This is a genomic window from Halomonas sp. JB37, from assembly GCF_002332255.1.
Lineage (GTDB): Bacteria > Pseudomonadota > Gammaproteobacteria > Pseudomonadales > Halomonadaceae > Vreelandella > Vreelandella casei.
Genome location: NZ_NRGW01000001.1, coordinates 3,158,599 through 3,272,387 on the forward strand (window position 1 = coordinate 3,158,599; position 113,789 = coordinate 3,272,387).

114 protein-coding genes, 6 pseudogenes and 1 riboswitch (2 of these 121 only partly in view) are annotated in these 113,789 nt (G+C 53.3%); of the genes and pseudogenes, 46 read left to right on the forward strand and 74 right to left on the reverse strand.

The window, feature by feature from the left end; all coding sequences use genetic code 11:
- The 13 genes from CIK78_RS14685 to CIK78_RS14745 form a co-directional block, all read right to left on the reverse strand.
- A protein-coding gene (locus CIK78_RS14685) for a hypothetical protein (RefSeq protein ID WP_096281475.1) crosses the window boundary here: on the reverse strand, positions 1–50 show its start. It extends 637 nt beyond the left edge of the window; 50 of the gene's 687 nt are visible here — the first part of the coding sequence; its start codon is at positions 48–50; the stop codon falls past the left edge of the window.
- A gap of 163 nt (positions 51–213) precedes the next feature.
- On the reverse strand, positions 214–3,402 hold the full coding sequence (locus CIK78_RS14690) for an efflux RND transporter permease subunit (RefSeq protein ID WP_096281477.1): 3,189 nt from the start codon (positions 3,400–3,402) through the stop codon (positions 214–216).
- Positions 3,402–4,670: an efflux RND transporter periplasmic adaptor subunit gene (locus tag CIK78_RS14695; protein WP_096281480.1), complete on the reverse strand. Its 1,269-nt coding sequence runs from the start codon at positions 4,668–4,670 to the stop codon at positions 3,402–3,404. The genes CIK78_RS14690 and CIK78_RS14695 overlap by 1 nt, the downstream gene beginning before the upstream one ends.
- 77 nt (positions 4,671–4,747) lie before the next feature.
- Entirely contained in the window at positions 4,748–6,235 is a 1,488-nt protein-coding gene (locus CIK78_RS14700; RefSeq protein WP_096281482.1) for a TolC family outer membrane protein, read from the reverse strand.
- Positions 6,236–6,582: 347 nt separating this feature from the next.
- Entirely contained in the window at positions 6,583–7,536 is a 954-nt protein-coding gene (gene tal, locus CIK78_RS14705; protein ID WP_096281484.1) for a transaldolase, read from the reverse strand.
- 20 nt (positions 7,537–7,556) lie between these two features.
- On the reverse strand, positions 7,557–9,044 hold the full coding sequence (xylB, locus tag CIK78_RS14710; RefSeq protein WP_096281486.1) for a xylulokinase: 1,488 nt from the start codon (positions 9,042–9,044) through the stop codon (positions 7,557–7,559).
- Positions 9,044–10,531, reverse strand: a complete 1,488-nt coding sequence (locus CIK78_RS14715) for a mannitol dehydrogenase family protein (RefSeq protein WP_096281488.1) — start codon at positions 10,529–10,531, stop codon at positions 9,044–9,046. Before CIK78_RS14715 ends, xylB begins: the two co-directional genes overlap by 1 nt.
- Positions 10,532–10,552: 21 nt before the next feature.
- Positions 10,553–11,224 carry an HAD-IA family hydrolase gene (locus tag CIK78_RS14720; protein ID WP_096281490.1) on the reverse strand — a complete coding sequence of 224 codons (672 nt, stop codon included), beginning with the start codon at positions 11,222–11,224 and terminating at the stop codon, positions 10,553–10,555.
- A complete protein-coding gene (gene ugpC / locus CIK78_RS14725; protein WP_096281492.1) occupies positions 11,221–12,369 on the reverse strand; it encodes a sn-glycerol-3-phosphate ABC transporter ATP-binding protein UgpC in 1,149 nt (382 codons plus the stop codon). Before ugpC ends, CIK78_RS14720 begins: the two co-directional genes overlap by 4 nt.
- Positions 12,370–12,380: 11 nt before the next feature.
- Positions 12,381–13,208 carry a carbohydrate ABC transporter permease gene (locus tag CIK78_RS14730; RefSeq protein WP_096282399.1) on the reverse strand — a complete coding sequence of 276 codons (828 nt, stop codon included), beginning with the start codon at positions 13,206–13,208 and terminating at the stop codon, positions 12,381–12,383.
- A 68-nt stretch (positions 13,209–13,276) separates the two neighbouring features.
- A complete protein-coding gene (locus CIK78_RS14735) occupies positions 13,277–14,167 on the reverse strand; it encodes a sugar ABC transporter permease (RefSeq protein WP_096281494.1) in 891 nt (296 codons plus the stop codon).
- Between the two features lie 92 nt (positions 14,168–14,259).
- Complete coding sequence (locus CIK78_RS14740) at positions 14,260–15,582, reverse strand: sugar ABC transporter substrate-binding protein (protein ID WP_096281497.1); 1,323 nt, start codon at positions 15,580–15,582, stop codon at positions 14,260–14,262.
- A gap of 151 nt (positions 15,583–15,733) precedes the next feature.
- Positions 15,734–16,684 (reverse strand): sugar-binding transcriptional regulator, encoded by a 951-nt coding sequence (locus tag CIK78_RS14745; protein WP_096281499.1) that lies wholly within the window; start codon positions 16,682–16,684, stop codon positions 15,734–15,736.
- A 144-nt stretch (positions 16,685–16,828) separates the two neighbouring features.
- Between CIK78_RS14745 and CIK78_RS14750 the strand changes: the two genes are divergently transcribed.
- The gene (locus CIK78_RS14750; RefSeq protein ID WP_096281502.1) at positions 16,829–17,140 is read left to right on the forward strand and encodes an NGG1p interacting factor NIF3; all 312 of its coding nucleotides are present in this window, start codon (positions 16,829–16,831) and stop codon (positions 17,138–17,140) included.
- A gap of 27 nt (positions 17,141–17,167) precedes the next feature.
- Here CIK78_RS14750 and CIK78_RS14755 read toward each other — a convergent pair whose 3' ends face one another.
- The gene (locus tag CIK78_RS14755; protein WP_096281504.1) at positions 17,168–17,725 is read right to left on the reverse strand and encodes an NUDIX hydrolase; all 558 of its coding nucleotides are present in this window, start codon (positions 17,723–17,725) and stop codon (positions 17,168–17,170) included.
- Positions 17,726–17,819: 94 nt separating this feature from the next.
- Between CIK78_RS14755 and CIK78_RS14760 the strand changes: the two genes are divergently transcribed.
- Together CIK78_RS14760 and CIK78_RS14765 are read left to right on the forward strand one after the other, a co-directional pair.
- On the forward strand, positions 17,820–18,491 hold the full coding sequence (locus CIK78_RS14760; protein ID WP_176483408.1) for a CoA pyrophosphatase: 672 nt from the start codon (positions 17,820–17,822) through the stop codon (positions 18,489–18,491).
- A complete protein-coding gene (locus tag CIK78_RS14765) occupies positions 18,488–19,156 on the forward strand; it encodes a 2OG-Fe(II) oxygenase (RefSeq protein ID WP_096281508.1) in 669 nt (222 codons plus the stop codon). The genes CIK78_RS14760 and CIK78_RS14765 overlap by 4 nt, the downstream gene beginning before the upstream one ends.
- A 16-nt stretch (positions 19,157–19,172) precedes the next feature.
- Here CIK78_RS14765 and CIK78_RS14770 read toward each other — a convergent pair whose 3' ends face one another.
- Positions 19,173–20,141 (reverse strand): L,D-transpeptidase family protein, encoded by a 969-nt coding sequence (locus CIK78_RS14770; protein WP_096281510.1) that lies wholly within the window; start codon positions 20,139–20,141, stop codon positions 19,173–19,175.
- 430 nt (positions 20,142–20,571) lie between these two features.
- On the opposite strand from CIK78_RS14770, the gene CIK78_RS14775 reads away from it, so the two are divergent.
- Entirely contained in the window at positions 20,572–20,982 is a 411-nt protein-coding gene (locus tag CIK78_RS14775) for a PRC-barrel domain-containing protein (protein WP_096281513.1), read from the forward strand.
- Positions 20,983–21,194: 212 nt separating this feature from the next.
- Here the strand turns inward: CIK78_RS14775 and CIK78_RS14780 are convergent, their stop codons facing one another.
- Positions 21,195–21,617: an OsmC family protein gene (locus CIK78_RS14780; RefSeq protein ID WP_096281515.1), complete on the reverse strand. Its 423-nt coding sequence runs from the start codon at positions 21,615–21,617 to the stop codon at positions 21,195–21,197.
- 204 nt (positions 21,618–21,821) lie between these two features.
- On the opposite strand from CIK78_RS14780, the gene CIK78_RS14785 reads away from it, so the two are divergent.
- Complete coding sequence (locus CIK78_RS14785; protein WP_096281517.1) at positions 21,822–22,727, forward strand: DMT family transporter; 906 nt, start codon at positions 21,822–21,824, stop codon at positions 22,725–22,727.
- Here CIK78_RS14785 and CIK78_RS14790 read toward each other — a convergent pair.
- The 3 genes from CIK78_RS14790 to CIK78_RS14800 form a co-directional block, all read right to left on the reverse strand.
- Positions 22,681–23,529, reverse strand: coding sequence for an MOSC N-terminal beta barrel domain-containing protein (locus CIK78_RS14790; protein WP_096281519.1), 849 nt, complete (start codon positions 23,527–23,529; stop codon positions 22,681–22,683). The genes CIK78_RS14785 and CIK78_RS14790 overlap by 47 nt on opposite strands.
- A 59-nt stretch (positions 23,530–23,588) precedes the next feature.
- Entirely contained in the window at positions 23,589–24,584 is a 996-nt protein-coding gene (gene gntR, locus CIK78_RS14795; protein ID WP_096281521.1) for a gluconate operon transcriptional repressor GntR, read from the reverse strand.
- A gap of 77 nt (positions 24,585–24,661) precedes the next feature.
- Positions 24,662–25,192, reverse strand: coding sequence for a gluconokinase (locus CIK78_RS14800; protein WP_096281523.1), 531 nt, complete (start codon positions 25,190–25,192; stop codon positions 24,662–24,664).
- Positions 25,193–25,450: 258 nt separating this feature from the next.
- On the opposite strand from CIK78_RS14800, the gene CIK78_RS14805 reads away from it, so the two are divergent.
- From CIK78_RS14805 to yghU, 3 genes are all read left to right on the forward strand, one after another.
- Entirely contained in the window at positions 25,451–25,900 is a 450-nt protein-coding gene (locus CIK78_RS14805; RefSeq protein WP_096281525.1) for a MarR family transcriptional regulator, read from the forward strand.
- Between the two features lie 115 nt (positions 25,901–26,015).
- Positions 26,016–26,450: an organic hydroperoxide resistance protein gene (locus CIK78_RS14810; RefSeq protein WP_096281527.1), complete on the forward strand. Its 435-nt coding sequence runs from the start codon at positions 26,016–26,018 to the stop codon at positions 26,448–26,450.
- 165 nt (positions 26,451–26,615) lie between these two features.
- Positions 26,616–27,488 (forward strand): glutathione-dependent disulfide-bond oxidoreductase, encoded by an 873-nt coding sequence (gene yghU / locus CIK78_RS14815; RefSeq protein ID WP_096281529.1) that lies wholly within the window; start codon positions 26,616–26,618, stop codon positions 27,486–27,488.
- Positions 27,489–27,590: 102 nt separating this feature from the next.
- Here the strand turns inward: yghU and CIK78_RS14820 are convergent, their stop codons facing one another.
- From CIK78_RS14820 to CIK78_RS14840, 5 genes are all read right to left on the reverse strand, one after another.
- Entirely contained in the window at positions 27,591–27,908 is a 318-nt protein-coding gene (locus CIK78_RS14820) for a DUF6693 family protein (RefSeq protein ID WP_096281531.1), read from the reverse strand.
- An 80-nt stretch (positions 27,909–27,988) separates the two neighbouring features.
- Positions 27,989–28,309, reverse strand: a complete 321-nt coding sequence (locus CIK78_RS14825; RefSeq protein WP_096281533.1) for a hypothetical protein — start codon at positions 28,307–28,309, stop codon at positions 27,989–27,991.
- Positions 28,310–28,362: 53 nt separating this feature from the next.
- Complete coding sequence (locus CIK78_RS14830; RefSeq protein WP_096281535.1) at positions 28,363–29,352, reverse strand: lipid A deacylase LpxR family protein; 990 nt, start codon at positions 29,350–29,352, stop codon at positions 28,363–28,365.
- 220 nt (positions 29,353–29,572) lie between these two features.
- Positions 29,573–30,112, reverse strand: a complete 540-nt coding sequence (locus CIK78_RS14835; protein WP_096281537.1) for a YaeQ family protein — start codon at positions 30,110–30,112, stop codon at positions 29,573–29,575.
- A 67-nt stretch (positions 30,113–30,179) separates the two neighbouring features.
- A complete protein-coding gene (locus CIK78_RS14840; protein ID WP_096281539.1) occupies positions 30,180–30,881 on the reverse strand; it encodes a glutathione S-transferase family protein in 702 nt (233 codons plus the stop codon).
- A 282-nt stretch (positions 30,882–31,163) separates the two neighbouring features.
- Between CIK78_RS14840 and CIK78_RS14845 the strand changes: the two genes are divergently transcribed.
- Genes CIK78_RS14845 through CIK78_RS14855 form a run of 3 tightly spaced genes read left to right on the forward strand, consistent with a single transcriptional unit; the run spans position 31,164 to position 34,366 of the window.
- Entirely contained in the window at positions 31,164–32,543 is a 1,380-nt protein-coding gene (locus CIK78_RS14845; protein WP_096281541.1) for a GntP family permease, read from the forward strand.
- A 9-nt stretch (positions 32,544–32,552) separates the two neighbouring features.
- A complete protein-coding gene (locus CIK78_RS14850) occupies positions 32,553–33,323 on the forward strand; it encodes an SDR family oxidoreductase (RefSeq protein WP_096281543.1) in 771 nt (256 codons plus the stop codon).
- Positions 33,324–33,355: 32 nt separating this feature from the next.
- Entirely contained in the window at positions 33,356–34,366 is a 1,011-nt protein-coding gene (locus CIK78_RS14855) for an L-idonate 5-dehydrogenase (RefSeq protein ID WP_096281545.1), read from the forward strand.
- A gap of 42 nt (positions 34,367–34,408) precedes the next feature.
- On the opposite strand, the gene CIK78_RS14860 is transcribed toward CIK78_RS14855, so the two are convergent.
- The 7 genes and pseudogenes from CIK78_RS14860 to CIK78_RS18110 form a co-directional block, all read right to left on the reverse strand.
- A complete protein-coding gene (locus tag CIK78_RS14860) occupies positions 34,409–35,026 on the reverse strand; it encodes a LysE family translocator (RefSeq protein ID WP_096281547.1) in 618 nt (205 codons plus the stop codon).
- A 112-nt stretch (positions 35,027–35,138) separates the two neighbouring features.
- Positions 35,139–35,912, reverse strand: coding sequence for an enoyl-CoA hydratase-related protein (locus tag CIK78_RS14865; protein ID WP_096281550.1), 774 nt, complete (start codon positions 35,910–35,912; stop codon positions 35,139–35,141).
- A gap of 145 nt (positions 35,913–36,057) precedes the next feature.
- Positions 36,058–36,906 carry a 3-hydroxybutyryl-CoA dehydrogenase gene (locus CIK78_RS14870; RefSeq protein ID WP_096281552.1) on the reverse strand — a complete coding sequence of 283 codons (849 nt, stop codon included), beginning with the start codon at positions 36,904–36,906 and terminating at the stop codon, positions 36,058–36,060.
- Positions 36,907–36,928: 22 nt separating this feature from the next.
- A complete protein-coding gene (locus CIK78_RS14875; protein WP_096281554.1) occupies positions 36,929–38,557 on the reverse strand; it encodes an acyl-CoA synthetase in 1,629 nt (542 codons plus the stop codon).
- A gap of 112 nt (positions 38,558–38,669) precedes the next feature.
- On the reverse strand, positions 38,670–40,457 hold the full coding sequence (locus CIK78_RS14880) for an acyl-CoA dehydrogenase (RefSeq protein ID WP_096281556.1): 1,788 nt from the start codon (positions 40,455–40,457) through the stop codon (positions 38,670–38,672).
- Between the two features lie 137 nt (positions 40,458–40,594).
- The gene (locus CIK78_RS14885; protein ID WP_096281558.1) at positions 40,595–41,968 is read right to left on the reverse strand and encodes an MFS transporter; all 1,374 of its coding nucleotides are present in this window, start codon (positions 41,966–41,968) and stop codon (positions 40,595–40,597) included.
- Positions 41,969–42,151: 183 nt separating this feature from the next.
- Positions 42,152–42,489 (reverse strand): annotated as a pseudogene (locus CIK78_RS18110) (hypothetical protein).
- A gap of 40 nt (positions 42,490–42,529) precedes the next feature.
- Here CIK78_RS18110 and CIK78_RS14895 point away from each other — a divergent pair.
- From CIK78_RS14895 to CIK78_RS14905, 3 genes are all read left to right on the forward strand, one after another.
- Positions 42,530–42,913, forward strand: coding sequence for a VOC family protein (locus CIK78_RS14895; RefSeq protein WP_096281560.1), 384 nt, complete (start codon positions 42,530–42,532; stop codon positions 42,911–42,913).
- A gap of 139 nt (positions 42,914–43,052) precedes the next feature.
- Positions 43,053–43,439 (forward strand): DUF4870 domain-containing protein, encoded by a 387-nt coding sequence (locus tag CIK78_RS14900; protein ID WP_096281562.1) that lies wholly within the window; start codon positions 43,053–43,055, stop codon positions 43,437–43,439.
- 2 nt (positions 43,440–43,441) lie between these two features.
- Positions 43,442–44,377 (forward strand): lipid A biosynthesis acyltransferase, encoded by a 936-nt coding sequence (locus tag CIK78_RS14905; RefSeq protein ID WP_096281564.1) that lies wholly within the window; start codon positions 43,442–43,444, stop codon positions 44,375–44,377.
- A gap of 23 nt (positions 44,378–44,400) precedes the next feature.
- Here CIK78_RS14905 and CIK78_RS14910 read toward each other — a convergent pair whose 3' ends face one another.
- Together CIK78_RS14910 and CIK78_RS14915 are read right to left on the reverse strand one after the other, a co-directional pair.
- Positions 44,401–45,810 (reverse strand): mannose-1-phosphate guanylyltransferase/mannose-6-phosphate isomerase, encoded by a 1,410-nt coding sequence (locus CIK78_RS14910; protein WP_096281567.1) that lies wholly within the window; start codon positions 45,808–45,810, stop codon positions 44,401–44,403.
- 41 nt (positions 45,811–45,851) lie between these two features.
- Entirely contained in the window at positions 45,852–47,432 is a 1,581-nt protein-coding gene (locus tag CIK78_RS14915) for an alkaline phosphatase (protein WP_096281569.1), read from the reverse strand.
- Positions 47,433–47,706: 274 nt separating this feature from the next.
- On the opposite strand from CIK78_RS14915, the gene CIK78_RS14920 reads away from it, so the two are divergent.
- Entirely contained in the window at positions 47,707–49,212 is a 1,506-nt protein-coding gene (locus CIK78_RS14920) for a glucan biosynthesis protein G (protein ID WP_225734440.1), read from the forward strand.
- Positions 49,213–49,272: 60 nt separating this feature from the next.
- Entirely contained in the window at positions 49,273–50,052 is a 780-nt protein-coding gene (locus tag CIK78_RS14925) for a creatininase family protein (RefSeq protein WP_096281573.1), read from the forward strand.
- A 24-nt stretch (positions 50,053–50,076) separates the two neighbouring features.
- On the opposite strand, the gene ribA is transcribed toward CIK78_RS14925, so the two are convergent.
- Positions 50,077–51,180 (reverse strand): GTP cyclohydrolase II, encoded by a 1,104-nt coding sequence (gene ribA / locus CIK78_RS14930; protein WP_096281575.1) that lies wholly within the window; start codon positions 51,178–51,180, stop codon positions 50,077–50,079.
- Positions 51,181–51,443: 263 nt separating this feature from the next.
- On the opposite strand from ribA, the gene CIK78_RS14935 reads away from it, so the two are divergent.
- Positions 51,444–52,187, forward strand: a complete 744-nt coding sequence (locus CIK78_RS14935) for a RibD family protein (RefSeq protein WP_225734443.1) — start codon at positions 51,444–51,446, stop codon at positions 52,185–52,187.
- Between the two features lie 105 nt (positions 52,188–52,292).
- Here CIK78_RS14935 and CIK78_RS18115 read toward each other — a convergent pair.
- From CIK78_RS18115 to CIK78_RS14955, 4 genes and pseudogenes are all read right to left on the reverse strand, one after another.
- Positions 52,293–53,156: pseudogene (locus CIK78_RS18115) on the reverse strand (lysylphosphatidylglycerol synthase transmembrane domain-containing protein); the annotation flags it as partial.
- A 4-nt stretch (positions 53,157–53,160) separates the two neighbouring features.
- Complete coding sequence (locus tag CIK78_RS14945) at positions 53,161–55,098, reverse strand: glycosyltransferase (protein WP_096281578.1); 1,938 nt, start codon at positions 55,096–55,098, stop codon at positions 53,161–53,163.
- Complete coding sequence (locus CIK78_RS14950; protein WP_096281580.1) at positions 55,095–55,493, reverse strand: 6-carboxytetrahydropterin synthase; 399 nt, start codon at positions 55,491–55,493, stop codon at positions 55,095–55,097. The genes CIK78_RS14945 and CIK78_RS14950 overlap by 4 nt, the downstream gene beginning before the upstream one ends.
- Before the next feature lie 91 nt (positions 55,494–55,584).
- Positions 55,585–56,565, reverse strand: a complete 981-nt coding sequence (locus tag CIK78_RS14955) for a zinc-binding alcohol dehydrogenase (RefSeq protein WP_096281582.1) — start codon at positions 56,563–56,565, stop codon at positions 55,585–55,587.
- A 368-nt stretch (positions 56,566–56,933) separates the two neighbouring features.
- Between CIK78_RS14955 and CIK78_RS14960 the strand changes: the two genes are divergently transcribed.
- A complete protein-coding gene (locus CIK78_RS14960; RefSeq protein ID WP_096281584.1) occupies positions 56,934–57,659 on the forward strand; it encodes a CDP-alcohol phosphatidyltransferase family protein in 726 nt (241 codons plus the stop codon).
- 6 nt (positions 57,660–57,665) lie between these two features.
- On the opposite strand, the gene CIK78_RS14965 is transcribed toward CIK78_RS14960, so the two are convergent.
- Positions 57,666–58,076 carry a DUF1090 domain-containing protein gene (locus CIK78_RS14965; protein WP_096281586.1) on the reverse strand — a complete coding sequence of 137 codons (411 nt, stop codon included), beginning with the start codon at positions 58,074–58,076 and terminating at the stop codon, positions 57,666–57,668.
- Positions 58,077–58,262: 186 nt separating this feature from the next.
- Here CIK78_RS14965 and CIK78_RS14970 point away from each other — a divergent pair, with 186 nt between their 5' ends.
- The 4 genes from CIK78_RS14970 to cysW all read left to right on the forward strand — a co-directional run bounded on the left by CIK78_RS14970 (position 58,263) and on the right by cysW (position 62,196).
- Complete coding sequence (locus CIK78_RS14970; protein ID WP_096281588.1) at positions 58,263–59,195, forward strand: CysB family HTH-type transcriptional regulator; 933 nt, start codon at positions 58,263–58,265, stop codon at positions 59,193–59,195.
- Between the two features lie 132 nt (positions 59,196–59,327).
- Positions 59,328–60,404, forward strand: coding sequence for a sulfate ABC transporter substrate-binding protein (locus CIK78_RS14975; RefSeq protein WP_096281590.1), 1,077 nt, complete (start codon positions 59,328–59,330; stop codon positions 60,402–60,404).
- A gap of 61 nt (positions 60,405–60,465) precedes the next feature.
- Positions 60,466–61,296: a sulfate ABC transporter permease subunit CysT gene (gene cysT, locus CIK78_RS14980; protein WP_096281592.1), complete on the forward strand. Its 831-nt coding sequence runs from the start codon at positions 60,466–60,468 to the stop codon at positions 61,294–61,296.
- Positions 61,297–61,389: 93 nt separating this feature from the next.
- Complete coding sequence (gene cysW, locus CIK78_RS14985; RefSeq protein ID WP_226938627.1) at positions 61,390–62,196, forward strand: sulfate ABC transporter permease subunit CysW; 807 nt, start codon at positions 61,390–61,392, stop codon at positions 62,194–62,196.
- A gap of 14 nt (positions 62,197–62,210) precedes the next feature.
- Here cysW and CIK78_RS17890 read toward each other — a convergent pair whose 3' ends face one another.
- Entirely contained in the window at positions 62,211–62,348 is a 138-nt protein-coding gene (locus CIK78_RS17890; protein ID WP_176483411.1) for a hypothetical protein, read from the reverse strand.
- A 36-nt stretch (positions 62,349–62,384) separates the two neighbouring features.
- On the opposite strand from CIK78_RS17890, the gene CIK78_RS14990 reads away from it, so the two are divergent.
- Positions 62,385–63,538, forward strand: a protein-coding gene (locus CIK78_RS14990) for an IS3 family transposase (RefSeq protein WP_096277116.1) whose coding sequence is annotated in 2 segments (ribosomal slippage) — positions 62,385–62,622 and positions 62,622–63,538 — 1,155 coding nt in all. Because the reading frame shifts where the segments join, the coding sequence is not laid out codon by codon here.
- A 185-nt stretch (positions 63,539–63,723) separates the two neighbouring features.
- Here CIK78_RS14990 and CIK78_RS18120 read toward each other — a convergent pair.
- The 7 genes from CIK78_RS18120 to ssuD form a co-directional block, all read right to left on the reverse strand.
- Positions 63,724–64,080, reverse strand: coding sequence for a serine acetyltransferase (locus CIK78_RS18120; protein ID WP_255249109.1), 357 nt, complete (start codon positions 64,078–64,080; stop codon positions 63,724–63,726).
- Entirely contained in the window at positions 64,077–64,295 is a 219-nt protein-coding gene (locus CIK78_RS18125) for a hypothetical protein (protein WP_226938650.1), read from the reverse strand. The genes CIK78_RS18120 and CIK78_RS18125 overlap by 4 nt, the downstream gene beginning before the upstream one ends.
- Before the next feature lie 396 nt (positions 64,296–64,691).
- Positions 64,692–65,279 (reverse strand): acyl-CoA dehydrogenase family protein, encoded by a 588-nt coding sequence (locus CIK78_RS17945; protein WP_217990288.1) that lies wholly within the window; start codon positions 65,277–65,279, stop codon positions 64,692–64,694.
- Positions 65,280–65,315: 36 nt separating this feature from the next.
- Positions 65,316–65,939 carry an acyl-CoA dehydrogenase family protein gene (locus tag CIK78_RS17950; RefSeq protein WP_217990289.1) on the reverse strand — a complete coding sequence of 208 codons (624 nt, stop codon included), beginning with the start codon at positions 65,937–65,939 and terminating at the stop codon, positions 65,316–65,318.
- Between the two features lie 118 nt (positions 65,940–66,057).
- Positions 66,058–67,011 (reverse strand): sulfonate ABC transporter substrate-binding protein, encoded by a 954-nt coding sequence (locus tag CIK78_RS15005; protein ID WP_217990290.1) that lies wholly within the window; start codon positions 67,009–67,011, stop codon positions 66,058–66,060.
- Positions 67,012–67,032: 21 nt separating this feature from the next.
- Entirely contained in the window at positions 67,033–67,608 is a 576-nt protein-coding gene (gene ssuE / locus CIK78_RS15010) for an NADPH-dependent FMN reductase (RefSeq protein WP_096281596.1), read from the reverse strand.
- Positions 67,609–67,661: 53 nt separating this feature from the next.
- Positions 67,662–68,798 carry an FMNH2-dependent alkanesulfonate monooxygenase gene (gene ssuD / locus CIK78_RS15015; protein WP_096281598.1) on the reverse strand — a complete coding sequence of 379 codons (1,137 nt, stop codon included), beginning with the start codon at positions 68,796–68,798 and terminating at the stop codon, positions 67,662–67,664.
- Between the two features lie 398 nt (positions 68,799–69,196).
- On the opposite strand from ssuD, the gene CIK78_RS15020 reads away from it, so the two are divergent.
- The 8 genes and pseudogenes from CIK78_RS15020 to CIK78_RS15055 all read left to right on the forward strand — a co-directional run.
- Positions 69,197–70,063 carry a MetQ/NlpA family ABC transporter substrate-binding protein gene (locus CIK78_RS15020; protein WP_176483412.1) on the forward strand — a complete coding sequence of 289 codons (867 nt, stop codon included), beginning with the start codon at positions 69,197–69,199 and terminating at the stop codon, positions 70,061–70,063.
- The gene (locus CIK78_RS15025; protein WP_096281603.1) at positions 70,060–71,193 is read left to right on the forward strand and encodes an ATP-binding cassette domain-containing protein; all 1,134 of its coding nucleotides are present in this window, start codon (positions 70,060–70,062) and stop codon (positions 71,191–71,193) included. The genes CIK78_RS15020 and CIK78_RS15025 overlap by 4 nt, the downstream gene beginning before the upstream one ends.
- A complete protein-coding gene (locus tag CIK78_RS15030) occupies positions 71,174–71,827 on the forward strand; it encodes a methionine ABC transporter permease (RefSeq protein ID WP_217990310.1) in 654 nt (217 codons plus the stop codon). Before CIK78_RS15025 ends, CIK78_RS15030 begins: the two co-directional genes overlap by 20 nt.
- A gap of 582 nt (positions 71,828–72,409) precedes the next feature.
- A complete protein-coding gene (locus CIK78_RS15035) occupies positions 72,410–72,787 on the forward strand; it encodes a winged helix-turn-helix domain-containing protein (RefSeq protein WP_096281605.1) in 378 nt (125 codons plus the stop codon).
- An 82-nt stretch (positions 72,788–72,869) separates the two neighbouring features.
- Positions 72,870–73,655 carry a molybdate ABC transporter substrate-binding protein gene (modA, locus tag CIK78_RS15040; protein ID WP_096281607.1) on the forward strand — a complete coding sequence of 262 codons (786 nt, stop codon included), beginning with the start codon at positions 72,870–72,872 and terminating at the stop codon, positions 73,653–73,655.
- Positions 73,655–74,353, forward strand: a complete 699-nt coding sequence (modB, locus tag CIK78_RS15045) for a molybdate ABC transporter permease subunit (protein ID WP_176483442.1) — start codon at positions 73,655–73,657, stop codon at positions 74,351–74,353. Before modA ends, modB begins: the two co-directional genes overlap by 1 nt.
- Positions 74,343–75,479, forward strand: coding sequence for a molybdenum ABC transporter ATP-binding protein (gene modC / locus CIK78_RS15050; protein ID WP_096281611.1), 1,137 nt, complete (start codon positions 74,343–74,345; stop codon positions 75,477–75,479). Before modB ends, modC begins: the two co-directional genes overlap by 11 nt.
- Before the next feature lie 192 nt (positions 75,480–75,671).
- Positions 75,672–75,953 (forward strand): annotated as a pseudogene (locus CIK78_RS15055) (IS3 family transposase); the annotation flags it as partial.
- Between the two features lie 31 nt (positions 75,954–75,984).
- On the opposite strand, the gene CIK78_RS15060 reads toward CIK78_RS15055, so the two are convergent.
- Both CIK78_RS15060 and CIK78_RS15065 read right to left on the reverse strand, forming a co-directional pair.
- Positions 75,985–76,953 carry a D-2-hydroxyacid dehydrogenase family protein gene (locus CIK78_RS15060; RefSeq protein ID WP_096281615.1) on the reverse strand — a complete coding sequence of 323 codons (969 nt, stop codon included), beginning with the start codon at positions 76,951–76,953 and terminating at the stop codon, positions 75,985–75,987.
- A gap of 76 nt (positions 76,954–77,029) precedes the next feature.
- Positions 77,030–77,713, reverse strand: a complete 684-nt coding sequence (locus CIK78_RS15065; protein ID WP_096281617.1) for a GntR family transcriptional regulator — start codon at positions 77,711–77,713, stop codon at positions 77,030–77,032.
- 199 nt (positions 77,714–77,912) lie between these two features.
- Between CIK78_RS15065 and CIK78_RS15070 the strand changes: the two genes are divergently transcribed.
- The 4 genes from CIK78_RS15070 (at position 77,913) to CIK78_RS15085 (ending at position 82,041) form a co-directional block, all read left to right on the forward strand.
- Positions 77,913–78,911, forward strand: coding sequence for a tripartite tricarboxylate transporter substrate binding protein (locus CIK78_RS15070; protein WP_096282403.1), 999 nt, complete (start codon positions 77,913–77,915; stop codon positions 78,909–78,911).
- Between the two features lie 104 nt (positions 78,912–79,015).
- Entirely contained in the window at positions 79,016–79,468 is a 453-nt protein-coding gene (locus CIK78_RS15075; protein ID WP_096281619.1) for a hypothetical protein, read from the forward strand.
- A gap of 1 nt (position 79,469) precedes the next feature.
- Positions 79,470–80,984: a tripartite tricarboxylate transporter permease gene (locus tag CIK78_RS15080; RefSeq protein ID WP_096281622.1), complete on the forward strand. Its 1,515-nt coding sequence runs from the start codon at positions 79,470–79,472 to the stop codon at positions 80,982–80,984.
- 4 nt (positions 80,985–80,988) lie between these two features.
- Positions 80,989–82,041, forward strand: coding sequence for an AbrB family transcriptional regulator (locus CIK78_RS15085; protein ID WP_096282404.1), 1,053 nt, complete (start codon positions 80,989–80,991; stop codon positions 82,039–82,041).
- A 14-nt stretch (positions 82,042–82,055) separates the two neighbouring features.
- Here the strand turns inward: CIK78_RS15085 and CIK78_RS15090 are convergent.
- The 9 genes and pseudogenes from CIK78_RS15090 to CIK78_RS15130 form a co-directional block, all read right to left on the reverse strand.
- A pseudogene (locus CIK78_RS15090) lies at positions 82,056–82,776 on the reverse strand (IS5 family transposase).
- A gap of 210 nt (positions 82,777–82,986) precedes the next feature.
- Positions 82,987–84,276 carry a TRAP transporter large permease gene (locus tag CIK78_RS15095; RefSeq protein ID WP_096281624.1) on the reverse strand — a complete coding sequence of 430 codons (1,290 nt, stop codon included), beginning with the start codon at positions 84,274–84,276 and terminating at the stop codon, positions 82,987–82,989.
- Complete coding sequence (locus tag CIK78_RS15100) at positions 84,273–84,779, reverse strand: TRAP transporter small permease (protein ID WP_096281626.1); 507 nt, start codon at positions 84,777–84,779, stop codon at positions 84,273–84,275. Before CIK78_RS15100 ends, CIK78_RS15095 begins: the two co-directional genes overlap by 4 nt.
- 79 nt (positions 84,780–84,858) lie before the next feature.
- Positions 84,859–85,842, reverse strand: a complete 984-nt coding sequence (locus CIK78_RS15105; RefSeq protein WP_096281628.1) for a TRAP transporter substrate-binding protein — start codon at positions 85,840–85,842, stop codon at positions 84,859–84,861.
- Between the two features lie 47 nt (positions 85,843–85,889).
- A complete protein-coding gene (locus CIK78_RS15110; RefSeq protein WP_096281630.1) occupies positions 85,890–86,468 on the reverse strand; it encodes a peroxidase-related enzyme in 579 nt (192 codons plus the stop codon).
- The gene (locus CIK78_RS15115) at positions 86,465–86,959 is read right to left on the reverse strand and encodes a hypothetical protein (RefSeq protein ID WP_096281632.1); all 495 of its coding nucleotides are present in this window, start codon (positions 86,957–86,959) and stop codon (positions 86,465–86,467) included. The genes CIK78_RS15110 and CIK78_RS15115 overlap by 4 nt, the downstream gene beginning before the upstream one ends.
- A 52-nt stretch (positions 86,960–87,011) precedes the next feature.
- Positions 87,012–88,478, reverse strand: coding sequence for an NAD(P)/FAD-dependent oxidoreductase (locus CIK78_RS15120; RefSeq protein WP_096281634.1), 1,467 nt, complete (start codon positions 88,476–88,478; stop codon positions 87,012–87,014).
- The gene (locus CIK78_RS15125) at positions 88,475–90,082 is read right to left on the reverse strand and encodes an aminotransferase class V-fold PLP-dependent enzyme (protein ID WP_225734512.1); all 1,608 of its coding nucleotides are present in this window, start codon (positions 90,080–90,082) and stop codon (positions 88,475–88,477) included. The genes CIK78_RS15120 and CIK78_RS15125 overlap by 4 nt, the downstream gene beginning before the upstream one ends.
- A 43-nt stretch (positions 90,083–90,125) precedes the next feature.
- Positions 90,126–90,590 (reverse strand): Lrp/AsnC family transcriptional regulator, encoded by a 465-nt coding sequence (locus tag CIK78_RS15130; protein WP_217990292.1) that lies wholly within the window; start codon positions 90,588–90,590, stop codon positions 90,126–90,128.
- Between the two features lie 589 nt (positions 90,591–91,179).
- Between CIK78_RS15130 and CIK78_RS15135 the strand changes: the two genes are divergently transcribed.
- The 3 genes from CIK78_RS15135 (at position 91,180) to CIK78_RS17955 (ending at position 94,027) form a co-directional block, all read left to right on the forward strand.
- Complete coding sequence (locus CIK78_RS15135; RefSeq protein ID WP_096281637.1) at positions 91,180–91,740, forward strand: manganese efflux pump MntP family protein; 561 nt, start codon at positions 91,180–91,182, stop codon at positions 91,738–91,740.
- A gap of 429 nt (positions 91,741–92,169) precedes the next feature.
- On the forward strand, positions 92,170–93,822 hold the full coding sequence (locus CIK78_RS15140; RefSeq protein ID WP_096281639.1) for a sodium:solute symporter family protein: 1,653 nt from the start codon (positions 92,170–92,172) through the stop codon (positions 93,820–93,822).
- A gap of 73 nt (positions 93,823–93,895) precedes the next feature.
- Positions 93,896–94,027, forward strand: a complete 132-nt coding sequence (locus CIK78_RS17955; protein ID WP_217990293.1) for a putative transporter small subunit — start codon at positions 93,896–93,898, stop codon at positions 94,025–94,027.
- Positions 94,028–94,137: 110 nt separating this feature from the next.
- Here CIK78_RS17955 and ilvY read toward each other — a convergent pair whose 3' ends face one another.
- A complete protein-coding gene (gene ilvY, locus CIK78_RS15145) occupies positions 94,138–95,016 on the reverse strand; it encodes an HTH-type transcriptional activator IlvY (protein WP_096281641.1) in 879 nt (292 codons plus the stop codon).
- 224 nt (positions 95,017–95,240) lie between these two features.
- Between ilvY and ilvC the strand changes: the two genes are divergently transcribed.
- Both ilvC and modF read left to right on the forward strand, forming a co-directional pair.
- Entirely contained in the window at positions 95,241–96,713 is a 1,473-nt protein-coding gene (gene ilvC / locus CIK78_RS15150) for a ketol-acid reductoisomerase (RefSeq protein WP_096281643.1), read from the forward strand.
- 141 nt (positions 96,714–96,854) lie between these two features.
- Positions 96,855–98,339, forward strand: coding sequence for a molybdate ABC transporter ATP-binding protein ModF (gene modF, locus CIK78_RS15155; protein ID WP_096281645.1), 1,485 nt, complete (start codon positions 96,855–96,857; stop codon positions 98,337–98,339).
- Between the two features lie 48 nt (positions 98,340–98,387).
- Here modF and CIK78_RS15160 read toward each other — a convergent pair whose 3' ends face one another.
- The 9 genes from CIK78_RS15160 to CIK78_RS15195 form a co-directional block, all read right to left on the reverse strand.
- Positions 98,388–98,702, reverse strand: a complete 315-nt coding sequence (locus CIK78_RS15160) for an antibiotic biosynthesis monooxygenase (protein ID WP_096282407.1) — start codon at positions 98,700–98,702, stop codon at positions 98,388–98,390.
- A 71-nt stretch (positions 98,703–98,773) separates the two neighbouring features.
- Entirely contained in the window at positions 98,774–98,944 is a 171-nt protein-coding gene (locus CIK78_RS17895) for a hypothetical protein (protein WP_192536229.1), read from the reverse strand.
- Between the two features lie 92 nt (positions 98,945–99,036).
- Positions 99,037–99,552, reverse strand: a complete 516-nt coding sequence (locus CIK78_RS15165; RefSeq protein ID WP_217990294.1) for a hypothetical protein — start codon at positions 99,550–99,552, stop codon at positions 99,037–99,039.
- 55 nt (positions 99,553–99,607) lie between these two features.
- Positions 99,608–100,123 (reverse strand): GNAT family N-acetyltransferase, encoded by a 516-nt coding sequence (locus CIK78_RS15170; RefSeq protein ID WP_096281647.1) that lies wholly within the window; start codon positions 100,121–100,123, stop codon positions 99,608–99,610.
- Positions 100,124–100,203: 80 nt separating this feature from the next.
- A complete protein-coding gene (locus CIK78_RS15175; protein WP_096281649.1) occupies positions 100,204–100,803 on the reverse strand; it encodes a pentapeptide repeat-containing protein in 600 nt (199 codons plus the stop codon).
- 156 nt (positions 100,804–100,959) lie between these two features.
- Entirely contained in the window at positions 100,960–101,301 is a 342-nt protein-coding gene (locus CIK78_RS15180) for a GFA family protein (RefSeq protein WP_096282409.1), read from the reverse strand.
- Positions 101,302–101,434: 133 nt separating this feature from the next.
- The gene (locus tag CIK78_RS15185) at positions 101,435–101,917 is read right to left on the reverse strand and encodes a shikimate kinase (protein ID WP_096281651.1); all 483 of its coding nucleotides are present in this window, start codon (positions 101,915–101,917) and stop codon (positions 101,435–101,437) included.
- A 120-nt stretch (positions 101,918–102,037) separates the two neighbouring features.
- A complete protein-coding gene (locus CIK78_RS15190) occupies positions 102,038–102,712 on the reverse strand; it encodes a Cthe_2314 family HEPN domain-containing protein (RefSeq protein WP_096281653.1) in 675 nt (224 codons plus the stop codon).
- A gap of 101 nt (positions 102,713–102,813) precedes the next feature.
- Entirely contained in the window at positions 102,814–103,245 is a 432-nt protein-coding gene (locus CIK78_RS15195; protein ID WP_096281655.1) for an acetyltransferase, read from the reverse strand.
- Positions 103,246–103,491: 246 nt separating this feature from the next.
- On the opposite strand from CIK78_RS15195, the gene CIK78_RS15205 reads away from it, so the two are divergent.
- Positions 103,492–103,698 (forward strand): site-specific integrase, encoded by a 207-nt coding sequence (locus tag CIK78_RS15205; RefSeq protein ID WP_225734515.1) that lies wholly within the window; start codon positions 103,492–103,494, stop codon positions 103,696–103,698.
- Here CIK78_RS15205 and CIK78_RS15210 read toward each other — a convergent pair.
- Positions 103,695–104,297 (reverse strand): methyltransferase domain-containing protein, encoded by a 603-nt coding sequence (locus CIK78_RS15210; RefSeq protein WP_096281661.1) that lies wholly within the window; start codon positions 104,295–104,297, stop codon positions 103,695–103,697. The genes CIK78_RS15205 and CIK78_RS15210 overlap by 4 nt on opposite strands.
- A 130-nt stretch (positions 104,298–104,427) precedes the next feature.
- Positions 104,428–104,591: riboswitch (TPP riboswitch) on the forward strand.
- Between the two features lie 89 nt (positions 104,592–104,680).
- Here CIK78_RS15210 and tenA point away from each other — a divergent pair.
- The 4 genes from tenA to aztD all read left to right on the forward strand — a co-directional run bounded on the left by tenA (position 104,681) and on the right by aztD (position 109,701).
- Positions 104,681–105,364, forward strand: coding sequence for a thiaminase II (tenA, locus tag CIK78_RS15215; RefSeq protein ID WP_096282410.1), 684 nt, complete (start codon positions 104,681–104,683; stop codon positions 105,362–105,364).
- Between the two features lie 30 nt (positions 105,365–105,394).
- Positions 105,395–107,314: a phosphomethylpyrimidine synthase ThiC gene (gene thiC, locus CIK78_RS15220; protein ID WP_096281663.1), complete on the forward strand. Its 1,920-nt coding sequence runs from the start codon at positions 105,395–105,397 to the stop codon at positions 107,312–107,314.
- A gap of 169 nt (positions 107,315–107,483) precedes the next feature.
- Positions 107,484–108,422: a zinc ABC transporter substrate-binding protein gene (locus CIK78_RS15225; protein ID WP_096281665.1), complete on the forward strand. Its 939-nt coding sequence runs from the start codon at positions 107,484–107,486 to the stop codon at positions 108,420–108,422.
- A gap of 64 nt (positions 108,423–108,486) precedes the next feature.
- Positions 108,487–109,701 carry a zinc metallochaperone AztD gene (gene aztD / locus CIK78_RS15230; protein WP_096281667.1) on the forward strand — a complete coding sequence of 405 codons (1,215 nt, stop codon included), beginning with the start codon at positions 108,487–108,489 and terminating at the stop codon, positions 109,699–109,701.
- 92 nt (positions 109,702–109,793) lie between these two features.
- Here aztD and CIK78_RS15235 read toward each other — a convergent pair whose 3' ends face one another.
- On the reverse strand, positions 109,794–109,979 hold the full coding sequence (locus CIK78_RS15235) for a CsbD family protein (protein ID WP_096281669.1): 186 nt from the start codon (positions 109,977–109,979) through the stop codon (positions 109,794–109,796).
- Positions 109,980–110,106: 127 nt separating this feature from the next.
- A pseudogene (locus CIK78_RS15240) lies at positions 110,107–110,349 on the reverse strand (1,4-alpha-glucan branching protein); the annotation flags it as partial.
- A 63-nt stretch (positions 110,350–110,412) separates the two neighbouring features.
- On the opposite strand from CIK78_RS15240, the gene CIK78_RS15245 reads away from it, so the two are divergent.
- A protein-coding gene (locus CIK78_RS15245) for an IS3 family transposase (protein ID WP_096277116.1) occupies positions 110,413–111,566 on the forward strand; the annotation gives its coding sequence in 2 pieces (ribosomal slippage) (positions 110,413–110,650 and positions 110,650–111,566; 1,155 coding nt in all).
- Between the two features lie 20 nt (positions 111,567–111,586).
- Here the strand turns inward: CIK78_RS15245 and CIK78_RS15250 are convergent.
- The 3 genes and pseudogenes from CIK78_RS15250 to CIK78_RS15260 all read right to left on the reverse strand — a co-directional run.
- Positions 111,587–112,432, reverse strand: a pseudogene (locus CIK78_RS15250) (DUF2955 domain-containing protein); the annotation flags it as partial.
- Positions 112,422–113,483, reverse strand: coding sequence for an HlyD family secretion protein (locus CIK78_RS15255; protein ID WP_096281671.1), 1,062 nt, complete (start codon positions 113,481–113,483; stop codon positions 112,422–112,424). The pseudogene CIK78_RS15250 and the gene CIK78_RS15255, both read right to left, overlap by 11 nt.
- A gap of 213 nt (positions 113,484–113,696) precedes the next feature.
- On the reverse strand, positions 113,697–113,789 hold the end of the coding sequence (locus CIK78_RS15260; protein WP_096281673.1) for a porin family protein. It continues 417 nt past the right edge of the window; the window shows 93 of its 510 coding nt (coding positions 418–510); the start codon falls outside the window, past its right edge; it ends in the stop codon at positions 113,697–113,699.

Below are 113,789 nucleotides of genomic sequence, written 5' to 3' on the forward strand. Positions count from 1 at the left end.
ACGAGCACAATGCTCGGAAATTGCATGGCAGCGTGCAGTACATGTTCCATAGTGGCGCTCCTCCGATACTTAGCCGGCGATGTATTATTATTTAAAGCTTAGTCTACATTAGCTTTTTAGTACCACTTTTCAGGCTATTTTCGTCAGATAAAAAAACGGGCATCACCCGAAAGTGACGCCCGTTTATTGCTTACCCATCGTTCAGGGGGCTAATTAGTCTTGATTGTGCTCAAGCGCTGGCTTGGAGGGTTCGTGCTTATGCCCTCGCGTCTTACGGCCTAGCCAATCCGACGCTGTCGCAATCATGGCGTAAAAGCTCGGAATAAACAGGCTGCCCAGCGTAGCGACAGAAAGCATACCCATCGCAACTGTGGTACCAATGTGATGACTGCTCACATCGCTGGCGCCGGTGGCTAGCGCCAGCGGCAGAGTACCAAAGATGAACGCTAGCGAGGTCATAACGATCGGGCGGAAACGCAGTTCTGCCGCAATAATCGCCGCTTCACGGATTGATTTACCATGCTCTTTACGCTGAAGTTCAGCGAACTCGACGATCAAGATAGCGTTCTTCGCCGCCAGCCCTATGACCACCAGCATACCTATTTGCACATACACGCTGGTGTCTAGGCCACGCAGTACAATGCCCCCGATACTGCCAAGGAAAGCAAAAGGCGTCGCCGTTAGTACCGCCAGCGGCAGTGACCAGCTTTCATACTGGGCCGCGAGTATCAAGAACACCATCAGCATACCAAACACGATCGCCATAGTAGCCGCATTACCTAGATTGGCCTCCTGATAAGCAGTACCGGTCCAGCCCATCCCCCAGTTAGTGCCTAGCGTCTCTTGTACGATTGAATCCATCGCTTCAATCGCTTGAGCAGAACTGTAGCCGGGCGCAGGATTACCCTGGAACTGGGCGCCTGCATAAACACCGAAGCGAGATACCACGGCAGCCCCCGTTTGGCGCTCAAGTTCGACGAATTCGGAAAGCGGTATACGCTCGCCGTTACCGCCGCGCACATACACGCTGCTAACGTCATCTGGCGTCTTACGGAAGTCATCTTCGTTTTGCAGGTACACCTGGAAATTACGGTTTTGATAGCTAAAGTAGTTCACAAAACCGTTACCAAACGTATTGCCTAGTGCTGAGTTAATATCCCCCAGTGACACGCCGTAACTCAAGGCCTTCTGCTGATCAATGTTCGCGCGGTACGAAGGCACGTTAACGTTGAACGTTGAAAACACTTGGTTTAAAGCAGGATGTTCATTGGCCTTCTGCATAATTTGCAGCGATGCATCATACAACTCCCGCGTTGATGCACCATCAAACGACTGCAGGTAACCGGTAAAACCGCCGGTCGTCGAGAGACCCATAATCGGCGGCACGTTAAACGCCATGGCAGAGCCACCGTCAATACTCGCCCCCAGCTGCATGATTTGCCCGACAAGGCCACTGGCCGTCAGATCACGCTCAGACCAAGTGCTCATGTTGACGAAAATGATCCCTCGAGCCGTATTCACTGCGCTCGACAGAATGTCGTAACCCGCAATAGCTGAGGAATACTCAACGCCCGGAATCGCTTCAATTTCAGCACTGAGCTTTTCCATGTAACGCTGGGTACGATCAAGCGACGCGGCATCCGGCAGCGACACGCTCACCAACACGATACCCTGATCGGTTTCTGGCACCAGCGTTGAAGGCGTATTGGCGTAAAGCCAGTAAGAGCCAACGCCGACCAGCACTGTGAGCGCTAATGCCAACACCCATAGACGCACCAAACCTTTCACCACCCACATGTAGGCGGCAGTGATACCGGCGAACATGCGATCAAACAGGCGCAAAGGCGTATTCAAGGCACGTTTAAATTTAGACTCACCCGCCCCTGCGATTTTGTGCTTGATAAAGATCGCGGAGAGCGCCGGCGTAAAGGTCAGCGCCATGACTGCCGATAGCGCGACGGAAATGGCCACGGTAATCGCAAACTGCTGATAAATCTGCCCGGTAAATCCGCCCAGGAAAGCAACGGGGATAAACACGGCAGCCATAATCAGCGATGTCGCAATGACCGGCCCTCCGACCTCTCTCATTGCTCGGATGGTAGCATCGCGAACGCTTATATCTTCTTCTTCACTGAGTACACGTTCGACGTTTTCAACCACCAAGATGGCGTCATCAACCACGATACCTATCGATAGCACCAGCGCGAACAGCGTCAGTAGATTGATTGAGAAACCAAGTAGATAGAAACCGGCAAAAGTACCTACCACGGCGACCGGCACCACCGACATCGCAATCACGGTAAAGCGCCAGTTCTGTAAGAATATAAACAGAATGACGATAACGATCAGAAAGGCTTCAATAAACGTGTGTAGAACCGTCTCGACCGAGGCATCAATAAACAGCGTAGTGTCATAAGGCGCGACATACTCAAGCCCTGGTGGGAAACGGCTCTCGAGCTCATCCATAGTGGTGCGCACACCATTAGCTGTCGCTAATGCATTGGCTCCAGGCTGCTGGTTGATGATAATCGGCGTCATCGTAGAGCCGTTCAGGCGCGCGTCAATACCGTAGAAAGACGCCCCGAGTTCGATACGTGCCACGTCTTCCAAGCGCAGTGACGAACCATCGCTATTGGTGCGCAAGTAAATATTGCGGAAGTCGTCCACATTATTCAGTCGGCCGCCTGCGGTAATCGTATACGTATAAGCACGCGGCTCGCCTTGGGGCGTGGATGCCAAGCTACCCGCTGGGATTTCTGTATTTTGCGACCTAATAGCGCTGGCCACTTCACTAGGCGTCATGTCGTACTGAGCCAGCTTGTCTGGGTCCATCCAAATACGCATGGCAAACTCACCGCCACCCAGCACTTCCGCATTACCCACACCCGGCACTTGGCGCAGTTCATCCAGAATATTGAGCGTGGCGTAGTTCTGCATATAGACGTTGTTATAGTCCCCATTGGGTGAGGTCAACGCAATAAACATCAAAATAGAGTCTGAACGCAGCTCGACGGTAACGCCTTGCTGCTGCACGGCCTCGGGTAATTGCGACAGCGCACCCTGCACACGGTTATTGACGTTAATGGTATTAATGTCGCCATCGGTGCCGATATTGAACGCAATACTCAGGCTCATAATGCCGTTATCAGCGCTGTTTGAGGTCATGTACAGCATGTCCTCAACGCCGTTTATAGCCTCTGCTAGCGGTGCCGCGACCGTTTGGGCAACGGTTTCTGCGTCGGCACCAGGAAACTGCGCCTGCACCGACACGGTAGGCGGCACCACGCTAGGGTACTGCTCAATAGGCAGCACTCGCATGGACATAACGCCTACCAGCGTCACGATAATTGCCAGTACCGTGGCAAATATCGGGCGGCTGATGAAGAAGTTAGAGAAGTTCATTATTGCGCACCCTCTTCTCCTTCAGCGGGCTGTCCATCGGCAGCACCCGCTTCCATTGCTTGTGCTGCTTCAGCCTGCTCTTGTGCTTCTTGCTGCTCAACATCTTCAACAACGGCTGCCGCATCACCATCGAACGGCTGCGGGTCAATCGCCATACCCGGTGATAAACCGGCAGGATCACCGACAATCACTCGATCACCTGGCTCAACCCCTTCGCGAATCAGCTGCCACGGGCCTGCCACTTCACCTAAGGAGATCGTTTGTGCGCGAGCCTTGTTCTCGTCATCCAACACCAGTACCTGCGGGCCCATTAAGCCCTGAGTAACGGCAATTTCAGGCACGGCCATAACATCAAAGCGCTTTAAGCCCTCAATGCTAACGCGTACAAACTGACCTGGTAGTACGGTAGCCTCAGGATTCTCGAACGTGGCGGATGCTTGTACCGTGCTCGTACCGCTATCCACTCGCGAACCAAGAAAGTCTAAGTGCCCTTCAAGCTCAGAGTCAGTGCCACCGCTCACACCGGGAATGCTTAACCGGGCGCGGATATCAGAAGGATCACCGCCCTGGCTCAACTGCCGACGCAGCTCAAAAGCATCGCGCTGGGGCAGTTGAAAGCGCACCTCTAGCGGGTCCAGGGGTGTGATGGTGGCAAGCTCCGTGCCAGACGTCACCACATTGCCCACGTTGATCTGACTCAAGCCGATCATGCCCGAGACGGGCGCGGTCACCTGGGAATAGCCTAGGTCTAGATTGGCGCTGGTCAATACCGCTTCTGCTTGTGCCACGCTTGCCTGGGCAACGCGCTGGTCGGCTAACGCTTGGTCATACTGCTGACGACTCACCGAGTTTTGGCTCAGCAGTTGCTCAAAACGCTGGGCATCACGCTGAGCGCGAGACAGTTGAGCCTGCGCACTTTGTAAATCGGCTTCGCGCTGATTGACGGTGGCCTGATAAAGATCCGGCTCAATGGTATAAAGACGGTCGCCTTTTTCTACCATTTGCCCGGGTTCGAAATGACGCTCTTCCAGAGAACCATTCACTCGCGCGACGAGAGTGACTTCGTTATCGCTGCGTAACAGCGAAGGATACGATTTATTCAGCGCTATATCTTGACGAGCCATCTCTGCCACTGCCACTTTATGCGCAGGCGCCTCTTGCTGACTCTGCTCCGGGGCCTCAGCCTGTTCTTGACCACAGGCAGCAAGTGCCAGCGCGGCTACCAGCGTCACCAGACTCGCTCTGTTTGAGTGAATCATTTTCTTCATACGTTTCAATTCCCATGTATCTTTTTAAGATCGACTGATAGCAGGTTCGCGCCTAATTCACGTTCGACCTGGCGTTATTACCGGCCAGGCTGGGGCGGTGCACCAATGTCGAGTGCGCGCTGGTAGCGGTCATCACCGCCGCTTTCGGGCAAGGTAAAGTTCACTTCATCGCCCGTTAGCCAATTATTGAGGTCTTCAATGGCATCCACATCCAATAGCCCCGACTGCTGACGCAGCGAGAGCAAATTCACCACATAGCTGTAGCGAGATTCAGCATAATTAGCGATAGCGTTGTACAAGTTCTGCTCAGCATTCAGCACATCCACAATATTACGAGTGCCCACCTCATAGCCCGCGCGGGTTGCTTCTAGCGCGCTTTGGTTCGACACAATGGCCTGCTGACGCGCTTCAACCGTTTCTACATCATTACTGACTTGGGTATAGAGCGAGCGCACTTGCTGGATAGACATCCGACGCTGGGACTCGAAATCATACTGGCTGCTCTCCAGTTGGTAGGTCCCTTGGCGAATCCTGGCGCTCGTGCTGCCGCCGGTATAAAGAGGTAGGTTGGCACTCACCCCCACCTGGCTAGACGAATCGTAGCCGGTAGTGCCGTCAATATCGTTATCAGCGAATTGATAGTTACCAAACGCCTGAACAGTTGGCAAACGTCCAGCCCGGGCAATGTCCACACCACTGCGTGAAATTTCAATGCCTGCCTGCTGCGCTAATACTTGCGGGTTGCGCTCAATGGCTTGCTCTACCCAATAGTCGCGACTGCTGGGCTCAGGAAGCGCAATCGGCATACTGTCTCCCAGCGCGTCGATACTGGCATAGCGCTGGCCGGTAAGCTGCTCTAACGCTTCAAAAGCCACCTGCAGACTGCTTTCTGCGGCAATGCGATCCGCACGTGACTGATCGAATGTAGCGCGCGCCTCTTCTACTTCGGTAATCGCAATCAAGCCCACTTCGAACTGCTCACCGGCTTGCTCCAACTGACGCCCAATCGCCCGCTCTTGAGCAAAACGCGCCTCTAATACTTCGTAAGCGCGCAGAATTTCGAAATAGGCACTAGCCACATCAATCAACAGCTGTTGTTCAGTGGCTGCCAGCAGATAAACCTGCTGATCAATTTGTCGTTCGGCCTGAGTAAACTGTTGGCGAGTCACTTCATCAAATAGCGCCTGAGTGGCTTCAAGCTGAAGCGACACCGTGTTGTAACGGTCATCACTCGCACCGACGTTACCAAGCTGTGCCCCCCCCGATCCAACATCACCAGCGCCCGAACCTATTCCAGACCTTCCGTGACTTTCGTACTGTTGGTTATGCGCCACATTACCCGTCGCATTAACTTGAGGTAACAGTGCACCCCGTGCAACGTCTCGGCCTGCTTCAACGCCCAGATACTCAGAGCGCGCAGAGGAAAGTGCTGCGTTATTATCTAACGCATCACGGGTAATCGTGATGAGATCAGCCGCCTGAACAGGCAGCACAAAAGAAGCGGTGAATACCGCTAACAGCAAGGGTCGTAAAGGGGCATTGACTGCCCAGTGTGCCAGTCGCATGGGTATTGCCTCTAAGTATTAGCGTCGGGATGGCGAGCGTACTAAGTCATCAACGTACTAGGTCATCAACAAACTAAGTCACTCAACGTACTGGGCCATTCAGAAAGATGAGCATTATAGTTACATTCATGTATGTATGCTAGCCTTGAACTATCGAAATTTGTGTGTACACACTATTGTCAAGCTTACCTTAGTCCAAAGCATTATAGGTTAACGATAAATAGGTTTTTTTGCTGGCGAAACTCACGCGAATCGATACCCCACTTACAAAACAACGCCGCCCCAGCCAATTGGCTGGGGCGGCGTTGTGCTAATACTGCTTTCCTAAACGCGACTAAGCTATCCGGTTAACCAAGCCGTTTATCGATTAACGCTTCTAACTCAAGCTGATCTTCGTGGAAGCGACGAATCCCCTCAGCCAGCTTGTCGTTCGCCATGGCATCCTGATTATGCCCCCAGCGGAAAGCTGATTCGCTTAACGCTGTCGCGGACTTGCCACTGCTTTCGCTAGCATTGATCTGCGCACTGACGCTGCCCTCAGTGGCTTCCAGCTCTTCAAGCAAGGCGGGCGAAATGGTTAACCGCGGACAGCCTGCCAGCGCTAACACCTGGCCCGTAGTACGAAAGCTCGCGCCCATTACCACGGTGTCGTAGCCACCCTGATTGGCTCGCTCACACACGCCCTGCACAAACTGAACGCCTGGGTCGTTTGCAGGGGCGTAATCATTGCCCGTCTCTTTTTTGTACCAGTCGGTGACACGGCCCACAAAAGGAGAGATCAGGAATACGCCCGCATCGAAGCACGCCTGGGCCTGAGCATCGCTAAACAGTAGCGTTAGGTTGCACTGGATACCTTCGCGCTCAAGCGCCTCGGCGGCACGAATGCCTTCCCAGGTAGATGCCAGTTTAATCAGCACACGATCGCGGGCGACACCGCGGGCGCTATAAAGCTCGATCAGCTCATGGGCTTTGGCAATGCTGGCCTGGGTATCGAAAGAAAGACGCGCGGCAACTTCGGTAGAAACACGCCCCGGCACCACGGCTGAAATTTCACTGCCCATGGCGACTGCAAGCCGATCAACGGCATGGCTAACCTGCTCTTCACGACTGCTACCTGAGGCTTTTACGCTGCCCAGCTCTTCATCAATCAATCCTTGATAACCTGCCAGGCTAAAGGCTTTAAGCAGTAATGACGGGTTGGTGGTGGCATCCTGGGGCTGATAGCGGCGGATAGCGTCAAGATCACCGGTATCGGCGACTACCAGCGAATGTTGCTTCAACTGTTGCAACTGACTCGTCATACAATCTCCTTAATAGGCTGTTAGGCGCCGCCATGGCGTTGTTCAAGTGCCGCGCAATAGCGGGCATAAATGGGTTGGTAAGCGGCCACTCTCTCTGGATGTGGGTCAGCCAGCGACTGCGCATCCAAATGCACTAAGCGTTCACACAGCATCTCTAGCGTTACGCCGTTTGCACGCTGATCGCACCAAGCCACCTGGAGCGCAGCGCCTAGCGCTGCCGCATCGGTTATCTCGGGGCAAATCACCTGGGTGCCGGTAATATCGGCCACCATCTGCCGCCATATGGGGCTATTGGCACCGCCACCGATTAGCCTGATCTGGCTCGCGCCAGCGGTGATATCACCCAGTAACTCTAGCCCATAGCGTAGCCCGAACGTGGCCCCTTCTACCACGCCCCGGCATAAATTAGCCTGGGTGGTATTTAAACTAGTTAGACTGAGAAAGTCCGCCGACGCATCAGGCAGCATCGGCACCCGCTCGCCATTAAAAAACGGCAATACGGTAACGCCTTCAGCGCCCATTGGCGCGCTGGCTACTTTCTCACTAAATGCCGCCAGATCTAAACCGAACAGTTCGCGCACTCGCGTGGTGGCTGAAGTAACGTTCATGGTGCAAATAAGCGGCAGCCAGCCGCCGGTACTCGAACAGAAGTTAGCAACCATGGCGCTGTCACATTCGACAGGCGTCGCCGAATAGGCGCAGACGGTGCCGGACGTACCTAGGCTGAGCGTAATCAGCCCTGGGGTGATATTGCCGGTACCAATGGCGCCCAGCATGTTGTCGCCACCGCCAGAAGAGACGACGACCTGATCGCTCAGCCCAAGCTCTCGGGCAACCGCTGGGCGCACAAACCCGGCTGGCTCATGGGCTTCTAGCACGCGGGGCAATACCTTCGCCGGGTCGAGTTCGGGGGCGATTTCAGCAAACACATCCAACTGCCAGCAACGGTTGCGAGTATCGAAATAGCCAGTGCCTGACGCATCGCCTGCCTCCGTAACGCGCTCACCGGTTAACCAGTAATTCAGGTAATCGTGAGGCAGTAGCAGGCTGTCAATTCGTCGATAGGCATTGGGGTGCTGCTCACGAAGCCAAGCGAGTTTAGACGCTGTGTAGCCAGTTTGCAGCACCAGTCCCAGCTTATCCAAACAGCCTACTTCGCCCCCCAAGCGCGCCACTAGGTCAATGTTCTGCGCATTGGTTTCGGTATCGCACCACAGCTTGGCCGGGTAAACCGGCGCACCGTCGGCATCCAGTGCCACCATCCCATGCTGCTGGCCGGATACACCAATCCCCCGCACGTCACTCGCGGGAACTCCTGCGCGCTCCAGCGCGGCAAAGAAAGCGCCTTTAAGGGCCGCTAACCACTCAGCGGGTGCCTGCTCGCGTCGGCCATTTTCGCCTTCATCAAGGCGATGGGGGCAGCTCGCCTCAGCCAGAATCCCTCCCCGCTCAACGTCTACCACGACCACCTTGGTGCTTTGGGTACCGCAATCTACCCCGATATACATCACAACGTTCCTTTGGACACGGCCAGCCCCTCTAGAGTAGCGCGTGCGCCGCGTTCGTGCAGCGCTGTTAGCGCCGCTAGATAAGCGTCAACAAATCGAGGGCTGTCGCTTAGATCGCCAAACAGCTCACGGTTCTCAATAAAGGCCGTGGGTCGCGTGCGGTTCTGCGCGGCAATGGCCATCAAGGGCGCCTTTAAGCGATCAATAATTTCAATAGCTTGGCCCTGCTCATCCACACCCTCAGCATAGCGCGCCCAGCTGGCAACAACAGCGGCACTGCGTGCTATATCACCGCCCTGAGCCAACTGTTGGCGAATTACCGGCACGAGCCATTTGGGAATACGATCAGAGCTTTCGGCGCACAGCCTTGCCAGCGTATCTTTAATTTGCGGGTTGGCGAAACGCTCAATCAGCGTTAATCGATAGGCTTCAAGGTCAACGCCCGGCACTGGCGATAACGTCGGGGTGCCTTCTTCGCACATATAACCCATTAAAAAATTGACGAACAGCGGGTCCTGACACACTTCATGGGCATAGCGATAGCCCGCCAAATAGCCAAAGTAGGTCAGTGCCTGATGGCTTGCGTTAAGCAAGCGCAGCTTCATCAGCTCATAGGGTTCAACATCGTCCACTAGCTGAACACCCACCTTCTCAAATGCGGGGCGCCCCAGGGGGAAATCGTCCTCCAATACCCACTGGGTAAAGGGTTCGCAAACCACCGGCCAAGCATCCTCAACCGCGAAGCGTTGAGCCAGCTCGTCAATATCGACAGGCGACGTGACCGGAGTGATGCGATCTACCATGGCATTGGGAAACACCACCTCAGTCGTTAGCCAAGCGCCTAATTCAGGATCACGCGCCTGAGCATAGGCAGCAAACATGCATTTGGCCACATCACCATTGCCCTGAATATTATCGCAGGACATCACGGTAAAGGGAGCCACACCCCGCGCACGCCGGCGAGCAAGCGCTTCGACGACCAGGCCAAAGCTGCTGGACGGCTGAGTAGGATTGGCAAGATCAGCGCGTATTTGCGGATTATCAACATCGAATTCGCCGCTCACCGGATGAAAGTTATAGCCCCCTTCGGTAACCGTTAGCGACACGATACGAATAGCCGGGTCCGCCATCTGCTCAACCACTGCGTCACCGTCTTCCAGTGCAAACAGGTAATTCACCATGCTGCCGATCACACGCGGCTCATATTGGCCATCAGGATGCTTGATCACCAGCGTATACAGATAATCCTGCGCCGCCAGCGCCTGCTGCATGCGTTTGTCGCCAGCCATCACGCCAACGCCAACAATCCCCCAGTCCAGCGCCTCTCCCTGATTCATCAGTGCATCTAGGTACATCGCCTGATGAGCGCGATGAAAGCCACCTACCCCAATATGCACAATACCGGGCGTCAGTGAACGGCGGTCATAGCCAGGCGTGGCAACATCGGCACTGAGCTTGGCTAGATTGAGGTTGTTAAGTTGGGTCATCGGTATTTCTCCAGTCAAGGCTCACTTGGCGTTGGTCTGCCACTCGTTAACCAAGGCTTCCAAACCACGCATATGGTCTAAAATGCGCCACGCACCGGCGTTAGTCAGTCGTGCTGACTGTTCAGCATCCACATGGCTGGCGCCAACGAAGCCAATCACACACATGCCGGCAGCGTGGGCAGCGGTCACGCCGGAAACGCTGTCTTCTACCACTAAACAGTCTTTAGGCAATTGACCCAGCTGATGCGCTGCGAGCCGATAAAGCGCTGGGTCAGGCTTGGGTTTAGCGACCTGTTCAGCGGTAAAAATCGGTACTGCGCCAAAGGCATCCGCCAACTGCGTGCCGGCAAGCGAGGCCAGCACGCGGCTACGGCGGCTGTTGGAGACAATGGCCTTGGCAAGCGGTATACGCCGGACGGCTTCATCTACACCCTCAATCGCTCGAAGCTCGCTTGCCAAACGCGCCTCAATGGCCGTATCCATTTGTTCGGTGGCATCGAGCGGCAAGGTATGGGTACTTAGCTGTTCAAGGTGACGTAAAATATTGGCGGTGGTCATGCCGAGTGCCTGACTGAGCACCTGGGTGACGTTAAGATCAGGCAACCAGCGCGACAGGTACTCAACGAGGGTATCTTCAGCAAGCGCCTCACTGTCGACCAGCACTCCGTCGCAGTCAAAGATGAGCGTCTTCATGCAGGGTCCTCTGCAGGCGATGGGGCGCGGTTATCATGGCGGGTCAGCGCGGCCAGAGGGTGCTGCTGCAAGCTGGATAACGCTAGACCATCCGCATCGAACAAGTGAGCACGCTCAGGGGCAAAACCAAAATGCACCGTGTCGTGCACTCTATAGGCGACGTCACCATCGGCCATAATCGTGACCAGCTCATCATCCATTTGAACGTAGAGCGAGGTTTGGCCGCCCAGGCGCTCCAGCACTTTAATCTCGCCACTCAGCGGCCCTTGCTCATCAAGTACCAGATGTTCCGGGCGAACGCCTAGCTCAAGCGTAGCGTTGGCGACCAAGTGCTGGCCGTCAGCCGGTACGCTGCGCTCACCGCCACCGGGTAATCGAATACCCACTCCTTCAGGCGTTACGCCGGTCAGCGTTACCGGTAGAAAATTCATTTTGGGGGAGCCGATAAACCCCGCCACAAAGCGGTTGCGTGGATGGTGATAGAGCGTCATAGGCGAACCCACCTGCTCCACCACGCCGTCGTGAAGCACAACGATTTTATCTGCCATGGTCATGGCTTCGATCTGGTCATGGGTGACGTAGATCATGGTCGCATCTAGCTCATCGTGCAGCCGTGCTAGCTCAATTCGCATCTGCACACGCAGCGCGGCGTCTAAGTTAGAAAGCGGCTCATCGAACAGGAAGATACTGGGGTTGCGCACAATGGCGCGGCCAATCGCCACCCGCTGGCGCTGACCGCCCGAAAGCGCCTTCGGTTTGCGATCCAACAGTGGTTCGAGCTGCAGGATTTTGGCCGCTTCCAGCACCTTGGCACGCCGCTCCTCTTTAGGCACGCCCGCAAGCTTCATGCTGAAGCCCATATTGCCTTCCACCGTCATATGCGGATAAAGCGCATAGCTTTGGAAAACCATCGCAAGGCCGCGATCCGCTGGCCCAACGTCATTGATACGCTGGCCATCGATTAAAATATCGCCATCGCTGGCACTTTCCAGCCCGGCGATCATGCGCATCAGGGTCGACTTACCGCAGCCGGAGGGGCCCACGAAGACCACGAATTCGCGATCATTCACCTCAAGGTCGATACCTTTGATTACCTGGGTGTCGCCGAAGTGCTTGGTAATATTGCGCAGTTGTAGTGTTGCCATGAGAAGCTCCTTTACTTGACGGCACCAAAGGTCAGGCCACGTACCATTTGTTTTTGAGTCATCCAGCCCAGTATTAAAATGGGAGCGATCGCCATAGTGGATGCCGCTGACAGTTTGGCCCAGAACAGACCCTCAGGACTTGAGAACGAGGCAATATACGCCGTTAAGGGGGCCGCTTTTGAAGTGGTAAGATTGAGGCTCCAAAATGCCTCATTCCAGCTTAAAATCACCGATAGCAGCCCCGTTGAGGCAATGCCTGGAAGGGTCAGCGGCAATAGCAAAAAGAACACTTCCTGCAGCGTAGAAGCGCCGTCCATCCGCCCTGCTTCTAGAATGTCTTTGGGCATATCTTTAAAGAAGGTGTAGAGCATCCACACCACAATCGGCAGGTTCATCAGCGTATAAATGATGATCAGCCCAGTGCGCGTATCGAGCAGGCCGACATCGCGAAAGATCAGATAAATGGGCACTAGCACGCCCACTGATGGCAGCATTTTAGTGGAGAGCATCCACAGCAAGGTGCCTTTGGTGCGCTTCGTCGGCAAAAAAGCCATGGCGTAGGCACACGGTATCGCAATCAGCAGTGCCAAGAAGGTAGAGCCAAAGGCTACCGCTACGCTGTTAAGCGCAAAGCGTGCATACCCAGAGCGCTCGTGTACGGCCTGATAGCTTTCAAGCGTCGGGGAAAAAATCAGCGTCGGGTCGGCAATCGCCGCTGTTTCTGTTTTGAATCCGGTCAGTATCATCCAGAAGATCGGAAAAAAGATCACCAGGGCAATTGACCAGCCCAGCACGGTTATAAAAGCCCGCTTTGCCTGTGCTGACCGCCACCCCGTCATCGAGTGTGGCGCAGCCGTTTTGGAACGTAATGTTGTCATTGCAATGCTCCCAAGACACAAGTGCCGGTCTAGTCTTCCAAGTTTTTGGCCACCATACGGACCAGGAAGATCGCCACGATATTGGCAAGGATGATGGCAATCACCCCACCGGCGGACGCAGTGCCCACGTCAAAATCCAGTAGCGCACGGATATAAATCAGGTAGGCCAAGTTGGTGGTCGCTAAACCAGGCCCGCCCGAGGTCGTCACAAAAATTTCCGCAAAAATAGTCAGCAGGAAGATCATTTCAATCATGATCACCACGCTGATCGCGCGCCTTAAGTGCGGTAGCGTAATAAAGAAGAAGATAGCCAGCGGCCCCGCGCCATCCATGCGCGCAGCTTCAACTTGATCCTCATCCAGTGACTGCATGGCGGTGAGCAAAATCAACAGCGCAAAGGGCAGCCACTGCCACGCGACAATAATCACGATGGACGTTAGCGGTAATGCCGAAAACCAGTCGACCGCCGGCAGTCCAACGGATTCAAAGAGCCATGCCAGCACCCCGTTAGACGGATGCATCATCATGTTTTTCCACACCAGCGCACTGACAGTGGGCATGATGAAGAAAGGTGAAATAGCCAATACGCGAGCAATACCACGACCCGCGAACTCCTGCTGAAACAGCACAGCCAGAAGCGTGCCGCCCACTACGGTAATCGTCAGCACCCACCCCACTAGCAGTAGGGTATTGATCATCGAGCGCCACAGCGCAGGGTCAGTTAACAAATACTCATAGTTTTCTACCCCGGCAAAGCCCGTCATGCTGGGCATTAGCAGGTTGTAATGCTGAAAGGAGAACCAGAGCGTCATGCCTAATGGCACAATCATCCACAGCAGCAGCAGCGTTACAGCGGGCGCCTGAAGGGAAAGCGTTCTTAACCCGCCGACCGTACGGCCAGAAGCACGTTTTTTATTCATGGAAATACCTGCGAGACAACAGACTTGCGAAAACACCGACAAAACGCCTGCCCTTATATGCTAACGGCCAAGTAAGGGCAGGCGTTGGCTATTTATCGTTCGATGTAGCCAGCTCGCTGCATGGTGCGCTCGGTAGCGCGCTGGGCACCGTCTAATGCCTGCTCAACCGTGGTATCACCGATTAAAGCCGCTGCAATGCTTTGCCCAACCTGAGTGCCAATCGACTGAAATTCAGGAATATTGACGGTCTGTACGCCAACATAAGGGTTTGGCTCAAGGGTTGAGTCGTTAGGGTTCGTTTCTTTGATAGCGTTAAGTACGAAATCAGCAAACGGAGCCGCGTCGGTGTACTGCTCATTGGCATAGGTAGACTCTCGGGTTCCCGGCGGTACGCTGGTCCAGCCATTGGTTTCGCCGACTAGCTCAATGTATTCCTGCGACGTTGCCCAGGTAATAAACTCAAGCGCAGCCTCTTTATGCTCAGAGGAGGCAGGGATAGCCAGCGCCCAAGACCACAACCAGTGCGAGCCCTTAGGCGTTTCAGCGATGGGGGCTGGCGCAAAGCCAAGACTATCCGCGACGTCAGACTCGTTAGCATCGTAAAGCTTGCCTGCCGCTGACGTGGCATCCACCCACATGGCGCAATTGCCTCGTGAGAACAGCGCTAGGTTTTCATTGAAGCCGTTAGAGCTAGCGCCTGGCGGGCCGTAGTTACCCAGTAGGTCAACATAGAACTGAATGGCATTGACCCACGCCTCGGAGTTGAGTTCTGGGTTCCACTGCTCATCAAACCAGCGCCCGCCATAGGTGTTCACCAGCGTTGTGATGAGCGCCATGTTCTCACCCCAGCCTGGCTTGCCGCGCAGGCAGATCCCAGCCAAACCCTCTTCGCTGCCGTGAAGCTCTTCGGCCCAGTCACGCACCTGCGCCCACGTCGGCTGCTCCGGCATTTCTATACCGGCTTGCTCAAACAGGTCTTTGCGGTAATACATCATCGAGCTTTCAGCGTAGAAAGGCAGCGCGTGAAGCGTGCCATCCAAGCTCAAGCCATCGCGCACCGAGGCTAGCAAGTCGTCCTCAGCGTACTCGTCTGGCAAGTTATTCAGCGGCTCCAGCCATTCTCGCTCAGCCCAGATCGGCACTTCGTAAGTACCGATCGTCATCACGTCAAACTGACCGCCACCGGTGGCAATATCGGTGGTCATACGCTGGCGCAACACGTTTTCCTCAAGCACTACCCAGTCTAGGGTAATGTCGGGATGCGCTTCCTCGAAAGCCTCCGTGAGGCTTTGCATGATCACCATATCGTTGTTGTTTACCGTCGCCACGGTAAGTTCTGTTTGCGCCTGGGCGTTTCCCGCTATAGCAATGGCGGCGGCTAGCGTGGTGACGGGCAAGTGACGTGCGAGTCGCATAAAGCACTCCTATGGGCATGTATTGGCATTGTTGTCGCCTTGATCTTATTGATCATCAACCAAACAAATGATCGTACGTAAGCCAAAAAAAAGCAAAGCCCATGGGCTTAGACTTTACGCTAACCTAGTGTCTGCTACGCGCACTGACGCGTTATAACGCTTCTACAATCTGCCTTGCGGCGACCTCATCGGTCACCAATCCTTTGAGCCAACCACCGCGCAGCGCTGCGCGAATGGCCGGCGCTTTTTCACGCCCACCTGCAATGGCGACCATGAGATGTTTACCAAAGCGCTCTAAGGGAAGGCTAGTAACGCGGCGTGTAATCGAACAGTCAATGACGTCGCCATCACTGTTAAGCGGCCACCCTAATAGCTCGCCCACCGCTTTTAAGCCCAACAGCTCATCCAGCTCGCTTTCGCTAATGAAGTGGTCTCGAAACAGCGTGGCCTGCCGGTCGATACGCCCTATGCCAATGAAGGCGGCTTCTGATTCTGTAGCCACGTCAGCAATCGCCTTGAACAGTCGCTGCGTGAGCATCGCCTCTTTCTCGCCCAGCGACCCAGCCACTATCGGCGTGGGCAGCAAAAAGCGTTCTCCGCCGGTTTTATCAGCCATCAACATGACGGCGTCGTAACGGTTCGTCGAGCCGTCCCTAGCGACATTACCCACCAGCGACACAAAGCGATGCTGTGGACGTTCAACGCGCCTGAGCGACTCCACTGCGGCGCGCACCGAACGCCCAGAGCCTAACGAAAGCGTTAACGGCTCACTGCGTTCAACGAGTTTGGCAATACGTTCTGCGGCGGCTACCGCTAGATAGGAAAGTGCGCTGTCAGGTGCGTGATTATCAGCAGGTACCACTTCGCAGTAGTCTAAGCTAAAACGATCACGCAGCGTGCGGCCTAGCGCCATACAGGTGGAAATAGGATGATCAATATGGACTTTGACCAATCCTTCCTGTCGCGCCAGGGCCAATAACCGCTGTACTCCCGGCCTGGAGACGCCTAGCTGGTAGGCAATTTCATCCTGCGTCATTCCGCCCACGAAGGACATCCAGGCGGCCCTGGCGGCCTGATCCAGCTTAACCTCGAATTTATCCATACGCTGCTCTCTCAATGTTAATTTACGTGTCATCATACAAAGGTAATGCCGAGATCAGAAGTCACCTATTCGTTAATAGAAAAGCGGCGCTAATGGGCAAATGGTATATCGCTTCACCACGCTCACACTACTTGGAGACCATGCATGTATAAACTGGCTTTTTACGTACCCATCGACGATGCCGAAAGCGTTAAACAGGCCGTATTTGAGTCCGGCGCTGGGCATATTGGCTTGTATGAGAATGTCTGCTTTCAAACCCGCGGCACGGGCCAGTTTCGGCCAACGAAAGGCACCAATCCGCATATCGGCACGGTCGGCAGTTTGGCAAGCGTTGAAGAGTTCAAAATCGAGATGATATGCGACGAGGCCCATATTCACGGCGCTATTGCGGCCTTGAAACTTGCCCACCCCTATGAAGAAGTCGCTTATGATGTGTGGCTACTCGCCGATTTGTAACACGTGCGCCCGCTTATTTTTAGCCGTCTAGGCGCTGCCTAAATAACGCTCGCGGTCTTCCGGTGTCACCATGCTGATGTGCAGCGGGAATTCATCATGTGGGCGATCCGCGTAAAAGTGACGTAACGTACGTTCAATCGTAATGAAAGCAAGCTCATCCCAAGGGATTTCATGCTCTTCAAACAAGGCAACGTCGAGGCTTTCTGGCCCGGCACTAAAGCCGCCGACTAATTCGGCACGAAAAATCATAAATACCTGATTGATATGGGGCAGATCAATGAGCGTATACAGATTAGCCAGATCGACCTCGGCACAGGCCTCTTCCCGCGTTTCCCTGGTAGCCGCCTGCGGGGTAGATTCAGCATTTTCCATAAAGCCAGCAGGCAATGTCCAATAGCCCTTGCGCGGGGCAATCGCGCGTTTACAGAGCAATACTTTGCTACCGCTGACCGGCAGCGTGCCGGCCACGATGCGTGGGTTTTGATAATGGATCGTACCGCAGGCATCACACAGGTAGCGTGGGCGATCATCGCCTTCAGGGACGGCAAAACGTACTTTATCACCACACTGGCTACAAAAATTCATCGCGTATTCTCAACGGCTAGTGAATAGAAGCCTCGACGCGCTTGACGTCAATGGCCGCTGCTGGGTAAAAGAGAACAAAGTCACTGGATACCCTATGTTAGAGAAACTGCGTCAACAGCTGCAACAACTGACTCCTCGGCGTTTGGATCACATCGTGATGCCCGAAGCCGCCGTGCTTTTACCCATTGTCGAACGTCCAGAGCCAACCTTACTATTTACCCGCCGCGCAAGCCACTTAAGCACTCACAGCGGCCAGGTGGCCTTTCCAGGGGGTAAGCGTGAACCTTTTGACAGCGACCTCTACGCAACGGCCCTGCGCGAAGCTGAAGAGGAAATTGCCCTTGACCCTAGCCTAGTCGAGCCGCTGGGAAGGCTGTCGGATGTCATTTCACTACATGGGATTCGCGTTACCCCTTGGGTTGGCATTATTCCGCCTGATTTACCGCTGGTTGCTGACCCAGGTGAGCTTGACGCTATTTTTGAGGTTCCACTTAGCCACTTTTTGGATGACTACCGCACCCATACCGATGTCATTACCGTCGATGGCGTTGCTCACTATGTACCCAGCTATCACGTCGATGGCCATGTCATCTGGGGGCTGTCGGCAATGATGCTGGTGGAATTACTGGCAGAGGGCTTTGGCATGCCCATTGATTTATATCAACGCCCGCAGGGCCCGCTACAGCATTATCCTGAACGCAAAAGCCGGCTTCCTAAGTCATCTGCCACGCCTTCTCGCCCGGCGCCACCGAGACCCAACAAATGACCCCGATCGCCACAACGTCGTCACCCGTGCTGCAAACAGCAACGCAAAATGCCCTGGTGGATGCACTGGTCGAGCAGGGCTGGTATGTGGGCCGCGAGGTTATTGACCTTGAGCTATGTGATGCGCTGAATCACGAGCTTTTGCACCGCGCGGCCTATAATAAATTAGATGAAGCGGGGATTGGCCGAGGCAAGCAGCATCTGCTGCGTAAAGATATTCGCGGGGACGCTATTCACTGGCTGGATCGTGGAAGCGCCGCTCAGCGGCGTTACTTAGATGCCATGAGCGAGCTACAGCAGGCGCTTAATCATGCACTGTTTTTAGGTCTGTTCGAGTACGAAGCGCATTTTTCCCACTACCCCCCCGGCGCTTTTTATCAACGCCACGTAGATAGTTTTCGTGGCCGCGCCAATCGCGTGATTTCCACTGTCAGTTACTTAACGCCCGACTGGCCAAGCGATGCCGGTGGTGAAATGGTGATCTACCACCCGGACGACTCCAGTCTTGAGATCGCCCGGGTAGTGCCCGAAGCAGGCACCTTCGCCTGCTTCTTGTCTGAAACTATCGCCCACGAAGTGCTTCCCACCCGCCAGTCGCGCACCAGCATTGCAGGCTGGTTTCGACGCAATGCCTCGCTAGGCGGCGTACTTGACCCCGCACGCTAGCGGGGAAAACGCTGAACTAGCTGAGAGGAACGATCTGGCCGTTGGATTGATCTAGCACCTCCCGCACCTGCTCATAGTCGACGCTACGCGGATTGCCGCCTTCGTATTGCTCAATTAAACCAACGACATTTAATAGCGTTTCCATGCCATAGGCCTTTTCGTCTGTCGAGGTAAAGGCCTGCACAAAGCTTTCATCGTTGGCGCCCCAGCCTAGCTTGATTGGTGCATCGATAATATTGACCTGGGTACCCACCGGCACGCGCCAGAACACAGATTCAATATCTTCAGGATACATGCGGATGCAGCCTCTGCTGGCGCGCATACCAACACCATCTGGCTGGTTAGTGCTGTGGATCATATAGCCTGGGATATCCAGCAGCATGGTGAAGCGGCCTAAAGGATTCTCAGCACCAGGAGGTACCACGGCGGGTGCTGGGTCGCCACGTTCGGTCGCCTCACGACGAATTGATTCAGGCGGATACCAGGCCGGATTCTCAAGGCGCATGGTCGTTTTCGTAATTCCCAGCGGCGTATTAAAGGCGTCACGCCCGATGCCGATCGGATACGTTTCGACACGCGGCGTTTCGCCAGCCTTAACATCGGGATAGTAATAAAGGCGCAGCTCGGCCACGTTAATCACAATGCCCGTACGCTCCTCATCGGGAAGAATGAACTGACCGGGGATCGTCACCTCGGTTCCCTCCCCCGGCACCCAAAGGCTGACATCAGGATTAGCCATACGAATTTCTTCGTAGCCCACGTTGTGAGCACGGGCAATATCCATCAGCGTATCTTCTTCTGTGGCTGCGACGGTGGAGACCTCGCCGACCATATTGCCGTTTTCAGGCAGCGGATAATGCCCTCGAGGAGAGTCACTGCCGCTGGCAGCAGCAGACGACGCCAACAGCCATGCACCCAGCGTTATACTGCCGAGCCACAGTTGCTTAACACGCGTTAAGGGGTAGCGCCTAGCAGTCGATATCATGGGTTTTCCTTTTTATGCGGCCTTGGCCTGACATTCACGGCAGGTAAGCTGAAAGCGGTCATTTGACCCGGCAATATGAGCATTGTCAAAGAGTAGGTCAACTCGGTAGATTGTCGCATGGCAGCGGCACGGCGGCCCTAAACACTCACATAGCCTGCTAAAAGTTTTAATGAAACGATTGTATTTCTGAACACAGCGACTAAACTGTTAATTGCCTTAGTGCAACTAAGCACAAGGCGGCGTTAATCATCTTACGCAGTTAGTACAGCTTAATATCTAGCTTGATTTGATGATTAATAAAACTAGGAATAGTAGCGGCAAGAAGATTTCCAGCGCAAGGCAGCTCGGAAGGTTATCAGCCGTTATTAGTTCCCTAGGACTGCAACGCGGAGCCGTTCAGTCCCGATAATAACGCAAGGAGCAAGCAAACATGAAAATGATTAAACCCGCTATTCTAGGTACTCTCGTCGCTCCGGCCTTCATTCTTGCCGCAGGTATGGCAAGCGCTGAAGAAACGACCGAAACAATGGAAGCGACCTACCTCACTACTACGCCAGAAAACACTTTCCATGCGGATGCTTTGACCGGCAATCAGGTTCAAAGCACGGTAGAGGATGATCAAGATATTGGTACCATTACCGATCTCGTGATCAATGAAGATGGCCAAGTCACCGCGGTGGTTGTCGGTGTCGGTGGCTTTCTAGGTATGGGTGAAAAAAGCGTTGCTATCGAGTGGGATTCGCTTGAACTCACCAAAGAAGAAGATGGCGAAGGCTACGTCATTAGCGTTAATGCATCTGAAGATGCTCTCAAAGACGCTGAAGAGTATACGCGTGACTAATGAATTGGCACTAATAGCCAATATAAAAGCCTTGGCAACCGCCAAGGCTTTTATATTTTACCGCGCTTTACTTAAAAGGCATTAGTGCTATTTAAAAAAGACTCGACTCATATACCTTTTATTAGAGACTTAAGCGGCATGACGTCTTGATTAAGAAATGGGCCTAATACTTAAAAGCCCATAGAAAAAAGACGCCATAACATAGATCAACATTAGCCTTTTAATTTAGCAGTCATGCTAATGTCGGCATTAAGGACTTTAGAAACCGGGCAATTGGCTTTAGCGGTTTCCGCTGCTTCCTGGAAAGCTGCATCGTCTGCGCCACTGATGGCGGCGACAACGTCTAAGTGAATCTTAGAAATATCGAATCCGGCATCGCTTTGGGAAAGAGTCACTTTCGCACTGGTTTCGATAGAATCGGCGGTATAACCCTTCTCACCCAGAATCATTGAAAGCGCCATCGAAAAGCAGCTGGCATGCGCTGCGCCGATCAGCTCTTCAGGATTCGTGCCTTTTTCATCTTCAAAGCGCTGCTTAAAGGAGTACTTGGCATCTAATACGCCACTTTCGGTTGAAACGGTGCCTTTACCATCTTTCAATCCACCTTCCCAACGTGCGCTAGCTTTGCGATCCATGAACAACTCCTTGTACGTGCTAATAGGCAGAAAAATATGTCGCTCTGAGCCCAAGCGGCAGATGCCACCTAGGCTACCTAAACAGCGTAGCTGATTTTTACATGCTCTGCCCAGCAAGCGCCTCCAATAACTTCCATCAGCCTCTGTTCAGTCGTAAGCTAGCTAGCCATCTAACTACATCATTTTGAATACTAAGGGCATCCCATGTCATCCGCTGATGCGCTGCGTCTGCTACTGCTTTCCTCGCTCTGGGGTCTGTCCTTCATCTTCATGCGCGTAGCCGCCCCCGAGTTCGGGCCGGTCCCACTGGTGCTGATACGTATGGGAATAGGCGCGCTGCTATTAATGCCGCTGCTTATCAGCCTGCACTATCTACGCCTAATTTGGCAGCATAAAGGCCCGCTATTACTGCTGGGAATCGTCAATCACGTACTGCCTTTTTCACTGCTGGCACTCGCTACCACTCGCCTTGAAGCAGGTTTCACGTCACTGATTAACGCTACTACGCCTATTTTCACTGCATTGATAGGCGTGTGCTTCTTCGCCACCGCTATACAGCGCCAACAGTACTGGGGCCTCGCCCTGGCGCTGCTGGGGGTTTATGTGCTCTCAGCAAATCGACTCGACTTTGCGCTAGGTGGCGACGGCTGGTTTATTGTGGCGGCACTCGGGGCTACGTTTTGCTATGGCATTGCGAGCAACTACTCTAAAACGCGCCTAGGCCACCTTCCTACCCGCGTTCTGGCCGCGGGCAGCTGCGCGATGTCGGCGCTGGTGCTATTGATCCCCGGCATTTGGTTATGGCCAAGCTCCCCCATCAGCCTTCTGGCTTGGGGCAACGCTATTTCGCTCGCCACACTTAGCACCACGCTGGCATTCCTGCTGTATTTTGGCTTACTCGCCAATGCCGGGGCTACAGCAACCTCGACGGTCACTTTCTTAGTGCCGGTGAGCGCACTGGTATGGGGCTATCTATTGCTGGACGAAACACTAAGCCTTCAGATTATCGCCGGTATGGTAATTACGCTGATAGGTACGGCCATTGCTACCAACCTGCTGCGCCTTAAATCTCGCGGACCACTGCCGCCAACGCATCCCCCACGCGAATAACGCTGCCCGCACCGACAAGCAGGGTGGCATTTTGGCCGAAGTGCGCGCCTTTCAAGGTAGGCTGAGTATTAAGCACAACCAGCGTTTTCAGCGGTTCTGCAGGCGCAGGCACCGCCGCCGACTGCTGATCAATCGTGATAATTTTGCACCGTTTGCAGGCCTTACGCAGCGTTAGTTGAAAGTTACCGCTCTGCGCTGAAAGCGTCACCCAGTGATCTTCAGCCCATGCCTGGTCGCACTTAATAACGATATTAGGTCGAAAACGATTCATCGGCACCGGCGATTGCCCGCCATCGACCAGGGCTTGATTCAGGGCATTTAAGGAGCCGGTAGTGGTAATCAAAAAGGGATAGCCATCGGCGAAATAAGTATGGGCCGACCCGCCGTCGAGAAAATCTTCTTCAACCGCACGGCTAAACTCCGTGGCAAAGCGTACCAAGCTCAGCCCTTGAGCCTGTTCGCCCAGGGCAGCTTCTAACCATCGCGTTACTTCCTCGCTTTCAGGCCGCGCTTTGCAGTGATCATTCCACACATTAACAAGGCGCAGGTTTCCCTCCGGCTCAGCTAATGGCAGGCGCAGCGGGTCAACGGCGGGGTGTGAAAGCACAAGGTGCTCGTCGGTCAATTCAACGCCGATTGTGGCCAGCGCAGGCAACTGACGCTGCGTCACAAAACGTTGCTGGGCATCAACCAGCATCCAGCGGCGGTCCCAGGCTAGCCCGTGCTCCTGCAACACACTTTGGCTCAAGCTGATGCCTTGTAATGACTTAACGGGGTAGATATTGAGCTGAGCAATTTCCACGGGTGGCCTCATAGCAAGGGAAAAATGCTACTTTAGCCAGTCCCACAGCCGCCGTCACGCTATAGCGTCATGCCTGCTTCGATTCGATAACCTAAGTCGATCACGCTCTGCGTTAACGGCTCACCCCGTATACGGGCTAAAAGCTCGCGCGCCGCTGCTTCGCCGATGGCCTGACGCGGCGTAACCACGCTAGCAAGCCTAGGTGCCATCACTTGCCCTACGTCATGGCCGTGAAACCCCGCCAAGGCCATGCGCCCAGGCACGTCAATCTCACATCGCTGGCACTCAAAATAAGCGCCCACAGCAACGTCATCATTGGTGCAGAACACGCCATCGGCGTCTGGATAGTCAGCTAGCACCTGCTTTAGCAGTGCCGCCCCCACGCTATAAGAGGAACGCTGTGTGCTTTTCAGCGCAATCGGCGTTAGCTCGTGCTCTTCCATAGCAAGGCGATAGCCCTGCTCGCGCTGTCGAGTACGCTCATCTAGCCGTACGCCCAGGTAAATCACCTGACGTCGACCCCGCTGAATCATGGCACTGACCATGTCATAAGCGGCTTGAACGTTGTTATAGCCCACCGCCTGCTGCAGCGCGGGCCGGTAAGTATCCATAATTTCAACTACCGGTATACCGGCGGTTTCCAGCATACGCAGGCTGCGCGGGGTGTGATCGCGGTCAGAAAGAATCACCCCGTCGACGTTATAAGAGAGCAGCGAGGCCAAGCTACGTTCTTCAAGCTCAGGGCTATAGCCATAATGAGCAAGCATCAGATGATAGCCCGCGGGTTCCGTCAGCGATTCGATGCCGACAATCACATCGGCGAAGACCTGGTTGGTCAATGACGGCACCAGCACACCGATAGAGTGGCTGGTCGCTCGGGAGAGTAAATCCGGGGCTCGATTAGGTATGTAGCCGACCTGTTCAGCCACTGAGAAGATGCGCGCGCGTAGTGCTTCAGAAACCGTTTCAGGATCGCGCAGGCAGCGGCTTACCGTCATTTTGGTAGCCCCTACATGGTTGGCAATATCCTGCAGAGTGGGGCGTTTTTTCTTCAAAGTGTTGCGGCCTTATGAAGCGAGGGAGCGTTGGGGTCTACCCTAACCAACAATGAGCCCCCATGCCTATCCCCTCTTTAGCCGAAGGTTTGGCTAAGCGGCGGCGCTAGCGTTGCGGTAAATTGGCCAACAATCGTTGAGGGAGGAAGCGCTATGGAGGCCGTCCTTGCCTCATCGCTGCCCGGTGGCTCTAGGTCCGCTAGCTGGCTTGCCAGCATGCTATCGCCCTTAAAGAAATGCCCCGCCCGGGTTTCCAACCGCTCTCGCAGCAGCTCGCGCGTGCCTTCCAGGTATAAAATGCGCAGTTCAGAATCGCCGTTTCTTAAGCGATCTCTGTAGCGGCGTTTAAGCCCCGAACAAGCAATCACTACTGTCTCGTTTTGCGCTTTATAATTGGCAAATAGCGCTGCCAGCGTGTCCAACCAGCCATGGCGATCATTATCATTAAGCGGCGTTCCGCTCGCCATTTTGGCCACGTTCTCTGGCGAGTGGTAATCATCACCATCAATAAAGGTGGCGCCTAGCGCCTGTGCCAGATTTTCGCCAATCAACGATTTTCCACACCCGGATGCGCCCATAACTAAGATACGATAAGACGAGGGAATCATTGGGCTAGCTCTCCAAATGTGAAGCCTACGGTGCAAAAGGTTGAAACGACAGTGTACATGACGCTCAAAATGCAGTGGGGTAAGAAATCGATATAAACAAGGGCTTTGCAATTGTTACCGGTAACAATCAAAAGAAAAGGCTAACGGTGCGCTCATTGCTTGTCAAAACAAAACTGTTAACCTGCGACCAACGTCTAGATCTAGCCACTGGCGCTCCATCAAGCTACATTAGCCTACGTCTTTCGTTTCGGAGCACCCATGTCTGTGCAACCATCTTGCAGCGCGTTAGAACTGGATCACCAGCTTTGCTTTGCGCTCTACTCAACCTCGTTGATGATGACGAAGGTTTATAAACCGCTGCTTAAAGAGCTGGGGCTTACCTACCCGCAATACCTTGCCATGCTGGTACTGTGGCAAAACGATGGCATGACCGTTGGCACCATGAGTAAGCGCCTACTAACCGACCCCGGTTCGTTGACGCCGTTACTTAAGCGACTTGAAGCCGATCAACTGCTTAATCGTAAGCGCAGCCATCAAGACGAGCGCGTGGTAGAGCTATACCTTACCGAAAAAGGCAAAGCGCTGCGTGAGCAGGCCTGCCACATTCCTAGCTGCGTCGTGCACGCGAGCGAGCAGTCAATAGAAACGCTGACTGAGCTGAAAGAGGACCTGGTGCGGCTACGCGACAGCCTGCAAAAAAACCAGTGACCCGATGGCCACGGCAAAAGGGTAGTTTTTATTTATCATTTATCTTGTGCGCAAAATAAAGCTGCGCTAGATTAAGGCGGTTAACATAACTAATAACGCTGACAGGAGATTCAATATGACGACCACTACTATCGAAAAAGTTGCTTACCGCGCCCAGGCTACCGCTACTGGTGGCCGTGAAGGCCAAGCTAAATCATCGGATGGCGCGCTAGAGGTTAAACTCAGTACGCCTAAAGAGCTGGGCGGCGCTGGCGGTGAAGGCACCAATCCCGAGCAGCTGTTCGCGGCTGGCTACTCAGCCTGTTTTCTAGGTGCGCTTAAGCATGTAGCGAGTCAAGAAAAAGTAACGCTTCCCGAAGACACTCAAATTGAAGGCAACGTAGGCATCGGCGCAATTCCTACCGGTTTTGGCATCGAAGTTGAGCTAAAAATCAGCCTGCCCGGCCTTGAGCAAGACGTCGCGCAGCAGCTAGTTGATAAAGCCCATATCGTGTGCCCCTACTCCAATGCCACCCGTGGCAATATTAACGTCACCTTGACGCTGGTATAACCGAGCTATTAGCTTAATCTGCTAGCGCCCACACCACCGCTTTCTGCGCATGCAAAGCGGTGGTGTCCTAAGAGCCACCCCCTAAAAGCGTTAGCATCGCCGCGCAAAGGATAGGTTTACCTCTGTGCCCAGCAGTTACCGATATCGGTTAATAGCGAGGAAACGATGAGCGATAACACCTATACGCCTCCCAACGTTTGGAAATGGGAACCTGGCAACGGCGGTAAATTTGCCAATATCAACCGCCCCATAGCAGGCCCTACCCACGATAAAGCGCTGCCCGTGGGCAAGCATTCCCTTCAGCTTTACTCCCTAGCTACACCTAACGGTGTAAAAGTTACCGTGATGCTCGAAGAGCTGCTGGAGCAGGGAATTAAAGACGCAGAGTACGACGCCCATCTGATTCAAATTGGCGAAGGCGATCAGTTCAGCAGCGGTTTTGTTGAGGTAAATCCCAACTCCAAAATCCCGGCACTGATGGATCACAGCACGCAGCCGCCACAGCGGGTGTTTGAATCCGGCGCCATCCTGCTCTATCTGGCAGAGAAATTTAATGCCTTCTTGCCGACTAACCCAATGAAGCGCACAGAATGCCTCTCTTGGCTGTTCTGGCAAATGGGCAGTGCACCAATGTTAGGCGGCGGCTTCGGGCATTTTTACGCCTACGCGCCAGAAAAATATCAGTACCCGATTGATCGCTACACGATGGAAGTGAAGCGCCAGCTTGATGTACTTGATCGCCATTTAGCAGAAAACCGCTTTATGGCCGGGGATGAGTACACCATTGCCGATATGACGATTCACCCTTGGTACGGCGCACTGGTCAAAAACCGTGTTTACGAAGCGGCTGAGTTCTTGGAAGCACACACTTACAAGAATCTATTGCGCTGGACCGAGGAAATTGATGAACGCCCCGCCGTCAAGCGTGGGCGCATGGTGAACCGCACCTGGGGTGAGCCTAGCGAGCAGCTGCATGAGCGCCATGACACCAGCGATTTCACGCTTAAAACGCAAGACAAGTTGACTGGCGATAAGTAAGCTGACGGCATACAGCACGGGCGCCTTTAACATCACTAAAGGTGCCCGTGCCTGACACATATCGCTTGGCTGTTTTACGCTAAGCGCTCTTGAATGCGTGAGTTATTGAGTGCGCGAATTATTAAGTGCATAGTTCCATACTCGATAAAAGTAAAAAATATACCCAAGCCCGAACGTTAATAGTGAAATGATCACCCACAGGATAATGTGGCCAATATTGCTGAAGAGGCTGATATCACACACCATTTTCCGCTCCACGCCTGTCGCTGTGTCGATAACGGAAGTGCGGTTAATAACAAATCTTGCAAACGAGTATGGAAAGAAAAATAACGCTATACCGAAGGTAATCACACTCAGTATTAGCCAAAGAACCAGATGGCCAATGATGTCGATAATGGAGAGATCCGCTTTAATGTTCACGCTGCATCCTTAAAGAATAAGAGCGGCGCAGAATATCATCACAAAATGCAAACATGCAGTTAAATCAGCAAAGCTGCAGCCTACGCCAGATTCTCCCACCACTTGGCATAAGAACTATTATGCGGGGCGAATCCCGTTTCATCGGGCGCATCATCCTCCCACCATACTGAGCCCCGCTCACCCAATGCTTCTTTAGCGGCTTGCACCGCCTCGCGGGCACGGCCTAATCCCGCTTCATCGTCCTGTTGCTGGGTGGTTCTCACCGCACGTCGAGCTTTCATCAAGGCTTTAATGTGTTCGCGCTTTTCGTCTTCACTTAAACGCGGATCAGTACAGCGCCATAGTCGATTCTTAGCGATAAAGTAGCGCCCATCAGGCGTGTGAGGATATTTATTGGCCATGCACCCCTCTTTCTATCGAAAGACACTTAACAATATTTCACGCATTAAGCTGCTTAGAAACGCTTCGATAGCGCAATAGAACCAAACTTATCCTGCTCTTCCTGGCCGTCGAATTCACGCGAGCGCTGCACAACCGCGTAGGTGACCTGCCAATCTTCCCAGGCAAGCGCCAGCCCTGCCGAGACATCGCCCACCCACTCTTTACGATCAACCGAGTGGCTGTCTTTGAAAGTATTGCCATCAAGCGTTAGGTTTTGCGCCATGTAGTAGCCGTCTACGCTCGCAAACAGATACCACTGCAAGCCTTGCCTTCCCGTCATATAGTAGCTGCTACCGGGGCTAGGCGTCAGTGTAGGAATGCCAGCAGCCTCATCGCCCCAACGCACGCTGTAGCCCGCGCCAGCGTAGGTATACAGGTTACCTAGTGCGGCACTGACACTCGGCCCATGGGCAAACTCTTTACCGATAAACGGCGTGCTGTTCCACCACTGGCGACGCATAGCAGCATTGACGATTGGCTCATCGCCAATTTGATTATCCCAGCCGTTAGGACGGTCGCTGCCGGTGATACGGTGTACTTCACGCTGAATACTATCGGCAAGTGACGACGGCCCTGCCAACCCAATATCTAGATGCAGGTCAGTCGACTGAACCCAGCTACCCATGGGCACATCTTCGTAAAGCGATACGCCACCATAAACAAGCCCAGCATACGGCCGATCATCTTCGATCAGTCCCGACTGCATAATATCGTTGGGCGTATAAATCTGATGCACCAAACGATAAGCAGCCATGTCTGCACTGCCGATAATGCTATCGGGTAACGCGGTGGCTAGACGCTGGGTCCAGCTTTGTGCCTCAGGCTCAAACATCCAATTAAGCTCAAAACCGCTAGTGAAGTGACCATCGTCACCGCTAGCGATGGCGTCATTTTCATGCTTAATCGTGAACACACTGTTGTCGGCGTGTGCTAGTGCTGGCAGCAGGCTAATGGCTGCTACTAGCGGGAGCAGCTGCCATCGTAAAGAGGGGTATCCGCGCATTGCTCGTTCCTTGAGAGAGGCCTTGAGACAGTTTTTTGAGGCAGCTTTTTGCGATCGCCAACAAACATTGTTGATTGTATGTAGTTGTGCAAAAAGATAGCAAGCTATAGTTTTTCTTTTCCTTATGTGGAAAAGACTAAGCAGTTGAAACAATAGGGATGACCAATGGGTCATCCCTTTTCATATTTATAGCTTAGGCGAATAAACCCAACAATAAAGATTAACGCTCGCGCAGCAGCCATTGAGGGGTGATTTCATGCTGGCCGTTCTCATCGGTAATAAACAGCGATTCTTCGCTGATCATAATGGCCCAGTTGATAGCCCTTGGCAGATCTTTAGCAATCACCGCTAGCGCCTCTTGCGGAAGCCTCGCCACATGCACATTTTTCAACGAGGATACGCTAGGCAGTACTTTGCTTTCCCATAAGTCGACCCGGCCGTATGCAAGCAGCGAAACCCGCTCTGCCCGGCGCGAGCACCAGGTAAGACGCTCGGCATCGGGCAGCCCGACTTCAATCCAGTGCAGCAAACGACCATCCAGGCTTTTCTCCCATAGCGCGGGTTCGTCCACATCGGAAAGCCCGCGGCCAAAAGCTAGCGTCTCGCTGTACCACAGGACATAGGCAAGCAGGCGCGCGGTCATGCGCTCTTCAGTTTCCGAGGGGTGACGCGCCACGGTAAAGCGCAGCGTCTCGTACACGCTGCGATCCAGATCGGTCAGATTAATATCAACTTTATAGGGCGTTGCACTAAGGGCCATGGATGTTTCCAAACGAAAATTTGCGCCAGTGTACCTGATGCATGACGCATCGAGTGAACTGGGCGAGTTAAGGCTGTCGGTAATCCGCTATTAGCGCGCCATTCTTCAGCGTTTCAGTCTCGTGCATAGGCTCACGCCACTGCTCTTCAAGCGCAGACTGATACCACGCCCGCATGGCAGGCAGCGCAAGTAAATGCTCGACATAAGCCTTAGCGTCTTCACTAACCGGCAGATTAAACGTCTGAACGCGAAACGCCACCGGGGCATAAAAAGCATCCACCGCGGTGAAGTTTGCGCCCGCCAAATAAGGCCCGCCAAAGCGCTCAAGCCCCTGCTGCCAAAGCGTATCCAAGCGAGCAACATCGGCTTTAAGGTTGTCCGACAATCCCTTTAGCTCAACGCGCACGCCGCAATTCATTGAACAATCGTCACGCAGGGCACCAAAACCGCTGTGCATTTCAGCGGCAGCAGAGCGCGCCCAGGCACGTGCGAGCTTATCCGATGGCCACACCGCTTTATGGTGCTCGGCTAAGTACTCAATAATAGCGAGCGAATCCCATATCGCCAGCTCGCCACTGGCCGTCATATCGACTAAGCAAGGCACTAAGCCTGAGGGTGAAAAACGCAGGAAGGTGTCACGACTTTCACCCAAGCCACCTTCAAACGGCATGAGATGTTCATTAAACGGAATGTCTAGAACCTTCATCAATACCCATGGGCGCAGCGACCAGGACGAGTAATTCTTATTGGCGATATAAAGATCAAACATGCACACCTCAGTTTATATAGAGACTGAACGACAATTGATGCCATAAACACGCACAAACCTAGTAAAAATAAACCTAGCAAACACAAATCTAGTAAAAACAGCCGTATCGGCGCACATCCTATGTCTATCTGTTTAGCAGAATTGCTGTCGCCGGACTAGTGATTATCTCAACGCCGTTGCCCGTCCATTTAAACCAAGGTCGTGTATCCAGCCAGCATTCAAGCTGTAAAATGTTACCGATAACATCGACAGTCATTAGCCTTACTTTTTCGGAGCGCTCGCATGAATGGATGGACTCAGACGATGTCCGCAGGACCACTGCTAAGCATTGCCGCAGTGGCTGTCTTATCCCTTTTGGTGTTAATCATCAGGTTTAAAATGCACGCCTTCTTGGCGTTGATGCTGGTGAGCCTGCTCACCGCACTAGCTACCCAAATACCTATTGACGCCATTGTGCCCACGCTGGTGAATAGTTTCGGTGGCACGCTAGGGGCCGTTGCGCTGCTTGTCGGCCTGGGTGCGATGCTTGGCAAGCTTGTCGAGCATTCGGGGGGCGCGAAGGCGCTTTCTGACAAAATGATTGAGGTCTTTGGCGAAAAGCGCGCGCCGTTTGCACTGGGTATCGCCTCGCTGCTAATGGGTTTTCCCATTTTCTTTGACGCTGGCTTAATCGTCATGCTGCCGATTATCTTTGCGGTATCGCGCCGTTTAGGCGGCCCGATACTGCTTTACGCCATGCCTGCGGCCGCGGCATTCTCGGTTATGCATGTTTTCTTGCCCCCTCATCCAGGCCCGGTGAGCGCGTCGGAACTGTACAATGCCAACCTAGGCCTCCTTCTGCTAACCGGCGTGATAATTGCCTTCCCACTCTGGTGGATCTCAGGCTACATGTGGGGAAAAGTTGTCGCGAAACGCCATCCGTTCCCGCTGAGTAAGGGACTGTTTGGCGACATTAGCGACGACGAAGTGACCAATCCGCCTTCCGTTGGTGTGGTGATCAGCATGCTGATGCTGCCACTTGTACTGATCTTTATGAACACCGGCCTTAACTCGCTGCGCTCCATCGGCGCGGTTGACAGCGACCAACTGTGGTTTCAGCTGCTTTCAGCGCTCGGCAATACGCCTATCGCACTGCTCATTTCAACGTTAGTAGCCATGTTAGTGCTGGGCCGTCGCCAAGGAATGGAAGGCAATGCGTTAGAAAAAGTGCTCGATTCCTCGCTCGGGCCGATTTGCTCGGTGGTGCTGATTACCGGCGCTGGCGGCATGTTCGGTGGCGTGCTGCGCGCATCGGGCATTGGCGATGCGCTATCCAGCTCGTTAAGCGATATTGGCCTGCCTATCATCCTGGCGGCCTATGTAATTGCAGTGATTATGCGTCTCGCCCAAGGGTCGGCAACGGTCGCACTGGTAACGGCGGCGGGGCTAATGGCGCCCGCCGTGATTGGCGGTGATTTCACCTCAATGCAAGTAGTGGCGATTACGTTAGCCACGGCCGCAGGCTCCGTGTTTGCAGGCCACGTGAATGATTCAGGCTTCTGGCTAGTGGGTCGGCTGCTCGGTATGGATGTCAAAACAACGCTGAAAACGTGGACCGTCCAGCAGGCCCTTGAGTCAGTGGTCGGCTTTATCTTCGCGTATATCATTTTCATGATGTTTTAGGTGACCACTATGAAGCAGGCACTTTTCGATATTAGCGACCGCTTAGCGCTGGTCACCGGCTCTTCTAGAGGGCTTGGCAATGCTCTCGCAAGAGGATTGGCACACCAGGGCGCGCGGGTCATCCTACACGGGCGTGATCTAGACAAAGTGAAGGCAGAAGCAGATAAAGTGGCGCAAGACACAGGAGCCACCGTTGAAGCGATCAGTTTCGATGTCACCGATGCTAATGCTACCAAGCAGGCGCTTGAAACACTGATTGATAACTACGGAACGCCGGATATTCTGATCAATAATGCCGGGCTTCAGCGCCGCGCACCGTTCAATGAGTTTGACACTGCTGATTGGGATGCTCTTATCGCGACCAATCTGTCGAGTTTATTTTATGTTTCCCGCGCCTTAACGCCTGCTATGAGCGAACGCGGCTCCGGCAAAATCATTAACATCGGCTCCGTGCAGTCTAAACTTGCCAGAGAAACCATCGCGCCTTACTCCGCCACAAAAGGCGGCGTTGCGCTACTGACACAGGGCATGGCCGCGGATTTGGCCCGTTTCAATATCCAGGTCAACTGTATTTCTCCCGGCTATTTCAAGACCGAAATGAATACCGCTTTGTGGCAAGACCCAGCCTTTAACCAATGGGTCGAAAAGCGTACGCCAGCCCAGCGCTGGGGGCATTTCGACGAGCTGGTGGGCACGCTTATCTATCTCTGCTCGGGCGCCTCAAGTTTCGTTTCGGGGCAAAATATTTTCGTCGATGGCGGGATGACCTCGGTCGTATAACTGCCCAGACCTTCCCTTTAGGAAGCAGCGCCATGCAAGCATTAGTCATTCACGGTAAGCAAGATCTACGGGAAGAAAGCATTACACTGCCCGCATTAGCCTCTGGAAAAGTACGTTTGCGTATGTCTTTCGGCGGCATCTGCGGCTCAGATCTTCACTACTATCATGAGGGAGCCAATGGCGCTTTTGTGATTCGTGAACCAATGATTCCCGGCCACGAGATGTCGGGAATCGTCGAGGAAGACCCTAGCGGGCAATGGCCGCAGGGAACCCCGGTCACGCTGCACCCTGCAACATTTGGCAACAGCCAGCCCGGCATCGAAGACAAGCCGCACCTGTGGCCCAATGGTGCTTATCTAGGCTCTGCCTCTACCTGGCCGCATACGCAGGGTGGCATGAGCCAGTTTTTAGATGCCGATATCAGTATGCTAAGGGCACTGCCTGATACCTTGCCTCTGGCGCGCGCCGCCCTAGCAGAGCCCTTATCCGTGGGCTTGCATGGCATCCAGGTAGCCGGCGGGGTCGATCAAAAGCGCGTATTGGTATGCGGTGCGGGGCCCATTGGCTTGCTCGCCGCAGCGGCAGCGCTTGCCAAAGGGGCCCGCGAAGTTTGCATTACCGACGTTCTGGATGGCCCGCTATCCCGCGCCCGCAAACTGGGGGTGCATAGCACTATTCAGGTAGGCACGGATGAGCTGCCTCAAGAAGCTTTTGATGTGGTGCTTGAGTGCACCGGCGTTCCCGCATCGATCAACAGCGCTATTCTCGCCGTACGTCGTGCAGGCGTTATCGTTCAAATAGGCATGATGCCTGCAACGCCACAGCCGATTGCGCTAGCGTCATTGATTTCAAAAGAGGCTCAGCTGAGGGGCTGCTTCCGTTTCAACGATGAAATTGATGAAGCCATCAGGCTGCTCGCTGCCGATGCCCGCTTCGATAGCGTCATCACTCACGTGCTGCCTGCCAAAGATGCCCAGCACGCATTTTCAATTGCTAAAAATGCGCAAGTATCCGGCAAGGTGTTGATCGAGCTTTGGAAGTAACAGAGCAATGATCAGGCAAGGCAAGCCTTGATGGCTTGCCGGCTAACGCGCCGCTTGAGCTAACGTATTACCCCCCAACCCCATCAATATGCCGCCACCGACCCGCTGAATGAGCGTAGAAGAACCTTTAGAGTGCTGCAGCCATGCCCGTAGCGGGCTAGCAAGCAGCACTACCATGATATCTGCAGAAGAAAACAGCAGATTGGTAGCAATGCCTAACCAGAGCAGTTGCCATGCCACCGGCATAACGCTTTCAGGCTGCACAAACTGAGGCAAAAACGCCACAAAGAAGAGCGCAGTTTTAGGGTTGAGCACTTCAACCAAAAAACTATCGCGCAGCACGCGCCTTGTCTTTGCCAGCGGCACCTCAACGTCATGGGCCCCAATCCCCTGTTTCCATAACCGTAACCCCATCCACAGCAAGTAGAGCCCGCCAATCACCTTCATGGCTATGTAAGCAGGAGGAACTGCCGCAAATAAAAGTGCCAAGCCAAGAGCGGCAGCGATTACGTGGATATAACACCCCATATGCACGCCGATGACAGCTGACCACCCTGCGCGTCGGCCTCGCCCAAGCGTTTGCGCTGCGGTATACAGCATCGCAGGACCAGGAAGGTAGGCAAAACCAAGCGTGGCGATTAAAAATGCGGCCCACTGCATAAATGGCATCCCAATAACGTTAGAAATAAAACGGGGGTGACGCCGGCGTCACCCCCACTCCCAGTCAAAATTTATTAACCAAATGCTTATAAGCAGACCTTAAAGCGAGATGTTAAAAGTTAGCTTTGCGCTTTTCTACAAAGGCGCTCATACCTTCTTTCTGTTCTTCACCGGCGAAACAGAGGGCAAACAGGCTCGTTTCCAGCGCCAGCGCGCTATCAAGGTCTTGGTCTAATCCATCGTGAACCGCTTGTTTAGCGCCGCGCACGGACTGCGGGCCATTGCCTTTAAGCTGCTTGGTGAGTTCTTCGACGTAGCTCTCCAGCTCAGCCTGCGGCATTACTCGGTTAACGAGCCCGATACGCAGTGCTTCTTGGGCATCAATCTTACGACCCGTGGTGACAAGGTCAATCGCCATGGCGGGGCCAACGCGACGCGGCAAGCGCTGGGTGCCACCAAAGCCGGGGATCACACCCAGCAGCACTTCTGGCTGCCCAAACACGGCGTTATCGCTGGCTACGGCCCAGTCGCAGGCCAGTGCCAATTCGCAGCCGCCGCCAAGGCAAAACCCGTTTACCAGCGCGACCACCGGCACTGGCAATGTCTCTAAGCGTTTAATCGTGCGCAGCGCTTGGCTGGCAAATGCTCGCGCCTCTTCAGGCGTTTTTTCACGCATCTCGGTAATATCGGCTCCCGCCACGAAGGATTTCTCGCCCGCCCCCGTAATCAGCACCGCGCGTAAACCCGGGTGAGCTTCCAGCGCCACTAAATGGGCTTCTAATGCGGCGAGCACTTCGCTGTTTAGCGCATTGAGCGCCTTAGGACGATTAATGGTTAATCGCACCATTCCATCGTTATCAACTTTCTCAATCACTGACTCACTCATGGCGGGCTCCTTAATTGTTATGGGCATACGCTGTTATATCGTAGCCAGAAAAATACCACTCAACCCTAGCGAACGCTTGGTTGAGTGGCAATGACTTATTTATGCAGCCTTTCCCGGCTTAGCATTGAGACCATCCAGCTCTCAATTAATCGTAGTGGTAAAAGCCGCGGCCGGTTTTTCGACCGAGATAGCCTGCGGCTACCATGCGTTTAAGCAGCGGGCACGGGCGATATTTGGGGTCGCCAAAGCCTTCTTGAAGCACGTTCATAATCGCTAAACAGACATCTAGGCCAATCAGGTCTGCCAGCGCTAGCGGCCCCATGGGATGTGCGGCACCTAGCTTCATGGCGTCATCAACTGCTTCTGGGGTGGCGGTACCCTCTTGAACAATAAACGCCGCCTCGTTGATCATCGGCACTAGTAAGCGGTTCACTGCAAAGCCCGGCGCATCGCCCACCGGCACGGCGGTTTTGCCTAATGCCTTGGCAAGCTGCTCGATACGCTCAACGGTAGCGTCAGAGGTCTGCTCGGCGCGAATCACTTCTACCAATTTGAGCACCGGCACGGGGTTAAAGAAGTGCATGCCTACCACGCGTTCGGGATGTTCGCACACCGCCGCCAAGCGGGTGAGCGACAGCGATGAGGTATTGGAGGCCAAAATAGCCGTGCTGTTCAATTGGCTTAGATCGCGAAAAAGCGTCTCTTTGAGTGCTGGCTGCTCAGGCGCTGCCTCAATAATCACCGCACAGTCGCTAAGCGCCTGTAACGAGGTCGTGGTCGAGAGGCGCGCCAAAGCGGCCTTTTTATCTGCCTCCGTGATCTTTTCTTTAGCAACCAGCTTGGCTAAGCCTTTGTCGACGTTCGCTTCGGCGCGACCCAGCTGCTCTTCGGCCACATCAAAAAGACGTACCGTAAACCCGCTGGCGGCCACTACCTGGGCAATCCCCTGCCCCATCGTACCCGCGCCGACGATGCCAATTAGTTGGTCACTCATTCACTTTCTCCTTAATCCACTATCAATGATTTTTAGCTTCTTCACGCAATACGAATTTTTGTATCTTACCCGTTGAGGTTTTCGGCAGTTCGCTGAAAATCACCGTCTTAGGCACTTTGTAGCCCGCCAAACGTTCGCGACAGTGGGCGATAATATCGGCCTCAGTGACTTCCCCGTAGCCGACTTTCAGCTTCACAAATGCACAGGGCGTTTCGCCCCACTTCTCGTCGGGCTTAGCCACCACCGCCGCCTCTTCAACGGCAGGATGGCCGTAAATAGCGTCTTCTACTTCGATGGTCGAGATGTTTTCACCACCGGAAATAATGATGTCTTTAGAGCGGTCTTTGATCTCGATATAGCCATCCGGGTGCCACACAGCCAAATCGCCGGTGTGATACCAACCACCCGCCAGCACCTGCTCGGTTGCCTCAGGGTTTTTTAAGTAGCCCTTCATCACGTTATTACCGCGCATCAGTATCTCACCCATGGTTTGACCGTCTTTGGAGACAGGTTCCATCGTGAGCGGGTCGGCCACGCATAGTGCTTCGAGCATGTGATAGCGCACACCCTGGCGAGCTTTTATTTTCGCCCGCGCCTCAAGCGGCAACTCATCCCACGCCTCACGCCAGGCACAAACGGTCACCGGCCCGTACACCTCGGTTAAGCCGTAAACGTGGGTAACCTCGATGCCTAGAGTTTCAACGCCAGCAATCACCGCGGCAGGCGGCGCAGCACCGGCGGTGGTAACTTTCACCGAATGATCGAACTGGCGCTTAGCTTCAGCGGGCAAATTGACTAAGCCATTGAGAATAATCGGTGCGCCGCTGAAGTGGCTAACCTTTTCATCAGCAATCAGTTGCATAACCTTTTTAGGCTCGACACGGCGCAGGCACACGTTGACGCCTGCATTGGCGGCAATCGTCCATGGAAAACACCAGCCATTGCAGTGGAACATAGGCAGCGTCCACAGATAGATCGGGTGGTGGGGCATCGCCCACTCCATAATATTGCTCACCGCGTTCAGGTAAGCGCCACGGTGGTGATAAACCACGCCCTTGGGTTTTCCCGTTGTGCCAGAGGTGTAGTTGAGTGAGATCGCATTCCATTCATCCTCAGGTAGCTGATAAGCGAAATCGGCGTCACCTTCATTGAGTAGCGCTTCGTACTCAATCTCCCCAATACCGTCTATTTCACCCAGAAACGCCACGTCGGCCACATCGATGATCAGCGGCTTATGTTCAAGCGTGACAACGGCCTGCTGGATAACGTCAGCAAACTCGGGGTCCACCAGAATCGCCTTGGCTTCGCCATGCGCAAGCATGTAGCTGATCGCCTCAGCATCCAGGCGAATATTTAAGGTATTGAGCACACAGCCCGCTAGCGGCACGCCAAAATGCGCTTCAAACATAGCCGGAATATTAGGCAGCATGGCCGCCACCGTTTGACCCGGCTGAATACCACGCTGTTTGAGCGCAGAGGCAAGCTGGCGGCAGCGCGTCCAGGTTTCGCCCCAGGTGCGGCGAGTGCTGCCATGCACGATGGCGGGATAATCGGGGTAAATCGACGCCGAGCGCTCGATAAAGGTCAGCGGCGAAAGCGGCACGTGATTGGCAACGGTTTTGGGTAAGCCTTGCTCGAAGATAGCGCTCATAGTCGACTCCTACCTATTGTTATTAAAAGCGATCGTTTTAAATGCATGTTTTGATAGCCTACAAACAGCGCCGCCGCCTTTAAGGCGGCGGCGCGTAGCTATGTGATTCGCGTCAATGAATCTCAAAGTCGCTAAGGCATTGCATGCCCGCCTCAATGACCGCGCGCTGGGCACGGCCAACCGGCAGCCATTGAGTGATAGCAAACTCTGCGCTGCGCAGCTTGGCAGCGTAGAAAGGGTCGTCGCTGCCGTTATCAAGCGCAACTTGAGCACTGAGCGCCGCTTGCCCCATTTGCCAGGCGCACAGCACGTGCCCCGCTAAGCTGAGAAACGGCGTGGCGTAGGCCTGCACCGCGTCCGCCCCTTTTTCAGGGTCGGCGCCCTGCTTGAGCACTATCGCTTGGGCGGTTTTTAGATCGTCTAAGCCGGCGGCTAAGCCACTGCCTAACGCAGCAAGCGCAGGGTTCGCGTTGAGCTGTTCGACGGTAGTGGCAACGTCATCTAGCAGCGCAGTTAGCGCCTCGCCACCATCGCGTTGAAGCTTACGCCCTGCCAAATCAAGCGCCTGAATGCCATTAGTACCTTCGTAAATCGGAGCAATCCGCGCATCGCGCAGCAGCTGAGCTGCGCCGGTCTCTTCCACGTAGCCCATCCCTCCGTGCACCTGAATGCCCATGGACGCGATATCGACCGCCTGGTCAGTGGAAAAACTTTTAATCACCGGAATAAGAATATCGGCGCGGGCCTGTGCAGCGCTGCGCGTATCGCGGCTGTCTGCATGACGGGCTGTATCCAGCTCGGCGGCGCAATACAGCGCCAGTGCCCGCAATGCATCGGTACGCGAGCGCATTGAAAGCAGCATACGGCGCACGTCGAAATGATCGCTAATACTGCATTCAGCACCGCCACGCGATGCCGGCGCTCGCCCCTGACGACGCTCAAGCGCGTAGGCGAAGGCATGCTGGCAGGCACGCTCAGCCACGCCAATGCCCTGGACACCTACTTTGTGGCGAGCCTCGTTCATCATGGTAAACATATGATTCAGACCACGCCCTTCCTGGCCGACCAAGTAGCCAATCGCACCGCCATTTTCACCAAAGCTTAGCGTGCAGGTGGGGGAACCGTGAATGCCCAGCTTATGCTCAATGGATGCACAGGTGACGTCGTTGCGCTCTCCAAGCGAGCCGTCGTCATTGACCAAAAACTTGGGCACTAAAAACAGTGAAATGCCTTTATTGCCTTGTGGCGCATCGGGCTTTCGGGCCAGGACTAGATGAATGATATTGTCAGCGGCGTCGTGCTCGCCCCAGGTGATATAGATTTTCTGGCCGCTAATGCGGTAGTGATCGTTTTCGGGCACGGCGCGAGTGCGCACTTGGGAAAGGTCCGACCCCGCTTGGGATTCGGTAAGGTTCATCGTGCCCGTCCAACTACCTTCCACTAATTTGGGCAAGTAAGTGGATTGGAGGGCATCGCTGCCGTGGTGCGCCAGCGCCTCGATAGCGCCAGCGGTTAGCATGGGGCAAAGACCTAGCGCCATATTGGCACCGTGAAGCATTTCCTGCACCGCGCTGGCCACCACTTCTGGCAAATTCTGCCCACCTAACGCTTCGGACACGCCAATACCGTTCCAGCCACCCTCTACATACGCCTGATAAGCCGCTGCAAAGCCATCCGGTGACGTCACGCTGCCGTCGGTATGACGCTTGGCACCCTGTCGATCACCGCTAGCATTTAGCGGCCCCCAGACATCGCCCGCAAGCTTTGCCGCTTCTTCAAGCACTGCCTCAACTAAATCGGGCGTAGCTTCTTCAAAGCCTGGCAGGCTTAGCGAGCGATGCGCGAGCAGCTCTTCGAGCACAAAGCGCAAGTCGCGTACGGGCGCAGCGTAAACATTCATGGCGAACCTCGGCAGAGAGTGAATCTGGGCGTTCTTAAACAATTGTTTGAAAGTAGCGCTACGATAGTAGTAATACTCTCGCCCAGACACCATTAGCCCAAGGTATCAGCCGCCGCCAATAATGCCTCTATATTGCGCTACTTGCGCACGCCCATCTGCTCCACGTCATCATAATAGGTGATATGACTTTCATCTTCGGCAGGCGGCCCTACCACGGGCTCAACGGCGTCAACATCCCATACCGCGTCGGACAAATCTTCCAGGTGCTCGTGCTCTAGCGCGCCCTGCATTAATTCTTCGGTCACCACTAGCTCGGCACCCGCTGCGGTCATTGGCGTTGTTGGCGTAAATGGAGCCACGGGCACCGGCGCTGGGCGAACATGGCGACGCCAGGAAAAGAACATGACGAGGAACAGGCTGAGCGAACCAAAAGCCCAGAATAGACCTGCGTCGCCTATCGCCGTCATGACCGGTGAAATCATTAGCGGGCTTAGCGTGGCGCCAATCGAATTGATCAACAGCAACCCCTGGCTCATACGCACTAAGGCGCCCGCGGGTGCACGGTCAGCGGCATGGCTAACGGCGACAGGGTAAAGGGCAAACACCCCGCCGCCGAGCAAGAACAGCAGCCCTGCTAACAGCGGTGTTGAGAGCGGCAGCCAGAGGATCGCCGCCGAGATCAATACACAGAAACCGCTAATCCCAATCAACACCATCTGACGGTCGTGGCGGTCCGACCAGCGGCCAATCGGATACTGCAGCAGCATGGCGCCCATAATCACCACGGCCATCATCTGCCCTACCTGACTAACGCTCATACCGTTACGCTGCAAATAGAGCGGTAGCAGTGTATAGGCCGCCGCCACTACCATGCCCGAGCCCAAACTACCCATCACCCCGGTGGGTGTCAGCATAATCAAACGATGGGGAGGCAGCGGTTCGGCATGTTCCATGATCGGCGAGACACGGGGAATCATTGCCATTGGCAGGACGGATAGCGAGGCCAGCAAACCAATCACCATAAAGGGCGCGGTGACGCCCATGGCGTTAGTCACGCCTAGCAGTAGCTGGCCCAAGACCCCGGCGCCATATAGCGAAATCATATACAGCGCCAGCAGGCGGCCGCGGACCTTTTGATCCCCGGCGGTCAGCAGCCAGCTTTCAATGACCAGATAAACGCCCACCGTCGCCCAGCCGCCAATCAGGCGTAGGCCAAACCAAGCCCATGGGTCGAAAAACAAGCCCTGCAGCAGCACCGTAACCGCGACGAGTGAGGCGAAACTACCGTAGGCACGAATGTGGCCAATGCGCAGCAACAGGCGGTCATTCACCAGCGCACCCAGCGCTAAGCCGATAAAGTAAGCCGACGACACAATACCGATCACCGTGGCCGACTCACCGGCGGCGTCCAGACGCACGGTAATTAAGGTGGCAAGAAAACCGTTGCCAATCCCGAGAATGAATAGCCCTAACAGGGGCGCCAGCGCCATGGCTAATAGTTGCCGCGACATGAAAACCTCACCTTGCCTACAGGAGTGAAAAACACGCATGAAACATGTTGCCAAATGTGCTCAAAACCACCGTCATCTCACCTGGCACACCTAGTCAGGCTGGGGTATCGGCGCGCAATTATTGCCCTCAATGGTGCAAAGTCAATGCTTTTCGAATGCTTCGCTCACTCGCGCTGGCGGTTTCTAAACAATAACCGTGTCGGGGCCAGCAAATTCCACTACCAAATTATTCTCTTGTGCCCACCAGCGAAAGGTCGCTTCACTAAAAAAGCTAACGTGCGTGGGGTCGTTAATATAGTGCCAGTGGGGTAAATAAACGCCCTAAAAAGCGTCGGCATCCCGTATCATGCGGCGAGTTTTGATGTTTATCGTATTCGGCTTTGGCAGCGGCGGCGCTCAAATGCTGCTCCGGGGGGAACACATACCAGCGCGCACGTGGCACACTGGTAATAGTCACGGCGCCGGTCCCTGTGGTAAAGCGCAGTGTAAGTTTCCGCGCATAGCGGGCAGCGGCGCATCATCGTATTCTCTGGCTTATCGCTATGGTTTAAGGAAAGAGGCATGCTAACAGGTCTGGATCATCTTGTTGTTACCGTCACGGACATGGGGCGCGCGGTGGATTTTTACTCCCGCGTGCTAGGCTTAGACGTACGCTATCGCGATGCCCAGCGGGTCGATCTAATGCTTGGGGATACCGCACTACGTCTGCATCAAACAGACACCGATATCGCCCCCGTCTCCGCAACGCCTACTCCCGGCAGCCTGGATTTATGCCTGCGCTGCCAGCTGCCGCTGGACGAATTTAAGCAGCACCTGGATGCCTTGGCGATTGACGTGGAGCTTGGGCCTGTGGCTCGCCAGGGCGCCAACGGGCCGATTGAGTCAATTTATCTGCGCGACCCGGACGGCAACCTGCTGGAGATTTGCCGAGCTTCTTCGCGCTAAGCTTTGGCCCGCGTTAATGCTAAACCGGGGATCGCAAGGTATCATACGGCCCTTGAACAGCACCCGCTGAGCTGGATAATTCGCAGCTAATGAGCAGCAAGCTCTATGCACTTATACAGATTGATCGAAAGGAAACGCTATGCGTGATAATGCCTATGCGCCGCTTGAAGGCGAAATAATCAGCGAAGAACAGCGCCACCAGCCCGACACCACGCTGGCGATGGTTATTTATGCGCTTTATCTGGCCAGTTTTTTTCTCGGTTTTACGTCAGTTATCGGGGTGGTCATCGCCTATGTGTATAAAGGCAAAGGCCCTGCTTGGCTAGAAGAGCACTATCGCTACCAGATTCGTACCTTCTGGATAGGGCTGGTGTACGGCATCGTGTTTTCGCTCTTGACCTTCATACTGATCGGCTTTCCATTACTGCTGGCGCTCGGCGTATGGCTGATTATCCGCTGCGTTAAGGGCTTTAAAGGGCTGCAAGAGAAGCGTGCACCCACCAACGTAGATACTTGGCTGCTCTAATAATGACTCAGCACAGGTCTGAATCCGATGGGCGTTTCTCAAAAGCCAGTGCGATCAGCGGGCTTTGGCGTCATTTGTCAGGCTGGTCGCTCTCGCGCCTGTGGCGGGTTTCCTCAGCGCTAGGGCCTCAGGTTTACCGCTTTAGCAAGCGTGAACGCTTTATCACAGAGCGCAACTTGGGCGTTGTTTACCCCCATTTTTCAGCTGCCGAACGCAAGACGCTTGCCCGGCATAGCCTGCGCCACTCAACGGCGACCATGTTAGAGCTTGGGCATGCCTGGATGGCGGAGCCGGATAACGTAGAAGCGGGGATTTTGGCGGTCTATGGGCGCGACAAGCTCGATAGTGCCCGGGCGCAAGGCCGCGGAGTGATCGTGCTAGCCCCGCACTTTGGTAACTGGGAAGTGCTCAACTTCTGGCTGTCGGGCCACTTCCCCTTTACCGCCATGTACGAACCACCCAAAATTACCGCCTTAGACCCCATAATTCGCCATGGCCGAGAGCGTATGGGAGCAAGCCTGGTGCCGACGAATCCTCGCGGCGTCGCGGCACTGCTCAAAGCGCTTAAGCGTAGCGAAGCTATTGGCATATTGCCCGACCAAGAACCCGACTGGGGCAGCGGTGTGTTCGCGCCTTTTTTTGGTCGCGATGCCTACACCGCCACGCTGCTGCCGAAACTAGTGGCGCGTACCCAAGCAAGAGTCGTCACCGGCGTGGCGCTGCGCGTTCCTGGCAAAGGCTTTGAGATCCACTTTCTAGATGCCGACGAGCGCGTTTATAGCGCCGATGACGTGGAGTCTGCCACGGGGGTCAACGCTTGCGTAGAAAGCGCCATTGCCCTGGACCCCGCGCAGTATCAGTGGGAGTACAAACGCTACCGTAAAGTGGTGCAAGAACAGCAGCAATTGCCCAACTTTCGCGACTTTCGACCGTATTGATAACGCCTCATTCTTACGGCAGATTACTCGTTATTGTCACGGGCATACACATCGTCTAAGCGCTCTATATCGTCCTCGCCCAGGTAGCTTCCCGACTGCACTTCGATCAATTCAAGAGGAATCTTGCCAGTGTTTTCCAGCCGGTGAAGCGCCCCGATGGGAATATAGGTCGACTGATTTTCACAGACTAAGAAACTCCGCTCTTCAATCGTCACCCGTGCCGTGCCGCTCACCACTACCCAGTGTTCAGCGCGGTGATGGTGGCGCTGCAACGACAGCCGCCCACCGGGTTTCACGGTAATGTGCTTCACCTGATAACGCTCGCCGCTATCCATCGCTTGAAAGCTTCCCCAAGGACGCTGAACCTGAGGCGCGCATTCAGGCTCGCGACGCCCCGCCAGAGAGAGTGCCGCCACCAGCTGTTTGACCTGCTGCGCCTGCTCACGGTGAGCGATTAATACGCTGTCAGATGTTTCCACGACAATCAGATTTTGCACACCCAGCGTTGCCACCAAGCGGTGTTCGGCAATTACCAGCGAGTCCTGGGTATCGGTTAGCCAGGTATCGCCTTTGGCAGCGTTACCAGCTTCATCGGGCACTACCGTTGCCCACAGCGCATCAAAACTACCGATGTCGCTCCACTGCGCCCTCAGCGGCACCACCGCGGCGCGCTCGCAGTGTTCCATGACCGCATAGTCGATAGAGTCCGCCGGGCAGCGGCAAAATGCCTCTTCGCCCAGGCGCAGAAAATCTAAGTCGCGATGGGCCGAGCTAACCGCCTCCACGCAGGCCGCAAGCATCGTCGGCTGCAGGCGCTCTAACTGCTCTAAATAGCTTGAAGCACGCAGCAAAAACATGCCGCTGTTCCACAGGTAGTCGCCGCTTGCTACCAGCTTAGCGGCGCGCTCGGCGTCAGGCTTTTCGATAAATGCGGCAAGATGATGCCCCCCGTCTAAAGGCGCACCGCAGGCAATGTAGCCATAGCCAGTTTCAGGCTGGGTCGGCACGACGCCAAACGTCACCAGGTAGCCTGCTTCGGCGAGCGGCGTGGCAAGCGCAACGCTGTGCTGAAATGCGCCAACATCGCCTATTTCATGATCCGCCGGCAGCACCAGGAGTAGCGGATCATCGCCGGCTTGCCGCGCCAGCAATGCCGCACAGGCAATCGCGGGTGCGGTATTACGCCCTTCGGGCTCAAGCACCAGCGTGGCCGCTTGATTCATTTCGCGCAGCTGTTCGGCCATTAAGAACCGGTGGCTCTGATGCCCCATCAGCATCGGGGCTTTATCGGTCAGCCCGACTAAGCGCCTCAGCGTTTGCTGCAACAAACTCTGCGGCGACGTTAAGCGCAAAAATTGTTTAGGCATTTGCTCTCTTGATAGCGGCCAAAGCCGAGTGCCGCTACCACCGCTTAAAATTACCGGCTGAATCATGGTTCCATCCTTGTGGTCATCCTTGCATCAGAGCACGCGTTTTAGCGAATAGGCTCACCGAAATCGGCCTGTAACCAGTGACGCAGCTCGCTCATTCTAGGCGCATTTTCAGCCTGTTCGAGCGCAGGCAGCGTGCCGGGTACAAATCCGCGGGCGATAAACGGCGCCAGAAGCGCGGGGTCTGCACTGATGATATGCACCGGCACCGCCGCGCTAGCATTATCACCGGTAATTAACGGCGCAGCCTGATGATCACCAAGAACGATCATCAGCGTTTTGTCGTCCACCACCCGCTCCGCCCAGCGCCCGGTGACTTTTACAGCGTAGTCCACCGACCAAGCATAGTGATCGCGAATACGTTCGATGTCTTGCCACAGCACTTCTGGCGGGTCGCCGGCGTTTTCCCACGGTGCAAAAATGCGGCCATCCTCGATTAACGACCAGTCTTCAATGACCGGCAGTATCGGTGTCCAGGGCGCATGGCTAGAAATCAACGCCTGCTGGGCAAACAACGGCGAGTCGCCTAGCAGGTATTTTTGGGTGTAATCGAGAGTGAACTGGTCGGGCATAGTCACCCAGTTAAGGGCAGGGCCGGCGTAGTCGATATCGTTGGCGGCGGCTATTTCATCGAAACCGTAAATCTTGCCTTCCGGCCACGCCATGGTAATAGCGGGCATGACGGCTAGCGTGCGCTGCCCGGTGGCACGAAAATCATCAATCAACGTGGAATGGCCGCTGTCTAACATCAGCCGATACCACAACTGGTTGTCGATCCACCGGCCGCTGAGCGTGGTCGCGTGCGCCAGCCACGACTGCCCTCCGCGAATCGGGGCTTCTAACATACCCGACACGACGTGAATATCTCGCTTTTCTAAGCGCTGCTGCATCTCGGCAAGGGTGGGCAGCAACACGTCAGCATAGCGCGGGTCATTCAGCGCCGAGATGCCGTAAGACTCAATGAAAGTCAGCAGCACATTATGTCCCTCAAGCCCTGGCAGGGCCTGGGCCTGCATAGGCGCGTCTTCCAACTGCGCGATAAATTCACGGCGAGCAGCATGGGTATCAGTTACTTGCTGCCATTGAAAACGCGTGATGTTGACCAAAGGCAGGCGGGCGCTATCCACTAATCGCATACCGTTAAGCTCAAGCGCGGCACCGCTGGTCGCCATCACCAGCAGCGCTAATGCAACCACTCTGGGTATGCGCTTAGTAACGTAAGACGCTGGTGGCAGTAGCAGCCATGCCAAGCCCGCAGCAATACCCAGCAGCAAGCCGGCGCCGGCCAGCATTGCGCACACGGCCAAAAACTGCCCGAGATTACCTTCCAGCAAGTTATAAACCGCGCTCATTAAAGGCAAATCGAGATAGAGGTTGAGTGGCCTGGCAAAGGCCATATGCGTCGCGGCAGTTCCCAGGTTGCTTGCCGTTGCCAATACCACCCAGCTCACCAGCCCCACTGCCACGATGAGGCGAGCCCTGCCACGAGGAAGCAGCAGCATTAAAGGCGCGATGACCAACGCTTCCCAGGCAATCAGATGTGAGCTGATATCACTAAAACGCCACCACAGCGGCGCGATGAGCAGTAGATTGAGCAGCAGTACCGTTGATAATAATCGGGTCATCGCATTCTCGTGTGTGTCTGCTTTAGCTTAAGATACCTAAGATAAGAGCTATCAGTGTCCTACCTTATTGAAAGGCAATAGACAGGCGCAAGGCATAGGGCTGCTGAAAAACACCATAATAATGTATGTCGAAAGGATTTCGCCCATGTGTGTTAGCAGCGTTAATAGAGGCAAGGTTGATAAAAACAAAGTTGGTAAAGACCGGGTTGGCAAAGACAGGGCTCGCAAAGACAGGGCTCGCAAAGACAGAGCTAGGAGAGTGCGGGCTGGCAAATTGACAGTGTTACTCGGCTGCACGATCGCATCGACTGCGTTTGCCGACGATGACCAGCACTTCAGCGCGGTGATTGAACGTGCGCAACAGCTTGCTGAGAATACGTATCAAGCCCCTGAAGAAACGCTGCCTGATGCGCTGCGTGATATTAGTTACGATACCTATCGGCAAATTCGCTTTGATCCAGAAAATGCTTATTGGAAAGAAGAAAGCCCGTTTAACTTACAGCTATTTCACAGCGGCTTCCTTTTCCAAACCCCCATTGCGCTCAATGTTATTGAAAACGACAGCGTAACCTCTCTGCCGTTTGCGCCCGAGGATTACAACTACGAAGGAAATGCTGAAGCGCTGAAGGAACAGGATTTATCGGGTAGCGGCCATGCGGGATTCCGCCTGCATTATCCACTCAATAACGAAGAATACGCAGACGAAGTAGCGGTTTTCCTTGGCGCGAGCTATTTTCGCATCGTAGGACGCGACCAAGTGTATGGGCTTTCGACGCGGGGGCTGGCAATCGATACGGCGTCCCCCGACGGCGAAGAGTTTCCAGCATTCCGCGAATTTTGGTTTTATAAGCCCACTGCTGATGCCGATCACCTTGAGCTATTGGCACTGTTGGATAGCCCTTCTGTCAGCGGCGCCTATCGCTTTATTATCCGGCCCGGTGACGATACGCAGGTGGAAGTAGAAGCCGAGCTATTTGCGCGAGACGATATTGCCAAGCTAGGCGTTGCCCCACTCACCAGCATGTTTACTTATGGCGAAGCGAGCCGCGAGCGCCCGGACGATTTTCGCCCGCAGGTACACGACTCGGATGGGCTACTGATGCATACCGGTAGCGATGAGTGGATTTGGCGCCCGCTGAATAACCCTGATGATCTTCACACCTCGGTGTTTATTGACGCATCGCCACAGGGGTTTGGCCTCATGCAGCGCGAGCGCGACTTTAACCGCTACTTAGATACGGAGGCCCAGTATCATCGCCGTCCCAGCCAGTGGGTGGAGCCTTTAGACGACTGGGGCCCTGGTCACGTTGAGCTGATTGAGATCCCCACTGCCGATGAAACTCACGACAACATTGTTGCCTTCTGGGTCGCCGATGACGCGCTGAAGGCCGGTGAGTCTCGCCGCCTGCACTACCGCACCTACACCCTCAATGCTCAGCCAGAAGACGCAATGCTTGGGCAAGTCATTCGCACCCGTCATGGCCGTGTCGGCATTATCGAGCAGGAAGATTCAGCCTCGTCAGGGCAGCGCCAGTTTATTATCGACTTCCAGGGTGGCGCGCTAGATGAGCTAACGGCCGACCAACCGGTTGAGCTAGATATCAGTATCCAAGACGGTGAGGTGCTGTTGCCTCAAGTCACCGCCCTACCTAATAAGGGCTGGCGCGCTAGCTTCAGACTCCCCGCCAGCGATCAGCCTAGCGATGTTAGCCTCAGACTGACCTTAAATGGCGAACCGGTTAGCGAAACCTGGAATTACGTGTGGTATCCGGATGTCTGACCCAAGCAACACAACGCTATCCCTTATCTGGCTCATCATCCGCTATAGGTCGTTCACGCTATGATTTACCACTGGCAAGCGCTTACCTCTTCACAACTCGCCGATATCGCCCAGCGCGACCCGGTGGCGGTACTGGTGCTCGGTGCCATAGAGCAGCATGGCACTCACCTGCCTTTAGCCACTGATCTCACTATTGGCCTAGGCCTTCAGGCGGCCATGCTGGAGCAGTTGAATGAATCGCTTAATGTCATTTGCCTACCGCCAATTTCCGTGGGCGCCAGCGATGAGCATGCAAACTTTCCCGGCACGCTGAGCTTACCCGCGCCGCTTGCTATTGCCACTCTGGAAGCCTATGGCGATAGCCTAGCCCAGACGGGCATTCGCCGCCTGGTACTGCTAAACAGCCATGGCGGTAACAAAGCGGTGATGGACATCGCCGGGCTAACGCTGCGGCGGCGATATGCCATGCGTGTGGTAAAAGCGACCTATACACGGCTACCTCCTCTTGAAGACGGCATTGATGCTGAAGAACTACGCTATGGATTACACGGCGGACTGCTGGAGACTGCGATGATGCGGCACTTAGCACCATCGCTTGTGCAGCTTGATCATTACCAAGCCGCCCCCACCGCGGCACCACAGGGCAACGCATTAGTCAGTGCAGAGGGCGCCGCGGCGTTTGCATGGCTAGCAGAAGATTTAAGCGCTCAAGGCGTAGCAGGTGATGCCACTCACGCTAGCATTGAATTAGGCGAGCGGTTAGTACGCCACTACGCAAGCCAACTTGCCATGGTAGTAACAGAAACCGCTCAATTGCCACCGTTAGCAGAGCAAGAATAACGCTCTGACGAGCGGCGGTTGCGATTAGCGCTGGCTGCTTAACACATCGTCCAAGAGATGCCCGCCACGGGTTGCCTTAGCGTTTAGGTAGCGCTGATTGTGATCGGTAACGCTGCCGTAGAGCGCTTGGCGCGACACCACTTCGATGCCGCCTTGGCGCAGGGCGTCCATTTTCAGCGGATTATTGGTCAGCAGTTGCACCTGGTCGATTTTAAGGGCGCTGAGCATGTCCACCGCGACGCTATACTGGCGCTCATCATCGCCGAAACCCAGCACTTGATCAGCATCGACCGTATCCAGCCCACCGTCTTGCAACGTATAGGCACGCAGCTTGTTAGCTAAACCAATGCCACGCCCTTCTTGAGCCAAATAGAGCAGCACACCGCCCCCCATGGCCTGAATATCCTTTACGGCATTGCGCAGCTGTTCACCGCAGTCACAGCGCAGGCTGGCGAAGAGATCTCCCGTTAAGCAGGCCGAATGCATACGCAGCGGCACCGCTGCTTCCCATTCTTCCGGCTTGCCAATGACCACGGCCACATGCTCGCGCAGGCCGTCGGGCTCACGAAAGAGCACGAAGCGGCTGTCGGCCGCTTCTTCCAACGGAATATGCGCTTCGCTCACCCGCTTAAGCATGCCCGGCACACCGGACAAGCACTGCTGAGCATCCTTGGCATTAACGGCTAACAGCCGCCCTTCGGCAAGCTGCTGCTCAATATCCGCGGCGGCTTTTTCACTCACAAACGCGCAGAGTGCTGCGGGTATGAGCAGGGCGCGACGCATGAGCGTCACCGCACCTACTTCCGCTAGCGCCGCTGGCTTTAAGCCCTTTAATCGCTCGCTGCCCGCTGACGGCTGATCTTCTGAGGTGGCTAAACGATGCAGTTCACCAGCGCCAATGTTCGCTGCTAGCGGTAAGCTTGCCGCCTCAGCGGTGACCGCCACACCGATAGCCGCTAAGCGGTGGCGGGTAAGCACTAGTGAAGGGGGGCTACCGGCCAGCTGCGCAAGGGCATCTATCGACTCGCTGCCTTCCAGCGCCTGCACTAATAAACGCTGTTTGCCGGCATTAATCACCACGGGAAAACCACGACGAATATCGAAAATAGCGCGTTCAATCTGATACATGTTGGCCTCCTGGCTTCCTGGCGTGGGAGTTGTTATAGCTTGCGCTGGGCGCTGCTTGCTGCGAAGTGCTGACTCGAAGTGCTTGCTCTTAACCAAGCAGCGCCCGCATGATTAAGCGGACTTTTCATTACGGAGACGTCATGCCCGACCCCAACGTCAACACGGACGCTACCTCGCCAACCATCCATCAAGATAGCCGTATTGAGGCGGCTGATGCCTGGGAGTGGCTGCTGGCGCTGCGCTACTGTCGCGCCTGCTCGGTGATGATTAAGCTCACGCCTAGCGGCGAATGGGCAACGTCTCTGGCCGTTAGCGCTGACGCCCGCGAGCTGCTGGACTGCCTGGCGCCGCTGGCCAGCCAATCTCAATGGGTTGTCGCTCAGTTGGGCCAAAGCCTTGATGGCCGCATCGCAACGGAAAGCGGTCATTCGCACTATATCAACGGCCACGAAAGCTTGGTGCATCTGCATCGGCTGCGCGCCATGGTCGACGCCGTGGTGATCGGTGCGGGCACTGCCTGTGCCGACAACCCGCAGTTGACCGTGCGCCACGTTAGCGGCGAGCACCCGGCCCGCGTCGTGCTGGACCCTCGCGGGCGGGTACCCAGCAGTCTTGCCCTGATGCAAACCGATACCGCACCGACGCTGCATATTGTGGGGCCGGAGGTGCCGGCGACGACGCCTCATTCTCACGTTGAGCGCTGCGTGCTGCCGCTGAACGCTAGCAGCCAGTTCAACCCTCAAGATGTCATTGCACTGCTGGCAGAGAGAGGCTTGCATCGCGTGCTGGTGGAAGGTGGCGGCATTACCGTTTCTCAGTTCATCGAAGCGCACGCCGTTGACCGCTTGCATCTGCTCATCGCCCCGCTGCTGATTGGCTCCGGCAGGCCGGGGCTGAAAATGACGCCCATCGACACGCTTGATAAAGCGCTGCGTCCGCCCACGCGAACCTTCCGCTGCGGTGAGGACACCTTGTTCGACATGCTGCTGAGGGAGGCTGCTCCCTGAGGGCGACACCTTTTCACGACGGCTCAGCGCAACCCAGATACCCGGCAAACTGGCCAGCAGCACTAACACACCGTAAGCCAGCGATACCGCCACGCCCTGGGCTGCCGGCAAGCCCACCAGCGCCCAAACACCGGCCGCGGCACCTTCACGTAGCCCCCAGCCCGCGACCGAGAAAGGGATCACCATCGCTAAGAGTAATACCGGAGTGAGCGCGAGCAGCCGCAACACGGGTAGCTCAACGCCAATCGCACGGGCTGCGCAGACCATCACTAAGCCATAGCTCAAGACAATCATCAGCGACGAGAGCAGTTGCCGAGGCCATACGCCGCGTTGCAATAAGCCACGCTTAATATCGCGTGCTAAGGCTTGGCTCCAGTCTGGCAGCCGCCCAGACCAGGCGCTAAAGCGATGGCTCAGCAACAGCCCGCCGGCGATCGCTAAGGCTGGCCCTATCACTATGCTGAGGCCAACCACCGTGATCACGGGCATACCCAAGGCGGCATGCCAAAGCGGCGAAAACAGCAGCGCCGTTAGCGTTAATAGCACTAACGCTAGCTGGCCCGACGCACGTTCAATAATCACCGCCCGCCAGGCCTTGCCCCGGGACTGTGCTTGGCGGGCATGACGATGAGCGCGGCCTGCATCGCCTAGCACTCCTCCTGGCAACAGCTGATTGACTAACAGTGCGAGATAATACTCGCGCAGCGCATAGCCGAATCTCAGCGGCACGTTAATTAGCCCCGCGGTGAACTGCCAACGCCAAGCGCTGAGCATGATCTGTAGCGTACTGATAACAAACGCCAGGACTACCCAGCCGACAGAGAAACGCTGCACCTCATCAACGATCGCCCTAGGGTCAACCCACAGTGCGACTGCTCCCAGCAGGGCGACGCTGACAACGCCACGGTGAAGCCATGGGCTGCCTAACATCGCGTGCAGCTGCGTGCGGACTCTCGGCGCCTGGGCCATTGGTTTACGCCTCTTCCTGGGGCATGGCGAACAGATCACGATGCCCCACCCAGATACCTAATTCACCGCCAGCAACCGCCTGCTGACGATGCTGCAACCAGGCGGCAATACGTGCCGATGATTCAGGCACTTGTTCTGTTACGGCCAGCGCCCAGCCTTCCAACAGCGCCGACATCAACGGCAGCTGCTCGCGATTGCCAGCGCTTAGATGCCAAGGCGTTTCAGCTTGCTCAATGCGGTACTGCGCCTTTTCTAAGGCGGCGACTAACGCGTCATGGGCCTGGCCACCCAGCGCGGCACCTAGTCCTTTATCGCGCTGCTGGTGAGCCATAAACATCGCCAGCATCCAGTGATCTTCATCGTCTACTACCGGGGCGTCGAGGACATCCGTAAAGTACCACTCGCCGGTCACGCTTAAGGCAATCAATAGGGCCTGATGCTGATGAGCACAGCGAGTGACCAGTTCATCAATCCACTGCTGTGAAACCAAATCAAGCAGCGCTGACGCGGTCACTAGGTGTGAGTCGTTGATCGGCACATCGCTCAGCGGCTCAAGCGATACGCAGTGTGTTTCAACCGTTACGGGCAACCCCTGACAATCGCTAAACTCCACCACTCGCTGCTGGGCCTGCTCTAACAGCCCAGCGTCATGATCGATTAATTTCCAGCGCTGGTAGCTGCCCAGATGCGGGGCAAGAAAGCGCATATTGCTGCCTCGGCCGCAGCCGAGATCCGCTATGCGGGGTGATGCTGCACGCGCACTGAGCCACTCAGACGCCTGCATGGCCAGCGGTTGGCTGCGCGAGGCAATGTCAGCCTCTTCGCGCAGCGTCAACCAGTCTGCTGCAAACTGGCTGCCGGCACTAAAGCCAAGCGGAGCCCTCGGCGTGGTTAACGCAGCAGCAAAGTCAGCGCCTGCCGCCTGCCAGTCATTAAGGCTATGGCGTGCTTGCACAGCGCCTTGACGAAGCTGATGACGTAAATCGGGGTCACCGCAAAATCGATTAAGGGCATCTTGCAGCGCCTCGCTATCACCCGGCGGAACGCTCAAACCCGCCCCCGGCGGCAGCGTATCGCGCAGCGCACCACCGGTAGTGGTAATCACCGGCAGGCCGTGGGCCAGCGCCTCAGTAATCACCATGCCGTACCCTTCATACCAAGACGGCAACACGAGGGCGTGGGCACGCTGGTATGCTGCTTCAAGCGTTTCATCATCGCACTCACCGTGCAAGATTACTCGACCGGTAAGCTGATGTTGCTCGATAAGCTGCTGAACGCGCTGGGCAAACCCTGCGTCACGCGCACCGCCATAGCAGTCGCACTGCCAGTTATCCCCCGCTACGTCTGCCAACGCCTGAACTAAAATGTCCTGCCCTTTGCGGGGCGTTACCGTCGCCACACACAGCAGCCTCAGCGGCTCGCCTGGCTCGTCGGCGCGACTTACCGGCGCTTGAGCGACTCCCGGCTCAACGACCGAAACATCGGCATTGAGCGGCATGGCGTAGTTCGTTGCCAGTTCCAGCACACGCCGAGCGGTAAAATGACTAGTGACGATAATGCGTGCCACGCCTGCAAGGGCCGCAAGTTCACTGCGATGAAAGCGCTGCTGATCCGCTTCGCTCAGACCCAGCTCATCACCTAACGGATGATGCAGCAGAGAGGTAATATCCAAGCGCTGCCCGTGTAGAGCGATCACCTCTGGCAATGCCCCCATGGCCAGCCCATCAATCACCACCGACGCCCCTTGTGGCAACGACTCAAGCGCTTGGGTGAGCTGCTGTGTTGCCTCGCTATCGGGATCAGGAAACGCACCAGAAAGGCCGATCACGTCGATCTCCCAGCCCTGCTCACGCAAGGCTGCGACGATGTGCGCATCGTAAAGATAGCCACCGGTGCGTTGCGCAGGGTCGCCAGCAACGATTAACGTGAAATGCCGACTCATAGCGCGCCTTCGAAGCTTGCCCAGGCCACATGAGACTCGTGGAGTTTGATTTCCATATGCGTAATACCACGGGCCGTCTGGCCCATTTCCCCCTCGCCAATCGCGCCGGCGAGCTTGTCAAAAATCGCCTTGGCCATAAACTCAGTGGTGGTGTTTTTGCCTGAGAACTCGGTTTCTTCGTCCAAATTGCGAAAGTTGTAGCCCGCAAGCACCTCTTTTACCGTTTCACTCGCCAGGCCAATATCGATCACGAGGCCATCTTCATCTAGCTCAGGGCGTTGAAAAACCACATCCACGACATAGGTCGCCCCATGCGTACGCTGGGCAGGGCCAAAAATCTCGCCTTTAAAGCTATGCGCAATCATAAAATGGTCACGGACGCATAAACGGTACATAGAGACTCCTTGTCATCAATAATTAGTTCTGAAATGTCGTTCTGAAAAATAGCTATGAAAAAATAGTTATAAAAAACAGCTATAAAAAAAGTTACGAATAGCGTAATCGGTGGCACAGCGCGGTGCTTCCTGACCCCAATAGATGCGGTGCAAGCGCGGGGAAATCGTGAAAGTCGCTTTCACCACTCACTAAAATGTCCAGCCGATCGTCGTCCAGCAAATTTAGCGCTAACGCTAAGCGGCGGCGATAGTCCCAGCGGGAAAGCAGTTTCGTAGGCAGTTGGCCGACTTGGCTAGCGCGAAGCGTCAAGCGCTGGGAATGAAAGGCGCCGCCCAAAGGCAATGTCACGTCATCTTCGCCGAACCAGCTCATCTCAATGAGTCGGCCCGCGTTACCCAGTAGGTCAAGCCCCTGACGCAGCCCGTCAGGGTGCCCGCTGGCGTGAATAACGCAGTCTTGATTGTGAGGGGCCTGGTCGGGAGTACTAAACGCCACCCCTAGGTGGGCGGCAACGGTCTCGCGCTCAGGGTTAATATCGATTAGGTGTACATTCACCCCGGGAATTTGGATGCACAAATACGCCACTAAAGCGCCTACTACGCCCGCGCCGATGACGCACACCTGCTCGCCCAGCATGGGCTCTGCGTCCCACACGCCGTTAATCGCCGTTTCCATATTGGCAGTCAGCACCGCGCGTTGAGCAGGCACATTTGCAGGAATGGCAACGACCGCCGAGGCGGGCACCACATAGTGATCTTGATGGGGAAACAGACAAAAAACGGATTTATTCAGCAGTTCATCGGGGCCATGCTCGACACGCCCAACGCTGCAGTAGCCGTATTTTACCGGGCCAGGAAACTCCCCTTTTTGAAAAGGAGCCTGCATGCGCGCAAACTCGCTCGCCGGTACGCGGCCATTGAATACCAACGATTCGGTACCCCGGCTAACCCCACTGTACAAGGTGCGTACAAGCACTTCATCTTGCCCAGGGGGCTTGAGTATTTCACGCCGCATCTCGCCTTGCTGGGGGTTGGTCACCCAAAAGGCAGTGGCGTAGTCAGGCGCCAGCATAGCCATTCCTTTTCGTTGCGAGCTCAACCAACCCGAGCCCATGCTCATTCCATTGAATGCTACGTTTTATCGCTAGGCTGCGAACTAGCTAGTCTGCGAACTAACAACGTCTTGCACCATAAGCCCGTTAGCGTTGTCACATAGCCAGTGGCCACCTTCAGAATAGTGTTCAATGGCTCACCTAATTCAGCGTAGCGCTTGGAAAGAAAATATTCGATTAACAATTTTTAAACACTTGATACTATCACTGCCTTCAACGTTAAGTTGCTCTATGTACAACCCTACCTTCTTCTACAAGAATGGTACATATAAAAATAGTTGCATCACTTACTTTAACTGCGGACAGCGACGCCGCTTCGTGAGCCAACATGCCGCTTTTCTCAAACGCGTCTTCCTGCACTCCGCACAAGTCGCTTTATACCGCTTTTGAACTGCTTTTAGGCAGTCTGATATTAATCATCCTTGGCAATGCTTTGCCGTTACTTATGCTGGGCTCCAGCAACTGGTGGGTGGCCGGTGGTTTCTACGCGTTTATTTCTATACTGATTCTAATTTTCTGGCCCCACGGGGCGCTCGGATGGGCAAATCGCGTCACGCTGATACGCGCGGTGCTGGTGGCCATAGTGGCTGCTGGCTTGCTCGCAGGCGCTTTTAAAAACGCTATTTGGCAGTGGCTGTTGATTGCGGTAATAGCGTTGCTGCTTGACGGCGTGGACGGTTGGATCGCGCGATACACGTACAGCCACTCAACCTTTGGCGCGCGCTTTGACATGGAGCTAGACGCCCTGCTGATTATGCTGCTATGCGTCGGGCTGTGGGAGTTTGAATCGCTGGGCGCCTGGGTATTGCTCATTGGCGGCATGCGCTATCTGTTTGTGATGGCGGGCTGGCGATTCAAGTGGCTAACCGCCCCTCTGTTTGCCAGCTTTCGCCGCAAAGCAGTATGCGTATGGCAAGTGGCGGCGCTACTCCTAGCACTGACGCCGCTCAACTCGCCGCTAATGGCTAATTTACTAGCGCTCAGCGCGTTAGTTTCGTTAGCTTATTCATTCGGGGTCGATGTACGTTGGCTCTACGCAAGATCTAAACCCTAAGCAGAGCTAATCGGCCAGCCGATTCTGAAGCGCATTTAACGCGTTAGTATCGGCCTCTAGCTCGCGGGTTGCGTCTTCTAGCTTGGCACGTCTTGTTTCAATATCGCCGGCATCGCCTTCACTGAGAGCCTCTTCAAGATCAGCCTGACGCTCTTGAACCTCCTCCTGGCTTTCCCGCACGTCCTTTGCAGCATCGTCTAGCACGCCTTCGTTGGTGCATTGGGCTTCTATAGCGTCTAACGCACGCTGCAAACCGTCAATACGATGTTGATTACCATGCTCACGGGCGTATTCAAGCTGTTCTTGAACGTCAGCTGTCTTGTCCTCACACAACATGTCCGTGGCATGTGCCAACGGCATGGTGACAACGCCTGCCATCATGATGAACCCGAGCATGGTTAATGATTGCTTTTGCATAGCTCTCTCCTGCCTGTTTTACGAATTTTCCTGGCTAGTCATTTTACAGCACTGCCTTACGGCGCAAATGCGATATAGTTATCACAAAATACAATTTATTGCATAAAAGAAATATTCTATATTCTTTATAAGAATATAGAATCTCTTCAAAGCAAAATCTCTTCAAAGCATTGGACACCGCTCGCTATGAACATTCAGCAGTTACGCATCGTACGCGAGACCGTGCGTCAACACTTTAATCTGACAGAAGCCTCCAACGCGCTGTTCACGTCACAGTCTGGGGCCAGCAAGCATATCCGTGATTTAGAACAAGAGCTGGGCGTTGAGCTATTCGAACGGCGCGGCAAGCGTATTCTAGGGCTGACCGTGGCGGGCAGTACGCTAATTGATTGTATTGAGCGTATTTTGTTGGATGTCGAAAACCTCAAACGCTCGGCGCATCAGCTTACCCATGAGGATCAAGGCAGCCTGGCCATTGCGACGACGCATACCCAGGCCCGCTACGCCCTGCCACCGATTATCGCCCGTTTTAAAAAAATCTTTCCCAACGTGCACTTGGAGCTGCATCAGTGCAGCCCGGAGGAAATTGTCTCGTTATTAAAAGCGGGCAAGGTCGATATCGGCATTGCCACGGAAGCGCTTAACGAGGAAGGGCCGCTATTTGCCTGCTTCCCCTTCTACCATTGGTATCACGGCGTAGTAGTGCCTCAAGAACACCCGCTTAATGATGGATTACCACTGACGCTTGAACGCATTACCGAGCATCCTATTGTGACGTACCACGAAGGATATACGGGTCGAAAGCGAATCGATACCGCGTTTTCGACAGCCGATGTCTACCCTGACATTGTGCTAACCGCGCTTGATGCGGATGTCATCAAAACTTACGTTGAGCTAGGCATGAGCGTTGGTTTGATCGCATCGATGGCTTATCACGAGCAGCGCGACCAGGGCTTAAAACTGCTGGATGCCAGCAGCTTATTTCCGCGCAACACCACCTATCTTGCGCTGAGGCGCGGCCACTTTTTACGCGGCTATGCCTATCAGTTTTTGAAGCTTTGCCGTGAAAACTTAGACGAAGAGACCGTCCAGAAGGTGCTAGCGGGCCGTCAGGATTAATCCACCTCTTAATCACAAAAAAACATAAGCAATCCATTTTTTATTCGTTAATTAGCATATAGAACCCCGTTAGGCTGCTCCCATCACATCAATAAACGATCGTTCAAGATCCGACTCTGGAGCAGCCTAACTATGCGAACTATCTCTTCATCAACCAGCTCTTCTTCCAGTATTTGGCAACTCTCCAAACTCACAGGCGCCGTTCTGCTGGCCGGCGCCGTGCTGGCGGTTACCTTTAGCACCACCGCCCAGGCTCAAAGTGAAAGCGTTGAGCTTCTCAACGTCTCTTACGACCCCACCCGTGAGTTCTATCGCGAATACAACGAACTGTTTGACGAATTTTGGCAAGCTGAGCACGGCCAATCTGTGACCGCTCGCCAGTCTCATGGTGGCTCAGGCTCGCAAGGCCGCGCCATCATCGACGGTATTGATGCAGATGTGGCGACACTGGCACTCGCTTACGATATTGACGCAATTCATGAACGTGCTGACTTAATTCCGCAAGACTGGCAGTCGCGCCTTCCTAATAACAGCTCTCCTTACACGTCCACCATCGTTCTACTGGTGAGAGAAGGTAACCCTAAAAACATTCAGGATTGGGATGACTTAGCCCAAGAAGGCATTGACGTCATTACGCCCAACCCGAAAACATCAGGCGGAGCACGCTGGAACTTCCTGGCGCTGTGGGGCTACGGCTTAGAGCAGTTCGATGGTGATGAACAGCAGACCTATGATTTCGTGCGCCAGGTATATGAAAACGTGCCGGTGCTCGACTCAGGTGCCCGCGGCGCGACCAACACCTTTGTCCAGCGCCGCATTGGCGATGTGTTTATCGCTTGGGAAAACGAAGCGTTCTTGTCAGTGGAGCAGCTAGGACAGGGTGAGTACGAAATCATTGTGCCGTCTCAGAGCATTCTTGCTGAGCCACCCGTGACCGTGCTGGATGCCAACGTTGATCGTAAGGGCACCCGCGAAGTAGCAGAAGCTTATTTAGAACATCTCTATACCGATGAAGCCCAGCACTTAGCAGCTAAACACTACTACCGGCCAAGCAATCAGGAAATCTTGGCTGAGTATAGTGATGAGTTTCCAGCACTCGATCTTTTTACCATCGATGAGGTCTTCGGCGGCTGGCAAGAAGCCCAGCAGCGCTTCTTCAATGATGGCGGTGTATTTGACGACATTCTCGAAGCGATCAACACCCAGTAAATCGCGTGTAACCAACCTGCCAGGGGGCTATCGCCTCCCGGTATTTTAACGAGAAGCCACTATGTCGATCACCCCTGCCAAGCGTCGCGTCATCCCAGGGTTTGGTCTCACCATGGGGTTCACCCTGCTGTATATGGGGTTGGTGTTTCTGATCCCGGTGGGCGCCTTTTTGCTCTATACCACCACCATGAGCTGGGACACATTTTGGAGTGCGGTCACTCAGCGTCAGGTCGTCGCTTCCTACAAACTGTCTTTTGGCGGTTCCTTAATTGCCGCAACGATCAACTTGGTGTTTGGGGCATTGGTTGCCTGGGTATTGGTGCGTTACCGGTTTCCTGGTAAGCGTTTGGTCGATGCGCTGGTTGATCTACCGTTTGCCCTGCCAACGGCGGTAGCCGGTATCGCCCTAGTAACGCTCTACGCGAGCACCGGCTGGGTGGGGCAATACTTGGATGTGTTTGGCATTCGCATCGCCTACACACAGCTGGGCGTGGTGATTGCCCTTACTTATATCGGTTTACCGTTTGTGGTGCGTACCGTACAACCGGTGTTGGAAGACTTAGAAGCCGAGCTGGAAGAAGCCTCCGCAAGCCTGGGTGCTGACCGCCTCACCACCATACGTCGGGTTATTTTCCCCGCGCTATTCCCCGCCCTGCTCACCGGCTACGCACTGGCCTTCGCACGGGCGTTGGGCGAGTACGGCTCGGTGGTGTTTATCTCTGGCAATCTGCCATTTCGTACCGAAATTACCCCGCTATTGATCGTCGCCAAGGCTGAACAATACGACTATCACGGCGCAGCCGCTATCGGCACGGTCATGCTTGTCGCTGCATTTTTAATGCTGCTGGTCATTAACGGCCTGCAGTGGTGGGCCAGTCGGCGCCATGGATAACAGGAGTACGCCGTGACAACGTCATCAACGGTCATTGAGACCCATGACACTATCGCTAAACGCTGGCGACGCGCGACCGAAGAGCCCGCTTGGCTGCGAATCATCCTCATCACCATCGCCTTAATCTTCCTGGGTCTTTTTTTAGTGCTGCCGTTAACGGTCGTGCTTTACGGTGCCTTTGAACAAGGTATTGGCGTCTGGTACGGCGCGGTAAGCGACCCTGATGCGCTATCGGCGATTCGCTTAACGTTTCTCATCGTGGTCATTGTTGTACCGCTCAATACGCTGTTCGGCGTGGCGGCCGCTTGGTCTATCGCCAAGTTTGAGTTTCGCGGCAAGTCGATTTTAATTTCGCTCATCGACATGCCCTTTGCGATATCTCCCGTGGTGGTGGGCCTAATCTTCGTCATTTTGTTCGGCTCACAGGGTTGGCTTGGGCCTTGGCTCTCGGCTCACGATATGCGGATTATTTTCGCCATTCCTGGCATCGTCATCGTGATCGCTTTTGGCACTCTGCCGTTTGTTGCACGCGAGCTTATCCCGCTTATGCAGCAGCAGGGTAAAGAGGAAGAAGAGGCTTCTTTAACGCTGGGTGCCAACGGCTGGAAAACGTTCTGGTACGTCACGCTGCCCAATATCAAATGGGGGCTGATTTACGGCGTCATTCTGTGTAATGCCCGCGCAATGGGCGAGTTTGGCGCGGTGGCCGTTGTGTCTGGCCGCATTCGTGGTGAAACCAACACCATGCCGCTGCATATCGAAGTGCTTTACAACGAATACATGTTCACCGCCGCCTTTGCCGTCTCTTCGCTATTGACAGGCCTAGCGCTGGTCACCATCGCGATTAAAAGCGCCGTTGAGTGGAACGAAGAGCGCCGTCAGCGCATTGCCGCCGCATGACCCCCTTTAGCTCTTCACAGAGATAAGAGAGAGCCTTCATGAGCATCGAAATTGATCACGTTAACAAACACTTTCGCGACTTTGTGGCGGTAGATAATGTCAGCCTCACTTTCCGTGATGGCGAACTGAATCGCCCCAGGTTTCGTAGACACCTCCAGGCCTTATACTAAAGGTATTTAGGAGGAACCATGAGCCATCCCCGCTACACTGAAGAATTCAAAATCGAAGCCGTCAAACAGGTGGTAGAGCGCGGCCATCGCGTGGCCGAGGTCGCTGAGCGGCTAGGCGTGTCAGGGCACAGCTTGTACAACTGGATCAAGCGCTACGATAAGCCGGTAGAACAACGGCAAGAAGATGATGATCTCCAAGCTGAAAACCGTCGTTTGAAGGCCGAACTCAAACGCGTATCAGAAGAGCGAGACATATTAAAAAAGGCCACCGCGTACTTCGCCAGGGAGTCCGACTGAGGTACGCGTTTATTCAAAATTATGCGAGCCAATACGCGGTACGTCGCTTGTGTCAGATGATGGCCGTGCATCCCAGCGGTTACTACGCATGGTGTAAAAAAGCGCTCTCTAATCGAGCTCGGGAAGATGAGCGCCTACTGGGATTGATCAAGCACTCCTGGCTTGAAAGTGGCGGTGTATATGGCTATCGCAAGGTCTACCAGGACTTGCGTGAAGCTGGCGAAACTTGCGGGAAGCACCGTGTGGCGCGTCTTATGAGTAGGGAAGGTTTACGCTCTCAGACGGGCTATCGACGACGCCCTGGCGGCTATGGCGGTGGAAAAGCGGCTGTTGTATCCCCTAACCATTTAGCCCGTCAGTTTGAAGTAACAGCGCCAAATATTGCTTGGGTGACGGACATCACGTACATCCGCACTTACGAAGGCTGGCTTTACTTAGCGGTAGTTATCGACCTGTTTTCTCGTCAAGTGGTTGGCTGGTCGATGAAGTCTCGCATGACCACGGAGTTGGTACTGGATGCTTTGTTATCAGCAGTCTGGCGACGCAAGCCACAAGGAACGGTGATGGTGCATTCGGATCAAGGAAGCCAGTTTAGCAGTGGAGACTGGCAAAGCTTTCTGAAAGCGAATCACTTGGTAGGCAGCATGAGCCGACGTGGTAACTGTCATGACAACGCCGTTGCTGAAAGCTTCTTTCAACTTCTCAAGCGAGAGCGAATCAAGCGACAGATTTATTCAACACGCGAAGCGGCTAGATGTGACGTGTTCAATTACATTGAAATGTTTTACAACCCAAAGCGCCGACACGGCACAAGTGATAACTTGTCACCGGTTGAGTATGAAAGGCGTTACTTCAAGAGCCTAACGGGTGTCTAGAATATCCGGGGCGATTCAGGTTTCAGAGGAAACGATCACCGAAGAGCACTGGGTTAAACAAGAGGAATAATAGATAGCGAAGCAAAACCCAAGCTCGTAGCGATATTTAATACGAGCCTGGGTAAGTCATAATAAGAAGTGCTATCGCTTAGCCTAGCAATGATAGGATTGTGAATTTAGGTATTCTAAGTATCTACCGACTGCCGCAGTACCGCCTGAGTAATCCTGCTACCTGGAGGTACATCGCGGGTTAGCCAAACGTTGCCGCCAATCACAGCGCCGCGACCAATGGTGATACGGCCAAGAATGGTGGCACCGGCATAGGTCACCACGTCGTCTTCCACAATGGGGTGGCGTGGCTCGCCGTTGGTGAGTGCACCCTGATCGTCTTCATCGAATCTTACCGCTACTAGCGTCACCGCCTGATAAAGGCGTACCCGCTCACCAATGACCGCCGTTTCACCAACCACAACCCCCGTGCCGTGGTCGATAAAGAAATGGCTGCCAATTGTTGCGCCAGGATGAATATCAATACCTGTCACCGAGTGGGCTTTTCGGCAATGATTCTGGCGAGGATCCTCAGCCCTTCCACATAGAACACATTTGCTATGCGATGATGAATAATTGCCAATAGCCCTGGGTAACAAAGCAAAATTTCGTCTACCGAGGACGCTGCCGGGTCGCCGCGATAGGCAGCTATCACGTCCTGATCCAATTGCCGACGCAGTGCAGGCAGCATGGTGGCAACGCCGGACAAATTCGTTCGCTTTGCAATCTTGAGCCTGGGGTTCCAGGCGCGGCTGCTGGCAACTCAGTTCTAAACGCACCTGGGTAACCAGAATATTCAACGCGTGACCAAGCTGATGCCCCACATAAAAATCTTCACTCTCCTGTTTGAGATCGAAGGGTCCTAAACGCATGGGAAATAAGATGCCGCATAAGGCATCAATCACCTCATGTATATGGCGGTGAGCAGGAAGCTCCCGGGTGCCCAGGTCGGTCTCCCGGCCTTGGCGCTCGCGCCACTCGTGCCTTAACCTGGCGTAACTCTGTCACCACACTGTCTAATGGCCAAGGAGATGGCTCATTGTGGTCTTTTTCACTCATCTCAGCGTGGGCCTCTTCTGTTTCAAGCCTTGATAGTTTGCCCTGACTACGAATAAGACGTCGGCACTGGATACTGGTCCAGCAGTGCCCACCGGCCTAGATCGCGTATTTTATAATCCACCGGATCATGGAGTGTATGGGTGCGTGCATTGCGCCAAAAACGATCCAGTCCCAAAGGCCGCGCAGTCGCCCTCGCACCTGCAATATCAAACAACCGGCTGCTAGCATCCAAAGCCGCTTGGTGCGCCACGACTTTCGCCTCTGCAATGGCAATCGCGGCCTCACCCCGGTTTTCGGCACTAATAGCGGTACGTTTCACAAAGTGGCGCTGGGCTATATCGCCTGCTATATCGGCCAATACTTGAGCACTACGCAGCTTGACCCATAGTTCACCAAAGTGGCGCTGAAGGTAGGGGTCATCTTGCGCTTGAGCTGCGTCAGAGGCTAACCAAGGTCGCCCATGCTCAAGCGTAAAGCGCTTAGCCTCCTCAAACGCCCCTTCGGCAATGCCGACGTATAGATTGACTAACACTAACTGGGCTAAACAGGCGCGAAACTGAGCCGGCGGGGACCACGCAAAACCAGGCGGTAGCAGGACTTCGCGCTCTAGCACTTCCACCTGCTCGAAACTCACGGTACCGCTATCGGTTTGCCGCTGACCGATAGCGTCCTAATCATCATGCACGGTAATGCCAGGGCGGTGAGTGGGCAACGCCGCAATCACTAGACTTTGGGTCGGCTCATGCCACGCTGAGACGGTCAGATAGTCTGATCCTTTTGCTCCCGAGCAGAACCCCTTCTTGCCTTGCAGGATAAAGCCGCCACCATCGCGTTCGGTAGCGACTGTGCGCTTATCCAGCGGGTTAAGGGTATTGCCCCAGAAAAGATGTTCTTGAGCAGTGGCGGCTAAAAGTCGCTGCTGCTGGTGTTGATTGCCGTAAAGTAATACCGACCCCACTTGCAGGTGGTGGAAAGCAAACACATGGGCAAGTGCTGAATCCACCCTGGCTAAGCGTCTGACCACTTGATAAACAAGTGACCATGGCTGCCCCTGACCGCCATACTCAGTGGGTACAGCAAGCGTCAACAAACCGCTGTCACGAATCAGCTCGCGCTCAAAAGAGGCATGCCCACCCAGGCGATCACGCTCAACGGCACTTTCGGCTAGGCGCGCTGCCAACTGATCAGCAATGGTCAGCCAATGCTGCTGATCATCGCTCGACAGAACGTCTCGCTTGGGATCCACCGCTCTCAATCGTTCAGACTGATCTGGATAGGCATTTCCAATGCTCATGCGGCCACTCTCCTCAATGCATTAATGCAAAAACCAGAAAAAAGAACCATCAAACGGTAAAACGCAGGCCCAGGCACCCTGAGGCTCAATCGCCGTTAGTGGGTAAGGATACGGTGTATTACTCATCGCTAGGCCGCCATACCACAGAAGCGATATCCAACTCGTGGGGAATAAGCTCCAATTCAAAGAAGGTATCGGCGATATCCTGCTGCTGAGCAATCACTTCATCAGACAGATATTGAGCACCGTAGCTTGCGCGATTCGCGGCTACATACACCACATCCGGATCAAGGCCGATGGAAGGGGCTAGCAGCTCAGCCACTTCACGCAGGTTATCAGCTGCCCAGCTATCTAGTTCCTGTAGCTCTTGTACAATCTCTTCAACAACATGCGGGTACTGCTCTACCAATGGCCCTGCGGCAATATAAAACTCATGGTTACTGACTAAATCGGTACCGTCGGTCAGAATACGTGTTCCTAATGCATCTTCGGCAGCAGCCAAGTAGGGTTCCCAAATGACCCAGGCATCGACGCTGCCTCGCTCAAATGCTGCGCGCGCATCCGAAGGGGTTAAAAAGGCAGTGCGAATATCGTGGATCGATAGCCCGGCATCCTGTAGCGCACGTACCAACAGGTAATGGACATTAGAACCACGGTTTAGCGCAACGCGCTTGCCTTCCAGCTCGGTCACACTTTGGATAGGCGAATCTTCGTGCACAAGAATCGCTTCTGCTTGAGGCGCTGGGGGCTGGTGGGCCACATAAACAAGATCCGCCCCGGCAGCTTGGGCAAAGACCGGCGGTGTTTCACCTACCGTGCCAAAATCAATGCTGCCTACATTAAGGGCTTCCAGCATTTGTGGGCCAGCAGGAAACTCCGTCCAGGTGACATTGATATTACGATCAGAAAATCGTTCTTCCAGCGCTTGACGCTCTTTGAGCAGTACCAACGTGCCATACTTTTGGAAACCAATACGCAAGGTTTCAGGGTCATCGGCAGCCAATAATGAGTGAGGCAAGAAGGCCAACACTCCCGACAGTACGGCGGCAGATAAGGCCGATTGTTTGATCATAATAGAGCCCATCCAAGAAAATTAAGCGTAGGCAACAGAGCGCTGGTAGGCACTCGCTGATGCCGAACTCTGACTGGGGAGCGTTTCAATCAGCTCTTCAATAGAGCGACTGATCCGAGCGCTTGCCTCCTCCCCCACCTGATAGCGCTTTTCACCATCAAGCGTGAGCTGTTTCGCGTTGACGTAGACACCGCCCAACACATTGCTGGCCCCTAACGCTGACAACACCGGCTTTAACGCGTAATCGATCACCAGTAGATGACTGTCAGAGCCGCCGTTGGCAAGAGGCAACACTACTTTGCCTTTCAGCCCACGCTCAGGTATTAAATCCAGCAGCAGCTTAAGTGCCCCTGAAAAGCAGGCCTGGTAAACGGGCGTTGCCAACACAACCGCATCTGCCTTGGCGATCGCCTCTCGGTAGCGAACAATTTGAGGGGCTGTAAAATCAGCAAAAAACACTTCATTACCGTCAAACTCATTAACGTTGAATACGTCTGTTTCGATCCCTTTTTCTTGTAGCTCGCTGTTAATAAAGTCGATTAACGCTGCGGTACGTGACAAACGGCCTGGGCTTCCTGCAATTAGTACAACACTCATAACAAGCTCCTTATTCAACAAATAGCTAAGATGTCATGGATAGAAACAGTGATTTAAGAGGCTGATTCCTGAGGCGTGCGCGTAGCTCTCGCATCAAAAGCACCGCCTGTAAATACGCCCTCTTCTGTCACCGCCTGTTTACCGGGCAACAAAGGGAAGACGAGTTCAGCGAAGCGGATCGCCTCTTCAAGATGCGGATAACCCGAGAGCACAAACGTATCCACGCCCAAATCCGCGTACTCTTTCAAACGCTGCGCCACCGTTTCCGGGTCACCCACCAACGCCGTACCTGCTCCGCCTCTTACCAGCCCGACACCTGCCCAAAGATCAGGGCTTATCTCGAGCTTATCGCGCCTTCCACCGTGCAGCTCGGCCATGCGCCGCTGCCCAACGGAATCCATGCGGGAAAAATTCTCTTGAGCTTTTTGAATGGTTTCGTCATCGAGACTGGCAATCAGCTTATCTGCCGCCTGCCACGCCTCTTCGCGGGTTTCTCTCACAATCACATGGAGGCGCACGCCAAATTTTACCTCGCGCCCGTACTTGGCTGCGGCTGCACGTACCTCAGCGATTTTTTCCGCGACAGCGGCAGGGGGTTCGCCCCAAGTTAGATAGGCATCAACATGCTTTGCGGCTAATTGATGAGCGGCGGGGGAAGATCCGCCAAAATAAAGCGGTGGATAAGGCTTCTGGACAGGATCAAAAAAATTCTTGGCTCCTTCAATCTGAAAGTATTTGCCCTGATGATCAACACTTTCGCCTTCCAACAGGCGCTTCCAAACCGTTAGAAATTCATCGGCCACTTCATAGCGCTCGTCATGGGTCAAGTGAACCCCTTCGGCCGCCAGCTCAGCGGCATCGCCACCCGGCACTACATTGAGCAACAACCTGCCTTTTAACGCCTGATCCAGCGTTGCCGCCTGGCGAGCGGAGGCAGTAGGGCCTGAAATAGAGGTGCGCAAAGCCACCAATAATTTAATCCGCTGAGTGACGGGTACTAAACTTGAAGCCACCACCCAAGGGTCTAGGCAGCTGGATCCCGTAGGAATGAGTAAGCCATCATAACCATGGTGTTCTGCGGCAACCGCTATTTGCTGCAAATAAGCGTTGCTGGGTGGCCGCCCACTACCTTTACCCAAATAACGCGTATCGCCAGACGTAGGCAAAAACCAGAAAATATCTAAACTCATCGCGTCATCATCCTGTCAATAACCTGTAGCCAGGTTGCAAAGGGCATTAAGCACTGATTACCAACAGCATAAAGAAATGGATAAAAGCCACACAAATCACTTTATTAGATATAAATATTCAGAACACAAAAAGCCAGTCTAACGCCATCAACTTTCCGGCCACTTTTATTTTAACTATTCGCATCACAAGCCTTCTCAGGCTATATAGCCTCCGCTACTAAACCCCACCTTATCAATAAAAAAACCAACCAATCTCTTATGAAAAATACATTTAACTAAAAAACCTATCACTAAAAACAATTTGCTAATCATGAATTACAAAGCATCCATAACTATTTTTAAGCATCGGCATAGTGATTTATGGTCTTGCATTACTAACCATGACTGAGTACATCATTATGCGAACACCCCCTCTCACTCGCTTTTTCTCTTTTGCCCAAGCTAGAAAATACTGGCTAACCAGCCTTTTATTGTCCTTTACCGCTATTTCACAGGTCAAAGCTGAAGACGTTAAAATTGGTGTTGTTTCAAATGGACTGATTGTCGATTCGATCTATGTCGCGGCTGATCTTGCAAAAGAACAAGGTATCAACGTTGAAGTGATTGAATTTAGCGACTGGGTTCTTCCTAATACCGCCGTGCTAAATAAAGATATCGATATCAACTACTTTCAGCATGAACCTTTTCTGACCAATGCCGAGGAGGAGCGCGGCTTTGATTTAATCCCTCTTGCCTACGGGGTTGAGGGCTTAATGGGCATTTACTCAAAGGAATTTGATAAAGCAGAAGACATACCGGCGGGTAGCACCATTGCAGTAGCCGATGACCCAGTTAATCAGGGCCGAGGATTGCTGCTTTTAGAGCAAGCTGGATTAATAACCTTGCCTGAAGGCATTGGCTACCATGCCAGTCTGTACGATATTGAAGACAATCCGTTGGATCTGTCTTTTGTAGAGCTACCAGGGCCACAGTTACCTCGCGCGTTTGAAGATGTTGCCGCTATTCTTAGCTACCCACATTACATAAAATCTTCCGGGGTGACTGATCCTGCAGATGCACTGCTATTTCATATTGACGATACGCATACTTTCGCGCTGCGTTTCGTTGTGCATCCTGATAACGAAGATGCTCCCGCTATTCATCAGTTCATTTCAATCTACCAGCAGGCACCTGAAGTAAAGGCCTCTCTTGAAGAAGCCTTCGGCGATAGCTCGCTGTATCAATTGGCATGGGAATACTTTCCTCCCTTGGAGCTGAGTGAATGAATATTGCCGTTGCCCCCTATCGTAAGATAGCCCCTTCGGAGGCTGCTTATAGCCAAAAAACGTCTCCCCGCCCCCCTCTGCATCTGAGACTTGAAGGTGTCAGTAAAACCTATGTATCTGGTCAGCGGCGTGTGGAGGCGCTTAAAGATATCAATTTGGATATTTACCAGGGAGAGATCTTCGGCATTATAGGGAGGAGTGGTGCGGGTAAATCAAGCCTGATACGCACGCTGAATCGCCTTGAAGATGCCACTACCGGTAAAGTGCTGATTAATGGCGTCGATATCCAATCCCTCGATACAGGTGGTCTCGTTATACTACGCCGCCGCATTGGGATGATTTTTCAGCACTTTAATCTGCTCTCTTCAGCGACAGTATTTGAAAATTTAGCGCTTCCGCTTAAAGCGGCGGGCATTCGTGATAAGAAGCGCATCCGGCAACGGGCACAAGAGCTTCTGCGCTTAGTGGGCCTAGAGGGAAAAGAAGATGTTTACCCCTCTCGCCTTTCCGGTGGACAAAAACAGCGCGTTGGCATTGCCCGTGCGCTGATGCTAGACCCAGAAATTCTGCTATGCGACGAAGCGACCTCGGCACTCGACCCTGAAACGACGCAATCCATTTTGAGCCTCATCAAAGAGATTAATAAAACGCTAAAATTGACCGTCGTACTGATTACTCACGAGATGTCAGTGATTAGTCAAATATGTGACCGTGTGGCGGTACTTGAAGATGGCGCGCTGGCTGAACTAGGGCCTGTTTGGCGCGTGTTCGGGCGCCCTGAACACGAAGCCACTCAGGCGTTACTGGCGCCATTAAAACCTAAAGTAGCTGACGATATTGCTCAGGCGATATCTGCTACGCCGGCGAATAGCACTTCCAGAGCGATTGTTAAGTTGTTTTTCGATGGAACCGCCGCCACCTACCTGCCCCTGGGCATCCTTAGCCAGCGTTTAGGCGGCGACCTCAGGCTGCTGCAGAGTGGCATTGGTCGACTTCAAGGCCATCCACAAGGCGAGCTGCTTGTCAGCCTGCCCTACCAGCAACACGAGCTAGCACAACGCCTCGAAACTATTAATGACCTTATCTCAACCGTGGAGGTACTCGGCTATGCTGTCCCAGCGAATGCTTGATGCACTTTGGCAAGCCTTTCTCGATACGCTTTATATGGTGGGTGTATCAGCGGCGATTGTATGGTTTGTGGGTATTCCACTGGCCATTATTTTGGTGACCACCGCCAGGGGGCAAATTTTTGAAGCCCCGCTGGTTAATAAAGTGCTAGGCAGCATTGTCAACGGCTTCCGCGCCACACCCTTTATCATTTTACTGGTTGCGCTGATCCCGCTTACCCGCTTGATTACTGGTACAACCATTGGCATTTGGGCAGCCGTTGTGCCTATTACTGTGAGCGCGACGCCTTTCTTTGCTCGCATTGCTGAAGTCAGTCTGCGCGAAGTCAGCTCAGGGGTGATTGAGGCTGCCCAGGCGATGGGTTGCCAAAAGCGCCATATCATTTTCAACGTTCTTCTGCCTGAGGCCTTACCGGGGATTATCGGCGGCTTCACCATCACGCTTGTAGCCATGATTTCTGCCTCTGCCATGGCAGGTGCCATCGGTGCAGGCGGGTTAGGCGACTTAGCTATTCGTTATGGCTACCAGCGCTACGATACCACCGTAATGCTTGCCGTTATTGCCATTCTTATTGCCATTGTTGCCATCATCCAGTATGCCGGTGACCGCTATGTTTACCTTTTAAAAAACAGGTAGGCCAATGTTTCTAACTCTTAATTAAGGTAGGCACCCAATCCATTCAGAAAAAGTTTTGGGGAAAGAGCATAGCTTCACCAAGGCGCTGGAGTAGTATCTTCAGCGTAGTGCTAACGAGGAAACATGATGACAAACAAGCGTCGCGGAGCAACCCCCCCAACACCTCCCGGAAACGGGCCGCAAAAGCCTGTTTGTAAACCGCGGTTTTACCCGCGATCGAGCTTTCCCATACTGAAAGCCAGGCACTGCTTGAGTTTCTGTATCGCCATCAGGAAGCACCGGAATTCACCGTACGCCTAAATACTTTGGCTATCAGGGACAACCGATGCACCCAGCACCGCGCCATTTTTGACTATGCGGGCCAAGCCCGCCGTGGTGAACGCGTTACCGTTAAAGGCGACCGACCTTATGTCAGTGAAACCGCTGCTGAAATCGAATGGGGACTCGTCGGGTAACGAGTATTGCTTTGCCGCTTACCAAAAATATAAATGCTAGTACACCTACATAAGGCTGAAGGATGGACCTTGAACGATCGGTCGCTGCTAAACTAGCCCAACGCTGCCCAATCGCTGGAGACACTTAATGACACGGACCCACCATTTAAAGCCAACGTTTCAATTACGCTTGGTGCTGCATCGTGACGTGATTATTGGGCCGGGCAAAGCAGAACTGCTAGAAATGGTTAGCCAGACAGGTTCAATTTCAGCCGCTGGCCGCGCACTCAAGATGAGCTACAAAAAAGCCTGGCAGCTCATCGATACTATGAACAACCACTTTCCATCCCCTCTTGTATCGACCAGCTCTGGCGGTAACGAGCGCGGCGGTGCTCATCTCACGGAGCTTGGCAAGCAGGTGCTGACTCACTACCGTGCGTTGGAACGCCAGCTCTCGCTGGAGGACTCGACTGACGCTCAGGCGCTGCTTTCGCTATTGGCCCCGGCCAGCCATCCCAATCCCTGAACGTGCTTATTATCGTATTGAGCTAGTGAGCCGTTTTGTGTAATCTCCGCTATATCCATATGGAAATAACGGAATTAATACAATGCTTACACATGCAATGAATCGCCGTTTATTAGCCACTGCGCTGACACTAGCACTTCCAACCTCAGCCTTTGCCACTGACAACATTCAAGTCGCCGCCGCCGCCTCGCTTACCGATGCGCTCAATGACGCCATTGCCGTCTATGAAGCTCAGCATGATGTTGACGTGACGCCCATTTATGCATCGTCCTCGACGCTTGCTCGGCAAATCGCCAATGGCAGCCCCACGGATCTCTTCCTGTCCGCCAACGTGCAGTGGATGGACTGGCTCGAAGAGCAAGGCGTCAACATCCAACAGCGCAGCGACTTACTCCAGAACCGTTTGGCGCTGGTATCAGCGAGCCCTGACCTGCCAGAACAGTTCGTCCCAGGCGACGAGGCACGCATTGCAACGCTGCTAGAAGAGCGTGATCGTCTTTCCGTCGGCGACCCGGATCACGTGCCGGCCGGTATCTACACCCAGCAAGCGCTGGAATTTCTCGGTGAGTGGGAAGAGCTGGAGCCAAAGCTTGCACGTGGCAACGACGTCCGCGCGGCGTTAACACTGGTAGAACGACAGGAAACGCCGCTTGGCGTTGTGTATCAAACTGATGCCTTTGCCAGTGACCGCGTGCGGGTACTCGGGCTATTTCCCACCTCCAGCCATGAACCCATCACCTACCCCATTGCACTAATAGGGGCAGAGCAAAACGACGCGGCCGTGGCGCTGCGCGAGTGGTTAGCGAGCGAAGAAGCGCTGACTATTTTTGCTGACTATGGCTTCGACACCGACATTAGCAGCCCGTGATACTGTCGCCAGCCGAATGGGAGGCTATCCGCCTTAGTCTCCTCATTGGCTTAGCGGCAGTGGCCTGGATTTTACCACCGGGCATTGCGGTTGCCTGGTGGTTAGCCCGACACGACTTCAGAGGCAAATCCATCGTCGATGGTTTTATTCATCTACCGCTGGTGCTGCCACCCGTGGTAGTGGGCTATTTACTCTTAGTATCGCTCGGTCGACAAGGGGTGGTCGGCCAGTGGTTATATGCCACTCTCGGCGTATCACTACCCTTCACATGGCAAGGCGCCGCCGTTGCCAGCGGCGTGATGGCATTTCCATTATTGGTACGCGCACTACGCCTATCATTGGAAGCGGTGGACCCCAAGCTTGAAGCCGCAGCGCGAACGCTAGGCGCCAATCGCTGGCGAGTGTTTACCACCATTACGCTACCATTGGCCATTCCAGGCCTGCTGACGGGCACCGTCTTGGCCTTTGCCCGCGCGCTTTCCGAGTTTGGTGCCACCATCACGTTTGCCTCTAATATCCCAAGCGAAACACGTACCTTGCCGCTGGCGCTGTATACGCTAATTCAGACGCCCGGCCAGGAATCAGCGGCAGCGCGGCTCTGTGTTATCGCTATCATCATCGCCCTGTTCTCATTGATCGCCTCTGAGTGGCTAGCTCGACGTACTAAACAAAGACTGCAGGAACGCGATGCCTACTAATCCTACTAATCCTAGTAACCTTCGTCATCCCGCATTGCCTGTGGACTCCTCTTCGCTGTCATTGTCTATCGACCAACGGCTCGGTAGTTTTCATCTTCAAACCGAGCTGGTACTCCCCGCCCACGGCGTGACCGGCATTTTTGGCACGTCAGGAAGCGGCAAAACCAGCCTGCTGCGCCTTATTGCAGGTCTTGAATATCCCGATAGCGGGGTTATTCAGCTGGGTGACCAAGTGCTGCTGGATACCCGGCGCCGCATTAGCGTTGCCGCCCATAAACGTAGAATCGGTGTCGTGTTTCAGGAAGCCCGGCTGTTTCCTCACTACCGAGTACGCGGCAATCTCACCTATGGCATGCCAGCACATGCATCAGCCCGCTTTGATGAAATCGTCGAGCTCCTGGGTATTAAAGCGTTGCTCGAACGTATGCCCGGCACGCTATCGGGCGGGGAAGCCAGGCGGGTTGCCATTGGCCGCGCACTGCTCAGCGACCCTCAACTGCTGCTGATGGATGAGCCACTGACAGGGCTAGATGGCGCACGCAAAGACGAGCTACTACGCTTTATTGCTCAACTGACCAAGCAGGTAGACATTCCGGTAATTTACGTCAGCCATGATGCGGAGGAGATTTCAGCTATCGCCGATCATCTGGTGCTGATGAAGGCGGGCCGTGTCGTGGCCAGCAACCGATTGAATCATTTGCTACAGCGCTTTGATTTGACTCACGAACTCGGTGGGTTTGACGCTGCATCGATTCTTGAAGGCCGCGTAGATGAGCACGACGCGACGTACAATCTGACTCACCTCGCCCTTAATGACACCCATCGATTAGTCATACCGGGCACGTCGGCTCCTATCGGCAGCCCATTACGGGTGCGTATCCTCGCACGCGATATTGCCTTAGCGCTGACGCCATTACAGTCAACCAGCTACCGCAACCAGCTCAGCGCCACTATTGAAGACATGACCTCACTATCGACAAGCCCGCACTCCGTAGAGCTACTTTTGAACGTTGGCGATATCCGCCTAAGGGCAAGGCTAACGCGAAAGTCCTGGGATGAAATGGGGCTACATATCGGCAAACAGATCACGGCACTCATTCGCAGCGTATCGGTTGCTCACTATTGATATTTCTTATATTAATAGTCTACGAGACCTTTGCACGAGTCACCTCTCCCTGTAATAAATCAGATAATAGCGAACCAGCGCTATCACAACGGGATCTCAGGATGGCTTAGGAGGATATCAAACAACGCAGATTGATCATGATGCTTTGAAAGAGCTGGATAGCATCAATAATCTCATTGACTGGTCACGTATCGAGCAAGTCAGTACTGTTCAACCCTTTATCAGTCGCTGCTGATCAAGTACGAGCCGACATGCAGCTTGAGTGCTAAAGGCAACTACTACGACAATGCTTGCGCCGAGAGCCTTTTTCATAGTCTTAAAGTAGAAGCGATTCATGGTGAACGGTTTGATACACGCCATGCGATGCGAAGGCAGGTATTTGAGTACATTGAACTGGACTACAACAAGCAACGGCGGCACAGTGCTATTGGAATAATCAGTCCCGAGATTTCTGAAGCCCGAATGATCGCTTAACCCGTGTCCACTATTACTGGGCAGGATCGCCTCATGTTTTTCCATCGGAAATGTTAATGATATTTCGGGGCTCTTTTTTTACAAAAAATGCCTGGATATTATCAACCGATCCATTGAGAAAACGCGAAAAGGTTTCTTCAGTTTTCCATGCCATATGTGGCGTTGTTATGACATTATCCAGTGCCGAAAAAGCATTATACTGCGGTAGCGGCTCTTCGCAGAAAACATCTAGCCCCGCCCCACCAATCTTCTTACTCTGCAAAGCATCAATGAGCGCCGCTTCGTCAATGATGGCTCCGCGTGAGGTATTGATCAGAATCGCACCTGGCTTCATTAGTTTAAAATGCTCCGTCGTCAATAACCCCTCCGTTTCAGGTATCAGCCTTACATGGATACTAACGGCGTCCGCTTGGGTGAGTAGGCCTTCCAATGAAACGTACTCTACTCCCATTTGGGCTGCTCGCTCCTGAGTCAACCTGGGGCCCCATGCAACTACCCGCATGCCAAAGGCCTGTGCCATTTTCGCCACGGAACATCCAATCTTGCCCAGACCAATCAGACCAATGGTTTTACCGCTCAAATTGCTGGTCACGATCGTTGGCCACTCCCCAGCGGACATCCGACGATCCACCTCAACAACTCGCTTGGTGAGGTTAAGCAAAAAGGCAAAAGTCATTTCGGTTACCGCCGCCGTAGACCCACCCGGCGTCGTTGCAACCGAAATCCCCGCCTGTGCCACTGCGTCTTTATCCATATGCGCAAGGCCCGTACCGGTTTGAGCGATTAACTTTAGGTCGGGCAAAGCCGCGATAAGGTCCCGGCCAATCAAGGTGCGCTCTCTCAGCGGGATGATCGCATCGGCTCCTTGAAGTCGACTCACCAGGGCATCAAAGGTAGGCATGTCACCATAGATCTCCACCTCAGAGAATTCACGCAGGCGAGATACGGCAGAATGCTCCTTCATACAGCCTTCCCAATCATCAAGAATTACAGTTTTCATACACACTCACTCCCTAGTGCAGGCTAAAGCCAAACAAAACCTTGTCTGGACTCCGCGATTATCACTCAATTACTGTTTAATTAAGGGCGTCTCTCTTGAGTAGCTGTTCTTCAAGTGTTTCCCAACTGCTCTGTATATGCCGCCGCATCAATAAGCCCGCCACCTCTACATCACCTTCCGAGATAGCTGAGGCTATGCGCTCATGTTCATAAAGTGCGATTTTTCCGCGCCCCGTAACATGCCGATGCTTGTTCCTTAGCAGGGTTAGCTGCGGACGAAGCTCGTGTGTTAAATAACGCTCAATGAGTAGGTTACCGGACATGCGTGCGGTAACTAAATGAAAGTCATACTCCTCGGACTCCTGGAGATAGGCCCCCTCAGGATGAGATGTCACTTGGCTGGCATGTAACTGCAGTAACGCCAGGTACTCATCGCCAGTGGATGCATTGGCACGACCGGCTGCTAACATAGCGGCCTCAGTTTCAAGAGCAGTTCTAACCTGGTAGATCGCCCGAGCGTCTTCGTACCGCATTTCACGCACATGCGCTCCACTGTTCGGCACGATGGTTACAAGCCCACACTCGCTAAGGCTTTTGAGCGCCATACGCACAGGCCCTCGGCTGACAGAAAAGCGCTCAGCCAACGCAACCTCGCCAAGACGAGCACCAGCCTGCAACAGACCTTTAAGTATTTCACCGTATAAACCACTAGCTACTCGTTCAGCAGCCAAACCATTCGCTTCTTCTTTTATTGTAGACAAAGCAATTCTCCTCGAATGCATACAGCTTTATATAACTTTCAATAATTTTCAATAATTTTCAATAATTTTCAAAAAATATCTTAAAAATTAGACCTTTTGCCTACATATCCGAGGATCTACAGAAACTACTATATGTACTTCTATATTTACTCACAAATGATTGTCATACAATTATCTAAAGAAAAGCGGAGTGGCCACCATGATTAATAAGAAAAAAGTCATTGCTACAGCTATGCTGGGTTTCTCCCTGACGGCTGCGATTACCCCCCTCACCGCCACAGCCCAGGAAAGCTGGCCAACACAAAAAATCACTTTCGTTGTTGCGCTTGGCCCTGGCGGATCCGCTGACCGCACCGCTCGCGCGTTGGCTCAGCGGCTTCAGGAAGATCTAGGCACGCCAATTTCAGTCGTAAATCAAAATGGAGGGGGGGGGCATGTCGGCCATACCTACTTCCACAATATGCCTGCTGATGGGAGCTATTTCCTTGCGTCCTCAATACATCCCTACATCTCGAATGCGATTCTTGGCTTTGATGCCACTTATGATTTGTCAGACTTCGCATTTATCAACGGACAGTGGAATGATTACGATCTTTTCGCCGTCAATGCGGACACGCCTTATGAAACGCTGGCGGACTTCATGGCGGCAGCCAAGGACAATCCAGGAAGGCTAAGCGTTTCTGTCGTACCTGGCTCGACCGGCGCTATCAACCTTGAACTGGCTCTTGAAGCCTTTGGACTCGATAAAACAGCCGTCAATATTGTCACCTACCAGTCTGGCGGTGCTGCGCGTACGGCGGTCGCCGGTGGGCAGGTAGACATGACCGTATTGGCTGCAGACGGCACGCTATCAATCCAGGAGTACATACGCCCTCTTGCCTTAGCGGCTGATACCGCATCAGAAGACTGGGATGCTCCAACGCTGAATGCAGCGCTTGAAGAGAGCGGATACGAGCCAGTCCCGGTACTGGCAGGATCAATGCGAGGCCTCGCCGCGCATGCTGCCTTTAAAGAGAGTAACCCAGAAGCATTTCAACAAATGGTCGATGCCTATCACAATGCGCTGCAAGATGAGACATTCGTTAGTCGGCTAGAAGCCCAAGATATTGGTGCAGAGTGGCTGGGGCCTGAGCGCACGACAGAGATCATCGAATCCAACTTTGAAATTTTGAAGCAATACTCACCAGAAGCAGAATGAATAACGTCACTGCTGGCGCATAAGCACTGGTGCTTTGCACATAATCACCACGGGATCAACTTACGTTTGGTCCCATTATTATTTCAATGTGGAGACACTATAAAATGGTAACAGGAAAGATTTCTGCAACGCATGCCTTTTTGTTAGGCCTCATACTGGCTATAGCGGGCTTTATTACCTGGAGCGCCACTCAGGCTTCCACAACGCTGAACAATCTAGTGATAGTGGCTCCCAGCGCAATAATCATTGGGCTTTTGTCCATTGGGATTGCCACTAAAGCCTTATTGAAGCCAGTGTCAGAGCCTTCGCCCAGCAGTATTGATAAATCATCTATATGGAGCGACATACTGCTTCTTACAGGATTTGCCGCCTTTTGCTTTGCGTTAACCAACGTCGGCTTTGACGTTGCTACTTTCGTTTTTGTCTGGGTCGGCGTTCTTATGTGTGGGAGCAAAGGCAAATGGCAACCGCCTCTATATGCACTCGTGTTTACTGTTTTTCTTGTCAAGGGTTTTGGCTCTCTATTCCCTTATCCAATGACCACACTAGTGCTTTAACATGATTGATCAACTCGCATTATCTCAGGCGTTTACTCTTCTTTTTACTGATCTAAGCCCTTGGCTTTGGGTTATCCCTGGCTTATTTATCGGCCTAGTTTTCGGTGCGATTCCCGGGCTACAAATTTCAATGGCCATGGCCGTTTTCCTGCCAGTGACCTTTGGCATGGATTTTCTTCAAGCCATGCTGTTTTTAACCGCCATATTTACTGGCGGTGCCTACGGTGGCGGGGTAACCGCTATTCTTATGAATATCCCCGGGTCATCTTCATCAATTGCAACGGCATTTGACGGATACCCGATGGCGCGAAAGGGTCAACACAATGAAGCACTCGGCCTTGGCCTTTGTGCTTCCGTGGTGGGCGCTTTCGTGGGTTACAGCCTTCTGATGTTATTAATCAACCCATTGGCTGCTTTTGTACTTAAAGTAGGTCCGCTGGAAATGGTCGTGGTGGTACTGTGGGGACTAACCCTTATCGCGACACTCAATGACAGCAGTATGGCCAAGGGTCTGCTGGCCGGCTTTCTGGGTCTCATGCTCAGCCAAATTGGCATGTCCACGACGGGCATTATGCGTACTACAATAGGCAACCCCTATCTTCTTGATGGCATCCCGGTTGTGCCCGCCATGATCGGCATATTCGCCGCTTCTGAGTTATTACGCCTGAGAGGAGGCTCATTTCTAGTACAAAATGAGGCCCAGCGTAATATTTCGTTTTCTCTTATTCTCAAAGGCGTCAAGCAGACGTTTCGCCATCCCGGCATCTTACTACGCGGCAGCCTCATTGGCGCACTGATCGGCGCCATTCCGGGCGTGGGCTCGTCGGTAGCCAACCTTGTCTCTTATGGCGAGGCCAAGCGAACGTCGAAGACACCTGAAGTATTCGGCAAGGGAGCACCCGAGGGTGTTGTGGCGGCCGAATCAGCAAACTCCAGCTCGGAGGGCGGCTCAATGACAGCACTACTAGCTCTTGGCATTCCTGGTGGGGCTGCGACTGCTGTACTTCTGGCCGCGTTCTCTTTCCACAATATTATTGGTGGGCCATCGTTTATAAGAGACCAGACCGATATCGTGTATTCGATTATTCTCGGCAATTTGGGTCAAGTAGTACTTCTAGCGTTTATGGGATTACTTAGCCTTCGCTTACTGGGCATGGTGGTGCGCGTTCCACTGGCTTATCTAGTGCCAAGCGTATTAGCAATGTGTGCCTGGGGTGGCTATGGCATAACCGGCACTATCGCTGGACCGCTAACGGTTGCCGCCTTTGCAGGGCTCGGCTGGCTCATGCGACAAAACAACTATCCCGTCGCAGCCGCGGTCATCGGTTTACTGCTTGGCCGCATGATGGAAGGAGAAGTTGTGCGCACCTTACAGGTGTCCGGTGGCCGACCTTTTGAATACATGCTGGAGCGACCCATTGCTCTTGCTCTTTTCATCATAATGCTGCTTGTTTTGATGGGTGCCCCAGCATTGAAAGCACTTCGTTCTCGCCGTGCTAGCCATGAATCTAATTAAACAAATGCCTCCTCAACTTCGAGGAGGCATTACTTTTTGCATCGGCGCCTTAGGCGGATTCGCTTTTTTTGCACTCTCCCTACCGTTACCATGGGTACTTGGCAGTCTAACGGCCTCACTTCTATGTACTCAGACGACATCTTTTCAGCCTCGTTTTCCTGGCCCATGGCGCAGTTACGCCATGGTTGCTATCGGCACCATGCTAGGCACCAGTTTTACGCCAGAAGTCGTACGCCAGGCCGGAGACTGGACCATAAGCCTGATTGTCATGAGTTTGTTATCGCTGGCATTTTGTTTTATCGCTTATCAAATATTTTATCGCTTAGGGAGAATGGATCGAGTTACTGCCTTATTCGCCGCCATACCAGGCGGGCTCTCAATAGTGTCTGTTTTGGCAGAAAATTATCGAGCCGAAGTCAGCCGCGTTGCCCTCTGTCATACAGCGCGATTAGTGGTATTGCTAATTGCTGCGCCCATTATCATCCAGGCTATTTCCGGCATTAACCTCGCTGACGCCAGCCTTGCAAGCTTTACTCACGCGGAAGCAATAGATCCTTTTAAACATGGAATCCTGGCACTGGTGGCGATAGCCAGCGGCTGGCTAGCCTGGCGATTGAACTTCCCCTCAGCGATGCTATTGATTCCATTGCTCAGCTCAGGATTACTGCACGCTACTGATATTTTGACGGTCCATGTTCCCCCCATACTTTCCAGCGCAGCACAGATTATTATTGGCGCAGGAGTAGGAGCGCGATTCACGCATTACTCCCTTCCACAAATTTTAAAAGATGGCTGGCTAGCCGCAATGATTGGCGTACTCCTCACCCTCGGCTCCTTCGTTGCAGCCCTGTTGCTTGCACCTATTATAGGCTTAAACGACACACCTTTATTCTTATCCTATTTGCCTGGAGGGGCACCGGAACTTGGCGTCGTAGCGCTTGCGTTATCCATAGATCCTGCCATGGTGGCAGCCCATCATGTACTTCGTGTTTTCTTGATCCTAGCGATGCTTCCTCTGATCGCCAGTTGGCTAGGAAAACAAATTCAGCAAGGCTAGGGCCTGTTGACCTTTCACATGGGTAGCCACAAAAATCCGCAGGCCAAGACTACCCTGCTTTCATAGTTTCGCTTGAGCTTATCGTAACGCATCGCTATTGCGCGATACGGCTTCAATCGCGCAAAGGCATTCTCCACGATATGCCGATAGCGATATAACCCTCGGTCCAAACTAGCATTTCTCTATTTCGAATTACGCTTGCGTAGAATTACGGCCTTCATAGTCTTTGCTTCAGTCTGCTCACGGGGACACTCGTTGTCTTAGCCTTTGTCAGCGGCCAGTGCATCATCTGACGGCAAGTCGTTAATTAATTCCTGGACTTCTGTTATGCACCTCACCGCTCATTATCCTGAATCCATCGGGAAGTCCGTAAGCGTCGAAGGCCAAATGAATGTTGCTGGCGTTGCCTGCACGGTTTTTACCAATGGTTTCTGTCTCCTCTGTGGCGGCCCGGTAATGTCCTGGTGTGCTTTGACACAAGGGTAGCCACTCGATATCAGGATCATCCACCAGAGTGCCGGAAAGCATCATCAGTTTTTCAGCTGCTGACCAGGCGTTGAAGCGCTTGTAGGGAGTACTCCAAAGCCCAAATGCTTCGGGTAAGTCCCGCCACTGACACCCCGTGCGCATCCGGTGCAGAATACCTTCCACAGTAAGTAGTAGGTTGGCCTTGTCATAGATACCTTGTTGAAGCAGGATAGGTTTTAGCTTCGGTCAGTTTTCATCCGTGAGCATTCATCGAGGCATCGTAGGCTCGCAGTTTTTGGGTGTGAGAACCTCTATTCTGCGAGCTTGCTCTTATCCTGCCAAATCCTTTTCGTCCAAACGTCAACAGGCCCTAACAATAAAAACCAGTTCAGTACAAAAAGCTCCCTAAAACAGTTGGCCCGACAACCATCTTGTCGGGCCAACGTTAAGTGCTGCGTGAGCGATAGAAAGGCATCGTTAGAACGTTTTGGGGAACATCATTTGCGGCAGGTATAAAAACACGCTCGGCAGCAATATCATGGCAATAATCACTAGCATAATAAGCACGATGAGCGGCATGACAGCCACGAAAGCGCGCCCCATCGACACCTCGCCTATCTGTGTGGCTATCAGCAGACAAATACCGTATGGCGGCGTGATCAGTCCCAACGTCAGCGACAAAATCACCACCAGGCCCATATGGATCTGGTTGATATCTGCCGACACGCAAAGCCCTTGAATGATAGGCAGGAAGATGATCACCGCCGTCACCGGGCTAAGCACTGTGCCGATGACGAGCATGAAAAACATCACCAGCAGCATGATACCGACTCGGGCCTGGGTAACAGACAGGATAAAGTCGGCAACCTCCTGAGCAATCCCCAGGTACGAGATCAGCCACCCCATGATCCCCGCTGACGCAACGGCGAACATCGGCAGCGAAAAGCTCACCACGGAATCGGCTAAAATACCCGGCAATTGCTTAATATGAATCGCACGATAAAACACAAAGGCTAGAAGCCCACCGACCAGAACGGCTACCGAGGCCGCTTCGGTCGCAGTAAACACACCGGCGGTAATACCGCCTAGCACGACCAGCGGTAACATCATGGGAGGTGCCGCCGTCAGGGCGGTGCGGCCCACTTTTGAGAACGAAAACTTGCCCGTTGCCTTGATACCGTGACGCTTGGCAACGTAATAGACGTAGCCCATCTGCATCAAACCTACCAGCACACCAGGCAATACGCCGCCCATGAACAACGCCCCGACAGACACATTGCCGAAAGCACCGTAAATCACCATCAAGATCGAGGGTGGAATAATACCGCCCAGTACTGAAGACGCCGCCGTTAAGGCAACAGCAAAAGGCGCGGGGTATCCGGACTTCTTCATCGCGGGAATAAGTACGGCGCCGACGCTGGCCGTATCAGCAGCGGCGGAGCCCGACAGGCTGGCAAACATCATCGACACCATGACGTTGATGTGCCCAAGCCCACCGCGAACGTGCCCGACCGTACTGTCAGCAAAGTTCAACAGGCGATCGGTAATGCCGCCGTCGTTCATCAGCCGGCCTAACAATAGAAAGAACGGCACGGCCAGCAGCGGAAATGAATTGATGCTGGCAAACATCTGGTTGACGACCGAGGTCAACGGTAGCCCTAGCTGGGTGATCGTAATAATAGATGCTAAGCCAATGGCAAACGCAATGGGTACGCTAAGCGCAATAAGAAGCAAGAAGCTGCCAATCAAGACCAACAAAGGGTTCATATTTTGGTTGCCTCACGCGCGCTATCCACGCTGTTAGCTTTTTTGAGCATCGCAATATCATCCATTATGATTTCAAAGGAAAATAGCAACATCGCTAATCCCGCTACTGGAATCGCGGCAAACATATAGGCCATGGGCGTTCCTAGCGCGACCGAACGCCGGCTCCAGCCCATATCAACCAGCACATTGCCGTGGACAATTAACACATAGATCACCGGCAAGCAGGCGACGTTGCCAAACAGACGCAGCGCCCGCTGGGTGATCACAAAACGCGATGGAAAGACATCAACCACATAGTGACTGCGCCTGCGCACCGCAATAGCGGCACCCAGAAACACTGACCATACGAAAAACGCCATGGCTACTTCATCGGTCCAGGAAACCGAAATTTTCAAGTAGTTGCGCGCCACAACCTGATAGAGAACCGTAAGAATAAAGCCCGCAAACAAACTGCTCGCCACAAACGTCAGCGCCTTCTCTATTACATTGTTTATTCGTCGCATGCGTGCGCCCTTTCCTTCGCGGTAACGCTCCCCGTTAACGGGGAGCGGTCAGCTAACCAAGTGACTTATCGGTGACGGCTTAAAGATTACGAATCGTTTCAAGCAGTTCGGTCAAATCGCGCTCTTGAGCAAACTGGTCATGAAGAGGAACGATTTGATCAATAAAGGCCTGCTTGTCGACCTCCGTTACCGTTACACCCAGGTCTGCAAACTGCTGAATGACTTCGGCATCATACTCAACGCCTTTTTCCGTTCCGTACTCACCCGCGTGCTGCGCCGCGTCGAGAATAATGGCCTGATCTTCTTCTGAGAAACGATTAAAGCGGTTCTCGCTGATAGAGATGTGGCTCATCATGATCTGATGCTCGGTTTTGGCATGATACGGGGCGACTTCGTAGAGTCGGCTTGAGAAGTAGCCGCTGATAGTGCTTTCAAAGGCACCGACGACGCCGGTTTGCATACCCGTGTAGATTTCTGTCCAGGGGAGCGAGGTAGTCAACGCCCCCGCCGCTTGCCACATTTCTGCGTCAAGGCGTGAGCCGGTAACGCGCATTTTGACGCCTTCAAGGTCGGAAGGCTCAACAATCGGCCCCACATTGCTGCTTAAGTTGCGCGTACCGCCGCCGGTTAAGCTAAGCAGTTTCAAACCAACGCCAGACTCGCTCATGGCATTGTCGAAATACGCATAGACAGGAGAATCAGACGATGTGGCTGCGCGAAAGTCGTCCATATCATCAAACAAATAGTTGAGGCTGAAGATCTCGAAATCAGGAATATAGGGCGAAACATTCATGACCCCGCCAATAATCATGTCGGTCGTGCCAATGCGTATTTCGTCGACCATGGTTTGGTCGTTGCCCAGCTGCCCACCTTGAAAAATTTGTACTTTCACACGGCCATCGGTAGCTTCTTCGACTTCTGTTTTAAAGGCTTCCGCCGCATCAACCCAGGGATGGGGCGCGGTGACGACGGTACCAAGGCGCAGCGTTTCTGCCAATGCTGGCGTTGCGGTCAACAGGGCCGCCGCGCTTAATAGGGCAATGCTTGAGAGAGTGCGGGTCATCGTGGAGATTCCTTTGTCGATATATGGTTAGCAAAAAGGCCGTATGGCTACTTGCCCGATACCGGCTCGCCGAGCGTGTGCATTAGGCGGTTGGCCCATCCAAACAGCGTCGTTGAAAGCGTTAAATCCAAGATTTCTTGATCGTTTAAACCCACCTCTTTCAGACTTCCAATATCTTCTTGGGTGACGTTGGGAGGACATTCGGAAAGACGCATACCGAATTTCAAAATAGCGCGCGTGCGCGGGTCAAGATCGGCCTCTTTGCCACGCAGGAAGATATCCCCCATGACCCGATCATCGCCGACAATATTATTGTAACGCTGGGCATGAACAGCAGCACAATATATGCAGCGATTGACCACAGACGCAGCCACCGCGCCCAGTTCACGCTCTTCGCGGGCAAGGCCACCCTTGTCGTACATAATGCCGTTGAACAGCGAGGTGCGAATGCGCAGCGACTCCGGGTCGTGTGCCAACACCAGCACGTAATCGGATATCTTGGTATTAGAGGGCGTTTCCTTCAGCGCTTCGCGCTGGGCGGGCGTCGCCTGCTCATAATCAATCGGCGTGACATGGGGGCGCCACGTAGGGACACGCGTCGTAAACTTATGAATAACGCGGCTCATTGCGCTTCTCCCATGACACTTAACACAGCGGCAACTCGCAGCTGATAATTAACAAAGGCGACCAGCCCGGCTAAGCGCACAATGTCCGATTCATTGATATCCGCTTTACGCAGCCGTTCAATATCGCTTTCGCTGGCATCTTTGGGTGAGCGAGTGACTAAATCTACATAGCTCACCATGGCAGCGAGACGCGGCTCACTTGCCGGTGGGTGGCTGTCCGTCGTTGCCAAGCTCAGCGGGTCGGCTTCGCTGCCGTAGCTGGACAGCAGCTCGGCATAGTGGCGCGTTAGCCCCTCTTGCTGGCACACTTTCGCCATCCGGCAGGCAAACACTGCCCTGGTTTCAAGCGCCAGCCCACCTGGGTCGCTGGGCAACAGGGCGGCTTTATAAGAGGCCTGCGTCAAGTCCATCAGCTTGCTACGCATCCCTAACGCGTCAGCGAGGGGGCCGGTACTCGGCACATTGGCCGCTGCTTCTATTACATTTGTCATTTTTATGTCCTTAAACGGATCAGCCAAGCGCTTCTTATCAAAGGGAACCGCTTTATAACGGTGACGGCAGCGGCGATGCCTGCCACTCGTCGCCCAGGAGTTCCGGGGTGTCATAGTCCTGAAACTGCTGCCAGTGGCGCTCAACGTCTTGCTGGTAAAAACACGCAGCGATGGCGTTAACCAGCCAGCTGGCTCCCTCGCTAATGCCCGGGATATCGCCACTTACTTTGCCAAGACTGACGGACGCACCGTAGTTGAAGCAGTGTATGTGGCGTAACCATGGCGCTGAACCAGGCTCACGTTCTTGAAAAGCGAAGTCGCGCCCGACATACGGGAATTTACCCAGCTCGTCATCCTCAAGCTCGCGCGGCGGCTGATAGCAGTCGCGCCATAGCAGAATACGGTCGGCGTAACCCGCTAATTCAGTGCGTGCCAAAGGGTCGACTTCAAACCCAGTTCCCATAATCAGAAAGTCGCCGCGAACCTCGCCCTGCTGTGTTTCGAGCACAACGTCATCGCCGTCTATTCGCGTTGAACGGACACCGCAGTCAAAATGAAAATAGGCGTTGTCATGGCGGCTAACGCGCAAGGTAGAGCCACGCGGTGGCGGGGTCTGGGTAATAAAGGAGTAGTGCATAAAGCGCCAGCGCCAGTCGTCGCTCAAGCCGGCATAGCCTTGAGTGAAGCCAAACGAACCGATACCCATCATTTTATTGACGGTGGGCATTTGCGGACGGCGAATCAGAAAGCGCACCGATTGCGCGCCGTTCTCCAGCGCTTCGGCGGCATTATCAATGGCCGACGCGCCCACGCCTACGACAATAACCCGCTTGCCTTTTAACGCAGTAAAGTCGATATCATCTGCGGTATGCGCCCACACCCGCTCAGGCAAGGTGGCCACAAAACCCGGAATTTTGGGTGCGCCGGTGCCTTCACGCCCGGTCGCCATGATGAGTTTACGGGTCAGCACCGACCCGCTGCGGGCACCGGTACCCGAAAGTTCAAGGCTTAATAAATCGCCTTCTGGCTTAACATGCTCAACGTTAACGTTATTATCGATCGGCAGTGCCAGCACCTGACGATACCAGCATAAATAGTCCATCCACATGGGGCGGGGGATTTTATCCAGTGCTTCCCATGCCTCGTTACCGAACTGAGCTTCATGCCAGGCGCGAAATGTCAGCGACGCGAATCCATAGCTAGGGCCAGGTAGCGTTTTAGGCGAACGTAGCGTTTCCATCCGCGCATAGTTCATCCATGGTCCTTCAAGACCCGCAGCATTTCGATCGAAGACACGAATATTGCGAATACCCGCAGCTAACAGTGCAAACGCTGCGACCATACCGCACTGCCCGCCGCCTATGATGACGACATCATAAATATGTCGGCCATCGTGAGCGGCTCGGCTAGGCACCCAGTTTTCACGGGGCAGGTTTAAACACGCCAAGTCATAGCGGACGCGTTCATTAAGCGCTTCAAGACCAGCGCCAACCTGTGAGGGGGAAGAAGTTACTGTCATTGCGTCATCTCAATCTGGGACTGCCTAGCCTTGTCTGCTTCATGAGGCCACCAAAACCAACGGATAGGTACATCTGAGCTAGCAGTGCTTGCGGGCAGGTCGGCCTGTTCTGCCAACGCAACAATATCCCGTGCCTTAGCGAAGTAATCCTCGCCTTCTTCGAACGTGGCGTCTGATGCAGGGCTCGCCTGGGTGAAAAGCGCGTCCAGACATATCGCTGGCATGCTGGGCTGATTTTCCACCAAGTGTTGGCGAACGCTCCAAACACCGGATTTTTCATCGACGGTGTAGAGCTTCATTAATACCGCCGCGTAACGTGTAATAAACTCGACGGCAGATATTACATAGTTAGCCGACTCATTGCTAAAAAAGAAATGAAATCCGAGTCTTACCCAGCCTGGACGATATAAGCTTCGACCTTTTTGGACTAAGCGTTCGTGCTCTAACGCCGTGTCCGCATCAATTGAAAGCAGCTCATGACCATAAGGGCCTGCACACGAACAGCCGCCTCTTGCCTGAATGCCAAACAGGTCATTGAGCATGGCAACAATGAGATTGTGGTGAATGTCACGCTGCCCGGCGCGAACGTTAAAAGAGAAAATAGACAGCCGCGGCGCATCCACCGGCCCCAAAAGCGTTAAGTTATCAAGCGTTGACCAGCGCGCCATGGCCATCGCTATCATGGCTTTTTCCTGCGCTTCAATGTAATCCACACCAACCAGCGATTTAACGCGAAAGGCAAGGCCCGCTCGGATGTTGCCTAATATATCCGGGGTGCCGCCCTCCTCCCGGCGTTGAATATCGCTCACATAGCGGTGTTCCGTCGCGGTGACATAAGACACCGTGCCGCCGCCTGCAACCGAGGGGATGGCATTACGGCACAGCGCCTTTCTAATCACCAAGACGCCGGAACTACCCGGCCCACCTACGAACTTATGCGGCGAGACAAAAACCGCGTCTAAGTGATCATTTTTGCCGGTGCCCGCCACATTAATATCGACGTAAGGGCCGCTGGCGGCATAGTCAAAAAGCGCCAGCCCATCGTAACGATGCACCAGCGTGGCGATAGCCGAAACGTCCGTTTTGATGCCGGTTACGTTAGAGGCTGCCGAAAACGCGGCAATTTTTAGCGGCCGGTCAACGTAGCGTTTTAGCTGCGCCTCTAGTTCGTCCAGGCGTATAAGGCCATCTTGGCCTAGCGAAATACGTACCAAGTCGGCATCGCATTCTCGCCAGATAAGATCGTTGGAATGATGCTCGTAAGGCCCGATAAAAATCACCGGCCTAACGTCACTCGACGTATCCCCCCGCTGCTGTAACTCTAAAATTTCACAGCAGCGATCAATCGCTGCCGTTGCCCCGGCACCTGCAAACAGCACCGCATAGTTGTCATTAGCCCCAACAGCTTGGGCCACCGCTTGGCGGGCTGACTCGCGATAGCGGGTGGTGACTTTTCCGGTATAAGAAGTTTCGGTGTGCGTATTGGCATAAAACGGCAGCAGCTGCTGGTAAACGGCGTTTTCAACAAAGCCTAACGCACGCCCTGAAGCCGTGTAATCAGCATAAAGCAGCGGGCGCATGCCAAACGCGGTAGGAATAGACATGCCTTCGCCTATCACGTCATCGCGAAGAAACGCTACCCACTCACTAGAATTGCCCGAGAGGCAGCTCGGTGGTTTTTTTGACTTGTTCCATTGAAAAACATGATGTGACATTGCTTAACTCTACTGTCGAAATTAGCCTTTTATAAAAGGCGTCGAAAGACTGATTATCGCGTGTAATGACCTTAAGCAAATAATCATACTCACCGGCCAAACGATTAACTTCCATAATTTCAGGAAAAGACTGAACAGCTTCCTGAAATGTATCTAGCCAGGCTTGGTTATGTTTGTCTGTTTTAATCATGACAAACACAACAAGGCGAAGATTTAGCTTCTCAGGATTGAGAACGGCAATTCTTTTTTCTATAAACCCGTCTTTCTCTAACCGCTGTATTCTTCGCCAGCACGGGGTTACCGACAACCCAATCCCTTCTGCTAGCTGGGCAATAGAAAGACTATCATCATGCTGAAGCTGTTCAAGAATTTTTAAATCAAAGCGATCAATAAGCAATTTATTTCCCTTCAGATAAAATTATTAGAATAATTTTTTATATATTCAAAATATTGCTCCGTCAAGGAAAATAAATTCCTCTGCCATCCCGTCGATAAAAAAGCAAATAATGGAATTATATAAAGTCTGGTGGGGCAATCACACTCTTTATAAAATCAGGAAAACTTTGTAGACAGCATATTATCAATGCTTCTCACCAATTGAATATAAGCGTTAAAAACCAGCGTTAATAAAACACTAAAAATCAGCCAAACTCAAAATCATAAAATAGTATAAGCTAACCAAAAAAATCTATTGAATAGGCAACCCCACCCTTTAGCTTTAAAAATACAACATAATCAGCTACCACATACATTGTTAGCAAAGGCTATGTTAGTTCGCCATTACAAACTTTATTTTTAATCATTACACTTTTTTAATCATTAAAGCATGCTAGGATTCATCGCTATTGAATACCCGACTTTTGCACTCAGGTATGGCTCTATCGCCATACTCGTCAGTAGATATACGCAGTCATTTGTTTCAGCTAGCGTTTCTATTGCTTGAGTTTCTATTGCTAAAGCGCCTACTCAGAAAGAGTTTTTAAGTTATGACACCGATCACCCTGCTGTTCCTGGCCGTATCAATGTCAGCGGATGCTTTCGCTGCCTCCATCAGCAAAGGCACAGAACTTAAGAAGCCCACTTTTCGCCATGCGATCGGTATTGGCTTAGTCTTTGGCATCATTGAAGCCATCACGCCGGTGCTCGGCTGGGCGGCGGGAAAGGCATCGCAGCAGTATGTGCAAGCCTGGGATCACTGGGTGGCATTCACCCTGCTTTCGGTGATTGGCCTGCATATGATTTACGCCGGGCTCAAAAAGGACGGCAAAGTAGAGCATCGCAAGCAAACACTCTGGCTATTAGTCATCACCGCCACCGCGACCAGCATTGATGCGATGGCGGTCGGCGCAAGCCTTGCCTTTATCGATGCCAACATTATCGCTACTAGCTTTGCCATTGGTCTGGCCACAACAATCATGGCTTCAATGGGCACGCTGCTGGGCCACCGGCTTGGTAAGTTTGTTGGCCATTGGGCAGAGTTAATCGGCGGTATTGTATTGATTGGGATTGGGCTGGCGGTACTGGCACAGCACACCGCCATTTTTTAGATCTTTTCAGCACGCCTAGACCCTGCATTGCACGCCACATAAAGGTCAGCTATCGCCAACGATAGCCGACCTAACCAGCCTTTAGATAGGCATCTGCGCGACCACCCCCCCATCACTCCCGCCCCTTAAACACCGGCCCCACCAGGGCGCCAACCTGTACTGTTCAGGCTTTAAGGAGTAGGGTATGCCACCTGCTCGATACCTCCTGCGCCTTATGGCGGCTTAATGATGGTATTGATCTGGCCCCCTTACGACGGCGTCTCCAACGTCGGATATTGCTTTACCAGACGGCTAACCGCAGTCTCATCTCGCTACAGACATAACTAGAAAGATGTTCTGTTTTTTGCTTACTTCCTGTGGCGACCGCTCCGTGAATGGAGTGTGGGTTGCTATAAAGGATGCTAAGGCTGCAAAGCCTATGGGTATTCAATGAACGAAGAAAGTTTCTATCAGTTCTCTACACTGACCGTGCTCGCCTTATTGGCGGCCTTTTATGGCGGCACTTATCTGCTGACCTTGCTAATCAAAAAGAAAAAGGAAAATACCGACGCCTTCATGGTGTCCAACCATCAAATCGGTTTTGGCCTAGGCGCCGCCAGTATGACCGCCACTTGGATATGGGCAGCATCCTTCTATGGTGCCGCTACCTCGGGCTATACCTACGGCATTTCAGGCCCCTTGCATTACGGGCTATGGGGCGCGCTGATGATTCTGTTCATCTACCCGTTTGGGCGTCGCTTTCGCAAGCTGGCTCCCAATGCGCACACCTTAGGCGAGCTGATTCATGCACGGCATGGTTCTTCCAGCCAGCTAATCCTCGCCTCTTCTAATATTCTGGGCAGTATCATTAGTCTGATGGTCAATTTCACGGCGTCGGGTGCGCTGGTCTCAGTACTCTCGCCGCTGTCGTTCCAAGCAGGCGTTGTGATTGCCGGTGTCGGCGTACTTTCTTACACGCTATGGTCCGGGTTTCGCGCATCGGTGCTCACCGACTTTGCCCAGCTAATGGCGATGATGGCCGTCGCCATCCTGATCATTCCAGCAGTCATGTTCGCACTCGGTGGCCCGCAAACGCTATCCGATGGAATGAGCCTACTGACGCCAGAGCAGGCAAATCTGTTCTCGATGGACGCGATTCTCAATCAGGGTGCGCCCTTCTTCGTCGCCGTGTTGGCCTACGCTATTGGCAACCAGACTATTTCCCAGCGGCTATTCGCGGTGCGTGAAGACCATATCAAACCGACCTTTATCACCGCGACGATTGGCTACGGCGCGATCGTTATCGGCCTGGGCATGATTGGTTTGATGGCACTGATGACCGGCATGGAGCCCATCGATGGCGATATGAACAACCTGATACCGCAAATGGTGTCGATGTATCTGTCACCGGTATTTATTGGGCTGTTCTTTATTCTCGTTATCGGTTCGCTCTCTTCCACCGCCGACTCTGACCTTTCCGCCATGTCCGCCATTGTGATGGCCGATGTGTACGGCAAGAATATCGCCAAAAACAAACCTGATCCCACCAAGATGCTGTTTATTGGCAGGCTGACGATGATCATTGCCACGTTGATCGGCGTGATTCTGGCCAGCTTCTCGATGGATATTCTGATCATGCTGGTGTTTGTCGGCGCGCTCTGGGGTGCCATTGTATTTCCCGTTATCGCCAGCTGTTTCTGGGACCGAGTGACTAATAAGGCCTTCACCTCCGCGGTCATCGCGGGCCTGGTGATGTTCTGCGTCGCCCGCTTTGAACTAGTGCCAATGGTCGGCGTCACCGCTGGGCTGTTTGAGTTACTGGCCGCCGTGGGCGGTGGTGTGGTGCTGGGTCTGATGGCCTTTGGCTTCTGCGGTCGTCGGGTCGGTGTGGTCTTCGGTGCCCTCTGCACCATCGTGCTCGCCTACTTCTGTTTCGGCTTCCTGCGCGACTACACGGTATTACTAGCCTCGTTAATGGCTTATGGCGTCAGCACCCTTGTGTGTATCGGCGTCAGCCTGCTGAGCTCCAGCAAGTTCGACTTCGCGCAGATTAACCAGGACGTCATTAACTACGATCCGGTCAAGCCTGCTGTTCAGGCTTAAGGCCTTCGCATCGCAAGAACCACTTTCATTAACGGGTGTGCAATAGCGCACCCGCTAGACAATAGGAGTGAATATGCAAACCTTAGTATTGGCGCTATATGTACTCATCTGGCCGTTAATCTCCCTCGCCATTTTCGCGATCATCGGCATTGCCACCGTTAACGACATTCGCGTAGCGCGACGCGATAAACGCGAACTGGTGTGAAATAACGATTAAAAAACGGTTAGCACCGTTTTAAGCAGTAAGGGGGCAAGGCACGGCAAGGGACTGCCGCGTCTTATAGGTCTGTCTCTACTTCAGGTCCATGACTAGGTCTACATCAAGCTCCAAAATGCATCAACCAGCGGGTTCTTTAAGTTTTTCTTTAACGTAAACAAGCCAATATCGTAGGGTTCCAGCTCAGGCGTCACGTCGAGCACCCGGATACGATCCATCAATGGGCTGTTATCAAGCACAATTTTTGGCACCACGCCAATCCCAAAGCCCAAGCTCACCATACTCACAATCGCCTCATTACCGGTGACCTGTGCATAAATGCGCGGGGCGATATCTCGTTGGCGAAACCATTCGTCTACACGCGCTCTTGAAACACCGCTTTCAGATAAAATCATCGGGATGCTTGCCCACTCCTCCGTTGCCGTTGGGGAATTCATGGGCACATTTGGCACCTGCTGCTCAAGCGGCGCAATAAACAGCAATGGCGACGTCGCAATAGGTTTAAATGCCAGGCCTCGCGCTAAGTTTGCAGGCTGAGCCGCAATACTGAGATCCTCTTTACCATCTAAAACATGCGCAATCGCGTGCTCTGGATCCCCCGTACGCAGCTTTATTTCAATCGCAGGATAGGCAATACGAAAGCGGCGCAGCAGCTCATAAAGAAAGCTGTAGCTAGCGGTGACGGAACCATACAAGCTGATTTCACCGCTTAACTGATCAGAATTATCGGTTAACTCATGGCGGATCAAGTTCCACTGGCTGCTGGTATCGCGCGCGTATTTAAGAAATTTTTGGCCTTCCTGGGTCAACGCCACGGTTCGATTGTCGCGATTAAACAGCGACACCCCCAGCTCGTCTTCTAAATGACGAATGTTACGCGACAGCGCAGAAATGCTGATATGGCACTCATCGCTGGCGCGCCCGAAATGCAGTGTTTCTGCCAAGGCGAGGAATTGTTTTAAGGTTTTAAAATTCATAGGTGTCATTCTATCTCGTCATTGCATAAAACGGGACGTGTTATTGCAAATATATCAATTTAAGAAATAGTCACTTTTGTATAGATTAGCCTTATTCACATGGCGCTGAGCTCCATCTTGAGCGGCCATGTCATGCATTTTTAATACCGAATTCAAAGTATCGGCGTGTCTTACAGCGATTTTTTATATCAATATTATGCTCACCAAACATTAGGATGTTAACGATGGCTAACTATTTCAATACCTTACCGCTACGCGAGCAATTGGCTCAGCTAGCGCAATGCCGCTTCATGCACAGCGCTGAGTTTGCTGATGGCGTCGAAGCACTAAAAGGCAAAAAAATGGTAGTGATCGGCTGTGGTGCACAGGGCCTTAACCAAGGTTTGAACTTGCGCGACAGCGGCCTAGACGTTTCTTACGCACTGCGCCCTGAAGCCATTGAGCAAAAGCGTCAGTCTTGGAAAAACGCCTCTGAAAACGGTTTTGTGGTGGGCACTTATGAAGAGTTAATCCCCACCGCAGACGTTGTTTTGAACCTGACACCCGACAAGCAGCACACGTCGGTTGTGACAGCGGTGATGCCGCTGATGAAGAAAGACGCCTGCCTGTCTTACTCTCACGGTTTCAACATCGTAGAAGAAGGCATGAAAGTGCGCGAAGACTTAACCGTCATCATGGTGGCACCGAAGTGCCCAGGCTCTGAAGTTCGCGCTGAATACGTGCGTGGTTTCGGTGTTCCTACCCTGATCGCTGTTCACGAAGCCAACGACCCTAAAGGTGAAGGCCTGGCGCTGGCAAAAGCCTACGCGGTAGGTACTGGCGGCCACAAGGCGGGCGTGTTGATGTCGTCTTTCATCGCGGAAGTTAAATCCGACTTGATGGGCGAGCAAACGATCCTTTGCGGCATGCTGCAAACGGGCTCTCTGCTGTGCTTCGACAAAATGATCGAAGAAGGTATCGATGCAGGCTACGCGTCTCGCTTGATCCAATTCGGCTGGGAAACCGTCACCGAAGCGCTGAAGTACGGCGGCGTGACGAACATGCTAGATCGTCTTTCTAACCCAGCGAAGATCAAAGCGTTTGATCTTTCTGAAGAGTTAAAAGACATCATGCGCCCGCTGTACAACAAGCATCAAGACGACATCATCAGTGGCCACTTCTCTCATACAATGATGGAAGACTGGGGCAATGATGACAAAAATCTACTGCAGTGGCGTGCCGATACCGCTGAAACGAACTTCGAGAAAACCCCGGCTGGCGATGTAGAAATCTCTGAACAAGAGTTCTTCGACAACGGTATTTTGATGGTCGCCATGGTTAAAGCCGGCGTTGAGCTTGCGTTCGAAACCATGACAGCGGCGGGCATCGTTGCTGAATCGGCTTACTATGAGTCTCTGCACGAAACGCCGCTCATCGCCAACACCATCGCGCGTAAGAAGCTCTACGAAATGAACGCGACGATCTCTGATACCGCAGAATACGGCTGCTACCTCTACAACCACGCCTGCGTACCGCTGTTGGCAGACTTTATGAAAGGCATTAAATCCGACGTGATCGGTAAAGGACTTTCTTTAGACGACAACGGTGTGGATAACGCTCGCTTGATCGAAGTTAACGCTGCCCTTCGTTCACATCCCGTCGAAGCCGTTGGCTCGGTTCTGCGTGGCTACATGGCTGACATGAAAAAAATCGTTTAATCGCCTGATTAAGCGATAGGCGTTCAGGTTATCAAAATCTAAACCGCCAAAAAAAAGCCGAGCTATCATCACGATATGCTCGGCTTTTTTGACTCTTCTGTGCTTAAACAACTTCTATCGAACAGTGTAAGGAAGACAGTAATGGATCCATTAATCCGCCCAGGCACTATCCGCTTAACAAAAGCGACGGTTAGCTTTGATGATCGCTTCACGCTAAGCGAGATTGATTGGACCATTACGCCAGATCAACACTGGGTGATTACGGGCACCAATGGCGCGGGAAAGTCTGCCCTGGCGGCTGCGCTAGCGGGCATTGGCGACATTACGGGAGGAAGTATTCAAGGGCTTCCCAGCAACGTGGGCATCGTCTCTTTTGAAGCCCAGGCGGAACTTATCGCTCAAGAGCTCAAAAAAGACGACGCCGATATTATGGACGTCATTTCACTCGGCACGCCCGTCAGTGAAATGATTTTCGACCATTGCCAAGATCATCAAATCGCCAGCGAACTGGTAGAAAAGTTCGGGCTGACAACGCTACTCGATCGCGCGTTTCGCAAACTTTCCACCGGCGAAACGCGTAAAGTCATGCTGATTCGTGCACTGGCCAACAAGCCGGATTTACTTATTTTAGACGAGCCGTTCGATGGCCTAGATGTGGCCACGCTGGCCATGCTGCAAGCACATCTCGCCTCTATTATCGACACCGTTCCTATGGTCATGGTGCTGAATCGCTTTGATGAAATGCCGGATTTCATCACGCACGTGGCCTATCTAGATAAAAAAAGCGCGGACAATAGAAAAGGTAAAAAGACTGGCGACCAAGGGCGCCTAGCGCTCACGGTAGATCGTCAAGACGAAGCCGCCTTTAATGAGCTCTACCAGTTGCTGCATTTGAAAACCACCGACCTAAGCGTGCCAGAGGCCGACCCTACCCATAAGCTACCGGCTCTCGATCCAAGCCAGCCATTGGTAAAGCTTACGCAGGCGACGATCCAATACGGCGACACCGTGATTGTTGATAAGCTCGATTGGACCATAGAACGGGGCCAGCATTGGCAGTTGAGTGGGCCTAACGGTAGCGGCAAAACCTGTGTGTTGTCGTTGATCACCGGCGATCATCCGCAGTGCTATACCAACGATATTTTTGTGTTTGGATTCCAGCGCGGTAACGGCGAAAGCATCTGGCAGATTAAACAGTTTATCGGCTATGTATCCACTAACCTGCAATGGGAATACCGAGTTAGCACCAGCTGCAAAAACGTGATTATTTCTGGCTTCTACGACAGCATCGGCATGTACACCAAGCCCACCGACAGCCAGAAAAAAATTGCCGACCAGTGGCTTGCGCTACTGGGCATGACAGAGCGCGCCGACCAGCCGTTTAACAAGCTTTCTTACGGCGACCAGCGCCTGCTACTCATCGCCCGCGCGATGGTCAAACATCCGCCCCTGCTGATTCTAGACGAACCCTGCCTTGGCCTGGACGAAATGAACCGCCAACTCGTCCTGGCTCTGATCGAAAAAATCTGCCAAGGCTTCGAAACCACGGTGCTTTACGTCAACCACCACGCGGAAGACCAGATAACGGGCATAGAGCATTACTTAGGCTTGGAAAAGAATCACTAGCGCAGAGTTAAGCGATGCGCACCAGCAACAGCGCTCATGATTGAGCGCTTAAATGCCATAATCCCGCTCCACCTTGGCCACCCGAACTTTAAACGTTGAGTACCACGCTTTGTGGCCCAAGCGCTGGGCTTCAAGATGCTCAGCGTTCTGCTTCCAGCGCTTGATGGCTTCCTCGCTTGCCCAGTACGAGACGGTGATACCCACCGCCTCACGCGCAGACTCAATGCCCAGAAACCCTTTCTGCTGGGAGGCAAGCGCGAGCATTCTGTCAGCCATTGCCCCGTAGCCATTATCTTGCTCGGTGCGCACAGAGCTGAAAATGACCGCGTAATAAGGTGGGCTGGGGGTGTTGGCAATTGACATTGCGTCCTCTGGAAATGTTGTGACGTCCACCGCTTTCTTAACCTGCTCCACAGCCATCGTTGGATGCTCTATTAGTCTTTTTTATCTATCGTTATCTCAATAGTTTTACTGTCGCCAGCAAACCATTTCTGAACGTACAGCGTACCCACGATAGGCGCCGTTCCTTCATCAGGCACTTCCTTGTAGCGCACGCTATTTTTGGTTTCTTTTTCGTATTCAAACATCACTACTTTCTTCGACATGACATGTACCCGATATATAACGATTGAAACCTGGGCGACTAACGTCGCTCAGCTGGTGTGTGGCGTGATTCGCGCTATTAAACACTAAACATTTAGCGTTCCCAAAGGCCTGAATCATACATGAGGCGCATAGTGTAGTTGAGCTGAAGAGTTTGGTTACCGTCGCACTCAATCTCGCTACCTCGCCCTGCTGGAGGAGGCCCCGTTACCGATATGGAAGAATATGTTCTGAGCGGGTCAAGCAGCCTGTAATCGTAGCCGCCATTTGAAAACTCGATGGAGGCGTCACCGTTACTCGCGGCGTAGTAGCTGAAAAATCCCAGCGGCGGCCTTTTTTCAGATGGATAAACAAACTCAACTTGGCCGTTGCGTGACGCGCGGTACTGCATATAGCCAGACGTCCGGTTTACCACAGGCGACGAGCAGAGCGAAAATATACGCTTATCCGCTTCACAGCTCCACAGCGTGGCCTCTTCCTGATCGCACAAAGGGCTTTGCTGATAGTCATCCCGATACGCTTCCCAATCAGCCTGCGCAATGGCCGGCACTGGCTTTGTTTTGGGGGAAAGGTCCGTTTCCTGCGCTAAAACGGCGGGAGTGGCCAGCATTAGGCATATCGATAGCAGCACTCTCATCATGTTGTTTATAGTCCCCAGCGTTAGGCTATACCGCGCTACCCAGCTGCATCACCATTGGCTGTACGCAAAGCGCCGAACCGACTCTCAACGCTTCAAGCTGCCCTGTTGCGATAAAACCAGACGATTCATATAAGTTAACGGCGTCTTCGTTGCCTATCGTCACGGCAAGCGCTAATAGATGACACCCTTGGTCAATTGCCCACGCTTTAATTGCCCGCAGAAGAGATGTTGCGATGCCCTTTCCTCTTAGCGCTGGCGAAACCCACATTTGATAGATATGCGCCGTTGCCACATCAGGCTTATGTATCACGCCCCAAGCAAGACCGACGGGCAGGTCGCCAATCTGTACGATAAGTGGAAGCGCATTTAGAGCTCGCGATTGAAGGTCTAGGCGTAACTGCCACTGCGCATCTGATAATACGGCTTCCTGCTCATAAGTGGCCCCAAACGAGTCCGGCGAATCCCTTAAAGACTTCAACCTGACTGTTTTGTATAAAACCCAATCTTCTGGCGTTAATACACTGATCTTGAATTCATCCATAGTATGGCCTTAGGGCATAACGCCAAGTTTAAGAAAGCTGGGGCAATTCAGACCGCTTCTACTAAAACAGCTTTAGACTATTAATCAACCAACTCAACACCTAAGACTTCTAACAAGCTTAACGCTTCATATCGTGAAAACTTAGCCTTTTTGACATTATTTTCTAGTATATTAATGGTATACGCCGTGGACTCGCTAAAATCGACTTCTTGCAAATTTGTTCTCATAAACACACTACGACTGAAATCACTATCTGTCATTTTCGAACTAACAAAACTACCTTCACGAAAATCCACATCATGTAACTTACAATCATCAAAAACCAACTCACTCAAGGTAAGACCAAAGAAAGACGAGTCATTTAAAATACAGCGCTTAAAACTCAGCTCAAAATCTAAGTGGAAAGCTGACCACGTCGCTTTTGTCCAATCAACTCCAACCAGCTTACTATCTTGAAAATCAAGCTCAAATAGCTTTGTATTTGAAAAATCAACCAAGCTGAGATTACAACGATCAAATGTACAGCTAGTGAACTTACAGTTCTGAAATTTAGATGCTGAGAAATCACAATCGGAGAACCGGCAACCTTCGAATTCGATGCTGATATAGTGTTTATCAGGTAACGAAAGCTTCTCAAAAGAAACGTCGAAATAATGCTCGCTATTTTTTAATGCTGTCATCGTATCCTCTGAATAGCTTAATACTTGGGCTTAGTCACTGGTTTGGAGCGGCAGCGAGAAATCGGCCGGTTGCCGCTCCTGGCTATTTCATGAACCATGACGCTGAGCATAGTGGCGACACGTCAGCTGCGTCCGGCGGCCATAGACATCAACTTGTTACACATTATTCTGCCATTCTAAGTACTTACATACATTGTCGTATTCAAGCCATGGCACATCGTGTGAAACCCAAATATGCGCTTCAGGCTTCAATTCAGGGTCATCATCCAACGTGGCCACTCGAACAATAACATGTGGCTGCGCGATTCTTTCCGCCACCAAGTGAGAACCACAGTGCCTACAGAAATGACGAAGCTTCCCAGGTGATGATTCATAGGTTGAAAGAGACTCAAGACCTTTGAGCCAGCGGAAATGTTCACGTTTTACACCCGCCGTTGAGGCATATGGGGCCGCGTGCGCCTTGCGACACGTCTGACAATGACAATGAACGATCGGCATATCCAAGGAATCTATTTCGTAACCAATCTCGCTGCACAAACAGCTTCCTTTCAACCCCACCGGATGATCTCCCTTCTTATCTTTAACGTCGCTTTAAAACGTGCACTTTTCAGCATCTTTTTTGAGCCTATTATTATGCATTTTCATTGTAGGTTAGCTCTTTCTTACTGCCTTGAAAGCCTTTAAAAAGAGCGTTATGCGCACTGTATGAAAGAGGGTCATCTCTTTCCATATATCCCGCAATCCAATCAAGGAGCATGGGAAGATTGTCATCTTGTGCTTTTCTTGATTCGTATTTATGAGGCTCCCACGGTCTTTTTCTCGCATTTTCCTGGCAAAGATGGACTGGCAAATTCATAAATATTGCTTCGCTTGCAAACGGTTTTGCCAGTTCAAGCAAGTCAGCGTAACAGCCTTCTACGACCCACTCTCTATTGTCACCAATGAAAGACTGAATCTGCTCATACACCTGACCTATCGGTCGTCGTTCTGGCGGGTTCGAAGGCAGCCACGCTAAAGCATCTAAATCGAGATGGGTTAGTCCTTGGTTTTTAAATTTTCGGGCTAACGTAGATTTCCCGGAACCAGAGTTTCCAAAAATGATTATTTTTCTCATGGGCCTCCGTTCTTGATTTAGGCATAACGCCCGGCTCACCGTGCAAATTTTTGATGGCGGCTTTTGTGCGTATCTTTGCACAAAAGGTGACAGCGGAAATTTGTCCGGTGCAGCCGTTTGTTATGTTTTCCTGGCATGCGCCTCATATACAGGAAGGGCCAGGTCTAAAAATCTGTTGACCGATTCGATAATTTTTCTTGTGCTTTCAGAAAACTTATCGAGGTGCTTTATTATTACGACAGCAGTGTTTTGCTCTATTACTTCTTCAGATAGTCCGATACTTTCAATTTCGCCATTCAAAATAAATTTAGCCTTCCTTGCTGTGTCTACCCACTCTAACTCCTGATTGGAATATCTGTCATGATGGACAACCCCATTCCTTTCGAGCCGATATACTGCGCAAGCTTTATTGATTTTCTTCAATGCGCTATTCAGGCCGAGCTTCTCAACTTTTCGATTGGTAGTGATCGATACGTGGCTAACGGAGTCTTTAGCCATTTGAATGTCACATAAATAGTTTGTAAAGATCAATGCGCGATCATAAACAGAACGACTTCTAATCAAGTAGTTCTCAATGTGGAACTCTATATACTCTGCTATTTCATGCTCGTTTGGACTAAAACGATACGATTGCCTTATGCATTCTTCTGCCACCTCTAACTTCTTCAATGAAGTTTTTACAGCCTTGCACGTAGCCCAGCAATCCACGTGATATTGCTCAACTTCCGTCTTTTCTGAGTCATTTCTATGAGTTTCTAGGTCGCTTAAAAACGACTCAAATATTTGATGCGTCAAACAACCCTCCTGAAAACATAACGCCGCCAGCACGCGCGGCTTTGTAGTGAAGGCAAAGCCGCAACGGAAAAGACGTCGCCGTGTCTGGCCTTGTTAAATTTTTATAGCGCCATATGCAACAGTGGATATGGCTTACCCTGACCATCAACTGGTGAGCGACCTATCACTTTAAAGCCAATATGTTGGTAAAAACCCAGCGCCTGCTCATTTTGCTCATTTACATCGACCTTTGATGCGCCTTGCTCCTTGATAGCATGAGCTGACAGTAAAGCTCCAATACCTTTTCCTCGAGCATCAGGGGAGATGAACAACATCTCAATATTACCGTCATGGACGCCGCAAAATCCCTGAATTTCACCATGCGCATTCTTCGCGCACCTTAAGTCAACGGCGTCAAAATAATGCTCAAGAATTAGTGGCTTTAACTCTTGTAGATCATCCTCAGCCAGAAAATCATGCGTTGCTCTGACAGATGCTTCCCAGACTTCTATCAGCTTAAGGTGATCTTCTTTTTCTACGATCTCGATATTCATCACTAAACCCGATTGAAAATTTAACAGTGATTATATACCCGGCTAGATAACCTCAATGAACGCGCTGGCGCGTTCATTGAGGTTATCTAGCCGCTCTGATCAAATCTACCTCATTGATTCTATTGCGAGCAAAGAAAATTTTGGCTACCTATCCAAAATTCGCGTGCTGGCACGATTTGCCATTCTCAATAATACTGTATACAAATACACGTTAAAATTAATAAAAAGGGATACCCCATGAAGCTAATGGATAGGGTCCGGGCTACCTTGCGGGTAAAACGCTATAGCCTTCGTACTGAGAAGACGTATTGCTATTGGATTCGCTTCTTCATTCGTTTTCATGGAATACGCCACCCTGCCACGATGGCGGGTGAAGAGGTCAGGCAATTCCTGGAGCACCTTGCAATTGAAAGGCATGTGGCAGCTTCTGGATCAATCAGGCATTTCATCTAAACTGCTGGCTTTCTCAAGATAAGATCAAATCGATGCCAGTGGTGCTTTACCAGCCCGCCCTCTCCCTCACTATCGCGAAAAAGCTTGATCTCTAAACCGCCGCAAAGGGCTTCTACTTCTTGCGTCGAGTGAAAGCTCATACCTGGATGCTTGGCCCAATCGTGCCGATTACCAAAGAGGTGCCCGACAAATAAGCCTCCCGGCTCAAGCGCTGAAAGGATCATGTCCCACAGTATGGGAAAGTGCGTTGGCTCGCAAAACGGCAGGCTTAGCCCGGCGTGGACCAGGGCAGACGATGGAAAGCCTTTCAAATCCTCGAAGCGCGAAGTCATCACCTTCAGTTTAGCGCTGGGTAATTCAGCTTTCAGTGTTTCGACTCGCGCAATAGCATTGGGCTCATTGTCTATTGCCAATACCTTCCAACCGGACGTCAGCAACAGCGCGGTTTCGATGCCGCCTCCACATCCTAAATCGATAGCATGGCGGTTGCCTATGGGTAAGCACTCATCCCCCAAAGCGCGCCGTAACAGCGGCGAGGCGGCTCGCGTTTGATTGGCGCAATAAAAGGCTTCCCAGCTCGTATTGTTAACAGTGGTCAATGTCGGTGCTTCCTGATCGCATCATGCCGTGATGATGAGTTGTAATAGTCATAATTGATTCAAATTAACACGTAACACCACCGTTCACTCCCTTGCATCACTCCCATCTACCTCATACACTCCGCTAACGAACAGCTTGACGGGGTGCCGGTGAAATCCGGCTGAGATGGCGCAGGGTATGTCCTTTTTAAGGATGCCGAGCGCTGGTCCCGCTGAACCTGATCCGGCTAATGCGCTGTATTTCATATGAGATGCGACGCGGGTACCGGCGTAGGGATCAAGCGATGGCCATGGCTAGCTCTCTTACGATCGCACGCCACCTTTCCGCGCCATTTCCTCGATCTTTTTCGCCTACCCTCCGGATCACCATTACCGGAGGCATCATGGGCTACCGCTTTACTGATCTTACCAACTCCTGCCAGCAAGACTGGCGCGCCTATATTGAGCACGATTTTGTGCGCCAGCTGGGCAATGCCACATTGGCCGAGGCGTCGTTTCGCCACTACCTGAAACAGGATTACCTGTTTCTGATTCACTTCGCCCGCGCCTATGCGCTGGCCGCTTATAAAAGCCCCACCCTTGCCGACCTTCGCCAAGCCCACGAAGGCTTAAAAGCCATTGTTGATGTTGAGCTGGGCCTGCACGTGGGCTTTTGTCAGGAGTGGGGCATTTCTGAGCAAGAACTGGCGGAGCTTCCCGAAGCCAGGGCGACGCTGGCCTACACTCGCTATGTATTGGATACCGGCAACCGCGGCGACCTGCTTGACCTGCACGTAGCGCTGGCCCCGTGCTTAGTGGGCTATGGCGAAATCGCCAACTGGCTGAACGCCAAGCCTTCCACCCTGCGCGGCGCGCAAAACCCGTTTGATGCGTGGATTGCCATGTATGAAGGCGAGGAGTTCCAGGCAGCTATGCAGTCGGAGCTTGAATGGCTCAACGCCCGCCTTGCCGATGTGTCGCCCGCCCGCTTTAAAGAGCTGAGCAAAATCTTCCGCGATGCTACCCGCCTGGAAATCGACTTCTGGCAGATGGGCCTGTCGCTAACAGACGAAGACCTGCCTCACTAATCCTTCCCAACAACAATCGAAGAGACCGCAATGACTAATACCTTAACGACTGAGTCCGCCACCAGTAAAACCAGCCACTTTTTAGCCGAAACCGCCCAGGTCGATGCCGCAGCCATTGCGCCGCTGCCCGGCTCGCGCAAGGTGTATATTGAAGGCTCGCGTGCAGATATCCGCGTGCCGTTTCGGGAAATTTCTCTCTCGCCGACTAAAACCAGCGGCATTGATGAAGAGAACCCGCCGCTGCTGGTGTACGACACTTCCGGCCCTTACACCGACCCTGCTGCCAGTAACGATTTGCGCAAAGGTTTGCCCGCCCTTCGCCGCGCCTGGATTGAAGAGCGTAACGACACCGAGTTCCTGTCAGGTCATACCTCTGATTACGGCAAGCGACGCGCCAACGACCCCACCCTTGCCCAACTGCGCTTTGATTTAACCCGCACGCCGCGCCGCGCTAAAGCGGGTAAGAACGTCACCCAGCTTTACTACGCCCGCCTGGGCATTGTCACCCCGGAAATGGAGTTCATTGCCCTGCGAGAAAATCAGCGACGCCAAGCGCTGGGAACCACAGAAGTGGAGCGTATTCTGGGCCACCAGCACCGAGGTCAGAGCTTTGGCGCCAGCCTGCCGGATCAGATTACGCCTGAGTTTGTACGCGATGAGGTCGCCCGTGGGCGGGCTATTATTCCTAATAATATCAACCACCCAGAATCTGAACCGATGATTATTGGCCGTAACTTTCTGGTCAAGATTAACGGCAACCTGGGTAACTCGGCGGTAACGTCTTCGATTGAGGAAGAAGTGGACAAGATGACCTGGGGTATCCGCTGGGGTGCGGACACCATTATGGATCTTTCCACCGGCCAGAATATTCACGAAACCCGCGAATGGATCATTCGTAACTCGCCGGTGCCCATTGGCACGGTGCCTATCTATCAGGCGCTGGAAAAGGTCAAAGGCGTTGCCGAAGACCTCACCTGGGAAGTCTTCCGCGATACGCTGATTGAGCAGGCTGAACAGGGGGTGGACTACTTCACCATTCACGCGGGCGTGCTGCTGCGCTATGTGCCGCTGACCGCCAAGCGGGTCACCGGCATTGTCAGCCGCGGCGGCTCGATTATGGCCAAGTGGTGCCTGTTCCATCACCAGGAAAGCTTTCTGTACACCCACTTCGAGGAAATCTGCGAGATTTGTAAGCAGTACGATGTGGCGTTCTCACTCGGTGACGGCCTGCGCCCCGGCTCAATCGCGGATGCCAACGACGAAGCGCAAATGGCCGAGCTTAAAACCCTGGGCGAGCTGACCCATATCGCCTGGAAGCACGATGTGCAGGTGATGATTGAAGGCCCCGGCCACGTGCCCATGCATCTTGTGAAAGAGAACATGGATAAACAGCTAGAGTACTGCGACGAAGCGCCCTTCTACACGCTTGGCCCGCTAGTGACCGATATCGCCCCTGGCTACGATCATATTACCTCGGGTATTGGGGCGGCGATGATTGGCTGGTTTGGCTGCGCGATGCTTTGCTACGTCACGCCCAAAGAGCACCTGGGCCTGCCTAATAAAGACGATGTGAAAACCGGCATCATTACCTACAAAATTGCCGCCCACGCAGCGGATTTAGCCAAGGGCCACCCGGCGGCGCAGCGGCGTGATAACGCGCTTTCCAAGGCCCGCTTTGAATTTCGCTGGGAAGACCAGTTCAACCTGGGGCTCGACCCGGATACCGCCCGCGAATACCACGATGAAACCCTACCCAAAGATTCCGCTAAGGTGGCTCACTTCTGCTCCATGTGCGGGCCGAAATTTTGCTCTATGAAAATCAGCCATGAAGTGCGCGAATATGCTGAAGAGCACGGCCTTAACGGCGACCAGGAAGCCATCATGAAAGGCATGGAAGAGCAGGCGGAGAAGTTTCGACAGAAAGGCAGCGCGCTGTATCAAGAGGTTTAAGCACACCCTGCGCTGGGTGTTTGTTAGCCCTCGCGATGCAAGCGAGGGCTTTTTATTACCCACTCATTGCTGAAATACAAACTGACGTTATAAACAGATCAATCTTCCCAATCTCTATATTGTTATGATATAACATATTTAAATAAAGCCGTTTTACGAGATAAGCGTCATGGGATTGTTAAGAGCCGTAGTTACACCACTGCTGGTAAGCATGGTTGCATTCAGCGCAGGCACTGCTGGGGCCAGCGAGCCCGCACTAAAGGTGGTGGCTTCGTTTTCCATTATTAACGATTTTGCTCAGCAAATAGGCGGTGACCGGATCGCCCTTACGAGTATTGTCGGGCCAGATTCAGATGCGCATATGTACGAGCCAACGCCGGCCGACGTAAAGGCCGTGGCACAGGCAGATATCGTGCTGATCAATGGCCTGATGTTCGAGGGGTTCTTGGCACGCCTAATTGAGGCCAGCGGCAGCGATGCCGAGATAGTCACGCTGACGGATAACGCTGAGATTCTTCAAGACCCCCAGGGTGGCCACTACCATTTTATTGGCGATAAGGCTGTGTTCCACGCGGCACCGGAAGACCCTCACGCCTGGCAATCGGTTAGCAACGCGCAGGTGTATGTCAGCAATATCGCCCAGGCGTTCTGCGCAGCAGATCCGGCTGGCTGCCGTGCGTATGAAGCCAATCAACAGCGCTACTCGACCACACTAACAGCACTCGATGACGATATCCGCGAGCAGCTAAGCACCCTTCCCGAGTCGCGGCGCACAGCGGTAGTCGCTCATCATGCCTTTCGCTACTTCGAAAACGCCTACGGCCTCACCTTTTTCGCCCCTCAAGGCATGTCAACGGAATCTGAAGCCAGCGCTGCGAATGTTGCGGGCCTAATCGATGAACTTCAATCACAGCAGGTCTCGGCGGTGTTTGCCGAGAACATTTCCAACCCACGCTTGGTCGAGCAGATTGCCACTGAAGCGGGCCTACCCATGGGCGGCACCCTTTACTCGGATGCGCTTTCCAACGCAGCGGGGCCCGCGTCAACGTATGAAGCCATGATGCGCTACAACGTTGCCACGCTAATGTCGGCGCTTACGCCGCCTTAATTCTTTCTTACTGTGACTTATACCCAGCAAGGCACTACGAACGTTCTGTTTTCAGGAGATGTTTATGAAGAAACGTATTTTGGCCCGCTCAATCGCGGCGTTAGCGGTCGCTATTGGCAGCACCAGCGCTTATGCCCACGATGAGGGTGTCACCGAGTGGCGGCTTTTCGTCGCTGACCAAGCGTCCCCAACGGTTAGTGTTATTGATGCCACTGACAAAGCGCTAATCGACACTTATGAGCTCAGCGGGCCGGCGGCGCTGCATCGTACCAGCAGCGGCCAAACGGTATTTGCCGTTCAAGGCTCGGAAGGCCGCGTCTCGGCGATCAATACCGGGATCGCGTTTCATGACCACGGCGACCATGCCGATATTGATGTCGATGCGCCCGAGCGCCTGGATATGGAGCTAGCGGGTGAGCGTCCGGCCCATTTTGTTGAACAGCAGGGCTATATCGCCCAATGGTTTGACGGCGAAGATGAGGCGCGTTTCTTTACCGAAAACAGTGTGCTTGAGGGTAAGCCAGAGATTCGTACAGCTAACATTGAAGCTGCCCATCACGGCGTTGCAGTGCCCTATCAACATCACGCCGTTGTATCGATTGCTAACCCTGACGATGCTTCCCAACGCCCCATTGGTGCCCGGGTAGTAGACTTTGAAGGTAATCATGTTGGAGAAGACGTCGCTTGCCCAGGGCTGCATGGTTCGGCGGGCTCGGGCAGCCTTTATGCCTTGGCGTGCCAAACAGGCCTGCTGATTATTTCAACTCAAGACGGCACGCCTGAGATCGAGCACCTGACCTACCCTGCTTCGCTGCCAGAAGGCAGTGCTTCAACGCTACTCGGCGGTAAAGGGCTGCAATACTTCATCGGCAACTTTGGCGCTGACCGTCTTGTGATTATCGACCCCTCTCAAGGGGAAGAAGGCTTTCAGCTAGTGCAGCTGCCTACTCGCCGCGTCCACTTTGCCACTGACCCTATTCGTCCGCGGTTCGCCTATGTATTTACCGAAGATGGCCAGCTGCATAAGGTAGATGTGCTCAGTGGAGAGCTGACGCAATCGCTGCGCTTAACAGACCCCTACTCCATGGACGGCCATTGGAACGACCCGCGGCCACGCATTGCCGTCGCTGGAGACAACATTGTGGTGACCGACCCTGCAGCGGAAACACTGCATTTCGTCGATGCTAATAGCTTTGAACAAGTGGATGACATGCCGCTAGAAGGGAAACCGTTCAATATTGTGGCGGTAGGCGGAAGCGGCGTTTCACATCACGATTGATGTGATGCCACCGTGAACGCAAACAGGGGGCCGGAGGCCCCCTGTTGTAATCGATCATTACTATTAGACAGTAATGACTATCAGCATAAGAATTAGTGCTTTTTCTTCAGCGCTTCCTTGGCTTCACCTTTGCCTTTTTGCAGTTCACCCTTCGCTTGCTGGACTTTGCCTTTAGCTTCAGTCTTTTCGCTGCCGGTTACTTTACCCGCTGCTTCTTTCACTTTACCAGCAGCCTTGTTGGCAGTACCTTTCGCTTTATCTTCTTTACCTGTTGACATGACGAGCACCTCTAATCCGTTAGTAGGGAAAACGCCGTATGTGAAAGTGTGAATTGCACTGCGAATCACACATCGACATATCATCAGAGTAGTCTTTATTAAAAAAGTTGCGCTAATTTATTTATGATCATTTTACTTCGGGCAAGCGCGTGGGCTCCCAGTAATTCAATAAATAGTGCAAACATGACATCACAAGCAGCGTTGACACCAGCGCCACGCTCATGGAAGAAAACCGATAAAGCGCACTATAAACAAGGTCTTGATTAGGCCCAAGTGACTGCCCAAAGAGGATACCCAAGGTCGTTAGCCCACCAAAACCAATCCCTGAGCCGCCCCCTTCGTGAATATGTTCACGCCCAAAAAGCATTAATTGAATCGCCCCAGGTTTCGTAGACACCTCCAGGCCTTATACTAAAGGTATTTAGGAGGAACCATGAGCCATCCCCGCTACACTGAAGAATTCAAAATCGAAGCCGTCAAACAGGTGGTAGAGCGCGGCCATCGCGTGGCCGAGGTCGCTGAGCGGCTAGGCGTGTCAGGGCACAGCTTGTACAACTGGATCAAGCGCTACGATAAGCCGGTAGAACAACGGCAAGAAGATGATGATCTCCAAGCTGAAAACCGTCGTTTGAAGGCCGAACTCAAACGCGTATCAGAAGAGCGAGACATATTAAAAAAGGCCACCGCGTACTTCGCCAGGGAGTCCGACTGAGGTACGCGTTTATTCAAAATTATGCGAGCCAATACGCGGTACGTCGCTTGTGTCAGATGATGGCCGTGCATCCCAGCGGTTACTACGCATGGTGTAAAAAAGCGCTCTCTAATCGAGCTCGGGAAGATGAGCGCCTACTGGGATTGATCAAGCACTCCTGGCTTGAAAGTGGCGGTGTATATGGCTATCGCAAGGTCTACCAGGACTTGCGTGAAGCTGGCGAAACTTGCGGGAAGCACCGTGTGGCGCGTCTTATGAGTAGGGAAGGTTTACGCTCTCAGACGGGCTATCGACGACGCCCTGGCGGCTATGGCGGTGGAAAAGCGGCTGTTGTATCCCCTAACCATTTAGCCCGTCAGTTTGAAGTAACAGCGCCAAATATTGCTTGGGTGACGGACATCACGTACATCCGCACTTACGAAGGCTGGCTTTACTTAGCGGTAGTTATCGACCTGTTTTCTCGTCAAGTGGTTGGCTGGTCGATGAAGTCTCGCATGACCACGGAGTTGGTACTGGATGCTTTGTTATCAGCAGTCTGGCGACGCAAGCCACAAGGAACGGTGATGGTGCATTCGGATCAAGGAAGCCAGTTTAGCAGTGGAGACTGGCAAAGCTTTCTGAAAGCGAATCACTTGGTAGGCAGCATGAGCCGACGTGGTAACTGTCATGACAACGCCGTTGCTGAAAGCTTCTTTCAACTTCTCAAGCGAGAGCGAATCAAGCGACAGATTTATTCAACACGCGAAGCGGCTAGATGTGACGTGTTCAATTACATTGAAATGTTTTACAACCCAAAGCGCCGACACGGCACAAGTGATAACTTGTCACCGGTTGAGTATGAAAGGCGTTACTTCAAGAGCCTAACGGGTGTCTAGAATATCCGGGGCGATTCAAATCCCAGCCAATAAATAATCACCACCAGCAGGAAATGATGGCTTTGGGTATACAGCAGCAGCTGCATTAGAAGCGCTAAATTGCACCCCAGCAACGTGCCTACCGCCCGCTTCGCGGCAGAAAGGCGTGCGCCGGAGTATCCCAAGGCAAACAAAATCAAAATGGTCGCCATCTGCGCCGAAAGCGAGTCTTTTAAGTCAAAGGCTTGAAACACAACAAAAGAAAGCGTCGCGGTTATTCCCCCAATCAACGTTTCATGGCGAATTTGCGCCGGTGACTTAACGCCTTTCGGCGGAGGTTTGCGAGCCTCGACGTCAGGAAACAGGGTATGCATCAGCATGGCAATAAATACCGCTAGGCCGCTCGCGGCTAAATTACAGGCCAATAAATCGCTTAAGTCGGTGCCGGGGTAGCTGGCAAAATGGAGCAGGATACTGAGTGTGAGCACACCATTGGCGCCGAATAAAAACAGCGGCCCCTTCGCCATCAAGTTAAATCTAAATAAAAATATGCCCAGCACCACCAGCGTCATTACCACCGGCATATGTTTGAGCAGCCCAACCACTAGGCTAACTTCCAGCACGTTGAGGGAAACATTGGTTAAAAACTGGCGAATAATACTGCCATTGAGAATAGGCACCATGCCCAGCAAGAACATCGGGAAAACGGTAAAAAATACCCCGTAGTTCCAGCCCATTAGCTGACTGACCACAAACCCCAGCGTACCGCCGCCCGCCACCCGCAAGCACTGGCGCAGACCATTTTGGGTTAGCCCAGGGCGAGAGGCACGCTGCACATTAGAACCATCGCGCTTAGCCCACCACCGGCTAAGCGGCTTAATATACATAGTGCAGCAAACTAATCAGGTGCGCCTGCAGCCAGCCAAAGGGTTTTGCCAGTACAAAGTCGCTCGGCTGGAGCTGCACGGTAGCGCGCGCGCCGCTCGGTAGCGCGTTTATAACCGGCTGCTGGAGAGCAATGTGCACACGCATACGCTGGGCATCGCGAATCCAGCGGTCGGATGTGGGAATATCGGCTAATTGACCATCGGCCGCTAGCTGCCCTTCACGTACACCGGCATCCACGGCAATGACCCTCGCGTCAAATACTTGGCCCGGCCATGCATCGAAAATGACTTTCGCCGGGTCGCCCAGCACAACATGACGCAAACTTTTTTCACGAAAATCGGCAATGATATCTACTTCTTCAGCCACCACTGCGACGGCCGGCTGGCCGGCTTGAACATAGTCGCCAACGCCTAGCTGCAGGTTAGTCACATTGCCTGACTGGGCGGCGCGCACCTGCGTATGAGCAAGGTCCAGCTGAGCCTGTGATAGCGCGTTTTCTGCCTGACGAACGCGCAGATTCGCATTACCTGAATCGCCTAGCTGCACTTCAAGACTGACGATTTTCGCCCTGGCGGCGGCGACGCTAGCTTGCGCCGTTCGTTCAGCGGCCACCTGCTGATCGTACTGCTGACGCGATACGCTTTGGCGAGATAGCAGCGTTTCAGCACGCCGACGCTCACTCTGACTTTCACTGGCCGTTGCCTCTGCCGAGGCCAAATCTGCCTGTGCGGAGGCTAAGTCTGCCTCTAAGCGGGCATTCTCCCGCTCGGCCTGCTCACGATTAAGACGCGCCTGATCGACCGCTAACGCAAAGGGCGCTGCCTCTATCTGAAACAGCACATCGCCCTTTGCAACACGCTGATGATCGCGCACTAAGAGTGCGTCTACCGGGCCACTAAGCTCAGGCGCAATGCGAGTAACCGGCCGCATTACCCGCGCTTCCGGCGTCATTGGCATAAAGCTGTCGGCCACTAAAAAATAAATAAATAACACTATGAAGGCGACAATAGCGACCTTCACCCAGCGGGCAAACGTTTGATCGGGGGTCATGCAGGGCTCACTTGTTAGCCGCCAGGGTAGCCCTGGCCAGCGCCGCCGAGGGGCGCGCATTGTATAAGATACTTTAGTCTAACAACTAATTAGCTAGCTAACAATATAACTAACCCAGTGAGCACATATGCTTTGATAATGGCGGGCTGTAAAAACCAAAAAACCCATGGCATAAAGGCCATGGGCTTGACGATTAACGCAGATCACTAACGATTAAAAACGATAGCGCAGACCTACGCTGGCTGCATCGAACGTGTAAGCAGACTTATCGAGGTAGCGCATATAGTCAGCGCCGACGGCTAAATT

Excerpts from the sequence above, each read along its gene's own strand:
- CIK78_RS14690 (WP_096281477.1), bottom strand. The coding sequence starts at position 3,402 with ATGAACTTCTCTAACTTCTTCATCAGCCGCCCGATATTTGCCACGGTA.
- CIK78_RS14695 (WP_096281480.1), bottom strand. The coding sequence starts at position 4,670 with ATGAAGAAAATGATTCACTCAAACAGAGCGAGTCTGGTGACGCTGGTA.
- CIK78_RS14700 (WP_096281482.1), bottom strand. The coding sequence starts at position 6,235 with ATGCGACTGGCACACTGGGCAGTCAATGCCCCTTTACGACCCTTGCTG.
- tal (WP_096281484.1), bottom strand. The coding sequence starts at position 7,536 with ATGACGAGTCAGTTGCAACAGTTGAAGCAACATTCGCTGGTAGTCGCC.
- xylB (WP_096281486.1), bottom strand. The coding sequence starts at position 9,044 with ATGTATATCGGGGTAGATTGCGGTACCCAAAGCACCAAGGTGGTCGTG.
- CIK78_RS14715 (WP_096281488.1), bottom strand. The coding sequence starts at position 10,531 with ATGACCCAACTTAACAACCTCAATCTAGCCAAGCTCAGTGCCGATGTT.
- CIK78_RS14720 (WP_096281490.1), bottom strand. The coding sequence starts at position 11,224 with ATGAAGACGCTCATCTTTGACTGCGACGGAGTGCTGGTCGACAGTGAG.
- ugpC (WP_096281492.1), bottom strand. The coding sequence starts at position 12,369 with ATGGCAACACTACAACTGCGCAATATTACCAAGCACTTCGGCGACACC.
- CIK78_RS14730 (WP_096282399.1), bottom strand. The coding sequence starts at position 13,208 with ATGACGGGGTGGCGGTCAGCACAGGCAAAGCGGGCTTTTATAACCGTG.
- CIK78_RS14735 (WP_096281494.1), bottom strand. The coding sequence starts at position 14,167 with ATGAATAAAAAACGTGCTTCTGGCCGTACGGTCGGCGGGTTAAGAACG.
- CIK78_RS14740 (WP_096281497.1), bottom strand. The coding sequence starts at position 15,582 with ATGCGACTCGCACGTCACTTGCCCGTCACCACGCTAGCCGCCGCCATT.
- CIK78_RS14745 (WP_096281499.1), bottom strand. The coding sequence starts at position 16,684 with ATGGATAAATTCGAGGTTAAGCTGGATCAGGCCGCCAGGGCCGCCTGG.
- CIK78_RS14750 (WP_096281502.1), top strand. The coding sequence starts at position 16,829 with ATGTATAAACTGGCTTTTTACGTACCCATCGACGATGCCGAAAGCGTT.
- CIK78_RS14755 (WP_096281504.1), bottom strand. The coding sequence starts at position 17,725 with ATGAATTTTTGTAGCCAGTGTGGTGATAAAGTACGTTTTGCCGTCCCT.
- CIK78_RS14760 (WP_176483408.1), top strand. The coding sequence starts at position 17,820 with ATGTTAGAGAAACTGCGTCAACAGCTGCAACAACTGACTCCTCGGCGT.
- CIK78_RS14765 (WP_096281508.1), top strand. The coding sequence starts at position 18,488 with ATGACCCCGATCGCCACAACGTCGTCACCCGTGCTGCAAACAGCAACG.
- CIK78_RS14770 (WP_096281510.1), bottom strand. The coding sequence starts at position 20,141 with ATGATATCGACTGCTAGGCGCTACCCCTTAACGCGTGTTAAGCAACTG.
- CIK78_RS14775 (WP_096281513.1), top strand. The coding sequence starts at position 20,572 with ATGAAAATGATTAAACCCGCTATTCTAGGTACTCTCGTCGCTCCGGCC.
- CIK78_RS14780 (WP_096281515.1), bottom strand. The coding sequence starts at position 21,617 with ATGGATCGCAAAGCTAGCGCACGTTGGGAAGGTGGATTGAAAGATGGT.
- CIK78_RS14785 (WP_096281517.1), top strand. The coding sequence starts at position 21,822 with ATGTCATCCGCTGATGCGCTGCGTCTGCTACTGCTTTCCTCGCTCTGG.
- CIK78_RS14800 (WP_096281523.1), bottom strand. The coding sequence starts at position 25,192 with ATGATTCCCTCGTCTTATCGTATCTTAGTTATGGGCGCATCCGGGTGT.
- CIK78_RS14805 (WP_096281525.1), top strand. The coding sequence starts at position 25,451 with ATGTCTGTGCAACCATCTTGCAGCGCGTTAGAACTGGATCACCAGCTT.
- CIK78_RS14810 (WP_096281527.1), top strand. The coding sequence starts at position 26,016 with ATGACGACCACTACTATCGAAAAAGTTGCTTACCGCGCCCAGGCTACC.
- yghU (WP_096281529.1), top strand. The coding sequence starts at position 26,616 with ATGAGCGATAACACCTATACGCCTCCCAACGTTTGGAAATGGGAACCT.
- CIK78_RS14825 (WP_096281533.1), bottom strand. The coding sequence starts at position 28,309 with ATGGCCAATAAATATCCTCACACGCCTGATGGGCGCTACTTTATCGCT.
- CIK78_RS14830 (WP_096281535.1), bottom strand. The coding sequence starts at position 29,352 with ATGCGCGGATACCCCTCTTTACGATGGCAGCTGCTCCCGCTAGTAGCA.
- CIK78_RS14835 (WP_096281537.1), bottom strand. The coding sequence starts at position 30,112 with ATGGCCCTTAGTGCAACGCCCTATAAAGTTGATATTAATCTGACCGAT.
- CIK78_RS14840 (WP_096281539.1), bottom strand. The coding sequence starts at position 30,881 with ATGTTTGATCTTTATATCGCCAATAAGAATTACTCGTCCTGGTCGCTG.
- CIK78_RS14845 (WP_096281541.1), top strand. The coding sequence starts at position 31,164 with ATGAATGGATGGACTCAGACGATGTCCGCAGGACCACTGCTAAGCATT.
- CIK78_RS14850 (WP_096281543.1), top strand. The coding sequence starts at position 32,553 with ATGAAGCAGGCACTTTTCGATATTAGCGACCGCTTAGCGCTGGTCACC.
- CIK78_RS14855 (WP_096281545.1), top strand. The coding sequence starts at position 33,356 with ATGCAAGCATTAGTCATTCACGGTAAGCAAGATCTACGGGAAGAAAGC.
- CIK78_RS14860 (WP_096281547.1), bottom strand. The coding sequence starts at position 35,026 with ATGCAGTGGGCCGCATTTTTAATCGCCACGCTTGGTTTTGCCTACCTT.
- CIK78_RS14865 (WP_096281550.1), bottom strand. The coding sequence starts at position 35,912 with ATGAGTGAGTCAGTGATTGAGAAAGTTGATAACGATGGAATGGTGCGA.
- CIK78_RS14870 (WP_096281552.1), bottom strand. The coding sequence starts at position 36,906 with ATGAGTGACCAACTAATTGGCATCGTCGGCGCGGGTACGATGGGGCAG.
- CIK78_RS14875 (WP_096281554.1), bottom strand. The coding sequence starts at position 38,557 with ATGAGCGCTATCTTCGAGCAAGGCTTACCCAAAACCGTTGCCAATCAC.
- CIK78_RS14880 (WP_096281556.1), bottom strand. The coding sequence starts at position 40,457 with ATGAATGTTTACGCTGCGCCCGTACGCGACTTGCGCTTTGTGCTCGAA.
- CIK78_RS14885 (WP_096281558.1), bottom strand. The coding sequence starts at position 41,968 with ATGTCGCGGCAACTATTAGCCATGGCGCTGGCGCCCCTGTTAGGGCTA.
- CIK78_RS14895 (WP_096281560.1), top strand. The coding sequence starts at position 42,530 with ATGCTAACAGGTCTGGATCATCTTGTTGTTACCGTCACGGACATGGGG.
- CIK78_RS14900 (WP_096281562.1), top strand. The coding sequence starts at position 43,053 with ATGCGTGATAATGCCTATGCGCCGCTTGAAGGCGAAATAATCAGCGAA.
- CIK78_RS14905 (WP_096281564.1), top strand. The coding sequence starts at position 43,442 with ATGACTCAGCACAGGTCTGAATCCGATGGGCGTTTCTCAAAAGCCAGT.
- CIK78_RS14910 (WP_096281567.1), bottom strand. The coding sequence starts at position 45,810 with ATGATTCAGCCGGTAATTTTAAGCGGTGGTAGCGGCACTCGGCTTTGG.
- CIK78_RS14915 (WP_096281569.1), bottom strand. The coding sequence starts at position 47,432 with ATGACCCGATTATTATCAACGGTACTGCTGCTCAATCTACTGCTCATC.
- CIK78_RS14925 (WP_096281573.1), top strand. The coding sequence starts at position 49,273 with ATGATTTACCACTGGCAAGCGCTTACCTCTTCACAACTCGCCGATATC.
- ribA (WP_096281575.1), bottom strand. The coding sequence starts at position 51,180 with ATGTATCAGATTGAACGCGCTATTTTCGATATTCGTCGTGGTTTTCCC.
- CIK78_RS14935 (WP_225734443.1), top strand. The coding sequence starts at position 51,444 with ATGATTAAGCTCACGCCTAGCGGCGAATGGGCAACGTCTCTGGCCGTT.
- CIK78_RS14945 (WP_096281578.1), bottom strand. The coding sequence starts at position 55,098 with ATGAGTCGGCATTTCACGTTAATCGTTGCTGGCGACCCTGCGCAACGC.
- CIK78_RS14950 (WP_096281580.1), bottom strand. The coding sequence starts at position 55,493 with ATGTACCGTTTATGCGTCCGTGACCATTTTATGATTGCGCATAGCTTT.
- CIK78_RS14955 (WP_096281582.1), bottom strand. The coding sequence starts at position 56,565 with ATGCTGGCGCCTGACTACGCCACTGCCTTTTGGGTGACCAACCCCCAG.
- CIK78_RS14960 (WP_096281584.1), top strand. The coding sequence starts at position 56,934 with ATGCCGCTTTTCTCAAACGCGTCTTCCTGCACTCCGCACAAGTCGCTT.
- CIK78_RS14965 (WP_096281586.1), bottom strand. The coding sequence starts at position 58,076 with ATGCAAAAGCAATCATTAACCATGCTCGGGTTCATCATGATGGCAGGC.
- CIK78_RS14970 (WP_096281588.1), top strand. The coding sequence starts at position 58,263 with ATGAACATTCAGCAGTTACGCATCGTACGCGAGACCGTGCGTCAACAC.
- CIK78_RS14975 (WP_096281590.1), top strand. The coding sequence starts at position 59,328 with ATGCGAACTATCTCTTCATCAACCAGCTCTTCTTCCAGTATTTGGCAA.
- cysT (WP_096281592.1), top strand. The coding sequence starts at position 60,466 with ATGTCGATCACCCCTGCCAAGCGTCGCGTCATCCCAGGGTTTGGTCTC.
- CIK78_RS17950 (WP_217990289.1), bottom strand. The coding sequence starts at position 65,939 with ATGAGCATTGGAAATGCCTATCCAGATCAGTCTGAACGATTGAGAGCG.
- CIK78_RS15005 (WP_217990290.1), bottom strand. The coding sequence starts at position 67,011 with ATGATCAAACAATCGGCCTTATCTGCCGCCGTACTGTCGGGAGTGTTG.
- ssuE (WP_096281596.1), bottom strand. The coding sequence starts at position 67,608 with ATGAGTGTTGTACTAATTGCAGGAAGCCCAGGCCGTTTGTCACGTACC.
- ssuD (WP_096281598.1), bottom strand. The coding sequence starts at position 68,798 with ATGAGTTTAGATATTTTCTGGTTTTTGCCTACGTCTGGCGATACGCGT.
- CIK78_RS15020 (WP_176483412.1), top strand. The coding sequence starts at position 69,197 with ATGCGAACACCCCCTCTCACTCGCTTTTTCTCTTTTGCCCAAGCTAGA.
- CIK78_RS15025 (WP_096281603.1), top strand. The coding sequence starts at position 70,060 with ATGAATATTGCCGTTGCCCCCTATCGTAAGATAGCCCCTTCGGAGGCT.
- CIK78_RS15035 (WP_096281605.1), top strand. The coding sequence starts at position 72,410 with ATGACACGGACCCACCATTTAAAGCCAACGTTTCAATTACGCTTGGTG.
- modA (WP_096281607.1), top strand. The coding sequence starts at position 72,870 with ATGCTTACACATGCAATGAATCGCCGTTTATTAGCCACTGCGCTGACA.
- modC (WP_096281611.1), top strand. The coding sequence starts at position 74,343 with ATGCCTACTAATCCTACTAATCCTAGTAACCTTCGTCATCCCGCATTG.
- CIK78_RS15060 (WP_096281615.1), bottom strand. The coding sequence starts at position 76,953 with ATGAAAACTGTAATTCTTGATGATTGGGAAGGCTGTATGAAGGAGCAT.
- CIK78_RS15070 (WP_096282403.1), top strand. The coding sequence starts at position 77,913 with ATGATTAATAAGAAAAAAGTCATTGCTACAGCTATGCTGGGTTTCTCC.
- CIK78_RS15075 (WP_096281619.1), top strand. The coding sequence starts at position 79,016 with ATGGTAACAGGAAAGATTTCTGCAACGCATGCCTTTTTGTTAGGCCTC.
- CIK78_RS15080 (WP_096281622.1), top strand. The coding sequence starts at position 79,470 with ATGATTGATCAACTCGCATTATCTCAGGCGTTTACTCTTCTTTTTACT.
- CIK78_RS15085 (WP_096282404.1), top strand. The coding sequence starts at position 80,989 with ATGCCTCCTCAACTTCGAGGAGGCATTACTTTTTGCATCGGCGCCTTA.
- CIK78_RS15095 (WP_096281624.1), bottom strand. The coding sequence starts at position 84,276 with ATGAACCCTTTGTTGGTCTTGATTGGCAGCTTCTTGCTTCTTATTGCG.
- CIK78_RS15100 (WP_096281626.1), bottom strand. The coding sequence starts at position 84,779 with ATGCGACGAATAAACAATGTAATAGAGAAGGCGCTGACGTTTGTGGCG.
- CIK78_RS15105 (WP_096281628.1), bottom strand. The coding sequence starts at position 85,842 with ATGACCCGCACTCTCTCAAGCATTGCCCTATTAAGCGCGGCGGCCCTG.
- CIK78_RS15110 (WP_096281630.1), bottom strand. The coding sequence starts at position 86,468 with ATGAGCCGCGTTATTCATAAGTTTACGACGCGTGTCCCTACGTGGCGC.
- CIK78_RS15115 (WP_096281632.1), bottom strand. The coding sequence starts at position 86,959 with ATGACAAATGTAATAGAAGCAGCGGCCAATGTGCCGAGTACCGGCCCC.
- CIK78_RS15120 (WP_096281634.1), bottom strand. The coding sequence starts at position 88,478 with ATGACAGTAACTTCTTCCCCCTCACAGGTTGGCGCTGGTCTTGAAGCG.
- CIK78_RS15125 (WP_225734512.1), bottom strand. The coding sequence starts at position 90,082 with ATGTCTATTCCTACCGCGTTTGGCATGCGCCCGCTGCTTTATGCTGAT.
- CIK78_RS15135 (WP_096281637.1), top strand. The coding sequence starts at position 91,180 with ATGACACCGATCACCCTGCTGTTCCTGGCCGTATCAATGTCAGCGGAT.
- CIK78_RS15140 (WP_096281639.1), top strand. The coding sequence starts at position 92,170 with ATGAACGAAGAAAGTTTCTATCAGTTCTCTACACTGACCGTGCTCGCC.
- CIK78_RS17955 (WP_217990293.1), top strand. The coding sequence starts at position 93,896 with ATGCAAACCTTAGTATTGGCGCTATATGTACTCATCTGGCCGTTAATC.
- ilvY (WP_096281641.1), bottom strand. The coding sequence starts at position 95,016 with ATGAATTTTAAAACCTTAAAACAATTCCTCGCCTTGGCAGAAACACTG.
- ilvC (WP_096281643.1), top strand. The coding sequence starts at position 95,241 with ATGGCTAACTATTTCAATACCTTACCGCTACGCGAGCAATTGGCTCAG.
- modF (WP_096281645.1), top strand. The coding sequence starts at position 96,855 with ATGGATCCATTAATCCGCCCAGGCACTATCCGCTTAACAAAAGCGACG.
- CIK78_RS15160 (WP_096282407.1), bottom strand. The coding sequence starts at position 98,702 with ATGTCAATTGCCAACACCCCCAGCCCACCTTATTACGCGGTCATTTTC.
- CIK78_RS17895 (WP_192536229.1), bottom strand. The coding sequence starts at position 98,944 with ATGTCGAAGAAAGTAGTGATGTTTGAATACGAAAAAGAAACCAAAAAT.
- CIK78_RS15165 (WP_217990294.1), bottom strand. The coding sequence starts at position 99,552 with ATGCTGGCCACTCCCGCCGTTTTAGCGCAGGAAACGGACCTTTCCCCC.
- CIK78_RS15170 (WP_096281647.1), bottom strand. The coding sequence starts at position 100,123 with ATGGATGAATTCAAGATCAGTGTATTAACGCCAGAAGATTGGGTTTTA.
- CIK78_RS15175 (WP_096281649.1), bottom strand. The coding sequence starts at position 100,803 with ATGACAGCATTAAAAAATAGCGAGCATTATTTCGACGTTTCTTTTGAG.
- CIK78_RS15180 (WP_096282409.1), bottom strand. The coding sequence starts at position 101,301 with ATGCCGATCGTTCATTGTCATTGTCAGACGTGTCGCAAGGCGCACGCG.
- CIK78_RS15185 (WP_096281651.1), bottom strand. The coding sequence starts at position 101,917 with ATGAGAAAAATAATCATTTTTGGAAACTCTGGTTCCGGGAAATCTACG.
- CIK78_RS15195 (WP_096281655.1), bottom strand. The coding sequence starts at position 103,245 with ATGAATATCGAGATCGTAGAAAAAGAAGATCACCTTAAGCTGATAGAA.
- CIK78_RS15205 (WP_225734515.1), top strand. The coding sequence starts at position 103,492 with ATGGATAGGGTCCGGGCTACCTTGCGGGTAAAACGCTATAGCCTTCGT.
- tenA (WP_096282410.1), top strand. The coding sequence starts at position 104,681 with ATGGGCTACCGCTTTACTGATCTTACCAACTCCTGCCAGCAAGACTGG.
- thiC (WP_096281663.1), top strand. The coding sequence starts at position 105,395 with ATGACTAATACCTTAACGACTGAGTCCGCCACCAGTAAAACCAGCCAC.
- CIK78_RS15225 (WP_096281665.1), top strand. The coding sequence starts at position 107,484 with ATGGGATTGTTAAGAGCCGTAGTTACACCACTGCTGGTAAGCATGGTT.
- aztD (WP_096281667.1), top strand. The coding sequence starts at position 108,487 with ATGAAGAAACGTATTTTGGCCCGCTCAATCGCGGCGTTAGCGGTCGCT.
- CIK78_RS15235 (WP_096281669.1), bottom strand. The coding sequence starts at position 109,979 with ATGTCAACAGGTAAAGAAGATAAAGCGAAAGGTACTGCCAACAAGGCT.
- CIK78_RS15255 (WP_096281671.1), bottom strand. The coding sequence starts at position 113,483 with ATGACCCCCGATCAAACGTTTGCCCGCTGGGTGAAGGTCGCTATTGTC.